At 41.7% G+C, this 115,343-nt stretch carries 82 protein-coding genes, 2 pseudogenes, 1 CRISPR repeat array and 1 riboswitch (2 of these 86 running past the window's edge); of the genes and pseudogenes, 48 read left to right on the top strand and 36 right to left on the bottom strand.

Going from position 1 to position 115,343, the window contains the following annotated elements:
* From CDC37_RS15255 to CDC37_RS15245, 3 genes are all read right to left on the bottom strand, one after another.
* On the bottom strand, positions 1-1,075 hold the 5' portion of the coding sequence (locus tag CDC37_RS15255) for an SDR family NAD(P)-dependent oxidoreductase (RefSeq protein WP_442861042.1). Its footprint begins 650 nt before the window's first position; 1,075 of the gene's 1,725 nt are visible here — the first part of the coding sequence; the start codon lies at positions 1,073-1,075; its stop codon lies beyond the left edge, outside the window.
* A 352-nt stretch (positions 1,076-1,427) separates the two neighbouring features.
* The gene (locus CDC37_RS15250) at positions 1,428-1,940 is read right to left on the bottom strand and encodes a carboxypeptidase regulatory-like domain-containing protein (RefSeq protein WP_096622852.1); all 513 of its coding nucleotides are present in this window, start codon (positions 1,938-1,940) and stop codon (positions 1,428-1,430) included.
* Positions 1,941-1,973: 33 nt separating this feature from the next.
* Positions 1,974-7,433, bottom strand: a complete 5,460-nt coding sequence (locus tag CDC37_RS15245; protein WP_096622850.1) for a type I polyketide synthase — start codon at positions 7,431-7,433, stop codon at positions 1,974-1,976.
* Positions 7,434-10,853: 3,420 nt separating this feature from the next.
* On the opposite strand from CDC37_RS15245, the gene CDC37_RS15240 reads away from it, so the two are divergent.
* From CDC37_RS15240 to CDC37_RS15215, 6 genes are all read left to right on the top strand, one after another.
* A complete protein-coding gene (locus tag CDC37_RS15240) occupies positions 10,854-12,050 on the top strand; it encodes an ABC exporter membrane fusion protein (RefSeq protein WP_096626270.1) in 1,197 nt (398 codons plus the stop codon).
* A gap of 129 nt (positions 12,051-12,179) precedes the next feature.
* On the top strand, positions 12,180-13,355 hold the full coding sequence (devC, locus tag CDC37_RS15235) for an ABC transporter permease DevC (RefSeq protein WP_096622848.1): 1,176 nt from the start codon (positions 12,180-12,182) through the stop codon (positions 13,353-13,355).
* A gap of 88 nt (positions 13,356-13,443) precedes the next feature.
* Complete coding sequence (locus CDC37_RS15230; protein ID WP_096622846.1) at positions 13,444-14,445, top strand: NAD-dependent epimerase/dehydratase family protein; 1,002 nt, start codon at positions 13,444-13,446, stop codon at positions 14,443-14,445.
* 408 nt (positions 14,446-14,853) lie between these two features.
* Positions 14,854-15,885 (top strand): glycosyltransferase family 2 protein, encoded by a 1,032-nt coding sequence (locus CDC37_RS15225; protein ID WP_096622844.1) that lies wholly within the window; start codon positions 14,854-14,856, stop codon positions 15,883-15,885.
* A gap of 468 nt (positions 15,886-16,353) precedes the next feature.
* Complete coding sequence (locus CDC37_RS15220) at positions 16,354-17,610, top strand: glycosyltransferase (RefSeq protein WP_096626269.1); 1,257 nt, start codon at positions 16,354-16,356, stop codon at positions 17,608-17,610.
* A 99-nt stretch (positions 17,611-17,709) separates the two neighbouring features.
* Positions 17,710-18,228 (top strand): SH3 domain-containing protein, encoded by a 519-nt coding sequence (locus CDC37_RS15215; protein WP_096622842.1) that lies wholly within the window; start codon positions 17,710-17,712, stop codon positions 18,226-18,228.
* A 114-nt stretch (positions 18,229-18,342) separates the two neighbouring features.
* Here the strand turns inward: CDC37_RS15215 and CDC37_RS15210 are convergent, their stop codons facing one another.
* Positions 18,343-19,620, bottom strand: a complete 1,278-nt coding sequence (locus CDC37_RS15210) for an amino acid permease (protein WP_096622840.1) — start codon at positions 19,618-19,620, stop codon at positions 18,343-18,345.
* Between the two features lie 207 nt (positions 19,621-19,827).
* Here CDC37_RS15210 and CDC37_RS15205 point away from each other — a divergent pair, with 207 nt between their 5' ends.
* Together CDC37_RS15205 and trpD are read left to right on the top strand one after the other, a co-directional pair.
* Positions 19,828-20,193, top strand: coding sequence for a Lin0512 family protein (locus CDC37_RS15205; protein WP_096622838.1), 366 nt, complete (start codon positions 19,828-19,830; stop codon positions 20,191-20,193).
* A gap of 105 nt (positions 20,194-20,298) precedes the next feature.
* Entirely contained in the window at positions 20,299-21,366 is a 1,068-nt protein-coding gene (gene trpD, locus CDC37_RS15200) for an anthranilate phosphoribosyltransferase (RefSeq protein ID WP_096622836.1), read from the top strand.
* Here trpD and CDC37_RS15195 read toward each other — a convergent pair.
* Complete coding sequence (locus CDC37_RS15195; RefSeq protein WP_096622834.1) at positions 21,296-22,432, bottom strand: retropepsin-like aspartic protease family protein; 1,137 nt, start codon at positions 22,430-22,432, stop codon at positions 21,296-21,298. The genes trpD and CDC37_RS15195 overlap by 71 nt on opposite strands.
* A gap of 297 nt (positions 22,433-22,729) precedes the next feature.
* Here CDC37_RS15195 and carA point away from each other — a divergent pair, with 297 nt between their 5' ends.
* From carA to CDC37_RS15170, 5 genes are all read left to right on the top strand, one after another.
* Complete coding sequence (gene carA / locus CDC37_RS15190) at positions 22,730-23,884, top strand: glutamine-hydrolyzing carbamoyl-phosphate synthase small subunit (RefSeq protein WP_096622832.1); 1,155 nt, start codon at positions 22,730-22,732, stop codon at positions 23,882-23,884.
* 186 nt (positions 23,885-24,070) lie between these two features.
* Positions 24,071-24,415, top strand: coding sequence for an STAS domain-containing protein (locus CDC37_RS15185; RefSeq protein WP_231943072.1), 345 nt, complete (start codon positions 24,071-24,073; stop codon positions 24,413-24,415).
* 574 nt (positions 24,416-24,989) lie between these two features.
* Positions 24,990-25,493: a Mini-ribonuclease 3 gene (locus CDC37_RS15180; protein WP_096622830.1), complete on the top strand. Its 504-nt coding sequence runs from the start codon at positions 24,990-24,992 to the stop codon at positions 25,491-25,493.
* Between the two features lie 138 nt (positions 25,494-25,631).
* Positions 25,632-26,624 (top strand): 23S rRNA (guanosine(2251)-2'-O)-methyltransferase RlmB, encoded by a 993-nt coding sequence (rlmB, locus tag CDC37_RS15175; protein WP_096622828.1) that lies wholly within the window; start codon positions 25,632-25,634, stop codon positions 26,622-26,624.
* Positions 26,625-26,742: 118 nt separating this feature from the next.
* Positions 26,743-27,045 (top strand): DUF1816 domain-containing protein, encoded by a 303-nt coding sequence (locus CDC37_RS15170; RefSeq protein ID WP_096626265.1) that lies wholly within the window; start codon positions 26,743-26,745, stop codon positions 27,043-27,045.
* Positions 27,046-27,191: 146 nt separating this feature from the next.
* Here the strand turns inward: CDC37_RS15170 and CDC37_RS15165 are convergent, their stop codons facing one another.
* Positions 27,192-28,046, bottom strand: a complete 855-nt coding sequence (locus CDC37_RS15165; protein ID WP_096622826.1) for an alpha/beta fold hydrolase — start codon at positions 28,044-28,046, stop codon at positions 27,192-27,194.
* 435 nt (positions 28,047-28,481) lie between these two features.
* Between CDC37_RS15165 and CDC37_RS15160 the strand changes: the two genes are divergently transcribed.
* Positions 28,482-29,120 carry a PIN domain-containing protein gene (locus CDC37_RS15160; protein WP_096622824.1) on the top strand — a complete coding sequence of 213 codons (639 nt, stop codon included), beginning with the start codon at positions 28,482-28,484 and terminating at the stop codon, positions 29,118-29,120.
* Between the two features lie 374 nt (positions 29,121-29,494).
* Here the strand turns inward: CDC37_RS15160 and CDC37_RS15155 are convergent, their stop codons facing one another.
* The gene (locus CDC37_RS15155) at positions 29,495-30,289 is read right to left on the bottom strand and encodes a WecB/TagA/CpsF family glycosyltransferase (RefSeq protein WP_096622822.1); all 795 of its coding nucleotides are present in this window, start codon (positions 30,287-30,289) and stop codon (positions 29,495-29,497) included.
* Between CDC37_RS15155 and CDC37_RS15150 the strand changes: the two genes are divergently transcribed.
* The 4 genes from CDC37_RS15150 (at position 30,282) to CDC37_RS15135 (ending at position 34,564) form a co-directional block, all read left to right on the top strand.
* Entirely contained in the window at positions 30,282-30,617 is a 336-nt protein-coding gene (locus tag CDC37_RS15150) for a hypothetical protein (protein WP_157780759.1), read from the top strand. The two genes, CDC37_RS15155 and CDC37_RS15150, sit on opposite strands and share 8 nt — an antisense overlap.
* A gap of 290 nt (positions 30,618-30,907) precedes the next feature.
* Positions 30,908-31,885 (top strand): ABC transporter ATP-binding protein, encoded by a 978-nt coding sequence (locus CDC37_RS15145; protein ID WP_096622818.1) that lies wholly within the window; start codon positions 30,908-30,910, stop codon positions 31,883-31,885.
* A 534-nt stretch (positions 31,886-32,419) separates the two neighbouring features.
* Complete coding sequence (locus tag CDC37_RS15140; RefSeq protein ID WP_096622817.1) at positions 32,420-33,871, top strand: polysaccharide biosynthesis/export family protein; 1,452 nt, start codon at positions 32,420-32,422, stop codon at positions 33,869-33,871.
* A 96-nt stretch (positions 33,872-33,967) separates the two neighbouring features.
* Positions 33,968-34,564 carry a sulfite oxidase-like oxidoreductase gene (locus CDC37_RS15135; protein ID WP_096622815.1) on the top strand — a complete coding sequence of 199 codons (597 nt, stop codon included), beginning with the start codon at positions 33,968-33,970 and terminating at the stop codon, positions 34,562-34,564.
* A gap of 136 nt (positions 34,565-34,700) precedes the next feature.
* Here the strand turns inward: CDC37_RS15135 and CDC37_RS15130 are convergent, their stop codons facing one another.
* Positions 34,701-35,393 carry an HAD family hydrolase gene (locus CDC37_RS15130; RefSeq protein ID WP_096622813.1) on the bottom strand — a complete coding sequence of 231 codons (693 nt, stop codon included), beginning with the start codon at positions 35,391-35,393 and terminating at the stop codon, positions 34,701-34,703.
* 481 nt (positions 35,394-35,874) lie between these two features.
* Here CDC37_RS15130 and CDC37_RS15125 point away from each other — a divergent pair, with 481 nt between their 5' ends.
* Positions 35,875-36,651: a glucosamine-6-phosphate deaminase gene (locus CDC37_RS15125; protein WP_096622811.1), complete on the top strand. Its 777-nt coding sequence runs from the start codon at positions 35,875-35,877 to the stop codon at positions 36,649-36,651.
* 393 nt (positions 36,652-37,044) lie between these two features.
* On the opposite strand, the gene kdpC is transcribed toward CDC37_RS15125, so the two are convergent.
* From kdpC to kdpB, 3 genes are all read right to left on the bottom strand, one after another.
* Positions 37,045-37,632 carry a K(+)-transporting ATPase subunit C gene (gene kdpC, locus CDC37_RS15120; RefSeq protein WP_096622809.1) on the bottom strand — a complete coding sequence of 196 codons (588 nt, stop codon included), beginning with the start codon at positions 37,630-37,632 and terminating at the stop codon, positions 37,045-37,047.
* 75 nt (positions 37,633-37,707) lie between these two features.
* Complete coding sequence (locus CDC37_RS15115) at positions 37,708-37,899, bottom strand: potassium-transporting ATPase subunit F (RefSeq protein ID WP_096622807.1); 192 nt, start codon at positions 37,897-37,899, stop codon at positions 37,708-37,710.
* 310 nt (positions 37,900-38,209) lie between these two features.
* Positions 38,210-40,306: a potassium-transporting ATPase subunit KdpB gene (gene kdpB, locus CDC37_RS15110; RefSeq protein ID WP_096626263.1), complete on the bottom strand. Its 2,097-nt coding sequence runs from the start codon at positions 40,304-40,306 to the stop codon at positions 38,210-38,212.
* Here kdpB and CDC37_RS24400 point away from each other — a divergent pair.
* On the top strand, positions 40,282-40,560 hold the full coding sequence (locus tag CDC37_RS24400) for a hypothetical protein (RefSeq protein ID WP_157780758.1): 279 nt from the start codon (positions 40,282-40,284) through the stop codon (positions 40,558-40,560). The genes kdpB and CDC37_RS24400 overlap by 25 nt on opposite strands.
* Here the strand turns inward: CDC37_RS24400 and kdpA are convergent.
* Positions 40,553-42,241, bottom strand: coding sequence for a potassium-transporting ATPase subunit KdpA (kdpA, locus tag CDC37_RS15105; protein WP_096626261.1), 1,689 nt, complete (start codon positions 42,239-42,241; stop codon positions 40,553-40,555). The genes CDC37_RS24400 and kdpA overlap by 8 nt on opposite strands.
* A gap of 983 nt (positions 42,242-43,224) precedes the next feature.
* Positions 43,225-45,522 carry a ribonucleoside-triphosphate reductase, adenosylcobalamin-dependent gene (nrdJ, locus tag CDC37_RS15100; protein WP_096622805.1) on the bottom strand — a complete coding sequence of 766 codons (2,298 nt, stop codon included), beginning with the start codon at positions 45,520-45,522 and terminating at the stop codon, positions 43,225-43,227.
* A 364-nt stretch (positions 45,523-45,886) separates the two neighbouring features.
* Between nrdJ and CDC37_RS15095 the strand changes: the two genes are divergently transcribed.
* Positions 45,887-46,471, top strand: coding sequence for an Npun_F5749 family FMN-dependent PPOX-type flavoprotein (locus CDC37_RS15095; protein WP_096622803.1), 585 nt, complete (start codon positions 45,887-45,889; stop codon positions 46,469-46,471).
* A gap of 234 nt (positions 46,472-46,705) precedes the next feature.
* Here CDC37_RS15095 and CDC37_RS15090 read toward each other — a convergent pair whose 3' ends face one another.
* Together CDC37_RS15090 and ldpA are read right to left on the bottom strand one after the other, a co-directional pair.
* Entirely contained in the window at positions 46,706-48,454 is a 1,749-nt protein-coding gene (locus CDC37_RS15090; protein WP_096622801.1) for a R3H domain-containing nucleic acid-binding protein, read from the bottom strand.
* A 23-nt stretch (positions 48,455-48,477) separates the two neighbouring features.
* Complete coding sequence (gene ldpA / locus CDC37_RS15085; RefSeq protein ID WP_096622799.1) at positions 48,478-49,608, bottom strand: circadian clock protein LdpA; 1,131 nt, start codon at positions 49,606-49,608, stop codon at positions 48,478-48,480.
* Positions 49,609-49,683: 75 nt separating this feature from the next.
* On the opposite strand from ldpA, the gene CDC37_RS25550 reads away from it, so the two are divergent.
* A complete protein-coding gene (locus CDC37_RS25550; RefSeq protein ID WP_255408811.1) occupies positions 49,684-49,812 on the top strand; it encodes a hypothetical protein in 129 nt (42 codons plus the stop codon).
* Between the two features lie 463 nt (positions 49,813-50,275).
* Positions 50,276-53,155, top strand: coding sequence for a sensor histidine kinase (locus tag CDC37_RS15080; protein WP_330220812.1), 2,880 nt, complete (start codon positions 50,276-50,278; stop codon positions 53,153-53,155).
* A 509-nt stretch (positions 53,156-53,664) separates the two neighbouring features.
* Here CDC37_RS15080 and CDC37_RS15075 read toward each other — a convergent pair.
* Positions 53,665-54,270 carry a cytochrome b/b6 domain-containing protein gene (locus CDC37_RS15075; protein WP_096622795.1) on the bottom strand — a complete coding sequence of 202 codons (606 nt, stop codon included), beginning with the start codon at positions 54,268-54,270 and terminating at the stop codon, positions 53,665-53,667.
* 353 nt (positions 54,271-54,623) lie between these two features.
* The gene (locus CDC37_RS15070) at positions 54,624-56,051 is read right to left on the bottom strand and encodes a CHAT domain-containing protein (protein ID WP_096626259.1); all 1,428 of its coding nucleotides are present in this window, start codon (positions 56,049-56,051) and stop codon (positions 54,624-54,626) included.
* A gap of 690 nt (positions 56,052-56,741) precedes the next feature.
* On the opposite strand from CDC37_RS15070, the gene CDC37_RS25665 reads away from it, so the two are divergent.
* Positions 56,742-57,122 carry a ribbon-helix-helix domain-containing protein gene (locus tag CDC37_RS25665; protein ID WP_330220811.1) on the top strand — a complete coding sequence of 127 codons (381 nt, stop codon included), beginning with the start codon at positions 56,742-56,744 and terminating at the stop codon, positions 57,120-57,122.
* On the opposite strand, the gene CDC37_RS15060 is transcribed toward CDC37_RS25665, so the two are convergent.
* Entirely contained in the window at positions 57,119-57,436 is a 318-nt protein-coding gene (locus CDC37_RS15060) for a DUF760 domain-containing protein (protein WP_096622793.1), read from the bottom strand. The two genes, CDC37_RS25665 and CDC37_RS15060, sit on opposite strands and share 4 nt — an antisense overlap.
* A 160-nt stretch (positions 57,437-57,596) precedes the next feature.
* Entirely contained in the window at positions 57,597-58,715 is a 1,119-nt protein-coding gene (locus CDC37_RS15055; protein ID WP_096626257.1) for an anion transporter, read from the bottom strand.
* A 570-nt stretch (positions 58,716-59,285) separates the two neighbouring features.
* On the opposite strand from CDC37_RS15055, the gene CDC37_RS15050 reads away from it, so the two are divergent.
* Positions 59,286-60,296 (top strand): ArsJ-associated glyceraldehyde-3-phosphate dehydrogenase, encoded by a 1,011-nt coding sequence (locus CDC37_RS15050; RefSeq protein ID WP_096622791.1) that lies wholly within the window; start codon positions 59,286-59,288, stop codon positions 60,294-60,296.
* A 104-nt stretch (positions 60,297-60,400) separates the two neighbouring features.
* Positions 60,401-61,660 (top strand): organoarsenical effux MFS transporter ArsJ, encoded by a 1,260-nt coding sequence (arsJ, locus tag CDC37_RS15045; protein WP_096622789.1) that lies wholly within the window; start codon positions 60,401-60,403, stop codon positions 61,658-61,660.
* Between the two features lie 1,048 nt (positions 61,661-62,708).
* Here the strand turns inward: arsJ and CDC37_RS15040 are convergent.
* On the bottom strand, positions 62,709-63,515 hold the full coding sequence (locus tag CDC37_RS15040) for an inositol monophosphatase family protein (RefSeq protein WP_096622787.1): 807 nt from the start codon (positions 63,513-63,515) through the stop codon (positions 62,709-62,711).
* A 94-nt stretch (positions 63,516-63,609) separates the two neighbouring features.
* Positions 63,610-65,049 (bottom strand): BCD family MFS transporter, encoded by a 1,440-nt coding sequence (locus CDC37_RS15035; protein ID WP_096622785.1) that lies wholly within the window; start codon positions 65,047-65,049, stop codon positions 63,610-63,612.
* 404 nt (positions 65,050-65,453) lie between these two features.
* On the opposite strand from CDC37_RS15035, the gene CDC37_RS15030 reads away from it, so the two are divergent.
* Positions 65,454-66,497 carry a tetratricopeptide repeat protein gene (locus CDC37_RS15030; protein ID WP_172892789.1) on the top strand — a complete coding sequence of 348 codons (1,044 nt, stop codon included), beginning with the start codon at positions 65,454-65,456 and terminating at the stop codon, positions 66,495-66,497.
* 122 nt (positions 66,498-66,619) lie between these two features.
* Here CDC37_RS15030 and CDC37_RS15025 read toward each other — a convergent pair whose 3' ends face one another.
* A complete protein-coding gene (locus tag CDC37_RS15025; RefSeq protein ID WP_096622781.1) occupies positions 66,620-67,597 on the bottom strand; it encodes an ABC transporter ATP-binding protein in 978 nt (325 codons plus the stop codon).
* Between the two features lie 496 nt (positions 67,598-68,093).
* Between CDC37_RS15025 and nfi the strand changes: the two genes are divergently transcribed.
* The 8 genes from nfi (at position 68,094) to CDC37_RS14985 (ending at position 75,449) form a co-directional block, all read left to right on the top strand.
* Positions 68,094-68,774, top strand: coding sequence for a deoxyribonuclease V (gene nfi / locus CDC37_RS15020; RefSeq protein WP_096622779.1), 681 nt, complete (start codon positions 68,094-68,096; stop codon positions 68,772-68,774).
* 100 nt (positions 68,775-68,874) lie between these two features.
* Positions 68,875-69,441: an FHA domain-containing protein gene (locus CDC37_RS15015; RefSeq protein WP_096622777.1), complete on the top strand. Its 567-nt coding sequence runs from the start codon at positions 68,875-68,877 to the stop codon at positions 69,439-69,441.
* Between the two features lie 318 nt (positions 69,442-69,759).
* On the top strand, positions 69,760-71,745 hold the full coding sequence (locus CDC37_RS15010) for an FHA domain-containing protein (RefSeq protein ID WP_096622775.1): 1,986 nt from the start codon (positions 69,760-69,762) through the stop codon (positions 71,743-71,745).
* Between the two features lie 692 nt (positions 71,746-72,437).
* Positions 72,438-72,797 carry a tRNA-binding protein gene (locus CDC37_RS15005; RefSeq protein WP_231943071.1) on the top strand — a complete coding sequence of 120 codons (360 nt, stop codon included), beginning with the start codon at positions 72,438-72,440 and terminating at the stop codon, positions 72,795-72,797.
* Between the two features lie 75 nt (positions 72,798-72,872).
* A riboswitch (cobalamin riboswitch) is annotated at positions 72,873-73,044 on the top strand.
* 21 nt (positions 73,045-73,065) lie between these two features.
* Positions 73,066-73,491, top strand: a complete 426-nt coding sequence (locus CDC37_RS15000) for a DUF1636 domain-containing protein (RefSeq protein WP_096622773.1) — start codon at positions 73,066-73,068, stop codon at positions 73,489-73,491.
* Between the two features lie 760 nt (positions 73,492-74,251).
* Positions 74,252-74,680: a hypothetical protein gene (locus CDC37_RS14995; RefSeq protein WP_096622771.1), complete on the top strand. Its 429-nt coding sequence runs from the start codon at positions 74,252-74,254 to the stop codon at positions 74,678-74,680.
* Positions 74,681-74,701: 21 nt separating this feature from the next.
* On the top strand, positions 74,702-74,974 hold the full coding sequence (locus CDC37_RS14990; RefSeq protein ID WP_231943070.1) for a QcrA and Rieske domain-containing protein: 273 nt from the start codon (positions 74,702-74,704) through the stop codon (positions 74,972-74,974).
* 31 nt (positions 74,975-75,005) lie between these two features.
* Positions 75,006-75,449: a hypothetical protein gene (locus CDC37_RS14985; RefSeq protein ID WP_096622767.1), complete on the top strand. Its 444-nt coding sequence runs from the start codon at positions 75,006-75,008 to the stop codon at positions 75,447-75,449.
* A 109-nt stretch (positions 75,450-75,558) separates the two neighbouring features.
* Here CDC37_RS14985 and CDC37_RS14980 read toward each other — a convergent pair whose 3' ends face one another.
* A complete protein-coding gene (locus CDC37_RS14980; protein WP_096622765.1) occupies positions 75,559-76,983 on the bottom strand; it encodes a TIGR03985 family CRISPR-associated protein in 1,425 nt (474 codons plus the stop codon).
* 113 nt (positions 76,984-77,096) lie between these two features.
* Between CDC37_RS14980 and CDC37_RS14975 the strand changes: the two genes are divergently transcribed.
* Genes CDC37_RS14975 through CDC37_RS14940 form a run of 8 tightly spaced genes read left to right on the top strand, consistent with a single transcriptional unit; the run spans position 77,097 to position 86,758 of the window.
* Entirely contained in the window at positions 77,097-78,353 is a 1,257-nt protein-coding gene (locus CDC37_RS14975; RefSeq protein ID WP_096622763.1) for a Card1-like endonuclease domain-containing protein, read from the top strand.
* Positions 78,350-79,963, top strand: a complete 1,614-nt coding sequence (locus CDC37_RS14970; RefSeq protein WP_096622761.1) for a Cas10/Cmr2 second palm domain-containing protein — start codon at positions 78,350-78,352, stop codon at positions 79,961-79,963. The genes CDC37_RS14975 and CDC37_RS14970 overlap by 4 nt, the downstream gene beginning before the upstream one ends.
* A gap of 2 nt (positions 79,964-79,965) precedes the next feature.
* A complete protein-coding gene (locus tag CDC37_RS14965; protein ID WP_096622759.1) occupies positions 79,966-80,649 on the top strand; it encodes an RAMP superfamily CRISPR-associated protein in 684 nt (227 codons plus the stop codon).
* Positions 80,646-82,226, top strand: coding sequence for an RAMP superfamily CRISPR-associated protein (locus tag CDC37_RS14960; RefSeq protein ID WP_096622757.1), 1,581 nt, complete (start codon positions 80,646-80,648; stop codon positions 82,224-82,226). The genes CDC37_RS14965 and CDC37_RS14960 overlap by 4 nt, the downstream gene beginning before the upstream one ends.
* A complete protein-coding gene (locus tag CDC37_RS14955; RefSeq protein ID WP_096622755.1) occupies positions 82,226-83,710 on the top strand; it encodes an RAMP superfamily CRISPR-associated protein in 1,485 nt (494 codons plus the stop codon). The genes CDC37_RS14960 and CDC37_RS14955 overlap by 1 nt, the downstream gene beginning before the upstream one ends.
* Complete coding sequence (csx19, locus tag CDC37_RS14950) at positions 83,707-84,303, top strand: type III-D CRISPR-associated protein Csx19 (protein ID WP_231943069.1); 597 nt, start codon at positions 83,707-83,709, stop codon at positions 84,301-84,303. Before CDC37_RS14955 ends, csx19 begins: the two co-directional genes overlap by 4 nt.
* Positions 84,293-86,509: a TIGR03986 family type III CRISPR-associated RAMP protein gene (locus tag CDC37_RS14945; RefSeq protein ID WP_096622753.1), complete on the top strand. Its 2,217-nt coding sequence runs from the start codon at positions 84,293-84,295 to the stop codon at positions 86,507-86,509. The genes csx19 and CDC37_RS14945 overlap by 11 nt, the downstream gene beginning before the upstream one ends.
* Positions 86,510-86,758, top strand: coding sequence for a DEAD/DEAH box helicase (locus CDC37_RS14940; protein ID WP_096622751.1), 249 nt, complete (start codon positions 86,510-86,512; stop codon positions 86,756-86,758).
* Here CDC37_RS14940 and CDC37_RS24740 read toward each other — a convergent pair.
* Positions 86,753-86,959, bottom strand: a pseudogene (locus tag CDC37_RS24740) (IS630 family transposase); the annotation flags it as partial. The gene CDC37_RS14940 and the pseudogene CDC37_RS24740 sit on opposite strands and share 6 nt — an antisense overlap.
* Here CDC37_RS24740 and cas2 point away from each other — a divergent pair.
* A pseudogene (cas2, locus tag CDC37_RS14930) lies at positions 86,949-87,137 on the top strand (CRISPR-associated endonuclease Cas2); the annotation flags it as partial. The pseudogenes CDC37_RS24740 and cas2 overlap by 11 nt on opposite strands.
* Positions 87,138-87,409: 272 nt before the next feature.
* A CRISPR array of direct repeats spans positions 87,410-89,641; the repeat unit is 37 nt; unit sequence GTTACAAAACTAAATAATCCCTATTAGGGATTGAAAC.
* A gap of 262 nt (positions 89,642-89,903) precedes the next feature.
* Positions 89,904-90,701: a hypothetical protein gene (locus CDC37_RS14925; RefSeq protein ID WP_096622747.1), complete on the top strand. Its 798-nt coding sequence runs from the start codon at positions 89,904-89,906 to the stop codon at positions 90,699-90,701.
* Positions 90,702-90,870: 169 nt separating this feature from the next.
* Here the strand turns inward: CDC37_RS14925 and CDC37_RS14920 are convergent, their stop codons facing one another.
* The 6 genes from CDC37_RS14920 to msrB all read right to left on the bottom strand — a co-directional run bounded on the left by CDC37_RS14920 (position 90,871) and on the right by msrB (position 97,986).
* On the bottom strand, positions 90,871-91,485 hold the full coding sequence (locus CDC37_RS14920; RefSeq protein ID WP_096622745.1) for a Uma2 family endonuclease: 615 nt from the start codon (positions 91,483-91,485) through the stop codon (positions 90,871-90,873).
* 410 nt (positions 91,486-91,895) lie between these two features.
* Positions 91,896-92,261: a DUF4864 domain-containing protein gene (locus CDC37_RS14915; protein ID WP_096622743.1), complete on the bottom strand. Its 366-nt coding sequence runs from the start codon at positions 92,259-92,261 to the stop codon at positions 91,896-91,898.
* 165 nt (positions 92,262-92,426) lie between these two features.
* Positions 92,427-92,885: a phosphate-starvation-inducible PsiE family protein gene (locus CDC37_RS14910; protein ID WP_096622741.1), complete on the bottom strand. Its 459-nt coding sequence runs from the start codon at positions 92,883-92,885 to the stop codon at positions 92,427-92,429.
* A gap of 29 nt (positions 92,886-92,914) precedes the next feature.
* On the bottom strand, positions 92,915-95,077 hold the full coding sequence (locus tag CDC37_RS14905) for a molybdopterin oxidoreductase family protein (RefSeq protein WP_096622739.1): 2,163 nt from the start codon (positions 95,075-95,077) through the stop codon (positions 92,915-92,917).
* Between the two features lie 552 nt (positions 95,078-95,629).
* Positions 95,630-97,378: a DUF3352 domain-containing protein gene (locus CDC37_RS14900; protein WP_096622737.1), complete on the bottom strand. Its 1,749-nt coding sequence runs from the start codon at positions 97,376-97,378 to the stop codon at positions 95,630-95,632.
* A 185-nt stretch (positions 97,379-97,563) separates the two neighbouring features.
* On the bottom strand, positions 97,564-97,986 hold the full coding sequence (gene msrB / locus CDC37_RS14895) for a peptide-methionine (R)-S-oxide reductase MsrB (RefSeq protein WP_096622735.1): 423 nt from the start codon (positions 97,984-97,986) through the stop codon (positions 97,564-97,566).
* A gap of 329 nt (positions 97,987-98,315) precedes the next feature.
* Here msrB and pheT point away from each other — a divergent pair, with 329 nt between their 5' ends.
* Positions 98,316-100,751: a phenylalanine--tRNA ligase subunit beta gene (gene pheT / locus CDC37_RS14885; protein ID WP_096622731.1), complete on the top strand. Its 2,436-nt coding sequence runs from the start codon at positions 98,316-98,318 to the stop codon at positions 100,749-100,751.
* A gap of 168 nt (positions 100,752-100,919) precedes the next feature.
* Positions 100,920-101,978, top strand: a complete 1,059-nt coding sequence (locus tag CDC37_RS14880; RefSeq protein ID WP_096622729.1) for a WD40 repeat domain-containing protein — start codon at positions 100,920-100,922, stop codon at positions 101,976-101,978.
* A 37-nt stretch (positions 101,979-102,015) separates the two neighbouring features.
* On the opposite strand, the gene CDC37_RS14875 is transcribed toward CDC37_RS14880, so the two are convergent.
* The 3 genes from CDC37_RS14875 to CDC37_RS14865 form a co-directional block, all read right to left on the bottom strand.
* Positions 102,016-102,609, bottom strand: a complete 594-nt coding sequence (locus CDC37_RS14875) for a Uma2 family endonuclease (RefSeq protein ID WP_096622727.1) — start codon at positions 102,607-102,609, stop codon at positions 102,016-102,018.
* A gap of 419 nt (positions 102,610-103,028) precedes the next feature.
* Entirely contained in the window at positions 103,029-104,150 is a 1,122-nt protein-coding gene (gene aroB, locus CDC37_RS14870; protein ID WP_096626251.1) for a 3-dehydroquinate synthase, read from the bottom strand.
* A gap of 56 nt (positions 104,151-104,206) precedes the next feature.
* Positions 104,207-105,547, bottom strand: coding sequence for a hemolysin family protein (locus CDC37_RS14865; protein WP_096622725.1), 1,341 nt, complete (start codon positions 105,545-105,547; stop codon positions 104,207-104,209).
* A gap of 365 nt (positions 105,548-105,912) precedes the next feature.
* On the opposite strand from CDC37_RS14865, the gene mfd reads away from it, so the two are divergent.
* Positions 105,913-109,443 (top strand): transcription-repair coupling factor, encoded by a 3,531-nt coding sequence (gene mfd, locus CDC37_RS14860; protein ID WP_096622723.1) that lies wholly within the window; start codon positions 105,913-105,915, stop codon positions 109,441-109,443.
* A gap of 378 nt (positions 109,444-109,821) precedes the next feature.
* Here mfd and cax read toward each other — a convergent pair whose 3' ends face one another.
* The 3 genes from cax to CDC37_RS14845 all read right to left on the bottom strand — a co-directional run.
* Positions 109,822-110,913, bottom strand: a complete 1,092-nt coding sequence (gene cax / locus CDC37_RS14855) for a calcium/proton exchanger (protein WP_096622721.1) — start codon at positions 110,911-110,913, stop codon at positions 109,822-109,824.
* A gap of 617 nt (positions 110,914-111,530) precedes the next feature.
* Entirely contained in the window at positions 111,531-111,902 is a 372-nt protein-coding gene (locus CDC37_RS14850) for a DUF1823 family protein (protein WP_096622719.1), read from the bottom strand.
* 77 nt (positions 111,903-111,979) lie between these two features.
* Positions 111,980-115,343: the 3' portion of a CHAT domain-containing protein gene (locus CDC37_RS14845; protein WP_096622717.1), read on the bottom strand. Its footprint extends 1,091 nt past the window's final position; only the last 3,364 of its 4,455 coding nucleotides appear in the window; the start codon falls outside the window, past its right edge; its stop codon occupies positions 111,980-111,982.

Genomic DNA, 115,343 nt, shown 5'->3' with positions numbered 1-115,343 from the left:
TAATTCCCTTTAAAACTTTAAATTCGCTAGCACGAAATAATTGATAACCTGGATAAAGATACTCACACACATTTATCATCCAGGACATGGCACAGGTGGCTGGTAAAACCAGATTACCAGAAATTACATGGTCAACTAAAAAAGGATTGGCTGCTGCTGTTAATTGACGACGAATACGATAGGTTTTTAATTCCGCATCTAAAGGAACTGGAGGGGGAAACATGGGAGTTCCAATCACCACTTGTGTCGTTTCATGGTTTGCGGTATGCAGTTCATTCACAAACATTTTCGTTCCCACTTCCACCGGGAGAATTTCAATTCCCCGTTTCGCAAATTCCTTCTTCAATTGGGGTGTCACCATCCCGCTATCCCAACCACCCCAATTAATCGCAACCACATGACATCCGGGGTGACGTTGTTTGACCAGGTGAGCTGATTTGTTTAAGATTTCATTGGCGATCGCATAATCACTTTGACCAATATTGCCGTAAAATCCCGTCACCGAGGAAAATAGCACTAGATACTCTAACTGTTGATGATTAATCGCCGTCAGTAAATTCTCTAATCCCTGAACTTTCGCTGTATAAACCTTTTCAAAATCATCTCCGGTTTTCTTTTCAATCAGTTTATCCGCAAGATTCCCCGCACCGTGGATGATTCCAGTAATTTTACCCACGCGATCGCTGACTGTTTGTATTGCTTGTTGTAAAGCTTCTGCATCGGTGACATCCACACTCAGGTATTCCACATAACTACCCGTTTGCTGAATCGTGGTTAATGTCTGTTTGATTTCCCGGTTTGCAGCAATTTGTTGATAAATTTTTTGCACACCTAAAGGTGTCGGTTTTTCTCCCTGTTCCAGGAGATGTTGCATAATTTGTTTTTTTAAACTCGCTTCATCCTGACAATTTTGTGCCCAAATCGGCTCTGTTTCTAATAGGGGAGAACGTCCCAATAAAATAAATTTACAAGGATAGTTTTGAGCCAGTTCAATTACACATTTTGATGTAATTCCCCTCGCACCGCCACTAACAATAAATACCGATTCGGGATGGATAGCTGTAAGCATAGTCATGGGATTTTGGATTTTAGATTTTGGATTACTCTTCGGTCGATCCGCGCTACGCGCGTCTATGGATTTTGGTTTTGTCGTCTTCTAGCTTGAATAATTAATACTCAACATAATTCAATCGATAAATTTAACAACAAAAATAAATTAATTAGTGCTGTAACTGTGAGTACATTTCGTGATATAAATTTGATGAAATTTACCACACATCCTTCATCAAATCTTGTTAGCGACAGCAATCGATGAAAGCTATACTGTAAACATCAAGTTAAATAATTCGTAATTCGTAATTTGATAATTCGTAATTACGAATTAGTTTGAAGATGTTGAAATGTTTTTTCTTCTGTCTCCTCATTTCCTAACGAACTAAGTTTCCATTGGGATTATTCTGATTGCGAGGAGATTGATTGATTTGAGTACGGTTAGAAAAAGCCACGAAAATCAAAATTGCGATCGCAATCAAAATCACTAGCGGAAAAAATCCTGAACTACGGTTATTTCGTTCCGACCGACTACTAGGTCGATCGGATGGGGAGGAAGATGAACCACCGATTTTTATATCACCCAGGTCTTGATCCTGACTGGATAAATAAACCGAACGGCTATAGGGACTATATCCTTTGGTTTCTACGGTGATTGTTGCATCCATTCCCCGACTACCAGGAATAATGCGGAATCGATAAATACCTTCAATATCTGTGTAGGTGTAGATAGAAATTCCATCACCTTTGAGCAATACTTTTGCACCACTAATCGGCGCTTGTTTTTTGTTGTCGATAATCCGACCAATATAGGTGATTTCCTGCATGGTAGACCCGATTGGATTGTGGATTTTGTAGAGACGTAACATGTCCCCGTGGAGACGTAACATGTTACGTCTCTACACATGTCACGTCTGTAAACCCTATTGACTAACCAATGTTGTGCGTCCATTCAATCCGTAACCAACTTCGGTAATGTAGCGGTTAGGGTCGTGGAGTTCAGCGATGATGTTTTTGCTGGATTGATCAGCGTTGATGGTGGGGTTGAGGTCAATTGCTCGACAGAAGACTTTTTCCCATTCCCAATTCAGGGTTTTGGTGAGTCCAAATAGTCCAGCGCTGATGGGACTGTAGTTGAGGTTGTGGTCGAGTCCAAAAGCACCATCTAAACGAGCTACTGTGCAAAAACATGCTCTACCGAGTTTTGCTGCTTGGTTAAGGGAGGTTTTCAGGTGTTTAGCGATGAAAAATACATGTTTCACAACGGCTTTTTCGCTGGGGATGTAGGGAATACGTCCATTTTGGTTGAGTTCAAAGCGGGGATTGACATGGATAAATGCAGCAATATTCCCAAAATGTTGGCAGATTGCATTCAGTTTTTCCTGGAGGTGGGGTTCATCCATGTTGTCCAGTTCAACCCGTTCAATCCCGGAGGGTAGGGGTGAGCGTTGGGAAACGATGGTTTCTGGGAAACTCAAAACGACGACTCTCCAACCTAGGTGAGTTAGTTCGCTTGCAAGTTTGGTGGTGGTGAGGGTTCCATCATCGGTAATTAAACCGATGTGTCCCTCTGGTAAACTAAACTCCAAATAATCAGGTTGGGGAAGGGTTTTGAGAAACACCTGACGACGTAGGGGACTATTGTTGAGACTTGCTGTTGATGGTTCGGTGGGGGTAGTTGGTTGGGTTGCTTGTTCCCCTGGTTGATTGACTTGAGGTTGACTTAATTCAGTTAATTCAGACTGAGGGTGGTGATTTTTTTTTTCTCCACCTGTCAGCGTTTGCAGGTAGTTAACAATTTGACCGATGGTGCGTAAATCCCCCAGGTCTTCCACATTGGGTTGGGGAAGGTCGGGATAGGTTTCCTGCATTGCACCGAGGATTTCTACCCGTTTGATGGAGTCAATCCCCAGGTCTGCTTCCATATCCATGTCTAGCTCCAACATCTCCACCGGATAACCGGTTTTTTCACTGGTGATATTTAGTAGAGTTTGGGCCATTTCCTCCGCATTCACACCGAAACTGGCTGGAACTTCTGGTTCAATGGGTGTAGTCACTGGTGTAGTGGCTATTGCGATCGCTGGAGTTGGTGTTTCTGGAATTACCGATGTAGTTGCGTTGGCTAAGTCCACCGAAGGTGTCGCACTCACGGTAATTGGTTCCCTCACTGGAATTGGATTCTGGATATTTGTTGTTACATGTGCGACTGTTGGCTGCGTATTTACACTCTGGGTATTAACTTGTGTAAGTGTTTGAACCGGGGAAGTTTCCCCACCTTGACCCATCAAGGATTGGATATAATTGACAACCTGACCAATTGTCCGTAGTTCGCCTAAATCTTCAACGTTAGGTTGGGGTAAATTAGGATAGGCTTCCTGCATTGCACCGAGGATTTCTACCCGTTTAATGGAGTCAATCCCCAGGTCTGCTTCCATATCCATGTCTAGCTCCAACATCTCCACCGGATAACCGGTTTTTTCACTGGTGATTGCGAGTAAAGTTTCTGCAACATCACCTGCTGCAATGCTGGGAGTAGCTATACTTGTTGTTGGTGTTGGTTGGGGAACTGGATTGGTTGCTGCTTCCTGTACTGGTTTTTGAGGGATAGGTGCAACTACTGGATTGATTGCTGCTTCCTGTATTGGTTTTTGAGGGATAGGTGCAACTACTGGATTGATTGCTGCTTCCTGTATTGGTTTTTGAACCACTGGATTAACAGGTGCTTGTGTCACCCGAACCTGACCAGAAAGCAAACCTTGATATTCCTGTTGAAGGAATTGGAAGAAGTTTTGAGTATAGGCTAATTGGTTTTGGAGATATTGTTCATGTACCCGCAGGGTTTCAGCTTGCTGAGAGCTAAATTGGGTCATGCTACGTTCCAAACTTTCTGTCACCATTGATTTGATATTGTTGGTAGCAGAGGTTTGGTCAATTAGCAGCTTGTGCTGTTGCTGTAGGAGTTGGAAAAACGTCTCAACGTATTTTTGCTGATGGTTGAGATAGAGTCCGTGAACCTGCAAATTCTCGCTGTTATTTTGCTGAAACTGACTGAGAACGAATTCCAAGCTTTCGAGAACTTGTTGGTAATTAATTCGCTGATTTGGTACTTGTTCCATCGTTGATTTGACAACAGGTGATGTGGGGTTTGGTTTCGATGGTTGGGTGGGGGAGTTAGTTGCACTAGTTTCGACACCAGTGGTGATATCTGGTGGAGTTTTTTGGCTATGACCACTAGGTAATTGGACAGAAGTAGTACTAGAACTACTAGTAGCTGGAATCCCTGGGACTATTTCCGATTTAATATCAACGATTTTGGTTTTACCGTTAGTGGAAGCTTTATTCACCGTCGATTGGGGAATGACCACTTTCAGGTTTGGGTCTGGTTGCAGTGCTTCTGCGATGGTTTTCGCTGTTTTGGGGGAAACGTAGTTAACACCATTGAGACGCACATTCAAAGCTTTGGGATTTTCCGGTACAGGAGGTGTGGGAAGTTTTTGCAGAGGGTCAATATCCTGTAACTGAACCCCATGTACCCGTAACTGTACAACCGCTTCCCGTAAACTGCGATCGCTATTTTTTCTATCACTGGGATTTAGGGCGATCGCAATGTGGGGTCTTTCACCTAAAATATCTTGAACCAGGTTGGTTAATATCCGTCGTGGACCAAATTCAACGAAGCAATATCCCCCCGCATTGTAAATATTCTCAATTTGCTGTTTAAACAGTACGGGATTGGCTAAATGGGTTTCCAGAATTTGTTTAATTTTCTGCGGTTCCTGGGGATAGGGATGGGCTGTAACATTACTATAGGTAGTAATCTGTTGAGGTTTAAACTCTGTCGATTTGAGGGCGATCGCAAAGGATTTTTGGGCAAAGGCAATCAAAGAGGTGTGGAAAGCAGCTGAAACTGGTAATAACATCGCCGCAAATCCCTGTTCTACCAACACCTGACGCACTTTGGTAATTTCCTCCGTCGGTCCTGCTAATACCACCTGACGGGGTGAATTCAGATTCGCCACACTTACCTGGGAAAAAGGTTTCAAATAAGCTTCAATCGTACTTAAATTCTCCCTCACTGCTAACATCGCTCCCGCATCATAATCCGGGTCTTGGGGAGGAGCCATCGCTTGTCCCCGCGCTTTCACCAACCCACAGTAATCAGCATCACTAAATACACCAGCCGCCCACAGTGCCGTAATTTCACCGAAACTATGACCAGCCACAAAATCCGGTTTCAATCCAGCTTGATGCAAAATTTTATACAATCCTGCACTCATCATCCCAATGGCTGGTTGGGCATACTCAGTCCGTTGTAGGGCACTCACCTGCATAGCTCGGTCATTCTCATTAAACACGGGTGGTGGGAAAACCACATCCGACAAAGGTCGCATATTATCCTTGAGCAGCAAACTATCCATGTAACCATAGAATTCCTGCATCACCGGGAAATTCATCACCACTTCCCGACCCATTTCCAAATATTGGGAACCCTGTCCAGAGAACAAAGCCACCACCTTACCCTGCAATTCCATCCCCTGTTGACGGTAATATACTCCCTGGGGATGTTCCCAAACTGCCGCATCTGGCTGTTTTTTCAGTTGAGCGATCGCAATTTCCAGATATTTAACCGCTTCTTCCCGCGACTGAGCCACAAATCCCACCCTAGCATGGTGGACAGGGATTTCCTTCTCTTTACTCAACTTAACCAACTCAATAAATTTTACCTGACCCGTGGATGCACCTAAATCCACCAACAGATTTTCCAACTGCGATCGCAATTCTTCCGGATTTACCCCATCAATCAATATTTGATAGGGTGTGTGGTGAACCCGCAGTTCCGGACTCGGTTTACCAGTATATTCCTCTAGTACTACGTGATAATTAGTACCACCAAACCCGAAGGCACTCACACCAGCCCTTCTGGGAACTTCACCCTGGGGACGAATCCACGGACGTGTTTGGGTATTAATATAAAAGGGTGTATTTTCAATATTAAATTTGGGATTGGGTTCGGTAACGTTAATAGTTGGCGGTAAAACCTTGTGATACAGCGCCAAAGATGTTTTAATTAAACTAGCTGCTCCCGCCGCCGCTTTTGTATGGCCAATCTGCGATTTCACACTCCCCAGGGCAATATACTGACGACGGGGATTTTCCTCGCCAAAGTATTCACGCAAGGATGCAAATTCCGTCGGGTCTCCAGCCATCGTTCCAGTTCCGTGGGCTTCAATTAAACCAACCGTAGCTGGTTCAAAACCCGCATCTTCGTAAGCACGTCGCAAAGCCGTCATTTGACCTTCCGGACGGGGTGCATAAATACTCTTATACCTTCCATCACTGGATGTACCAATCCCTTTGATTACCGCATAGATTTTATCTCCATCCCGTTCTGCGTCCTCCAAGCGTTTGAGAACCAAAATACCAATCCCTTCACCCAACATCATCCCATCGGATTTCGCATCAAAGGGACGCACTTTATCACTGGGTGTCAGAGCGGGGGTTTTACTAAAGGAAATATATGCGGTAATCGAATTATCCGTATCCACCCCACCAGTTAGCATCATATCGCAACGGTGTTCCACTAGTTCACTAATTGCCATTTTTAAAGCTGCAAAGGAACTCGCACAAGCTGCATCAACAACGCAATTAATTCCACCCAAATTTAAACGATTGGCAATCCGTCCAGCAACAATATTTGCAAGCATTCCGGGGAAAGCATTTTCATCCCACTTAATATAAGCAGCTTGCATTTTTTCAATAATTTTCTGCGTATCCTGGTCACTAATTCCGCTACTTTTGAGTACCTTTTCCCAAATCGGATATTGTAACCTCGCAGACAGGGGAATTCCCAAATTTCTAGCCATAGCCACACCCAGAATTACCCCCACCTTATCCCGATTAAATTCACGAGATAGACCATATCCCGCATCTTCCATTGCTTCTTTGGCTATTACCAAACTCAACAATTGGGAAACATCAGTCACCTCTAAAATATTCGGTGGTAAACCAAATTCCATCGGATTAAAGTCAACATGGGGAATAAATCCACCCCTTTTAGAATAGGTTTTATCTTTAGTTGTGCGGGGATTGGGGTCAAAATAATCATCCACATGCCAATGACTTTCTGGTACATCAGTAATACAATCTACCTGATGAATAATATTTTCCCAATAATCCTCTAATGTCCGTGATTGGGGAAATAATGAAGCCATTCCCACAATCGCAATCGGACTATACTGTAATTTACGATTTAAGCTATCATTTGCCATAGATTTACTCTCTATCCTTTTTTTGTCTTCGATAACACGAATTACTGCTTGTTCGCAATTATTTATTTGTGCTTCTAACTGCGCTAAAGCATTTTCTATCCAGGAAGCAGACATAGATAATTTAAAAAACTAAGGTCAAGAAAATGGAGCGGCATAAAAAGAATAAACTCAATCAAACAGCTACAAAAAAACTGTAATTTAGCTACCCAAAATATTGAATAGGTCAGTTAATCATCCAGATTGTTCAAGTACACAATCAGAAATATAAAATAAGTGAGTGCAGCTAAAAAATTAGCTTTTCATCTTGAACCAGCTAATCTTCAACTGTTTTTTTGTAAACTGCCCTCAGAACTCTGCAATTCCAGGAATCTCAAATACATTAGACATCACACATCCGAAGAATTATTCCGACTTCATAACCCTTGAAAATATTATCTTCTCAGATATGGATTTACACTACAGTTTAGTGTGATGAAATTTCGGATTAATTCTCTATACAAATTCTGCACACTCATCTCTCAATGATTCATCTAATAAACCATTTTTTCAATGATATAGGTGGATAAATATCTCATCGATTCTATCAAGATATACAGAATTTCATCATGAGATGTCCTGAACAAACCAAGCCGACTAGTATAATTCGTCAAAATAATAACTATGTATCTGCAATTATTCCCGAACAAAATCTAGACTACGCTTGATTCCCAAAAATTGAGAAGTAAACCAATTAAATTATGAGGACTAGTGAAATAACCATAGGGTAAATTTGTAACCAGGTAAATTCAATCAATTGATGATGGTACAAACTAGGAGAAACTGATTCTAGTTTAAATTCAGGGAACTTAGAAGTAGCGATGGGAACAGAAAGACTTTTGTCTTGGGCTTACCCATGAATTTAATAATATCAATTAGTTGGGATAAATAACATCACTTATTGATATTGTTGCATCCAGAGTAACGCCAAAAATAGGGACTAAGATTATATAGTTTAGAGATTTTCTGTTTTGTTAGTCTGACATCTCCGTTACCGAAAGTTACTTTATTTTTCTGGAAGTGAATAGACTTAGAGATGATTTACATCCTTTGTCTTCAGTTTAAATCATAAATTGAAAATTGTTGAACAATTTGTACATAATTAATTGTTAATCGCTAACATTTGCTGTGACAAGTCTATCTCCTGGTGAGAAATTATCGTAATTTGATGATAGCGAAATTCATCCCAGATATCAGTCAAAATTTACAAATATGTAAAATATTCGTGCAAAATAGCTTGACTACTGGGAATTAAATTACTTAGCTCTTTTTAGGATAATGTTAGATACTTGGGTAATGTCATCTGAGCAAAGATAGATTTACCGATTTACTTTTTGATTGTTAGGGATTAACAGTTAAAGGGAGTATAGCAGTCCTAAATGATTTGTAAAATCTTACATTTAGGGTTGTTGACTGTTAACGGTTGACAGTAAACAGCCATAGACGTAGACACCTGTAGTGCGACTTATCAACAAGAATACTTCCGGTAGAGTACAGCTAAAAGCAATATTTTTCACGAATTAAATTGGGTTGCGATAGATAACAGGTAATTAGGAAATAATTAAAGACTATTAGCCTAGCTTTTTGTTAATCAATAACTATAATTAAAGAGTGAAAATTAAGAAACCAAAGAAAAATATTTTCGTCTTCCATCATGGAGTAGCACAAATATCTATTCAGATAGATAATCTATGGGAATATGAAATAGAGAGGAATGGTACTGCGTCAATCCAAATTTCTAGATAAACCAAGCCAATTATTCTCGAACTATCTTAATCACTTTCTATCTCCTGGAGGTAAGCATCAATCAACAGGTCATTTCTCGGATTTCTCACAAACCCCAAAAGCTTTCAGGGAGTAGTAGGAAAATCAACCCGCTACTCAACACCTTTTGCAGACAGTGGAATGGTTCGGTTTGTGGTCAGGGATTTATACCCGACTACAAACTGAAAATTAGTTTTCTCGCAGATTGTGCTGCTGAAATTACCATGAGTGAGGATATCCGTGACAAAGCGATCGCTTTTGACTGTCTGAGAGCAAATTTGCGATCGCATTATATACAGGATTTACGCAACGTCTTCCCGTGAGAGAAGATTTATCCGCAGCGATCGCATGATTTTTGTGACTACTTTCTTTCCCCTGGGTACCCTATGGGAAGCAAGCTAGATAATGATGCAGTGACAGCTTTCTCCTCTGATCCTGGATTTCTCACAAGTAAGTTGTAATATCGTTTACGCTAATGATTGCTACATCTCAGGAGCTATAAGCGTTGATTATTCTAGTTTTATTTATTTCAAAGTAAAAGATAATCGATATAAGCCTTGAGTAACGGATTGATTTTCCTTCTACTCCCGTCACGGACTATTCCCCATGAGTTTTAGGGTTTTGTGAGAAATGGGGGTGATGGAGATATGGGTGGATTAGCAATATTGTTGACTGTTACCCGCTAACAAAAAGTAGCAACATCAGTGGTAAAAATCTGTCATTAAATCCATCAAAATAAATTAGTTACTCCCTAACAAAAGCCCAAAATTTGATAGTGCAATCAATTGCTTTTGTGTTATCTTAAAAATCAAGGATTAAAACCAAATTTCTCACAAACTTCTCAAACTTTCAGTGAGTAAGGAACAGGGATTAGGAAGTAGTAGGAAAATCCAACCATTAGCTAATGGGTTATGACTTTCCTGTGAGAAATACAGTTAAATCAATCTTTTCTTCAATTTGATTTTCCCTTATCTTTGTCATTAATTTTACACTTCATTTAAGCAATTCATTCAACAATAAAATTGAAGACTCAATGGCAGTAAAGTTGAATCCTCCAGGTGCATAAAATATTTGAATTACCGACGATTACAAATTGAAAAAGAATTGCATAACTTCTGCTGTCAAGTTTACAAATATCCCAATTTCCCTAGGAAAAAGATGAATTTTCAGCATTGTCTCTACACCCAAAATAACTCTCATAGTAACGGTCGGTGTAAATAAAGCAACCATTAATTGGAGGGAAAAGCTTATATATTAATATTTTGAGCTTCCTGCCATTTAGTACTAGGCTGTGTTTCCAAGAGATAATCAAGCTGATGACTGAAATCTGCAAGAATCAAACAATCTATTTAGAGTGAAACTAAGCTAACTTATGATAGGGAAAATAGCACAGGTAATCAAAACAAAAACAGTGAAATCCCTCATTTTTATACTCCATGAAATCAGCTATCGGCAAATACCGCAGTCCTAAATAATTTGTGAAATCTTATATATAGGGTAACGGTTAACAGTCACCAGTCATCAGTCAACAGCACGCTATTTTTCACTACTTAAATCGGGATTGATATATAATCCAAAATCCACAGACGAATACCCCTAAAAATGGCAAGAATTAGGGAATGGAGAATAGTGAGTAGTAGGAAAATCAACCCTTATCACCTAGTGAAAAATGCAGAAATAACGGATCAACTCAAGAGTAATCCAAAATCTAAAATCCAAAAAGGAATAATAACAATGTCAATTGAAAACGAGAAACGGATATTAGCCAACTCAACTTTTCGTTGGAGAATGCTACTCACTTTTGCAGTAGGTATCGCTGGTTTAGCATTTGTAATTTATAATGCATCCAGATTTTTAACCCTAGTACCAGGGACATCCAATCAAACACCCCAAGTTACCCCCACTCGAATTGCAGTCACAGCGCTAGGAAGAATTGAACCAGAAGGTGAAGTCACCCAGTTATCTGCACCAAGTTCCCTCAGTGGTGTCCGGATTGAACAGATGTTAGTTACCGAGGGGGAAGAAGTTAAACAAGGACAGGTAATTGCTCATTTAGAAGGTTATGCAAGGACAAGAGCAGCACTACAACAAGCAAGAGACCAGGTAGAAGTTAGTCAAGCACGGTTAGCACAGGTGAAAGCAGGTGCAAAAAATGCTGATATTGAAGCACAAGCTGCGATGATTGCTCAATTAAATGCTCAACTGCGAGGTGAAGTAGCAGCACAGCAAGCGATAATTGCTAGACTTCAGACCCAGTTAAATAATGCCAAAACTGAAAATAACCGCTATCAACAACTACTACGGGATGGAGCAGTATCCGTATCTTTAGCGGAATCAAAACGTTTAGAAGTTGATACCCTACGACAACAAATCCGCGAATCGAAAGCAACCTTGAGTCGTAGTATTAATACAATTACTAATCAAGTTCGGGAAGGACAAGCGAGATTAGCAAGTTTGAATGAAGTGCGTCCGGTTGATGTGGAATTAGCGGAAGCAGAATTAAGAAGTACCCGTAGTGCGTTAACAAAAGCGAAAGCAGAACACGAGTTAACGATGGTGAAATCACCTGTTAATGGTCAGATTTTAAAAATTCATACCAAAACCGGTGAAGTAATTGGTAGTGAAGGTATTGTGGATATTGGCAAAACTTCCCAAATGTATGTGGTAGCAGAAGTTTATCAAACCGACATTGCTAAAGTCAAACCTGGACAAAGAGCAATTATTACTAGCACTGCATTCAACCGTCAAATTGAAGGAGTTGTCACCGATATCGGTTTACAGGTCGAACGTCAAAGAATTTTGAGTGTTAATCCCGCAGCAGATACGGATCGTCGTGTAATTCAAGTCAAAATTCGCATTGATGACCCAGAGGATAGTCAATTAGTTGCGCGATTAACTAATTTACAGGTTGATGTATCTATCCAAATTTAATCCCTTGGGGAAGACAAAAAATTATTCTCTAGAAATTTTGTTGTTTGTTGACAGTTAACAGTTAACTGTCAACCCTTAACAATAAAAATGGGATATGTAAACAATCCAAAGTAAAGCAGTATCAATTACATGAGTTTTAAAATACCCTTAGCATGGCTACAGCTAGTTCGGAATAAAGTTCGTTCATTAGTAGCTGTAGCAGGGATTTCCTTTCTGGTAATTTTAATGTTTATGCAACTGGGTTTTCAGGATGCATTATATGCAAGTGCAACCCAGGTGCATAAAAATCTTAAAGGAGATTTATTTCTAGTTAGTTCACAATATAAATCCTTGACCGCAAATCAAAGTTTTTTTCGCTCACGCTTATATCAAGCGTTAGGATTTGAAGGAGTTGCGGCGGTTAGTCCGATTTCAATGGGATTTGCTAAATTTAGAAATCCGACTACGGGACAAAAATATTCAATTTATGTGATTGGATTTGAACCAAGTAGATCACCGATTGATATTCCCGAAGTCAAGGAAAATATTGATAAAATCAAAACACCGGATGTGGTTTTATTTGACCGCAATTCCCGTCCCGAATTTGGGAATGTAGCCGAGTTATTTGAACAGGGACAAGACCAGGTAATTGAGATTTATCCTTTTAATGCCTTAGCAGGATATCGTGTGAGAGTTGGTGGTTTATTTAGTTTAGGGCCGTCCTTTGGTGTGGATGGAAATTTATTGGTAAGTGATTCAACTTTTTTACGGATTTTTCCCAATACCCGTCCAGCCGAAATGATTGATATTGGTGTAATTAAAGTAGAACCTGGTTTTAATTTAAAGGATATTAGGGCAAAACTTGAGGCTGTATTACCTAATGATGTAATTGTGTTTACGAAGCAGGAATTTATTGATTTTGAAAAGGATTATTGGGCAACCCGGACACCTATTGGTTTTATTTTAAACTTGATGTTAACAATGGCTTCGATTGTAGGAATTGTGATTGTTTATCAAATTCTTTACAGTAATATTTCCAGTCAATTAGTGGCCTATGCAACCTTAAAGGCGATTGGCTACGCTAATAATTATTTATTTAGTGTAGTCTTTCAACAGGCAATAATTTTAGCTTTATTAGCATATATACCAGGTTTTATTTTTTCCATTGGTTTATATGACTTTGCAATGGATGTCACCAGATTACCCATTATGATGAGTGGACAAAACATGATAATCGTCTTGGTTTCAACTATTTTGATGTGTATGACATCCGGCGCTTTAACTATTAATCAATTGCGCTCTACTGACCCAGCAGAAATATTTTAGTTTTGAGCTTTTAGTTGTTATATCGACACTAAAATCCAAAATCAATTCCGATGGTTATTTCAACTGTATTCCTATTAAATTTTTGCTAATGAACTTATCTGAAAAAACTCTGTTGATTACTGGTGTTGGTGAATTTATCGGTCTACGGATGGCAGAAATTGCGATCGCACGGGGAATGAAAGTACGGGGGATGGAAAGTTCTCCCCAACGTGCAAAGTTGGCTGAGACTTTAGGGGTACATGTCACCCTGGGGAGTGTGACGGATACAACAGCCACAAAATCCGCGTGTCAGGGTGTGGATATCATCCTCCATACGGAGGAACTAGCGAAGGAAGGTGGTGCAATTAAAGTCTTTCGTCAGCTAAATGTGGAGGGAACTAAAAACCTGTTAAATTTAGCCAAGACACATAAAGTAAGTACATTTATATACCTATCAAGTGGGTTAGTATACGGTTTTAATTATCGCGATCGCATTACCGAGGATGTCCAGTTAACTCCTAGTTCTAATCCCTACTGTCAAACCAAATTGGAAGCGGAACAGTTGGTTCTACAACAAAATCATCCTCCCGATTTTGGGGTAATTATCATTCGTGCTGGTGATGTCTACGGTGCTGGGTGTATACCCTGGGTAGTCCGTCCCTTGCAAATGATGCAGCAAAAACAATTTGCTTACGCTGACAACGGTCGAGGGGTAATGAATCATGTCTACGTGGATAATTTAATTGATGCCATTTTTTTAACAATAGAGCAGCAAACCTACGGGGAAATTTTTAACATTACCGATGGTCAAGACACGAGTTGGAAAGAATATTTTGATCAATTAGCAAAAATAGGTAATTATTCCCCTCCCTTTTCCTTGGGGAAAGAGGAAATTAAATTATTTTTGAAAGTGCGATCGCAGGGACAAAAGTTATTACGTAAGGAGGTGGATATATTACCAGAATCTATTGATTTTATGAGTCGTCCCTATGCATATTCTATCACTAAAGCCCAAACTAAATTGAAATACGAACCCAAGGTGAGTTTATCTGAAGGGATGGCAAAAATTCAAGCTTGGTTACAAACGGTTGATATTACCAAAATTAAATAAATATTGGTTATGGGAGTTCTATTTACATATTGGGAAAAATTCCATCCAGTTTCTGCTGACTATTCTCTCATACCAATTTAACCAGAAGATGCATATCAAGAACCTCCTCCCCGAATCTTGGAGAAGGTACTCCGTGAGAAAACACTTCTATAGGGTGGGTTATACTTTGTGAGCAGCTTCACAAAGAATTGGGATGAATTAATAATTCGATTCAAAAACTAAACCGGATTTCAATAGTCAAAAATAATAGATATAGCAATCCGGTTTAAGTAGTGAAAAAGTGTGATGTTGACTGGTGACTGTTAACCGTTAACTGTCAACCGTTAACAAACCTACATATAGGATTTAAAAAACTATTTATAACTGCGGTAGGTAATAGATAGGTAACAATAAATCAATGAAATATTTATGTCCCCAATAGCTCCTAAATTAACAATTGGACTACCAGTTTACAATGGTGAAAAATATCTAGCCCAAGCACTAGATTCATTGCTATCACAGACATTTACTGATTTTGAATTAATTATTTGTGATAATGCCTCCACCGATGGGACGGTGGATATTTGTCAAGAATATCTTCAACAAGATCGACGCATTAGCTATTATCGTCATCCGATAAATATTGGTTGTGCCCAAAACTTTAATCGCGTGCGTGAATTAGCCCAGGGAAAGTATTTTAAATGGGCTGCCTACGATGATTTACATGCACCGAATTTCTTGGCAGCCTGTATCCAGATTTTAGACGCAGATCCGAGTATTATCTTGTGCCATACTCGCACTAATTTTATCGATGAAACTGGTAAAGTTTTTGGGAAATATCAGATTCATATTACTACTGATGTCGATAATATTGTAGATAGATTTCGAGCATTGTTAGTCATGCATTTCTGCTATCAATGTTACGGAGTTATGCGCACAGAAGCATTAAAAAAATCTCCTAAGATGGGTGGTCATGGAGCCGCAGATGCCATATTTTTGTTACGTTTAGCATTACTAGGAAAGTTTTACGAAATACCAGAATACTTATTTTTTGCCCGTAGTCATCCCCAGCAATCGATGAGTATGTTTTTTCCGAATCATCTTGCTATTGCAATGCATCCAGAACCGCAATCACAGAAAATTTTGCCAGATTTTTATGCCTATGCAATTTGGTTTGATTCGGCGAATAAAGACAAAATATTATTTCCCCATTGGCGGATTTTGATTGAATATATTCGTTCTGTGGGGATGGGGACAATGACGAAGTCTGAACGCTTAGATTGTCTATTGAGTATTTTAGATGAATTTAAATGTCACGATAAATTACTAATTCAGGACTTAATTTATGCAGCAAAAAAATATTGGCAAAATCTACTTGGTCAAACCACTTCTCAAGAGTCAGATGAATATATATGTTCACAAAAACCTATTCATGGCGTTACTGAATTTGGATCTAAATGATAAATGATAATTGTTTAAGATTGGGATTAAAAACAAAATTATTGTCGTAGAGATATACAGCAGTCCGAGGGGGATTTATAAAATCTTACATGTAGAGTTGTTAACGGTTGACAGTTGACGATTAACAGTCACCAGTCATCAGTCAACGGTACGCTATTTTTCACAACTTAAATCGGATTACTGTAGCAATGCTACGTCTCTACTCAGAGGATGTTTTAAAAGTCGATTTTAATACTTGAATTATCGTTTTTGGGAATGGGAAGAGACGCGACACGTCGCGTCTGTACTCTCGAAGGAAAAATCAGCTTTATAACCCCATATCCATAGTCAGGACGATAGTCAAAATAGTGATAATTAATGCTTTCCAAACAACCTCTAAACGTGAAATTTTTAATTCAGATTTTTATTCAGCAATACCACATTAATTATCCTCATATTCATATCTATTTTTCCCCACACCTAACTCTCATGGAATCATTAGCAAATCTCTTATCACGTACCCTATTCACCTGGTTTGTGACACTAGTTTTATTTAGCGGTATTTTTATTGCTTATTTACGACTTTTTAGTCAACCAAAAACCATTGAGCAAATTAACTTACCCAAAGCCACGGTGATTTTGAGTTTACGTGGTCTCAATCCATTTTTAGAAAAATGTTTACGAGCGATCGCCCAACAAAATTATCCCCACTACAATATCAAAATTATTCTCGATAGTCTGGAGGATCCAGCGATAAATCTGGTCAATCAGATTCGCAGCGACATCGCAACACCCCCGATTGAACTATCTGTACTAACAGAAATTCCCGCAAATTGTAGCCTCAAATGTGCTTCCCTAGTCCAAGCTATTTCCACCCTCGACCCAGATTGTGCAGTGGTCGCATTTGTGGATGCAGATGTAGTCGTCCATCCAAACTGGTTACGGGATTTAGTTATCCCCCTTGCACCTCCAGAAATTGGTGTAACCACGGGTAATCGCTGGTATTTACCCACCGGAGAATATTGGGGTTCTTGGGTGCGCTATTTGTGGAATATTTCTGCGGTTGTACAAATGTTTTTATATGGGATTGCTTGGGGTGGTTCCCTCGCAATGAAAACTGATGTAATTTATCGCACTGGATTACTGGAAAAATGGAGTCAAGCCTATGTGGAGGACATACCTTTACGCGGTATTTTAGGTAAACATAAATTTAAGGTGAAATTCGTTCCTTCCGCTCTCATTCTGAATCGCCAAGACTCCACCCTTCCCAGGGTCATTGAATCTCTGCAAAGAAAATTACTTGCATCCCGTCTTTACCACCCGTTCTGGTTACTAGTGATTTATGATGCTTTTTTTACAGTTGTTTTACCTAATTTCTGTTTACTCTTAATTATCATTGCCTTAATTCGTCTAGAGTTAAATACAATAGCAACATTAATTACCACCTATTGTTTATACATATTTGGATTATTACTGCTAGCATTAACCTTAGACCGAGAAGCACGTCGCGTCATCCGCACCGGAGGTGAACCCATCCCCAAAATCAATCTACCAACGGTAATCAAGATGTTAATTGCCACACCCCTGACCCAATGGGTACATATCTGGACATTATTAACTTCCCTACGGATACGAGTTGTCCAGTGGCAAGGTGTAATTTACCGCATTTATCGTCCCTGGAAAATTCGAGTTTTGCATTATGCTCCCTTCCAAAGTACAGAATCCCATCAGCGCAACATTTCTTGATAATTTCCGGTTATAGATTTATGCCTCCCATCTACCAAATACTCAACTCAATGCTAATATCGATTCAGCCAGGCTATCCTGAATGCATTTAAGACATCTATGATTGGGAATATATTTAAATTTATTTTCGGATTTTTTTTAGCGATCGCAATTTTAATTGGCGGTGGAGTTGCGACCGCACTATATTTCATGAATCGTACCTCCATCAACCCTCCTAAACCGATCTTCAGTAACGACCAATCAGAAATCAAAGCCAGAGCAGCGAGGGAAGCAGCTAAAGCTAACCCCGATCAAAAGTCTCCCTCCCCCTCACCAACAACCGCATCTAAACCCACACCAACCCCCACACCAACCCCCACACCAACTCCCACACCAACTCCCACCGAAGTTGCGGAGGAACTCCCTCCCGGTGCTTACACCGCTCGCGTCACTTGGCCACAGGGACTCAGTATCCGTACCCAACCCCAAGCGGAAGCAGAACGAGCTGGAGGAGTTGGTTTTAATGAAGAAGTAATTGTGTTAAGTCAAAGTAATGACGGAGCTTGGCAAAAAATCCGTTTGAAGGGTAGCGGTCAGGAAGGTTGGGTCAAGGCAGGAAATACAGAAAAAACTGAATAATTTGGATTTTTGATTCAGTCGGTTATGGTTGACAGACCACTTCTTGATTCCCTACTCCCTCATACCATTTCACCCAAAATTTGGATCCATTTTCTTCCCCTACTCCCGATTCCCTTAAATCAAAATAATCGAAACCCCAATTCCTGCTAAGATAATTAAAGTCAAATTACCACCACCGACAAGATAATTGTATTGATAATTATTTTGTTGATGGTTACGGCGTTGTTGCCAAGCCATGAGAGCAGGAATAATTCCCCCTAAAATGGACATGCTAAATGTACCTGCGTAATCAAGGGCGACAAAAAATAAATTGGGATTCAGATTTGATAGACCAATTGCTGGTAGTAGGACAATCGAATAGGTGGATAGGCGATTTAATTGTAAACTGAAGCGATGATTTTTGATTTCTTGAGTGATATCTTGCCAATAATCAATTAATCCGTAAACAAAGCCGATAAATGAGGTGACAATGGCAAACTCAGAAAATAATGAAACTAAAATCCCTAACCATTCTCCCGCATTTCCACTTCTTAATATTTGCAAGGGGTCAAATTGATTCTGGGACTGCCATAAATCGGGACTCACACTTGCTAAAATCGCCCCATTCCACACTAAAAACATCAGCATGGGAATAGCCGAACCCAGAACTATTGATTGACGGATTTTGCTGATATCACCTTCTAGTTGCACCACTACTACCGGAATAATATTGTGGAAAAATAACGCTACCAACATGACAGAAACTGCTCCCGGTAGGGCAAACCAATTTTGTAATAGGAATTGGGCCGGATTAATTTGTTGACGAACTAATAATAGTAATCCCAGAAAGGAAACAATCACAATTCCCACAAAGGCACTATTGATTTTCTCAACAACTTTTTCCCGTAGTGAGTACAACATACCTCCAAAAATCACCACAAAAGCCGTCTTTCCCACCCAAATTGGTATTTTCTCCAGGGATAAAATCCTTGCTAAAGCTGCACTCAAAATATCCCCACCCTGGGAAATATAGGCCACAATTAAGGCATAATTCAAAAAAAGATATAGTATACCTGTTACTTGGGCAGCAAACTCTCCTAAAGTACCAGCCACCATTGTCCGTAAACCATTGCTAGCCTTCCCAGTACTGCGCATTCCATTAATAGCAACTTCAGCAATTAACAACGCCGAAACCACTACAAATCCCCAAACAGCAATCAATAGCACCGTTGAAGGCAAAATCCCGGAAGGGAGCGTCACCGCAGGTAAAGCCAAAATCCCCGCACCAACCGTAGTTCCCGCAACTAATGCCACACTTCCCCACAAACTACCCGGTTGATGTTGTAGGCGACCGCTAACCAATTCTAAGTTAGAAAATAATCGATTTGGGTTGACTTGGGATACTTTCGCCATACTTAACTTGTTTGTGCTGATTTATTTTTTTTATTGATATTTATTAATTCTAGTAAAGTAATTTTAACAAATTAGTCAAGTGATCCATTTTCACCAGAAGATGCATACTAATATCATTTCACTAAAATTTTGATACATTTACTCCCTCTGCATCCCTAAAGGTATCAACTCCAAAGTGAAACGGTATAACCTCTAATCACAATCACAATGCTCAAGCGTCTAATTATTGAAATGGGAATGGGTATCGACCAGCACGGTCAAGAACCCACAGTTGCAGCAGCAAGAGCTGTCCGGAATGCGATCGCTCACAATGCTTTACCGGGAGTATGGGAGGTCGCAGGTTTAAGTGACCCGAACCAAATGGTTGTGGAGGTAAAAGTGGCTGTTCCCTATCCGGAGCAAGTCAGGGAAGATGAGGTTTTAGCTGTATTACAATTCGGTCAAAAAAAATTAATCGTCGAAACCGGGGGAATGGTTGTTGCGGGTCGGGCGATCGCTTCTCTCAATGACAAAAATGATGAAATGTTAATTGCCGTGGCAGCTGTGACGGTGTTTGTTGATTTGCCAACTTAAAAAGTATTATAGATATGCAGGGAAAATGGTGTGGAGGGCTTATCGAAGAGTAATCCCCAACCCAAAATGGTATAATTTGGATTTTCCGTCGCCTGATAATAGCCTATGTCTAATTCCCCAATCCCATCTACCACAACCGCTAACTGGTCAAATCTACTACAGCAACTCCTGGATGGCCAATCCCTCACCCGTTCCCAAGCTAGTGAATTAATGCAAGGTTGGTTAAGTGATGAAATTCCCCCGGCTTTGTCGGGAGCAATTTTAGTTGCAATTCAAACTAAGGGGGTGTCTGCGGATGAATTGGTGGGTATGGCACAGGTACTCCAATCCCAATCGGTTACTGTCCATACACAAACACGCCTCAAAGACAAGCCTGTTATAGACACTTGTGGAACTGGCGGTGATGGGGCTGCCACCTTTAATATATCCACAGCTGTTGCCTGTGTGGCTGCTGCTGCTGGTATTCCCGTTGCCAAACATGGAAATCGTTCCGCATCAAGTCGGGTAGGCAGTGCGGATGTATTGGAGGCCCTGGGGATAAACCTGAATGCACCAAGTGAGAAGGTGGCTGCGGCTTTGGAGGAAATTGGAATTACATTTTTATTCGCTCCCGGTTGGCATCCAGCCTTAAAAAGTGTAGCTCCGGTGCGCAAATTATTAAAAATTCGTACAGTTTTCAACTTGCTTGGTCCTTTAGTTAATCCCCTTTCCCCGACAGCCCAAATTATTGGCGTTTATGACCCGAAATTAATTGGCACAATTGCCGAAGCTTTACAAGGATTGGGTAAACACCGAGCCTTTGTTCTCCACGGACGGGAAAAACTGGACGAGGCGGGACTAGCGGATATTACGGATGTGGCGGTATTAGCGGATAACCAAGTAACCCTAGAAACAATTAATCCCGCAGAAGTCGGGGTGGAGACAGCCCCAACAACTGCACTGAAAGGCGGAGACGTAGCCGAAAACGTCGCCATTCTGACTGCCGTATTGCAGGGTAAGGGAACAAAAGCCCAACAGGATGCGATCGCCCTAAATGCTTCTTTGGCATTACAAGTAGGTGGGGCGGTTCCCCTGTTGTCCCATCGTCAAGGGGTAGAATTGGCTAGGGAGATTCTGACAAGCGGCGCGGCTTGGGATAAACTTGAATGCTTGGCTGCGTTTCTGCGGAGTTAGGGGGATCTTCTTTGCTGTGGGGGCGAAACTCAACCACATGGCGGCGGATGGTGACATCATATCCATCAAAAAAATCATGGCCCAATAACCCGGTTTCCAAATCGTTACTGGCGATCGCCACCGCAGTTCGACCAACTCTGATACCGTTAGCTTCCATTGAGTTGACATAGCCAATGGGAAATTCCACACCCTTAGCACTAGCTGTATTCGCTTTCGAGATGGTGACGGGAACAACCCGCAGTGCATCGGCCATACTTTGGGTAATTACCGTACCACTTGCCCCCGTATCCACAATCATTTCAAATTTTTGAGTACCGTTAAAAGTGACTTCAATGACGGGAGTTCCACCAGCCCGACGTTTAATTGGGACACTAAAAACCTGAGTTTGTTGGGTATAAAATTTAGGAACCTGGGTGGATGGACTGGAACTGCGGCTCAAAGTGACCGGTTGATTTGGGGTGGTTGCAGGTCTTGGTGTAACTGGAGCCAAATTTTCCTGGGTGACAACTTGGGAAACCGCAGGAGCAGGGTCTATTGTTCTTGGAGAAGCAACCGCCACTGGTGGAACCGGAATCGGGACAGACCGGTTAGAAATTGTACTAGATGGGGGAGCGGACTGGGATTGACCAGAAACTTCGGCAACTTCCCTCATTGGGGTAGTAGGATTTTGGGCGCGTTTTTGCGCAGCCAGGGCTAAACGTTCATACTCGGCAATTTTAGTTTGGGAAATCCCGTAAAAAGGACTATTTTCTTCAATCAAACGTAACAAAGCGATCGCATCACGATATTGACTGGCTACCAACAACCAATCACTAGGGGAGCGGGCAGATTGGTTAATACTGTGGGCGCCAGCAGCCTTATCCAAAGCGAGTTCAAAGGTATGGGCTTGATTCGGACTTGCGACTGGTTGAGGAGAGACAGGTGTAGCCTCATTGGTCGCAGCAACAGACGGAACCGGAGAACTGACGTTAACTTGCCTTGCTTGCCGACATGCAACCGCCGAGGAAGAAACTGCGATCGCAATAATTAAAATACGCGTAGCGCGAAAAATATATAATTGCTGCATAATTAATAGGATTGTACCTGCCTAAGCGTTCCGAAATCCATCCATGTTTATTCCTAACAAATTAGGATTTGGTGGATTTTAATTGATCCTCATCTCCCAAGTGTAGATAGTTTACGGCATAATGGTTCATCGAAGTCAAGAAATAACGGCCGTTAGGGAACAGGAGACAGGAGATAAGTAAATTATTATTATTTGTTATTTATTACTATTACTTACTCCCCAGCATCCCCACTCACTATTCCCTGTACAGACGACCCGACGGTCGTCTGTACTCCCTACTCCCATACAAAAAAACCTATGTCTCTATCTGATGTAAACAAAGCCCTATTGGTGCTTGCCGATGGTAGTGTATACCGTGGATGGTCCTTTGGTGCTGCTGGCACTACCGTTGGCGAAGTTGTCTTTAATACTGGTATGACCGGGTATCAGGAAGTCCTCACCGACCCTAGTTACTGCGGTCAAATAGTGATTTTTACCTATCCAGAATTGGGAAATACCGGTGTCAATCCTGAAGATGCCGAATCAAGCCGTCCCCATGTACGTGGTGCGATCGCTCGGAATATTTGCCCTCGCCCCAGTAATTGGCGTTCCACCCAATCCCTGCCAGATTACCTCAAAACCCACCAAATTCCGGGAATTTATGGGATTGATACCCGTGCCCTCACCCGGAAAATTCGCCAAGTAGGAGCAATGAACGGGGCAATTTCCACAGAAATTAGCGATGAAGCCGAATTACTCGAACTTGTCCAAGCAGCACCAAGTATGAGCGGATTAAACCTGGTTCGGGAAGTGTCTACACCCCAAACCTACGAATGGTCAGAAACAACCCCTAGCGACTGGGAGTATTATTTAGAATCACCTAATTCCCCAGAATTTACCGTGGTGGCACTGGATTTTGGTGTGAAACGTAATATCCTACGACGATTAGCCAGCCACGGATGTCGAGTCATTGTTGTTCCCGCCAATACCAGTATTGAGGAAATTGAAAAATATAACCCCGATGGCATTTTTCTGTCCAATGGACCAGGAGACCCTGGAGCCGTGCAAGAAGGGATCGAAATCACCCGCAAGTTACTAAACAGCGATCGCCCAATGTTTGGTATTTGTATGGGACACCAAATTCTCGGTCACGCTCTCGGAGCGAGTACCTTCAAACTCAAATTTGGCCATCGCGGTTTAAATCAACCCTGCGGTTTAACCCAACAAGTGGAAATTACTAGTCAAAACCACAGCTTTGCCATCGATCCCCAAACCCTACCAACAGAACAGGTGGAAATCAGTCATTTGAATTTGAATGACACCACCGTAGCTGGTATCCGCCACAAAAATTTACCCATATTTTCCGTCCAATACCACCCCGAAGCCAGTCCCGGTCCCCACGACGCAGATTATTTATTTGCCGAATTTGTCCAAGCCATGCGCACAGCCAAGAGCAAACGAAATAACGAATAAATTGGCAACAAAAGGGAATTAGCGGTTAATATTTAACAGTTATTAATTACTAATTGTCTGTTACGTTCCCAAGTATCTCAACTTTTGTCAGCCATAATCATAGACAAGCCCAAGAAAAACTATGTATACTGGAACGTTTACTTTTATGAAGAGGAGGGAATTATAGCTGAGTCACTGAATTTAACCGTGAGCCTGAGAGGTACTCGTGAAGTCCGGGATAACTACCAGCTATTCCGCCTCACAGGATTATTAGATGCCTTTTCAGAGCCGACCTTTCGTAAGGTGATTGGTGCCAAAATCGAAGATGGGCCCAAAAATATTATTTTAGACCTGTCACAAATCGATTTTGTTGATAGTTCTGGTCTCGGTGCCCTTGTGCAACTAGCAAAACAGTCACAAACAGCCGAAGGAACTTTTCAAATCGTCACCAATGCCCGTGTCACCCAAACCGTGAAACTCGTTCGTTTAGAAAAATTTCTGGCGCTGCAAACTTCCGTGGAAGCGGCGTTGGAAAACCTTAAGTCAGCTTAATTGCTCGACAAAATTCGTTTTTACCCAGCTATCCAGTCTTTCCACCTGGATAGCTTAACTTTATTTGGCTGCTATCCCGTAGCCGATACCGAAGGTTTATCGCGAATACAGATAGGGAAAATTTATTGTATAATTGTAGGATTGCATAATATTTCCCGACCAAAGCCAAAGATTATTATCTATAATTCTCTCTAGTTGAGAGACTATGGCTTTGTTTGTGTATACAAACATCAGTGAAGAACTAATTCGGTTTTTCCTGTATATTTTGTATCTTATGTATCTTATTGTCGAACAGCCACACAAATCTGTGTTTAATCGCACATCTAGTCTTGTTTTAGATTGTATTTTATGCAATAAATAAAACTCACCGCATTACTTTTGACTGGTTTAATCGAATACAATCTAGATTGCGATTAAATTTAATGCCAGCTTTATGTTTTATTCTCGCCAAATAGATAAAATTAGGAAATTACTATGTAGCCGCAAACCATTTGAATCACCCAAAGTGACAGCTTGCAGGTAGAATAAATATCTTCATGTATACAATGTCGATTGAATCCGTCAAAACTAACTTGTGAGTTCAAACCAGGAGCCGCCATTAGATCAGTGTCACGAGCCTGCTCAACTAGAATCAGCATTGATTAATGTGTTTCACGCGGCTGTTAATCAGAATCTGAATACACTTTATTTTCATAATTTGGAAAAGTCTGCACGTCTAGCAGAAATTCAGCGTCTATCACCATCGGCCTTAGCCTACATTGGTGATGCAGTCTATGAACTCTACGTGCGTATCTTTTTCTTGTCACCACCACGTAAACTAGGTATCTACCATCAATTAGTTGTGGCGCAAGTTTGTGCGGAAGCACAAGCATTACATTTGCAAAAATTGCTCCCCCATCTTCAGGAAGAAGAAAAAGACATTATTCGTCGGGGAAGGAATGCGGCCAATACTCGTCATAAACGAGTTCATGCAGAAACATACCAACAAGCAAGCGGTCTGGAAACCCTAATTGGTTATCTTTATCTCACCGATACTGAACGTTTGACAGAGTTATTACAAAAGCTACATCTGGATTAGTAGCGTTAATTTTGTACCTTGAATTCAGAACATATAACTGAGTGTTAAGCAAGGTGACTAGTTTAGCCGTGTCAATTAGTTTTGTCAGTTTTTGTTTTTTTCTAATAAGTAAATCTGATTATTCCTATGTCTAATCCAATGCCAAATAAAACCAAAAAAATCAAGCCGATTGTGCCAGAATCTAAACGTACACAATCAGTAAAGCTCAAAGGGAAACGGGTTGTTCCCGGGACTATACGTACAGCGAAATCCATTGCACCAGTGGAACGCGATCGCAAATTTCATCCGAGTCCCCGTCCCCGTCGTTCCCCAGAACAATCCCTAACCTTACCAAATCTGAATGAAGATCAAGATTTAATCTATGGTCGTCATCCGGTTTTAACAGCCCTAGAAGGGAAACGTCATCTAAATCGGATCTGGATTACACCACGTCTGCGCTATGACCCCCGTTTTCACTCTTTAATCTTGAGGGCTAAGGAAAATGGAACCGTAATTGATGAAGTTGAACCTCGGCGTTTAGATCAAATTACCGACCAAGCTAATCATCAAGGCGTTGCAGCTCAAGTTGCAGCCTATGATTATACAGACTTGACCAAATTAATCGAAACTGCCTTTGCTGTCACCGATGCACCCGTGATTTTAGCAGCCGATGGTATTACCGATCCCCATAATTTAGGTGCTATCATTCGCACAGCCGAAGCCATCGGCGCACAGGGATTAATTATTCCCCAGCGTCGCGCAGTGGGAATTACCTCAACCGTATTGAAGGTAGCAACGGGTGCATTAGAAAATTTTCCCGTCGCACGGGTGAATAATTTCAGCCATGCTCTGGAGGAGTTGAAAGCAGCTGGATTTTGGATTTATGGTACAGCATCAGATGCCAGTGTACCCCTGCACACCGTTGATTTTACCAATGCCACCGATACCCGCAAGCGACCCACACCAATTGTGTTGGCAATCGGAGCCGAAGGGGAAGGTTTAAGTCTGCTGACACAACGTTGTTGCGATGTGTTAGTGTCGATTCCCTTGACTGGTAAGACTCCTAGCCTAAATGCATCCGTAGCTGCGGGTATGGCGCTCTACGAAATTTATCGTCAACGCTGGGTAAATACCCTACATCTGGATACATAAGCGACAATATTGTGGAAAAATTTGGAGTAAAAGAGTATAAAGAATTGTAAATAGACACACAAAGTCAACATACACTTTTACTCTCCGTTCTCTACTTTATAAAATGTTGGTGAAAACCATGAAAAGCGTTTGGAATAGCTTCAAAGAAAAATTAGTTAACGTATTCCAAAATCTCGGCTTGGCCTGGTGGGTTGAGGTAGTCACGCAAAATCCTCGTTGCACCTACTACTTTGGACCATTTTTGAGTGCAGCCGAAGCTGAAACCGCTCGCGATGGCTATGTAGAAGATTTAGTTCAAGAAGGCGCGCAGGGGATTTCCACAAGCGTGAAACGCTGTAAGCCAGGTGCATTGACAATAGCAGAAGACCTGGGGGAATTGATTGACCGTAAAGTAAAGCCTGTCTTTAGCGGTCAGATATAAGTTTTGTTGACAAGTTAAGTGGGTAGATTCGATTCGTCGGTGGTGAAAAGGCGGATAAACATTGGGAATGCACAAAAATACCTTAATCTCCGTATTCAGTGTTCCAGATTAATGACCGTCTATTACTCCATATCTTGTCTAGTCACTTAACTCGAAGCAAAGTTTGAGGCTACTTCTGGGTAATCCTGGAGCCACTTCTCGATGTCCTCCAGCACTTGAGTCGGTATTTCCCAGGGGAACAAGTGGGCAGTTTGTGGATAACAAATCCATTGACTGTGGGGAATGTTTTCTGCGGTTTCCCGACTTGCTTGGGCAATAATGTGACGGTCTTGTTCACCTGCCATCAACAGGACAGGACATGTTATTTGTTTGAGGTCGGGAACGCGGTTATATCCGGAGCGAATCGCCATTGTTAAAGCCCTGGTTGCACGAGGTGATGTTTGCAGGTAAGCAGGAATTGCAGCCTCAGCGATGTATTTATAGGCGATCGCGTGGTGTTGTTGGATCAAATAGCGAAACAGCGATCGCTTACCAAAGGTTTCAATATTCCATTGCCAACCAGGACGAAGATAATTAATTACAGCCGCGATACCGGTATACAGATTATCTTGCCAGGAAACGGGGGGATGGTTACTACGGGGACGTGCAGCTGTTGCGATTAAAATCAAACCCGTCACCCGTTCGGGAAAACGTAAAGCCAATTCCATCGCCAAAATTCCCCCCAGAGACCAGCCTAGCACTAGACATTTTTCCAGCCGATAGCGTTCCAGCAGCTGGGCTAAATCGTAAATGTGTTCTTCCATGACAAAATCCCCACGGGTGCGACTTCTACCGTATCCCCGTAAATCCGGTGCAATCGTATAAAAGCGCTGTGAGAGGTGATTAGTAAATACATCCATGCTGGGACCAGAACCAGGATGACCGTGTAAGCACAGAAGGGGGTAGCCTTGACCTTTTGTATATGCGGTAAGTTGAAATTGGCGTGGTGCGGAATTTGGCATTGATTGAGTGATAATTTACAGCAGAATTCAAGAATACAGAATACAGGATATAAGGGTAAAAGCGGTTTTGGGCAAGTCTGGAAAATAAAAAAACCCTGCATTTCTCACAAATTTCTAAAACTTACAGGGAGTAGGGAGTAGAAGGAAAATTAATCCGTCACTCAAGACTTATAACTTACTCGTGAGAAATCCGGGAAACGTACCTCATTTACCTGAAATCTGCTGTATTTGGGGAATCAGTATTATTTCGGTATTATTTTCTATTAGATTTAGGGAACAATAATCCCAAATAGTGTAGACTAACAAAACAAATCAAGGGTAAAAAAAGCCTCCCGACTTAGCGAACAGATTGTTAAGTAATATTTCGTATTCCTAACATCTGGCATTGTTCTCATTGCTTTGATTTCCGTCGGGTGCTTTGCGTAAGTAAGGAAAATGAGTGCCAATTCCAGTAAAACTATCCTGTTTATCGATTACGAGAATGTGCAAAATCTCAACTTTTCTAGTATTCAACTAGAAGATATTGAAGTCAAGATTTTTGTTGGACAATCTCAGAATAAAATTCCCTTTGAATTAGTCCAATCAATTCAATGTCTCGGACATCGGGTCGAATGGATAAAAATCGAAGGAAGTGGCAATAATTCCCTTGATTTCCACATCGCTTTCTATCTAGGTCGCGTTAGTCATAATCTCAGCAATTCTAAATTTATCGTTTTATCCAAAGACAAGGGCTTCGACCCATTAATTAGTTATTTAAAAAAGCAAAATATTCAATGTTCTCGCATTGAAGAAATATCCAAGCTTAAACAAACAAATAAATCAAAATCTCCAAATACCCAAAATTCTCAAAATTTCCCAAAATCTACGGATACTCTTATCTCGAAAATTATCAACCATCTTTCCAAAATCACTCAGAATTCCCGTCCAAAAACTAGAAGTTCATTACGGCAATATATCAAATCCCTATTAAGGTCACATCAACTAGGGGAAAAACAAATCGATGCAATTATTGAAACCTTATTTTCGGAAAATAAGCTGAGTGAAGTCAGTAATCGCCTAGTTTATCAGTTTTAGTCCCTTGATGAGGTTGTTTGAAAAGTCACTTTTCAGTTCTTCGGGAGTGGGAAGAGACGCGACATGTCGCGTCTGTACGGGAGGGAGTAGTTGTTCAGGGCAAATGTACTATTTTTGTCAATTTCCTGTTTCCCAGAAGTAGTTAATCAAAAAGTATTGATGGACGCTTTCCAAACATCCTTTGAGAGGATATCTGGAAAGTCGCTTTCAACACTTCACCTATTCTTTTTTGGGGAGTAGTCTACATGTACTGCTAACACCAGAAACAGAGATGCACGTAGCACAGCTTCTCGAAGAGATGAGAGTTTTTCCCTCACTCCCTTACTCCCTATTTTTTCGCGAGTGAGGAACAGCTAAATTACTTACTGCATTACTTACTGCCATTTAATTTTGTCTAGATGAATATGACGATGTCTGTAGACAAAAGGCATTTTATAGAATTTGAGTTTTTGTCGGACAATCAACCAGAAAAAAGGCATTCCCTCAATTAAATAGCGCTTCCAGAGACGTTGGGGTTCAGACACTAATCTATGTAGCCATTCTAAACCAACCTGGCTCATCCATTTTGGCGATCGCTTTTTATTTCCTGCTTCAAAATCAAGGGTGGCTCCGATGGCCAGAAATATCTTAATGTGTGGTAATTTATCCTTATACTGGATAATCCATTTTTCCTGTTTTGGCGCACCGACTCCGATGGCTAAAACCGTTGCACCAGAACGGTTAATACGTTCAATGATTTCTAAACACTCTACCTGGTTGTGTTCAAAGCCGAAGGACGGGGAATAGGAATCGACAATGATATCTCGACCGACGCATTGGTTGATGCGCTGTTGTGCTGCACTCGCAACACCTTCTGCTGCACCAAGCAAAAAGATTTTGATATTCGGGTCTTGGGAATAGTAGGTGTAAAAAGCTGGAAAGAGGTCGGAACCGGAAATTTTTTCTTTTAATTTCGTTCCTAAAAATCTGGATGCATAAACTAGTATTTGACTGTCACAAACTCTGTAGGTAGCTTTGTTATAGGCGTTGTAAAACTCCTCGTCTTTTTGTAACTTCATTAAATGGTCTACGTTGGGTGTAAAGACAATACCACCTGTTTTCAATTTCTCTAACAACTCCAATGTGGAGAGATTATCAATGGAAATATTCAGGAGGTTAATTTTGTTCATGGGATATTTTTATCTCAAAATTTTCTACTTAAATAGTCAATATCTTTCCAGAAGTGCAGGGAGTAAGGAGTTGTTAGGTTTTTTCCATTTGCAGCGGGTGAATACCCCAGAGGAATACTTTGAACAAACACAGGGATTAGGTTATTGGCTTGGTGATAGGGAACAGATGATAGTAATAGTGTGTTTATTTTCGCCGTTGAAAAAGGTTTTTTGTTCCAACAGACGTTCACAACTCATTTTTGCGAACCTTCCCCACTGTGTTTTACAAGTATGGCAAAAACTAAAGAATGGGAACTATATTTGGCTATTTTTAGCAGATTGGGAATAAAATCGGGCAAATTTCACTCTTCCAATTTAATCAAACATTCTAAGAGAGGTGGTGGACGCTGTTAAGCAGATTATTCTTTGTTTAACGCAATATTTACAAATAACCATCAGATATACAGCTATTTGTAAAGAAAATGAAAAATGTTCCTGAGAAAAACTACGGATGTGGAGTTTGTCATGGAAATATGACACATAAATTGGTGGATGCCAAAATCTCTCCTATTCTCAATCAACCGGATCAGTTGCTATTAATGATATGTTATTGTTGCAATTCATACGGTTGAAGCTTGAATGAAGTCTGTTACTGATGTACCTAACCCTAATGTTGATACTGCTGAGAATCCGCCAGTTATTTTAACTTCGGAACTACGTAAAGTCTATCGGACGGGTTTTTTGCTGAATCAAAAATTAGTTTCCCTCTCCAGTTGCTCCCTGAAAGTATACCAGGGTGAAACCTTCGGTTTACTCGGTCCTAACGGTGCGGGAAAGACTACATTATTAAAATTATTGTTAGGTATTATCCGTCCTACCTCCGGTCGCGGATTATTGCTTGGTAAACCATTAGGCGATCGCGCGACGAAGGCAAAAATTGGTTATCTACCGGAAAACCCCTATTTATATGATTATTTGACGGGTTGGGAGTTTTTGCAATTTGCAGCAGGATTGTTTAAAATTCCCCCACGGGTACAACGGCAGAGAATCCCCGAATTATTAGAATTAGTCGGTTTATCGCTGGGGGATGCGCGTAAAAAGCAGATGCGACGCTACTCAAAAGGGATGCTGCAACGGGTAGGAATGGCTCAAGCTTTAATTAATGAACCGGAATTAGTATTTCTAGACGAACCAATGTCTGGATTAGATCCGGTGGGACGCTATCAGATGCGCGAAATCATTCTGCGTCTTAAAGCTGCGGGGAAAACAATTTTCTTTAACAGCCATATTTTAAGTGAAGTCGAACAAATTTGCGATCGCGTCGGTATTCTCTCCCGGGGAGAATTGATTTGTGCTGGTTCAATTCCCGAATTACTCAATCCAAAAAATGGGTATTTTGTCCGTGGACAAGGGGGAGACTGGGAAGTTTTACAAAAATGGATACCCAATATCAAATTTACCGTTGATGGCTGTTGGGAAGGTGAGTTGGAAGGGGATAATTATGATTTTTTAGCGAGTTTACGTCTAATGAATGCCAATGTTTTCAACATGAATTTAATTCGTCCATCCTTGGAAGATTTCTTCATCCAAAAAATTCAAGGCAATCATCAACGGTGATTGATACTTCAAAATCCTAATGCATCAAGAAAAAATGCCAACTTGGCATGAATGTGGCTTCAGGAACCTATATGCTCGAATGCATAAGAGCATATTAATAGTGAATCTAATCCAGTGATTAAAATTAAAACATTTATTGCCATTTGTTCCTGAGAATACTATTTAGCTAGTACGACCTGTCGCTTTGATACAGCCAAGCATGTAGCGTGAGCTTTAGTCCTTTGAAACACTTCCCATTAGTCCCCAGTCACCTGATGACTACCTCCCATTTATTCTCCCATAGAGGTTTGAACATCAAGAAATAGTTCATTTCTACTCACTATTCCCCATTCCCTACTCCCTGTTTTTCAAGCGAGATTGACTTTAGTATCTTCTTTAACAGAGCTTTATTAAAAATTACAAAAAATTGATATAGTAAATCCTGATAATTCTAGGTTTTTCCGAACATAAAAATTACGGGGAACATGGATACTTACGTATAGTCAATATTACAATGTTGGGACAGAAAATAATTTATTGTGGTGTCAGGCGAATATGATAAATACAAGATTGTTGAAACTATTAAATCCAGCAGTCGCTGGTATATTGATATTAACGTCAATAGTCGCAACATTTTCCACACCCGGATTTGCCCAGAATCCGGGAACAACTAGACCCGCAACCACCGCCAACCCGACCCTTGATACAAATTATACATTGGGAGGAGGCGATCGCATTCGGGTAAGTGTATTTGAAGTACCGGAATATACGGGAGAATATCAAATACCACCGGGTGGGGCAATTAACCTGCCCCTAATTGGTAGCGTTTCCGTATTAGGCTTAACGACAGAACAAGCGGCAGATATTATTACCCAACGCTATGCCCGGTTCTTGAGACGGCCAATCATCTCCGTCAACCTCCTATCACCACGTCCCATCAACGTCACAGTTGCAGGGGAAGTTAGTCGTCCGGGTTCCTATAGTTTGAGGCTAGAAGGCGGTGCGGGTAATGACCCAGGGGTACAGTATCCCACGGTTCTATCCGCAATTACCACAGCCCAGGGTGTAACCATGAGCGGTGATATTACCCAGGTAGTGTTACGTCGTCGAGTGGGTCGTGATCGAGAACAGACCGTGGTTTTGAACTTGAAAGACCTGGTGCAAGTTGGTAGACAGGATTTAACACTGCGTGATGGGGATACTATTTTTGTACCCCGTGCGACCACCGTTAACCTAGCGGAAGTGCGTAACAATTCTGCCTTAAGTTTTGCCGCTGACCCCACCCGTCCCCGGACAGTGGCAGTAATAGGAGAGGTAAATCGTCCTGGTTCCTACGTTGTCACCTCCGCAGTTGATGCTGGACAAGCGGGACAGGGAGGACAGCCCAATATTACCGGATTACCAACCGTCACCAGGGCATTACAATTAGCAGGGGGAATTACAGCCCGTGCGGATGTGCGACAGGTGACAATTCGTCGTCAAACCCGTACCGGACAAGCCCAAGATATCAACGTCAACTTGTGGCAAATGTTACAAGGGGATGTGGATCAAGATACCATTGTGCAAGATGGTGATACTATTTTTGTTGCCACAGCTACGGAAGTCAACCGAGCCGAAGCCACCCAATTAGCCACAACGACCCTATCGCCAGCTACTATTCAAGTGGGTGTTGTGGGAGAAGTCAAAAGACCAGGACCAGTTGACATCAAGCCAAATAGTACCCTTAACCAAGCAATTTTGGCTGCGGGTGGATTCAACGATGCAAGAGCGCGTCGTCAAACAGTGGATTTGATTCGCCTTAACCCCGATGGATCAGTGGTAAAACGGGAAATTAAAGTAGATTTTAAAGCTGGTATTAATGAAGAAACCAACCCGATTTTGCTGAACAACGATGTGGTAATCGTTAACCGTTCTGGAATTGCTCAAGTAGGTGATACTGCGGGTGCGATTATTAACCCAATTGGGGGTGTTTTAGGGATTCTCCGAGCAATATTTACAGGATTTTAGTTAAGCAATAAAAATTGACGTTTAGTAGAGACGACCCGACGGGTCGTCTCTATGTGTATGGATTAATATATTGTATGAATTAAAAACCAAAAAACCATGCTGGGAAAATTTTTTCACAAACCCCAAGGAGAAAACAGCGATCGCGTTCCTCCAGGTCAATATCTCACCAATGGGTTTCCAGTTCTCACCTACGGTTCCACCCCCAAGGTGGATTTAGCAACCTGGGAATTTCGGGTTTGGGGATTAGCAACACCCAAGGTATTCACCTGGGATGATTTTATGAACCTTCCCCACCATGAATTTACAGCCGATTTTCACTGCGTCACCCGGTGGTCAAAACTTGATGTCAAATGGACGGGAATCAAAGTCACCGACTTTATGCAGCTAATTGAAGTCGATCCCCAAGCTGTCCATGTGATGGAACATTGTTATGGGGGTTACACTACCAACCTACCCCTGGAAGATTTTGTCAGGGAAGAGAATTTTTTCGCTTTCAAACTATTCGGTGAACCCATACCACCGGATCATGGTGGTCCGATGCGTACAGTCATACCTCATTTGTATGCCTGGAAAAGCGCTAAATGGATCAATGGCTTGGAATTTTTAGCCCAGGAAGAATTAGGATTTTGGGAACGTAATGGTTATCATAGTCGGGGTGAACCCTGGGCAGAAGAAAGGTACAGTTTTTCATAATTTGTAATTCGTAGTTCTGAATCACTGTAATTCTTAATCTGCCTACACTAAGGCTTTCTCTGACGTAATTACAAATTATCAATTATTTAATCTTAACAGTCTACACTAGGGCTTTCCCTGACGTAATTGCGAATTATTAATTATTTAATAAGCTGGGTTGGGGGTCTAAATCCGTATCTACTAAAGAATTGAGAAGAGTCCAGACTTTTAAATCGGTAAAATCAGCTACAGCCATGCAAACACCTAAGTCCATCAATTTATCTGGGTCGTGGGTGGAGGCAATTCCAACTGTTTTGATACCCGCAGCTACGGAAGCGCGAATCCCAGAGGGTGAATCTTCAAAGGTGATGGCTGTATCCGCAGTTACACCCAGTCTTTCCAGTGCTACTAGGTAGGGTGTGGGGTCGGGTTTGGCTGCGGCTTCTTCCTCTGCTAGGACAATTAGGTCAAATGCATCCGTTAGTTTTAATGTTTGCAACATAAATTCGGCGTTAGCACGGGGAGCGTTAGTGACTAAACCAAGTTTTAATTTATGCTTACGTCCCCAGTTTAAGGCTTCCATGACACCTGGTAAAGGTTCTAAACTGGTGGCGATTTCTCGAAAAATGGCTTCTTTTTTCTCCGCAAATTCTTGGATTTCGTTAGGTGATAATTGTGGCAAAATTCTTCCGAGAATTTCTGGATTTAAACCACCGCTTATTTGGTTTTGATAGAAGGTTTCGTCAATTTCCATCCCGTATTCCCGTAGCATTTTTTGCCAAATTACAAAATGTACCGGGTCTGTATTTACTAGGGTTCCATCTAGGTCGAAAAGTAGGGCTGATAGCATAATTTTCGTGAGTAGGGAGTGGTGAGTAAGGTTTTGAGCTAAATTTACCTCAGCTGTTATCAGTGTTCTCTGAGAAGATGAGAAGATGTTCTGCAATGGTTTGTATTCGCTAACTAAACCTAATTACTCAGTTATGTAAACAAATGTTAATTTACTCCCCTAGTTTACCTTGTTTTGGTGAGTTGTTGGCAGATAGTCTAGATTGTCGGCAATTTAATGTACGGTTTAGAGTCGGAAATCAAAATATAATTGGGAGCCTGGGGATTTGAGATTTTGGATTATTCTCATTGTCGGCGTAAGTCTTGTTTATTGGGAATTGCATGTGATATCTGAGTTTCATCTTTTGCGTCCGTGACATTTCAAATTAGGTGTAATTTCGTTGATGCGTTACTCAAGGGTTTTGGTTAAGCGTGTCTGTGGTTAGATTGGGGATGACTATAGGAAAGCAGTAGGACGACTGGACATATTAAGGCAAACACATATGACGATTGTGCAAAGGAAATTTCGTGTTGATAGTTTGTGGGTACAGGTTTATAATTCTGAGGCTGAAATGGCTGAGGATGCGGCCGATATTGCAGCGAAGTATTTGGGTGAGGTTTTGCAGCAAAACCGAACAGCACGGTTAATGCTGGCAACGGGAAATTCTCAATTGAAGTTTCTGGATGCGTTAATTAGTAATAGTAACCTGGATTGGTCAAAAATTGAGTGTTTTCAATTAGATGAATATTTGGGACTTTCTTCTGACCATGCTGCTAGTTTCCGTAGATATTTACGCGATCGCATTTCCAGTCGAGTCACTCCGAAAGCTTTTCATTATATTGAAGGTGATACGTTAGAACCACTGAAAGAATGCGATCGCTATTCCCGGTTATTACAGGAGCAACCAATAGATTTATGTTTATTGGGAATTGGAGATAATGGTCATTTAGCTTTTAATGACCCGGATGTTGCCGATTTTCGCGACCCCCATACGGTCAAATTAGTGCGTTTAGATGATATTAATCGTAAGCAACAGGTGGTGACGGCTTATTTTTCGGATGTGTCACGGGTTCCCCAATATGCATTTACGGTAACGATTCCAGTCATTTGTGCGGCGAAAAAAATTATTTGTTTAGCCCCTGGACAGAGAAAAACAGAGATTATTCAATATATGCTCGAAGCTAAAATCAGTGAAAAGTGTCCAGCATCAATTCTACGTCAGCAACCTCAAGCTACTTTATTTTTGGATACGGAAGCAGCAAAAAAATTGAGTCAGTGAAGGGATTTTAGTTTTTATACCGTTTGTAGAGACGACCCGACGGGTCGTCTTTACCCAAATATGTCGGGATTATGTCGGGTCGTCTTTACCCAAATATGTCGGGATTATGTCGGGTCGTCTTTACCCAATGATGTCGGGATTATGTCGGGTCATCTTTACCCAATTATGTCGGGATTATGTCGGGTCATCTTTACCCAAATATGTCGGGATTATGTCGGGTCGTCTCTACCCAATTATGTATAAATTATTAAAAAAATATCAACAATGTATTTTTCCCCTCACAATCTCCTCACAATCTTTCGGTATAAATAGGTATGAAGGCTAGAGTTTGGTTTTGCTTGCCTACGAGGGTGAGCAAAAATGCGATAAGCAATGCTTATCGCAGTTTCCTCTCTAACGGCGACGCTGACGGTCGAAGTCTTTTAAGTCCAGGGCATAATTCAATCGCAACACATTTACCCCTGCTTCACCAAAAATACCCAAGAATTTTCCGGTAGTATATTCTCGGATTAATGGTAGTAATTCCTGGGGTTCCCAACCTCTAGAGCGCGCTACTCGTTCAATTTGCGATCGCGCACTTCTCTCGGATATATGGGGGTCAAGACCGGATGCGGAGGTATAAAGTAAGTCAGAGTTTAGGGGTATATTTTCGTCCTGTAGTTTACTGGCTGTTTCCATGACTCGAATGAACAGATTCGGATTACTAGGAGCGAGGTTACTACCACCAGAGATACCATAGGGACGGGCTATTCGTCCCTGACTGTAACGTACTGTACTAGGACGACCGTGGAAATATTTATCGCTAGTAAAGTTTTGACCAATCAAGCTGGAACCAATTGGTTGGTGACTATCTAAACTTTGTCTGATACTACCATTGGCGACAGTTTGAAACATGGGCAGTTGAGCAACACCGAAAATTGTAGTTGGATAAATTAAAGCGGTCAATATCCATAGAATGAGGACAATCCGAATTGCTTTCATATTCGTAATGAGATGGGTGTTAAAAATTTTAATTCGGGTAAGGGAGTAGGGAGTAGTGATTAGGATAATATTCTCCTAATATTTTTCTGGACGCAGAATCACATCAAATAAATAAAAAAACAGTCCAACAACGATTAAACTTAATCCGGCGATCGCATATATTTGTTTGGTCTCTAATTGCCCAACTGCGGCGTTTGCTAGGGGTAGGGAAATCAGATTTATACCTATAAAGGTGGTGATAAATAAAATCAGTTTATTTTTGTACATAATTTGTAATCTGTAATAGCCTACGGCAACGCTTCGCGTACGTAATTTGTAATTTGTAATACCCGCTACGCGGGAAGCAAGCTACGTAATAGCCTGCGGCAACGCTTCGCGTACGTAATTAATATTCCTGTGTGCTAAGTCTCCGTATTATTATTTTGTTATCTGACCCTTTGTCTATAAAGTTCATAGAAGCGTAGTGGAACGACCGTAAGGGGAATCTACAATCCATAGCTCGCAGGACTTCTGGGAGAGTAACCCAAAATCCATAGACGGGAAGCGGATTGACCGAAGGGTAATCCAAAATCCCAAATTAAACGACTCCAACTGCGGTCAAAATTAAATCTAATAATTTAATCAGTATTAGGGGTGTAATTATACCTCCAAAACCAAAAATGATGAGATGACATTGTTGTAGTTTATTGGGATTATCCCAGGGAAAATTGAAAGCGGTGAATGCTAAGGGAGACAAAAATATAATTGCCAAGGCATTGTAAATTAAGGTGGCAAAAATTGTTGAGTTGAGACTTCCCAAACGAAGGAAATTTAAACCTTGAAGATTTGTTCCGACAAAAATCATTGGCATCATTGCCAAGTATTTGCCAATATCATTGGTGAGGGAAAATAGGATTAAAGCTGCACGAGTGGTGATAATTTGTTTACCAATTTCTACTAAATTGATAATTTTAGTGGGATTAGAATCTAAGTCAATGATACTAGCAGCTTGCTTGACTGCTGGGGTTCCCGTATTCATTGCTAAACCGACATTGGCTTGAGCTAGTGCGGGTGTGTCATCGTTACCGTCACCGACCATTGCGACAATTTTTCCTGCTGCTTGTTCTGACTGAATCAGTGCAAACTTGTCTGCGGGTGTGGCTTCAGCAACAAAATCATCGATTCCCACCATATGAGCAATGACCCCAGCTGTAATGGCGTTATCACCTGTGACCATCATTACCCGTACACCAATCTGACGTAACTTTGCCAAGCGATCGCGGATTCCGGGTTTAATAATATCCTTCAGGTAAATCACCCCATAAACATCATTATCTATAGCCACTGCTAGAGGTGTACCACCTTGTTCGGAAATACGTTGGTAAATACTTTCTAGTTCTGTCGCTGCGGTGCCGTGGTAAAATCGGGTAAATTCTTGAATGGCATTGACAGCGCCTTTATAAACGGTGATTCCATTAGCTAAGTTTGTACCACTGATGCGAGTTTCCCGGGAAAATGGTATGGCTTGGGCATATTTAGGATCAAAATCAATTGTTGCTCCCAGCCTTTGGGCTAAACGAACAATCGATTTTCCCTCAGTTGTATCATCAAACAAACTGGCAATTAAAGCTGCTTGGGCTAATTCTGGCAAAGAATGACCATTGATGGGGATAAATTCCTCTGCCTGTCGATTTCCCTGGGTAATTGTACCTGTTTTATCGAGGACAAGGGTATTGATTTCTCCACAGATTTCCACAGAACTTGCAGATGTGGCGATCGCATTTAGTTGGGTGACTCGTTCAATTGCCGCAATTCGCACTGTTGTCATTAATCCGGCAATTGTGGTGGGTAATAGGGAAACTAGTAAAGCAATGAGACTAGGAACAGTCAGGGGAACCTGTAGATAAATCGCCCAAGCAACTAGGGTCGTTGTCACTAGTAAAAATATACAACTAAATAACCCCAATAACACCGTTATGAAAATTTCATTGGGGGTTTTTGCAGATTTTTTAGCAGCCAACAAGGCAATTACCCGATCAATAAAACCCTCACCGGGATTTGCTGTCACACGGATAATCAATTCATCGGCAATAATTCTTGTCCCCCCGGTCACGGAGCTAGCACTATCAGCACCAGCTTCCTTTAAAATTGGTACTGATTCACCAGTAATTGAAGACTCATCAACACTCGCTGTACCCATTGTCACCTCCCCATCGCAAGGGATTACATCACCCGCGATCGCATAAATGGTGTCACCACAGCGTAAGCTATCGGCTGGTACTTCGCTAATGCTCCCATCCGCAGCTAACTTTTTAGCTACAAGGTGATTCTTGAGGCTTTGCAAATATTTCGCTTTCGCTTTACTGCGTCCACTCGCAATGGATTGGGTCAAATTTGCCAACCAGATTGTGAAAAATAAAATCCCACAGATTAACCCGTTATATAAACGGGGATGGTTTCCCGGAATATGGCCAAACAGTGACGGTTGTACGGTTAAAACCAACATCACTAACATAGCCACAAAGACCAAAAACATGACTGGATTTTGGGTGACAGCTTTGGGATTAAACTGCCAAAAAGCATCCACAACAGCCAATAAATAGGAATTCCGAACCGTTGGTTGGGAACGGGGACGGGGTGGACGGCGATCGCGTGATCGCATGGGTGGAGATGGAGGAGATTTCAGGGATTGCATTTTTCCAATTTGCTGATGAAGGGGGGTATCAATTCGTATTTGGTAAAGACGACCCGACGGATTTATGTAGAGATGACCCGATAAATTTATGTCCAGACGACCCGATAAATTTATATCCAGACGACCCGACAAATTTATATCCAGACGACCCGACAAATTTATATCCAGACGACCCGATAAATTTATGTCCAGACGACCCGACAAATTTATATCCAGACGACCCGACGGGTAGTCTCTACTGCGTTATTACCTGATTCCACTGGTCATTTTTAATCCTTCGGCTAACGGACCAAGGGCTAATACGGGGAAAAAGGAGAGGAAACTAATCATAATGCTTAATAGAATAGTGAAGGAGATAAATAATCCGGTATTACTATTTAATATGACTTCAGTTTCTGTGAGTTGAGGTTTACGAGCCATACCATCAGCCAACAAAATTATGGTCATTATGGGTACAAAGCGACCAAGTAAAATACATAAAGATGTAGTCAGGTTCCACCATAACGTGTTGCTAGCTAAACCCGCCAACCGGGAACCATTATTGGTAGCGCCAGAGGTATACTCATAAATAACTTGGGATAAACCGTGGAAACCGGGGTTACTAATACCGGGAAAGGCTTCTGGAAAGATGAAGGCGATCGCACTAGGAATTAAAATGACAAAGGGGTGAATGAGCAGGGTCATACTGATTAATTGCAGTTCCCTCTGTTCAATTTTCCGCCCTAAAAATTCCGGGGTACGTCCTGCTAATAAACTCATCAAAAAAGCTGCCAACATTGCCAATACTAATAAATAGGCAATTCCCATCCCCTGACCACCCCAAATGATGCGCAGAAACATGCCAACAAAGGTGGAAAAAACAGTTCCCGGCATTAAGGAATCATGCATGGAGTTGACAGCACCGGACATAGTTGTAGTCGCAACTACAGACCAAATTGTACTATCAACCCAGCCAAAGCGCATTTCCTTCCCTTCTAAACTGGGTTGTTCCATACCGATGCGAGAATTAATCAGGGGATTTCCTTGGGATTCACTAATTAGGGCAATTCCTGTCAGCACAACAAATAATGAGACTAATAGCCAAAATAATACCTGTGATTGTTTGCGTTGATTTGCGAGGATACCATAGGTATGAATTAAGGCAGTGGGAATTAATAACATCATCATTAATTCCAGGAAATTAGAGGCAGAACTGGGATTCTCGTAGGGATGGGCAGAATTGGCAGCAAAAAAACCACCTCCACTTCCACCGAGTAATTTGATACTTTCAAAGGATGCTACTGGACCTCTGGCGATAAACTGCACCACTCCTTCTAAGGTTGTCACCTCCAAAGGGGGAGCAAAAGTTTCCGGAACCCCCAAAGCCAAAAGAGCGATCGCCCCCAGGAGGGATAATGGTAATAAAATTCGCGTAATTGCCTTGGTTAAATCCACATAAAAGTTACCTAATGGTTGACCAGTAAAACCGCGTATACAAGCAATTCCCACCGCTAAACCCGTTGCAGTCGCAGTAAACATTAAAAATGCGATCGCGCTGGTTTGACTGAAATAGGAAAGTGCTTTTTCCCCAACATAATGTTGTTGTCCAGTATTAGTTAAAAAGGAAATCGTTGTATGTAAGGCCAAATCCCACCGCATCCCCACAATTTTCATCGGATTTAAAGGTAAGTGACGCTGGGTGACTAATAACCCAAATACCAACATACCCATGAGGATATTAGTCGCCAATAGGGCTTTTAAATATTGCCATCCCGTCATCATTGGGGAATGGCGGATTCCTGCTGCTACAAAAATTACCCGTTCTAAGGGGGACATCATCGGGTCTAGTAGGGACTTCCCCCCCTCAAAAACCTTGGCGATATAACTACCGAACCGTGGTGCAATTACAGCAATCAACGTCAGGATGATTGCCATCTCTAAAAAAGCTTGTCCCATTAGTTTATCTAAAAATTTAATCTCGCTTGAAAATCGGGAGTCGGGAGCAGGTAATAGGAATAAGCTATTGTCCTGTTTGGTTGTGTCCCAACAACATGGGGGATCGACTTGAAAGTGAGTAGGGAAAACCGCTTTCATCTGCTTTTGGTTTGGGCAGTACATGAGAGTTACTCCCAATCAAGAAGCAAGTTTTCGGGATTTGCTCAAAATCCATGAACAGAACCTACATTTTGAGCAAGTAATCCATAGATGTTGAGCAACAGGTTGATTTTCCTACTAATCCCTAATTCCTGAAAGTTTTAGGGAGTAGGGAGAAATCCGGGAACAAAAGCAAGGATTAATTGCAAACAGCAAAACCAACTAGCAAAGTCCAAACTTTTGCACACAATGCAGCGAATTATTCAGCCTGAAAAACAGACCGAATTTCATCAACCGCAACTATTTGTTAAGCATAGAACTCAGTACAGTTTTTCCCGCCAACAAAAAATAGCACCTTTTTCACCACACTCCGCCCAGCAAAAATAAGTAAGCTACATGTAATTTTCTTTGTCACAAAATATAATAGGAATAAAGTGTGCCAGTTTAGTGTCTGGCATCATACATTTTTTACACTTTATGCTCTAGTTTGGCAAGCGGTATTTTCGCCTTGAAAGTAAAACGGTATTACATACCTGATTCAAGGTAGAGCCTTGTGGAATGCATCCCCACCCAGAGCATGGGGATGAGGGATTTAGTTTTTGAATCTATCTGGTGAGGTCAGGGAGTAGGGATAGATACACGACATGTCGCGTCTGTACTGTAGGGGAGGCAGAGCCTTATACAATGCATCCCCACCCAGAGCATAGGGACGACCCAAAGGGAGCGAGACCCTCCCCCTACTTGGCTGTTGCGCATTTGAAGCTGTCTATTCACTCATCTGTGACAGATAACAGTCAACGGTTAACTGTCAACGGCAAACAATTGACGCGAGTTTTAATCCCAAACTAATTTGGTGTTTGCTCCGGTAGCATACACTTATCGGAATCACAACCAGCAGGACCAGCCTCCGCCATTTCACCGATATCATACTTTAACAGCGCCCCGTAGAAATCATCGGTTTTCCGTCTAGCCTCCACCTGTGCCATTAATTGTTCATACTGAAACTGGGAAATGGGTTCAAAGGGTAAGCGAGGAAAGGTTTGCAGGTCATCAAATCTGGCTAAAAGAGCTGCACTAATATAACCCTCATCATCACGGATGGCTTCGTAAATGCGTGTTCCTAATGCTTCCACTTCCCCTTCCCGTAATTCAATCGTCGCCGAGGTGTTATGGGTTGTGTAATATTTCTGCACCTGCATATAAAAATCCATCTGGGCTAAGGCAGTGAATTTACTGATATCAATGGTATCTGCACCTGGTAGATCAGCCCAGGAAACAGCCACGGGAATTTCCACTAACCATTCACTACAGCGTGGATCAAAGGGGTCATGGAGTAAATTGCCATCTTCGTCCTTATCGGATTGGGAGGGGACGATACTATACCCATAATCCAGACAAGCTAGAGCCACCGGGTCATTTTTGCGACAGGTAATCCGGCGAATAAAGCGTTGAGCTTTCGGGGGATGCCAACCGGGGGAAGCACCGGTGAGTAAGGATTTTGTCCCACTGGGTTGCACCGTGGTACAACGATTAGGACATTTGAGATGGTGGCGATCGCAATATTCTTTGACAACTCGATGAACTATATCCCTCCATCGGCTAAGATATTCCTGTTCTTGGTGTTTAAAGGCTAATCCTTGGGGGGTTTGGGGTCTACCTGCATCCCACCAGCGCAACCACTCCACACCAAAAGCATGGACAAAAAAGTCGAACAAGCCAGTCAAGGAGACACCCACAATCGGATCCAGTTCACGACTGTATTGATAGCGAGGTTCCTGGAATTTATGGTGTAATAGGGCAGCAACCGATAAAGCAGCAGCAGTAAATGCTTCCTCCTGTTCCTTGTGGTTATCCGGATCTAATTGATTGAGGTGAACCTCTGCCAAATTACAGAAGAAATTCGCACCGATAATTTCCCCACAGGGATTCAAACCATATCTTCCCAAACGGTGTTCTAATTCCCGTGGATCAATTTGGGGATATTTTGTTTGGAGCCACTCAGCAGCTTGACCGTCTGCATAGGCTTGGAGAAACTCCAATTTGAGCTGCTTGGTGGATAGTAAATCACAATTTGCCCGAGCGATCGCTTCTCCAGCCCATTGAATTGCTCCTTCGCCACTGTAGTACTGTTTGCGGACGGCGGCAATACATTCATCTAAACTCGGTTTACGGTGGAACACACGGGTATGATTAGCCATGCGTAAAGCATCCCGTTCCGGATCAATCCGCCAATTTCCCTCTGCGTCCTGTTGCCATAGATTTGATTTGGCATCGGCAAACAATGTATCCTCACTGATACCTTGACGCATTCCCGCAGATCTTCGCACATTCCCCGCAACCACCACCACGGCAGCTTCATCTATCAGTAAACAACACTCCACAGAATTGAGTCGTCTACCGACTGCCTGATTTAAAATTGCTGCACACCGTCCGTATAATCCCGGTAGTTTAATCGGATTGGCAACTCCACCAAAACCTTTAAGTCTTTCACCCGCTTGACGGACATCACTTAAATCAATCGTAACTTGTACCTCCCCGTCAAAGCGTTCATCTGTGGATAATTCCAACAAACTTTGGTAGGCTTTTACCCAACCTTGACGACTGTCACCGACGTAAATAATTACTTGTCCATCGGCTATTTGAATTTCTGTTTCCTCCCGACGCTGTTCTATAGGTGTTGTACCTATTTCGCCTTGTAAAGTTATGTGAATCTGGTTACGGATAACTGGCAATTTATTGATATACTTCGGTTCGAGAATTGCCCCGGTACCGCACCCCATCATAGCCAGATCCATCATCAGACCGAAGGCTCTCCAGTCTTCCAAGTTTGTCGAGGTACAGTTATAGCCACCGGGAAAATTCTGGGGTTTGGCAATCCAATCCGTTCCCCCCACCCACAACCAACGTCCACTGGGTAAGGATTTGAGACTCCGTTCCATTTTCTCCAGCAATGCGGCTTCGGCGGTAGTTAATTTGCCTAATTCCACTAAACCCCGTAAAGTGCGATCGCAAACTTTTTGCCAACTTTCTCGCACTCCCATCGCATCACGACGGCTGTAGGTACGGAAAAATACGGGATTGGCAACAGGCGCACTTTCAGGAAAGTCTACACCCTGGCGATTTCGTTCCAGTTCTTGAACCATAACTTCTAGTCATATTGCTCTCGGACAGATTATGACTATACGCCAACTAGTGCGAGGAAAAAAGAATTGTCAAATTTGGTAATTTACGCTATTGCTCCTCCAACATGTCTCGATTTGCCCTAGATTTAACATTACCCTTAAGTCCCTCACACCTAGACTTGATATATACCAGCAAATTACCTAAAAATAGCCCGTTTATTCTCATTTTGGTGAATTTATTCATGATTATGCTGGAATATTGTTTATGTTAAGAATTAGGCAATAATTAGGTGGGTGCTGAAAATTGTCATTGAGGAGAGACGCGATATATCGCGTCTGTACTCTATTTTTGCCTTTTGCTTTTATTTATTATCTGCAATTCCTAATGGTATCCCTTGCTCCTTGGCGTTCTTCCCTGAGTCATGCTTTACACCGGAATCGGAAACCCTTTGCTCGCTATTTCCAACTGGCTACGATTGGAATGGATGGAATACCAGCAAATCGCACTGTGGTGTTTCGGGGTTTTGTCGATGGTACAAATCAAATCAAAATTATCACTGATAGTCGAAGTCAAAAATACGACCAAATACGAACTAGGTCTCATGGGGAAATTTGCTGGTATTTTACCGATACCCGTGAACAATTTCGCATTGCCGGAAAATTAATACTTGTTGACAAAGATACACCAACAGATGATGATTTCAAATTACTACGCGATCGCACGTGGCAAGATTTATCGGAATCAGCGAGATTACAGTTTATTTGGCCAAACCCAGGTAAAAAACGGAACCCCAACGATGATTTTACAGTAGACCCCCCCAACCCAAATCAACCTGTGGATAATTTTTGTCTATTAATCCTCAACCCCCTCAAAGTTGACCATTTGCAACTACGGGGTAATCCCCAAAATCGTTATCTCTATGAATGTGATGAGTTTAATAACTGGTCAGTAGTGGAAGTAAATCCCTAGTTAACGTGAGTTCGATGAACCTCACCCCAACCCCTCTCCGCAGAACGGAGAGGGGTAGTAGCCCTCGTGGAATGCGTCCCCACGCGGAGCATGGGGACGAGATAAAGTAGCTTTTCCCACTCCCCACTCCCTATTCCCCACTCCCTAATTTACAAACGAAAGAAAAACCTACCTAACTCCAACACAAGTGCATTCAAAGTTAAGTAGATTCCGTTAATTAAAGCTAAAAATCAATTAAGCTGGATAAATCCGTAATCGACGATTTGGTTCTTCGCCGAAACTATCGGATTTGAGACGGTAATGCTCAACTAATTCGTGTTGCATTTTCCGTACAGATGCGGAACGGGGTAACAATTCAACTGGTTGTCCCTTGGGAATGACAATTTGTTCAACTGCTAAACGCGCTTCTTCTAAAGCGTCCATTTCGTCCTCTGTCCCGTTATGTAACAGTAACTGCAATTCCCGCTCATCAGTAATCCCCGGTTCATCGATATTCAACATGCGTCGCAAACCCCTGGTAATTTGGGGGATGGTACTAGCCTTAATCATATGTAATGGTAAATGACGGGATTTCGCCAATTGCCGTAATTTAGCATGATTTTTGACATGCGATCGCAATGCTAATATCGTATCTGCGCTATCGATATCTTTAGTCAACACCACTGGCAAATTCAAAACGTTAATGACCTGCTCTAACTGGTGACGGCTAACTCCGTAAGGATATACATGCAAAGGCAAATCCTCCCCATTCGCACCAGATTTAGCCGATTCGGTAAACCCAAAATCATTATCGTTATTCCAGGACTGATCCAGTAACCGATCAAACTCGCTTTGCGCACTCGAATAACTAGTATTATTCGGAATATTATTCGGAACAGCTTGCAGGGGAAGCATTTTTCCGGAAGCTCTCCACCCTGAAGGTTGACGGGCAGGTACTAGTGATTCTTCCCCATTAACAACGTGCCCATTATTACCATTGACCGCCGTTAATTGGCGGGTAATATTCACCTTGCCGCTTTCATCCACAGTCCGGACTTGGGGAGTGGGTTGTCTTCCCCGTAACAAAGTATCCACCGTATCAGCCACACTTTCATGCACCACCCAACGGCGACGCTCATGCATTTCCACGGCAATATCAAAGGTGGGCAATGCTTTACGCTCCAGGACTGTTTTTTGACTACCCCGTCGTCGAGCTTCGTCGTCCCCCAAGGTCACAGCTTGAATCCCTCCCACTAAATCAGAGAGGGTCGGATTTTTAATCAGGTTCTCGATTTGGTTGCCGTGGGCTGTCCCAATTAACTGTACACCCCGCTCCGCAATGGTTCTGGCGGCTAGGGCTTCCAATTCTGTCCCAATTTCATCAATGACGATTACCTCTGGCATGTGGTTTTCCACCGCCTCAATCATCACCTGGTGCTGCTGTTCCGGACGAGCAACCTGCATCCGTCTAGCTCTACCAATCGCCGGGTGGGGAACATCCCCATCCCCAGCAATCTCATTAGATGTATCAATAATTACTACGCGCTTCTGTAGTTCATCCGCTAAAACACGGGCAATTTCCCGTAGGGCTGTAGTCTTACCGACTCCAGGACGGCCAAGCATGAGAATCGACTTTCCGGTTTCCACCAAATCCCGAATCATCCCGATGGTTCCGTAAACTGCCCGACCCACGCGGCAAGTTAAACCAATTACTTTTCCAGTTCGATTGCGGATGGCGCTAATACGGTGCAGGGTTTGTTCAATCCCGGCTCGATTATCTCCACCAAAAATACCAACTTTTGATACGCAAATATCAATCTGTGCTTGAGTCACGGGATGTTCGCTCAGATACTCGGCTCCGTTGGGAAACCTAGCTTCTGGGCGACGACCTAAATCCAAGACCACTTCCACTAAACTATCTAACTGCGAATGTTGAGCAAGAATCTCTTGCAGGTCTTGCGGCAATATATCTAAAAGCTTTTGGAGATCGTCTGTAATCGTCATGCTTTTAATGGTGACGTGTTTAATTACGGCAATTGGCGCGATATACGCGTCGGCTGTGACTGTGACTTGAGTTGGGAAACAAGCGAACTAGCAAGCTCGACGGCTTGCCATAGTAAATCTGGCTCCTGTTCTAAGTAAATACTTTTGCGAATTCCAGTTTGATTCACCTCCCTTTCTTCTAATGCATGGATAACCGGTGACAGCAACTTTCGCGCATAACTACCGTAGGCAATCCCCGCAATATAGGAAGATTGCCCAGAATTATGCTTCAATAAGGAGAGCGATCGCAATTTGGCTACGGTATACCCATTCGTACCCCCCGCCAACTGCACATAACCCGGTAAATTTGCTGCCAAAACTTTTTGACCGAACTTAACTGTGGCTTGAGTGGTTCCGTCGCCAATATCTCCACTCATTGCCCTGCCGTCGGTCTGCCACACTAATGTCCCTACCTGTGGCAAAATCATTTTACTAATGAAATTTAAGTACTCTATTATACCTTCTCCATCGGGACAACTAACCGCAACCACCTTCAACCTACGGGCGTGCTTCTCAATCGCAGTCCACAAACGCTGAAACTCCGTATACCTACCTACCTGAGTATGTATCTCGACTGCGCTTACTTCCCCCGATAAAACCAATGGTGCTACTGCTCCTGGTGTAGATACATATGAACTCGTATAAATTATATCATAGGGGCAGACGGGAAGACAACGACCGCAGCCATAACATTTTTCGGTGATTACACCAAGGGAGTGGGGAGGACGAAAAGCGATCGCATCGGCAGGACAAATGGATTGACAGGGGCGGGGACAGTCAGGGGGACAGGATTGGGGATCAAATTCAGCTTTGCGGAAATGGGGGTCTTCCCCATCGTTGAGGCTGACCATGAGTAGGGGAGGTTTATAGGGGGGGAAACCGCGCTGACGGGCAACTGGAGCAAGTTTGGCGGCAGCCGCAAGACCCGATTGGGCAGCCGTGATTACTGCCGGGTCAGCAGCCACATCGATACAATCTGCCCCGGCGATCGCATAAGCTAATGTTAAAGTTCTTACCGCAGGCAGATGTTGAAAACTGGCTCCGCAGATCAACTTGAACCAGTGACCTGCTTTGAGGGAATGCAATGGATCTGATGGATCTAATAGTTTAGTCACAATTCTATTATAAGGGATATGCTGAAAACCCTTTCCATGAACAGCAAGAGTTAATCAACGGAATGGTACACAAAAGTGAAATTACCCGTTCCTGCGATCGCGAGCATCAGAAAAAAGTTTAATTCCCAAGTGTCGGTTTGGGAATCGGTCGGGAGTCTGGGTAGACAGTTGCGATCGCTTTCAGTTCTGATGGGTTTGTTGTAGTAGCTTTAGCGCTACTGCAAACCTTTTCTTACCCATCAAAGTTGGTGTGGTGGAGTACTATTAGTATCAATTTTCAACTACAAAACCAACGCACTGCTGGGATGGAAACGGATTTTAAACAGTCTACGCTTTGTATCGCTGGAAAATAGGGAGTGGGTACAGAAGCAACATGTTGCATCTGTAGGGAAATTGGGAATGAGTATCAAATTCGGCAATTGCGGCGATTCTTGAGCAGAATTAGGCACAAGGAGGAGAAAAATCCTAGTTTTTACTAGTCTCTAACTATAGATTAGTAAGTTAATTTGGGCATCTTAGGTAAAGAAGTCCAAGATCCAAAATCCGTCTTGGAAAGTTTGGTGGCAGAATCAACCTCCCACCAACTGCTTCCCATTCTCCGATTCTTCTTGGCAACGCACAGAAGGCTAGAGCAATCCAAAATCTAAAATCCAAAATCCAAAATCCATTGACCGATACTCAGATGGCGCAACAACAACGACCAATAGCCGCCGAACAGCATATAATATCCCTTGGGCGCGTCCTCCAGAGTTTGCGTGAGGAGGATAATATTGATGTTCTGATTGAGACGACAATTGCGTTTGTCAAGGAGCAGTTTGACTATAGGTTAATCTGGGTGGCTCTTTACGACCGTTTAAATCATGTGCTGGTGGGGAAGGGGGGAATCATACCGAATCAAGAGCGAACCTTGTTGGAGCAGCATTTGGTTTTAAGTCCAGGAGATTTACTGGAGCAGGTTGTGATTGAGCAACGTCCGGTGGGTGTGGCGGATTTGCGCTCAGAAACGCGGATCGAGCCTTGGCAGGAAGTGGCGAAAAAAGTTGGTATTCAAGGGACAATTATTTTACCGATTCGTTACCGAGACCGTTGTCTAGGGATATTGATGATGGGTTCGGAGCGTTGGGGGTATTTGTTACCTGGTGATGCGCGTGCTAGGTTATTAATGGTGTTGGGTGAATTAGCCGCAGCCTTGTATAAGTATGAAGTGCATTGGCAGCAGCAGAATCAGCAACGGATTGAGGAGCCACTACTCAAGTTATTGGCACAATTACAGGCTCAAAGTTCTTGTTTAAGTCGTTTAGAAGATGCGGTGAGGGCTACCCATGATTTTGTGACTCCAACGAGTACGCATATTTACTGGTTTGACCGGAATGAGCGTTATTTTGTACGGCGTGCTAGTAGTTCGAGTTTGACTAACTCTCGACTGCGAGAGCGGAAGGGGCTGGATAAAATTACCGTGGAGGAACTGAGTGATTTTTATTACGCGTTAGCAATTAATGAAACAGTTGCAATTGGGGAAGGGCGTAGTTCTCTCAAAAGCCAGTATACAGCCAAATTGATGGAAAGATTACAAGTGCGATCGCTGTTGGCTGCACCGATTTTTTGGCAGAAGGATTTATTGGGGTTTTTGATGGTAGAATCCCAAGAGGCGCGGATTTGGAAGGAAGGGGAAAGGAATTTTGTTCAAGGTGTGGCTGGTTTGATTTCCTTGGTTGCACCTTTGGAAAACATTGAAGCGACAGTGCGAGAGGTGCAGTTAGATAGTCAACTGACCAGTGAAATCGCCCAAGGAATTTATAGCGATCGCGATTTTGCCAATGTTATGGGTAAGTGTGCGACAAAGACCCTAGAACGGTTTGCAGCGACTAGATTTATCCTGTTGCAATTGGATATTGAACAAAATGCTTATCAAATTATTTATCAAAGTCAACCCGCAAATCGACGACCATTGACAGTTACTTTGGAGGGATTACGGGAAGTTGATTGGCAATTGTTACAACGTAGTGAAAGTGCAATTGGGATTGAAAGTTTAGAGGAAGACTTGAGATTTTTCAATTGGCGTAATCCCCTAGTTGCAGAAGGAATGCGATCGCAAATGATTACCAATTGTCAACCAGGGGAATCTCCCCACATAATTCTGCTGGTTGATTGTGACAGCAATCGCGCTTGGAGTATCCGCGATAAAGATTTGCTACACCGCATTGGTCAGCAACTGCATGTGGTGGTGCGTCAATGGCAACTGAATAATTACAATCAACAGCAACAAAAAATCATGGCTGCGTTTAAAGCATCCCTGCGTACCCTGGAACAAGCTCAAATCAATGCTCTGGAGCAAACTAATCACAATCTAGAAATCGTTTCCCTCCAGCAAATCGCTGCCATTAGTGGTTGTCCTTTAGCTGTACTGATTTCCTGGACTCCAGGAGAACGCTACGGAGAAATTATTCCCGGAGTCAATACAGACAAACGCTTTGCCGTCAAAACCGAGGTGACTATTCCCCTGCGGGCCGAAATTCTGGTACAATGGGCATTGGCGGCGGAAGGGTTATTAATTGCCAAAATTGATGATATCCCAGAAGACACTAAACGTTGGTTATACGGAAAGGAAATAGGTCAAGTATTAATCATGGCTCTACGTACCAACCCGGACTATGAACCGACGGGAGTGGTAATTATGGCTGATCGGGTTGACCGTCGCTGGTCAGAAAGCACTATCCAAGCTAGTGAGATGTTGATCAATCAATTGGCTTGGTCGCGGAGACAAAAACAAGTCACCCAAATTTTACTGGCAGCACGGGAAGATTTACAACAACTCAACTGGTATAAACACCGACGTTTTCAAGAATTGCATCGACAATCTAGCTACATAATTAACCAACTAAGTGAGTTAACCACAACCAACAAAGAGTTAAATTCCCTCCGTTGTCACCAGTTATTACGACAACTGGACACCATCACCTCCAACATCAAAGATGTGTTGGAAGATGAAACTTGGCAGTTACACATACACCAACAAAAAGCACCCATCACCAGTCTCCTCAAACGTTCCCTAGAGCGGGTTGACAACCTACTCAAACAAAACCGACTCTGGGTGGGTGTACACGGTTTAGGAGGAACGGGAGAACCGGAAGGTGAACAAAATTATTCCCCCAGCTTCCAATCATCCCTATTTGTCCTGGGAGATATCCACAAAATCGAATTTATCCTCCACGAACTGATTGTTTCCGCTTGTCAACGTTCCACAGGTAGCGGTCGCATTGATATTTGGTGTCGTCGTCTTGATGAAAGGGCGATCGCTGATTCCCGTCCCGCTTCCCTAGAGGTGTCCATCACCGACAATGGTGTGATTGAATCCCATTTGTTAATGGAACTACACCAAGAAACCCTCAGCGACGTACTTGCACCATCTAGTTTAAATCAACCACCTGGTTTAAATTTATCAATTTGTCGTCACTTAATTCAAAAAATGGGAGGAGAACTCCATTTTTATCAATTACCCGATGGACGAGTAGTCAGTCGTTTACTTTTACCACTGGCGATCGCTTGATTAGGGGTATGGGGGACAGGGGAATAGTATTCAAACCACAATTCCCGTAGAGACCTAGCATTGCTACGTCTACACAATATTTCTATTCCGCAATGCCGTGAATTTAATCATCATTTAACGTGAGTTCGATGAGTTATAAAGCCTGAAACTCTTGTCCAGTATGATTCGTAAAAAATAGAAGTTTCTAAAAACCTCCGAGTATGATGTTGAGAATAAAATCATTAAACCTGAAATCAGTCAGTTATTGACTTTGTTCTCAACTAATGGATGAGGTTACTTTAAACCTTAATGTATATCTTGCACCTTTACGTATACATACGTTGAATTTAAAAATATACGCGATATAGCTACAGTACTATTGTTTGTTTTTAAGGCTAAAATAGTACTTTTAGTTTTATACTGAGTATTTTATTTCCATCAGCTTTTCTTGATGCAAGATGTGAGTTAACTTTCAAAAGTATTGATTCACAGAGATTTTAGCGTTTACAATCCGTCGAATTCACGTTAATTTAATTATTTTTGCGAAATAAACTAACCAACTTATCTTTCCAGTATTTAGGACTGTCCTGGGGACGATATTTCAGGTCAAACATGGATAACAGAAGCAAAGAACCTCCCACCTTCGCACTCATCAGTATATGCAGAGCAAGGGTGATAACTAGGGTCAGCCAAGCTAGTAAGTGTATGTAATAGGGGATTTGCGTTAAATCACCCAATGGTAGCCAATTTTCATCCATGAACTTTCCAGAAATGGCTGCAAATAGTGCAGATATCAACATGAGTGTGTTGGTAATGCGTTGCAGTCCTAACCACCAAATCGGTTTACCAATTTGTTGCCAATTTTTTAGGGTATCCCCTTGAATTAGACGCGATCGCCCGGCTTTAATACAGTAAATTAAAAATAGGGGTAGGGCAACGAAGAAAATTAGAAACCCAAAGGTGCCATGATAGTCAATTAGCTCCCGATTTGCTCTGGTTATACCTAAACCACCAAACCGACCATCCCAACTGTCATACACCAAAAATCCTGTGATTGCGGCAAAAATAATTAGAATGGCATTGACACCATGTAGCAATCTGAAAATTAAGGGTTGATAGGGTTTGGTTTGCGGCATAATACAAGAACTTAGGTTAGGTGTAGATAACATTAAATATTTTAACGTGAGTTCGATGAGTTATAAAGCCTGAAACTCTTGTCCAGCATCATTCGTAGGAAATAGAAGTTTTTAAAAACCTCCGAGTATGATGTTGAGAATAAAATCATTAAACCTGGAATCAGTCAGTTATTAACTTTGTTCTCAACTAATGGATGAGGTTACTTTAAACCTTAACTTTCAAAATCATTGATTCACAGAGATTGTAGCGTTTACAATCCGTCGAATTCACATTATTTTAGTTCGTTAGGATCTATTCTAGTACTCCACCACACCAACAAAAGCCAGGTTCATGGTAAAAATTCATTTCTCTACTACCAGGGATTACCAATCACGGTAAAACCAGCCCAATAAAAAGGATGGGATAGGGCTAAACTATCTAAAGGGGAAATTTCCGGTGGTAAAGGTTCACCTCGATTGACTGGGTTGGTTTTGAGACTGAGTTGACGTTGAATCATCACTATTTGGGTTTGTCGCAGTGCTTCCGCTTTGATGGGTGTGGAACTCAATTGACGGTAAAATTGGGTCATCAAAGCCAAAGTTCCGCCATCATCTACAGACCATAAACTGGCGATCGCAGCTTTTGCTCCCGATTGTACTGCTAAACCAGCAAATCCCAGTTCGGCTTTCGGGTCTCCTAATGCAGTTTTGCAAGCACTTAATACTAATAACTGCACCGTTGGTTGGGCTAACTCTAGTTTTTTGATTTCATTTAATTTAATTTGTCTATCCCAAAATTGAATATAGGAGTTGTCAATTAAACCAGGGGAAAATTCCGCATGGGTCGCTAAATGAACAATTCCAAATGGATATATTTCTCGTTGCTTTTTGAAGTTTTCTAAGGTAAATTCTTCATTCAGTAAGGATGTTCCCTGCCAAGGTCTACTAGTAATACTTGATAATTCGACAGGGACAGCAGGTAAGGGTGATTGGTTGGCAAATTCCGACGCACCCATTGCTAAAATTTGTGTCTGGTGAATTTTATCTGGTTGATAATCAAGTAAATTAAAGGCGGGAATAATTCCTAAGCTATATTTTTCAATTAAAAACTTTTGACCATCATATATCGCTGCTAAAGGTAAACTTCGCAACCCTCCCCCTAAGCAAAAGATAATATTATTAATTTTCGCCGACTCTAACTGGGATTCTACAGGAGCTACCAACCAATCATATAACTGCTTTCCGGTTTTTTGATACTCCTGGGGTGGGGAATATTTGTTAGTAATCGACTGACGAAATCTATTAATCACCTGAATTAATTCTTCTCGTTTGACATTAGTAATTCGTCTGTGTATCGGAGTATTTTCCGGTTTCACCAAGATTAACTCTAAATGGTTTGGTGTTGGAACTGCATACAATAAAGCCGTTTTACGACCACTTTTCCCTAAACGCAATCTCGACATGATATCAACTTGTCTCAGGATACGTTGAATCTGTTCCACCTCCACTACTTGATTTGACGGTAGTTCTCCTTGAATATATTCTTCATATTGTTGCTTCCAACCTAATTCCACATGTCTAACCGCACCGTTAATATCCTTTTTATCTAAGAATTGGGAAAAAGCCTTCGGATCTAATCGGGAAGCTGGTAGCTTATTTGACTGAAGATTAGGATTAATTCCCTGGGAAATGATAGGGAAATATGAGGCAGAGGTGACTCCTGCCTTGACACTGCCAACTATTAAGGTAATTATCAAACTTAGTATAAAAAAAGATGCTAAAAATAGTTTATATTTCTTCATGATTTTTGCTTCCATTTTCCATAATTGGCATATTTTGATTTGAGCAACAAGTCAGATTCTGCCAATTCCAGATTATGGGAAAAAATACTATTTCCTATCCACCAAACTGCATAAAATTAACAGAAAATTCAAGAGACAGGAGATTTTCAGTTTTGGATTGGGAATACAAGGGAGACAGAAGACAGTTGATACCTGACGGGGAGCTTTCCCTGGATTTCTCACAAGTAAGTAATAAGCCTTGAGTAACGGATTGATTTTCCTTTTACTGACTACTCATTACTCCCTGTGAGTTTTAGGGTTTTGCGAGAAATGCGGATTTCGGATGCAGGGGGATTAAATGTATCAAAATTTGAGTGAAATGTTATAAGGATAATTGTAACGACTGTTGGGTGTAACGCAGTGGTAGCTTACTTCTTTTCAAGTACCTGAAGAATTCTCTTTGTATATTGAATTTACTTGTCTCAATTCAACCTACGCAATTCAAGCTTTTAGACCCTAGCGGAACCGTATTAACATACAATAAATCAAAAGTTTAATTAACTCTATGTAACAGTTTGAGGATAAATATATCAGTTGCATAAATCCTGATTTATAATTTAATGTACAAGAGAGTTCCCCATGTCGTTTGGACACAAGCAAACAATAAATATAGCTCATTCCTACTCCCTATTCTCACACTAGAAAAATATCATGAATATTCAACTAAAACCTGAACAAGAAAAAATTATTCAAGCACAAATTGCAAGCGGGAAATATAATTCGGTGGAAGAAATAGTTGATGTTGCATTTAAATTATTTGATAAATTGCAGTCTGAATATGCTGAGTGGATAGAAGAAACACGCCAAAAAGTTGATGTGGCAGTTGCAGAGCTTGAACGTGGTGAGGGGTTAGATGGAGAAACTGTGATCAAAGAAATACTGTATAGTTTAAAAGAGCGCGTCAAGAAAGAGAATAAGTATAGGGAAGAGGGAGTAGGGGAATACTCATTCAAAGTCACAAGTCACTCTGCGATCGCGCAAAAGCATCGGTCGCTACTAACTAAGCTTACCATGTCCACACCAGATTTCTAGAGATGTGACAATGTTTCAAGTTGTAAACGTTGTTCTGCATTTCTTAAAAAATACCCATCGACCATAACTGCACCTAAAATTCTTCCTAATTGGTCGCGTTCGGTGATAATTAGTTGATGTTGTGGATCAAAAGGTAAATTATTCAGAATTGCTGTTACAGAGCGGCTAATAATCTCTAGTACTTCCGGGGAAGTGGGTTTAGATAAAGAAGCAATCGTCTCTGGATCTAAGGTTTGCACATACTGCATTAATATATCACTGCTTTCCGGATGCATCCCAAATTCATCACCATGACTTTGAGGTATATTGCTCATACCACACCTCTTTTAATTTTTATTTTTAAACGTTAGTATCTATCACCTTCATTTTCTAATTTATCAACAGCAAAAAATTTTTTTATCTTATCAACCGAATCAAATTATAGCGGATATCTACCCATCCGTAGTGATGATAATAGGGGTTAAAAATGACTTTTCAAACAGCCTTTAAAATCCCATAGGTGATTCCTAGCATCACCAGAGTGAATGGCATTCCAAACCTTAAATGTTGCCAAAATGATAAACTATATCCTTGGGAAGCAGCAGCTTCTACCATAATTAAATTTGCCACCGAACCAAATAAAGTCAAATTACCTGCAAGGGTAGATCCAGCAGCTAACAATAACCAGCTTTGAGTTGCATCCCTGGGAATAAACGATTGTAGCAGCATCACAGTCGGTACATTAGAAATTAAATTAGACATAATCGCTGTAACTGCTAATAAACCAGAGGAATTAGCTACCCAAGCAGCGAAAAAGTCTACAATATGCAAAGATTTGACGCAGCGGGTAAGTATAAATAACCCGGAAAACATTACTAACAATGACCAATCTACTTCTTTGAGAATTCTTTGAGGTTTAATCCGACGGGTAATCAATAAAACCGCAGCTGCAAAAAATGCTGATTCCGCTAAGGGTAATCCCATCACAAACCCTGTCAACAAACATCCAGTGACAATCGAGGTTTTAAGCAATAAAGCTCGATGTAACCGTAGACGTGATAACTCCAGGACAGGACAAGGTTGGAGCGATCGCACTTCTGGATACAGCAAATATAACCAACCTATTTGCAAAACCAATCCGATGACCGCAACCGGTGCTAAAGCTTGGGTAAAGGTGAGATAACCAATCCCGGAAAAGGAACCCACGAGGATATTTTGGGGATTTCCACTCAATGTTGCTAGCGAACCGATATTGGTTGCACCTGCGATCGCGAGTAAATAGGGTACGGGATTTAATTTCAGCGATCGCCCTAATTGTACGGTTAAAGGTGTGCTAACTAAGGCTAAAGTATCATTCAAAAAAAATGCCGATAATAACCCGGTTCCCCAAGTCAATATCACCAGCAAACCCAAGGGACTGCGGGTTAACCGTAATAAATATGACAATGCTAAATTAAAAAATCCCGCATAGGATAAATAGGCATTAATCACCATCATACTCAACAAAAAGACGATGGTATTTGCATCAATCGCTCCCCAAGCTTCCTGTAAACTCAGAGTTCCTAAAGCAATTAAACCCGCAGAACTAACTAGAGCAATAGTAGCCCTATTCATCCGTAAACCAGGCACATACCCCAATCCTAACCCCAGGTAACTTAGAGCTAGTAACAAAATCTGAATTAACCGTAAAATGCTCCCCAAGTCCCCTCAATGATGGTTATAAGTAAATTATACTTTACACATTCAATAAGTAGGTGGGTGGTGAAAATTGTCGTCCAGATCAGGGCGTAGATACGACCCGACGGGTCGTCTCTACGCCGAATGATCTGTTACGTTGCAGTTTTATGTTTAATTACAGCTACCTAACTTGAAGCTCAGTCACCCGTCAACAGTCAACAAACCCCAAGGGAAATATCTAGCACACAAAGTATATAGAGCGACGCGATCGCTATTCATCATTCACGCAAATTCTCCTCAAATACCATGTATCTCTATGTACTTTACATATCAATTTTTTTTGAAATAATGATATTATATACATCAATAAAACTTGATTGATTTTTTATACTGTTATATTCTGTAGGGGTATCGAGAAAAATAATATTACAGATATGTCGTAACGATATTGACAGGTAGATAAGGAAACCAGAATAAACAAAACATACCAGAATTGAGGAGAGGGGAATGAGTAAGAGAGTTGCCATTAATGGATTTGGTCGGATTGGTCGGTTAGATTTGCGAGCGGGTTGGGGTTGTCCGGAAATCGATTTTGTCCACATTAATGAAATTAAGGGAGGAGCGCATACATCCGCTCATCTACTCAAATACGACTCCGTACATGGACGTTGGGACAAGGAAATAATCGCTAAAGATAATCAAATTTTCATCGATGGTAAATCCTTAAGTTTTAGTGAGTACGCAAAACCAGGGGACGTGAACTGGGATGATTTAGGTATAGATATAGTTTTAGAATGTTCCGGGAAATTCAAAACCCCGGAAGACCTAGCTCCCTATTTTGCCAAAGGAGTCAAAAAAGTAATTGTCGCAGCACCAGTGAAGAAAGAAGCCTTAAATATCGTCATGGGTGTAAACGACCATTTATATGAACCAGACAAACATCACCTACTCACAGCAGCTTCCTGTACAACTAACTGTCTAGCTCCCATCGTCAAGGTGATCCATGAAGGGTTAGGTATCAAACACGGTTTAATTACCACCATCCATGACCATACAAATACCCAGACAATAGTGGATGCACCCCACAAAGATTTACGACGAGCTAGAGCGACAGGGATGTCTCTGATTCCGACGACAACCGGTTCTGCAACAGCGATTGGTTTAATTTATCCAGAACTAAATGGGAAGTTAAATGGATTAGCAGTGCGAGTACCCCTATTGAATGCATCATTAACAGACTGCGTATTTGAAGTGACTCGACCCACCAGTGTGGAGGAAGTAAATAGTTTACTCAAAACTGCCGCAGAAGGCGAACTAAAAGGAATTTTAGGTTACGAAGAATTACCACTGGTTTCAATTGACTACAAAGACGACCCCCGCTCCTCGATTATCGATGCTCTGTCCACGATGGTGGTGGACGAAACCCAGGTGAAAATCCTCTCCTGGTACGACAACGAATGGGGTTATTCCAATCGGATGGTGGAATTAGCAAGGAAAGTAGCCACTATGCTGAAGTAACTGTTGAGAAAAGAATTGAAATTCAGTTGACTGTTGACTATTGACAGTTAACAGGTGACTGTTAACTGTTTAAATAACCCAAAATCCAAAATCCAAAATCCCCTATGTCTACCACAGCATCAAGTGCTAATCTGAAAAATTACATCCTTGTCACCATCGCCTACTGGGGTTTTACAATTACCGATGGTGCTTTAAGAATGCTGGTGTTACTGTATTTTAATAATATTGGTTACACCCCGATTCAAATCGCCTCCTTATTTCTGTTTTATGAAATCTTTGGTGTTGTCACCAACTTTTTCGGTGGTTGGATTGGCTCCCAATTTGGATTAAAATTGACCCTTTACCTGGGAATTGGTTTACAAGTCTTTTCAATGGTAATGTTGTCCGGACTAAATGATAATTGGCCACAATGGTTTGCAGTCCTCTTTGTGATGGTAGCTCAGGCTTTTTCCGGGATTGCCAAAGACTTGACGAAAATGAGTTCTAAAAGTGCAATACGTTTAGTTGTCCCCCAGGATGCTCAATCAGCCTTGTTTAAATGGGTCGCAATCCTGACTGGTTCCAAAAATGCCTTGAAGGGATTTGGCTTTTTCCTGGGTGCTGCACTCCTAACTTGGTTTGGTTTTATTAATACCCTGTGGATTATGTCCGCCGGTTTATTCCTGTTGATGTTTACAGGAGTGATGTTACCTGGGGGGATGGGTAAAATTAAAACCAAAGTTAAATTCAGTCAGTTATTTTCCAAAAGTTCAGAAATCAATATTCTCTCAGCCGCGAGATTTTTCCTCTTCGGTTCGCGGGATGTGTGGTTTGTCGTGGGATTACCCGTATTTTTACGTAGCCAATTAGGCTGGTCATTTTGGCAAGTTGGTGGATTTTTGGCAGTTTGGGTAATTGGTTACGGAATTATCCAATCCTCTGCACCTACCCTATTAAAACGATTCGGTTCCGGTAAACCACCCCAAGCCAAAACTATCCAATTTTGGACATTTACCCTCACTGCGGTTCCTGCTGTAATTGCGATCGCACTCCAATCTGGTTTGGAACCAAACAGGGTAATTATTACCGGGTTATTACTATTCGGATTGGTGTTTGCCTTTAATTCCGCAGTCCATTCCTATTTAGTACTGGCCTTTACCGATGATGATAAAGTGGCATTGAATGTCGGCTTTTACTATATGGCAAATTCCGGCGGTAGATTAGCGGGAACGGTATTATCGGGAATCGTTTACCAACAGTTTGGTTTAATTGGTTGTCTGTGGGTTTCGATGGCTTTTGTTCTCGCTGCGGGTTTAGTTTCCATCAAATTACCCGACCCTCAACCGACCAAGGAAATTGCTTGGAAATCTGAAGGAGGGGATTGAATCAGGTTGAAATTTACCCGTAAGTTCACACAGTTTTTGTGATTATCTCGTCCCTATGCTCCGCGTGGGGACGCATTCCACGAGGGCTACTGCCTCAAATCAGGAAGCAGAGCTTCCCTATATGTATCAACAGCCGGAGTATTAGAACAAGTTTTTTGTCACGGTTTGTGCAATTCAGACTTGCTAGCCAAAAAATTATCTCCAATTCAGATATTTATCACCCCATATCAATCCAGATCAAACTTGATTTATCTCGGCTTTGAATTCAACCAAAAACTTGAGAAAAAGGGTTGATTTTTGATGGGGGTTTCTGTTAGTATGAAGATGAGGCTCCAAGGGGCTATTAGACCCTAATGCATGAGAATGATAATCACCCACAGAGCTAAAAACCTCTTACCGTAGGTGTTTCAGACAAAGTGACTATAGTTTTTACCCGGTGTTTGGAGGGTATTCGGGGTATGAGGGATGAACATTTTTTTGTAGGTGTTCCAGAAAAAATCCGTAGAGAATGTTAGTAAAGTATTAATAAATACTTTATCAACCATTGATTGAAGACAGTCAATACCCGCATTTCTCACAAAACCTTGAAACCCATAGGGAATAGGGAGTAGTCAGAAAATCAATCCGTCACTCAAGGTTTACAACTTACTCGTGAGAAATCCAGGAATAGATAAACCTGTGCAGACACGGCATGTCGTGTCTTTTTTTAAGTATTCTTTTTAAATATTAAATCGACTTTTAAAACATCCTCAGAGTTCGACTTTATCCATTAGACAGCATAGCAAAGCAGCTCTAAGCAAGTCTCGATGATCTTCTTGCTAGGGACTTTAACAGAGGTGGGGTCTGAATCCGATATCAGAAAAAGTCGAAATGCCCACAGGCGAGAACGTACAAGCGCAAGCGCATCCGATTCCTCTTCAATAAAATGGATAAAGTCGAGCTTAGAAGTAGGTAAATTGGACCGAACCAAATCAAATTCAGCTGCTTCTGTCAGGCGATCGCATCACTTGACAAAACAAATTTTTGTATTCTTGACACTCCCTATTCCCTATATTTTCCAGTCATCCAAAAAAGGTTGAACCACAGGTTGCAATTCCTTCCGGCTTAATATCAGGGTGGGGTAGGAAATTTGACTGTAATCCACACCAGGTTGCAGGGGAAAAGGCTCTGATTTTAAAGATATCCAACAGCCACCAGCAGCTTGAATAATTGGCCAGACACCAGCAATATCCCACACTTTGGGGGTTGCTTCCACACCTCCTAAAACTGCACCCATTGCCACGGTGAGGAAATTGTAGCTCGCGACACCTAACATCCGAATTTTAAAGGGAAAATCTGGCTTAATCAAACCAGTGCTACGGGAACAAAGGTTAAAAAAGTGGTTACTACTGGGATTGTCTTCGCTGGTGTGGATGGGTTGACCATTGTGAAATGCACCATCCGGGGTGGGGAGTCCAGAATTACCTGACCAAAAGCCGGAAAAAGAATGGTTGAGGGGGGGTAGGTGGACATAGCCGAAGATAGGAATACCTTGGTACAGTAGACCCAGGGAAATCGACCAAATGGGAATACCACGGGTAAAGTTAGTTGTACCATCAATGGGGTCAATCACCCAGCACCAATCTGTATCAGGGAATACTTTATTTGCTTCCTCACTTAAAATTCCATGTTCTGGAAATGTGGTTGCGATCGCATCACATATTTGTTTATCAGCCCATTTATCGGCTTGGGTGACAAGGGTTCCATCGGATTTTTCGATAGCTGGTGCGTTACCAAAGTCGGAGAGGATTTGTTTGCCAATGTCATGGGTTGTCGTGCTGGCAAATTCGACTAGTTTTGTCCAGAAGTCAGTCATGGGATTGGGGATTTTAGATTTGGGATTTGGGATTAATACCAAATTTGTAGAGACGCGATATATTGCGTCTCATACGTATGAATATATCTGGATATTAATCGAATTCATTTTCCAGGATAGCCGCGATCGCGTCTTTGGCGTTGCGCTGAAATTCGGCGATGTTGACCTGGGTGAGGAAACTCAAGGCTATCACCATGATTACTGCTTGACTACCAAAAACTAAGCTGTAGGCGATTATGGGATTGGTGGTCATAATTTTACCAATATTTAGGACTCCACCGCCGGCAACGGTGGCAGATGCACGAGCGATGGTTTGGGCTAATCCCCATGCACCAATGAAGGTTCCAGCCGTTTCTGTGGCTGTTAAATCGAGCATCAAACTTAAGGCTCCTGTGGTGGTGACACCGGATGCAAATCCAAATAGGGCCAAAGCTAACTGTAATGCTTTGGGGTTGGCTGTCAATCCGGAGGTTATGAATAAAATTAAACACAGAGCAACGGCAATGCAACCGTATTTGGTCGTATTTTTTTTCCCGATACGGGGAACAATTAAAAATCCTGTTAATCCTAATCCCAGTAAAGTTCCTGTACCAAAGAAGGCATTTAAACGGGTAGTTTGGGCAATGGTCATTTTAAATACTTCGCCCCCGTAGGGTTCCATCACCGCATCTTGCATAAACAGGCTTAAACTCATTAAAAACAAAAAGCTGAAAAATATACTGGTTTGCCGACTCGCTGTTAAGACCTTCATGGCTTTACCAAAGGTGATTTGGTCTTCCCTCTGTGTTGGTTTTTGGGTATGGTTATCGGAATTGAGATTAAAACGGGAGTATTTCTTTTCAATTCCGTAGGTTCCAACTATACACAGTGCGATCGCTAAGGTTGGTACAATCAAAAATAGGTTATTAACCTGGGCTTTTATGTCTGTAAGGGGTGCATCTAAAGCAATTTGCCGCAGTAATCTACTACTCAGAATCGCCCCAGCTATAATTCCTACCATCAACATTGACCATACCACCCCAACTATCTGGGAGCGGTTATCCTCATCGGAAATATCCACCAGTAAAGCTGCAAAGGGGGTAGAACTCAAACTAATCGCTATCCCGTATAAACCAAAAATACCCCCAACCGCGACAATCCACAACCAGGTATCCCAGGAAATATTCCCTGTTTGCCAACGTAAACCGATTTGCCAAATTCCCTGAACAGCGAGAAAGGAAGCTAAGGCAAATAATACTGCACCAGCCCACACATAGATGGTGCGATGGTAGCCAAACAGGGGTTTAGAGTCAGACATTTGGCCAAACCATAACCGTACTGGAGAAACAAACTGATGAACTGCGATAACTAAAGCCGTAATCAACGCAGGTATTTTCAACTCATCAATCATGATGCGATTCAACACACCCAAAGTCAGAACCGACATCATCCCCAAAGCCATCTGGAACAAGCCTAAACGGAACATGCTAAACACATCCACCTGGGGAAGTGCAGGTACATCTGAACGGGAATCAGCAAAATTACCACTAGCCATTTTTTCTATCTTGGAAATATTTTTGTTTAATCGATTTTTTCCTACTTCTCTAGGATAAACCCCTGGGTATTTCCAAATATGGATTTTTGCACCAAAAAGGCAGGTTTTTGCTCAACTAGTACAATAATCATTTCCATCCCTCTTCCATCCTGTGTTCTGTATTCTTGAAAATATTTTACACGCAGATATCAGTATATAAATTATAACTCAAAATGTAATTTTGAGTATTTTTATTGCCGTATATGTTATTGAGCAAATTTTTTCTTGCTGTATAAATACTTAAATAAAATTAGGTCGGTGAATTCACGATTTTCAATTATTCTGCGTTCTGCCTATGATGATTTATATTCGGCGAAAAAAAATAAAAGGTAATAAAATACTTTTACTTTTAAAGTAGGTTGTCAGTGGATAACGAAATTCAATCAAACTATTACGAAGTGTGTTTAAAAGCTGCGAATGCGTCCCTAGATTCAGGTCAGCTAGAGTCAGCCTTGGATTACTGCGATCGCGCTTTGCAACTTCAGCCAGATGGCGGTCATGCTTGGTATTTGCGGGGTTTGGTCTTAAATCACCTGAAGAGATTTACGGAGTCGGTCTACTGTTTTGAAAAATCCCTGCAATCCGATCCAAATATCACAGATATCGATATAGCGCAGATATGCTATGCCTACGGTGTGGCACTGTTGCATATGGGTTGTGTGGAAAAAGCGATCACTCGGTTTGATGCGGCTTTGCAGGTACAACCCGAACTATACGAAGTATGGCGCGATCGCGGTTGGGCTTATATCAGTTTACAACGATTTGAGTCGGCATTAGAAAGCTTTCAGCGAGCTTTGGCAATCAAATCCTACTTTTCTGAAGCTTGGCAAAATCAAGCAATGGCATTGTGTTATTTGCAACGTTTTGATGATGCTTTAACGAGTTTTGCATCGGCAATTCGTCATCATCCGACTAATAGTCAGCTGTGGTTAAGTCAGGGGATGGTACTGTTTCAATTACGACGTTTTGAAGCCGCCTTATCTAGCTTTAAAAAAGCTGTTGCTCTGAATCCAGAAAATGCCGAATGTTGGTATAACCAAGGTGCAGCCTATGCTCAACTGGAACAGATGGAAGAAGTAATTTATTCTTGCGATCGCGCTTTGGCAATTAATCCCCAGTATCAAGTTGCACTAGAAAATCGGGGAATTGCTCTGACGAAAATGCGTCAACTCAATGCTGCATTAGAAACCTATGACCATCTTTTAGAAGTAGAACCAAATTACGCCAATGCCTTCTATGGAAAAGCTTGTTGCTATGCTCTCCAGGGTGACTTAGCCGCGACAATTTCCCATCTGCAACGAGCAATTGAACTTAATCCCGACAAATGTCGCATGTGGGCAAAAACCGATATGGATTTTGATGGAATTCGTCACTATCCAGAGTTTTACCAGTTAGTTTATACTAATTAGGGTCTGGGGAAAAGTATTTTTGTGAAGGTTGGCAACAGGGAGTAGGGAGAAGGGAATCGGGAGAGACGCGACATATCGCGTCTCTCCCCACTCCCTACTCTCACAAATCCAAAATCCAAAATCTAAAATCCAAAATCAAAGGATTTTTTCCACCCATAAAATGCTGAGAGCAGATTTTCCGCAGTTGTAGTGAAATCTATCTGATTATTGCCCTTCTGAATCACAATTTCATCACGAGATAAAGAAGTTTTAACCTGTTCTAAAATAGTTAACAAACTTGTATCTTTTGTATATACCTGTGGATTATTCCCCTTGATTGCAGTTGGTTGTAACCAGGGTAATAAATCCTGAACCGTTGTCACCTTTAATTCTAATTGAAATTGATATTCAGCCAAAAAATCTCGGACAAATTCATTCTGCGGCTGAAAAACCAACTGCTTCGGTGTTCCCAACTGCTGAATTTTACCTTGATTCAACAAACAAATGCGATCGCACAGTGTCACTGCTTCAAACACGTCATGGGTGACAATCACAATTGTTTTACGTAGTAAACTTTCTAACTGTAAAAATTCCTGCTGAATTTGGCTACGGGTAATTTGATCCAGCGCACCAAACGGCTCATCCATCAGAATTAGAGGAGGGTCAGCAGCCAGCGATCGCGCTAAACCAACCCGTTGTTGTTGTCCACCACTGAGTTCTTGGGGATACCTGTGAGCAAAACTTTCCGGTGGTAATCCCACCAAATGCAGCAATTCAATAATGCGATCGCGAATACGTTGCTTTGGCCAACCCAACAATCGGGGGACAACGGCAATATTTTCGGCTACGGTGTAATGGGGAAATAAACCACTATTTTGCATCACATAACCGATTCTCTGTCGTAATTTTTCCGGTTGACGCTTGCTAATATCTTCCCCCTCAATCAAAACCCGACCAGAATCAGGTTCAATCAAGCGGTTCAGCATTTTCAGGGTAGTTGTTTTCCCGCAACCACTAGTTCCTAGCAACCCCAAGGTTTCCCCTTCCTTAACTTGAAAGGAAACTTGATCAACGACCTTTAACCCGTTATATATTTTCGTGAGATTTACCGCTTCAATCATAACAAAGAGGGAGTTGGAAATAGGGGATACAGAGGGGGAGCAGTGGAAGAAAATATATCAAAATTTAAGTGAAATAGTATTGCGGAAGGACAAGGTAAACACCATCATTGCATAGATGCGTAGTGGATTGACCGTAGGGTCGTAAGCAAGCAACCCCAAACACCTGATTTCTCGTCACTAGTACATAAGCGCTAAGAAAAATGAATATTTTCGCCATCAACCCGACAAAGTTTGTGTGGTGGACTACTGGTCTATCGCATTAATTTTAAAGTTCGTAGTAGTAGTTCTACTAGCCCTTTATTTAAGCACTTTCATTAGTTCTAGTATTCAACCACATAAGTTCTGAGAGGCTTGTAGTAGTGGCTTTAGTCTCGAAAACCCTTGAATATGAAGCGCTATGAGTGCAACTACGTACCTTTCCTCACCTATCAAAATTAGCGTGGTGGAATATGATTCTAGTGTCAGCATTGCATGTAGGCTACTACCTCCTACTCCTATGGAAATTGATCGCACAAAAATTCATGATTGGCAACTCACTTTAGAACAAGCAAAAGCCATTCAACAAAGTTTACGCCAACAGGTAATTACCGAGGATAAAATCAACCACCCTGTTAAACATATTGCTGGGATAGACATGGGCTTTCTCAATAATGGTACTATTAGCCAAGCAGCCGTTGCTGTGTTGAGCTTCCCTGATTTGACAGTCCAAACCACCCAAATAGCCCAACGACCCACCTCCTTTCCCTACATCCCCGGATATTTATCATTTCGGGAAATCCCTGCGGTTTTAGATGCTCTCGAACAGTTGACCATTACCCCAGATATTATTATCTGTGATGGACAGGGAATCGCCCATCCCCGTCGCTTTGGTATTGCTTGTCACCTAGGAGTTTTAATCGATGTTCCCACCATCGGTGTCGCCAAATCCTGGTTAATTGGTTCCCATGAACCATTACCGGAAACTAAAGGCAGTTGGCAACCACTGATGGACAAAGAGGAAATAATCGGTGCTATTGTCCGTTCTCGCACCGGAGTCAAACCGATTTACGTCTCACCCGGACATCGTGTCAGTTTGGAAACAGCCATTGATTACGTATTTCGTTGCATCACCAAATACCGCTTACCCGAAACAACTCGCATCGCGGATAAATTAGCCTCTCTCCGGTCAAGAAATTAAATTTCTTCAAAATTCGAGACAAAATCAGGGAAATCGTGTTAGGAATCCGACAGGATACTATTGAAGTTCGTTTATATCATAGATAATTATAGTTAGAGCAATGAATGCACTTACCTTACAGTGGCATGATGCCGGTCAGGAACGAACCCAGACGATTTACGAGAATCAGCCCAGCAAAAACTATGGCACGGTGCGTATCGGTCGCGACCCTAGTCGCTGTGATATTGTTCTGACGAATCCCACGGTTTCCGGATTACATGTAGAAATATTTTTTAGCCATCAATATCAACAATTCATGATTCGCAATTTGCGATCGCAAAATCCTCCCCTCGTCAACGGACAGCGTTTAGTCCAAGGGGAGTTACCCATTCACCAAGGTAGTACTTTTCTCCTAGGTGATGCATCAATCCACGTGTTTGCTGTTTCCATTACCTCCAGTAATAGCATTCCCGCCACCATCCTGGCTATCCCCGAACCAGGGCAAAACCAAAACCATCAGCACTCCCACCCTGCTCTACAATCCCAGGGCACATACGGATTAGAATGTCCTAAATGTCACCGTGTATCTTCCATTGAACATTTACAAGTAGGTTGTCCCTGGTGTGGAACATCCCTAGCAGCTGCGGTGAGTGTGCTAGTGTCACCAGATACACAGCCAGAAAGTTAGACGAGTATAGTATATAGAATACAGGAGAAAATAATTGATTACTGTTGATTACTGACTGTTGGCTGTGTATTGTTTTACCAATCCCAAATACCCAATCCAAAATCTAAAATCTAAAATCCAAAATCATTATTGACTGTTTAAGTAGGTAGGTGCAATAAAACATAAAACCGCAACGTAACCGATCATTCATTCGGTGCAAATGCTTACTCCTAGTACAGACGACCCGACGGGTCGTCTCTACTCCCTGATCTCAACGAAAATTTTCACCACTCACCTACTCTTACCAATCCAAAATCCAAAACCCAAAATCTAAAATCAATGAATCCTGCTTCTAGACAAATTCAACTCAGTTGGGATGACCCGGTAACGGGGGAAAAAAATACACCCACCCTTAATCCGCCAATTGCCTTTGGTCGCGAATTTGCACGAATGCCGGGAGAAATTGACCAAACCAGGGTAGCACGGATGTTACTAAATAGTAACGAGGTTTCTCGCTATCATGCTTTAATTCTTTGGGAAGGAAACCAACTGGTGGTCATCGATCAAAATAGTGTTAACGGTGTTTTGGTCAATGGACAACGGCAACTACGCAGTGTCATTAATAATGGGGATACGCTTCAAATTGGTCCCTACGTGATTACGGTAACGTTACCTAATCTCCCCGTAAGTTCTCCGGCTGGGACACGAGCCCCAATTACAAGTAGTAATTCTACCATCCAATTTAATCCTAATACCAATTTACCTGACCCCAATTGGCAAAGACCCCAAGCTGTCACTCCTTTAGGGAGTAACTTTCCTCCTCCCCAGTTATTTAAGGGTGAACAGGTATTTACCCAAGCGGTTCATGCTACGGGTTTACCAGTGGAAGAATATGATTTTGTTGGAGTTGGTGCGGGTTTAGGTAATTTTGTCTGGGTGGATCTATTACGGATGTGTGGTGTGAAAGCGGAACGGATTTTGGCGTTAGGTTTGGAAAAGGAACCCTATGCTCGTTATCAACGGTTGTGTTTAAATTCCCAAATTCCCCCCCACGAACGTTTGCGGTCAAACTCCGATTCCTGTCCCGATAATATTTGGGGATGGCCCAGTTATGCTCTGCGGGAAGCATGGCATGATTTTAGTCAGGGAAAATTGCCATCTGCACTCAAGTATCTATGGCAAGTATTTGGGGAACCGACCTTTGCGGAAACCTATACACCCCGTGCAGGAAATGTATTTGCATCCATCGATCGAGAAGCGAAGCGGATTGGTTGGTCACAAATCTATCGCTACGGACGGGTTCGAGGTATTCGCAAAACCGATGATGGCCGCTATTGTATTGCCTACTCGCGAGGTCCGGGAAATCATGCGTTTGTTTTAGCTAAATATATTCACTTAGCCACCGGATATCCTGCGATTCAATTTTTACCAGACTTACAGGAATATCGGCAAAAATACCAGGATTTTCGCTCCGTCGTCAATGCCTACGAAGACCACGACCATGTATATACACATTTAGAACGCAATGGTGGTAAAGTGTTAATTCGTGGTCGGGGAATTGTTGCTTCGCGGATTGTCCAACGTCTGTACGAAGCTCGCAAAAAAAATACCAACATTACCATTTTGCACTTAATGCGATCGCCGAAACCGGTTGGTAATAAATTTATCCATGCCCAACGACCGGTGAAAAACCATTATGAGTTCCAACCCTTTAATTGGCCTAAAGCTTGTTGGGGAGGAGATTTACGGGTAATGCTAGAAAAAGCCAGTCCCGACGAGCGTCAACGCTTATTAAGAGATTGGGGAGGGACTACCACCGCAGATCGTCAAGATTGGCAACGGATTACGGAAACGGGTTTACGGGAAGGTTGGTATAAAATTGAGTTTGGTGAGGTGAAAAAGGTGGAACGGGATAGCAATCACCGCACCATCACCCACATTCAGGAAAAAGGTTTTGGGGAAATGAAAATTGATGCCGACTTTATCATTGATGCCACCGGATTAGATGCTAAAGTTGATGCTAGTCCCCTTTTAGATGATTTAGTCCGCCATTACCAGTTACCCCTAAATTTCCTCGGTCGTTTGAGTGTTGCCAATGATTTTGAAATTACGGAAATGCGCAACGGACGCGGACAAATGTTTGCTGCTGGTGCTATTACTTTAGGTGGTCCCTACGCAGCAGTTGATAGTTTTTTAGGTTTACAGTATGCTGCACTACAATCTGTTGATGCCTTAGCAGCTGCTCGCGCTCCTGGAGTTCGGCGTTTACAGGGTTTACGCTCTTTAGTCCACTGGTTGAAATGGGTATTAAATCAGCGACCTTGATGAGTGAAAATACGGAATTTGGGTTTTTGGAACAACGTGAGTAATCCTGTAAAGAGAGCTAGCTACGATGAGATATAAAGCCTAAAAGCCTTGTCCAGTATCTTTTGTGGGAAATAAAAGTTTTTAAAAACCTCCGAGTCTATTGAGAATAAAATTAGTAAACCTGGAATCAGCCAGTTATTAACTATGTTCTCAACTAAACCTATTAAAATTTTGACACATTTTTTCCCTGTATCCCCCTACTCCCAATACGGTTCGGTTAATGATTTTTCGTGATGGTTTCGGGAGACGGGATATAGCCTCTTTCAGAGAAACTGAACGCTAACGCGTCTCTACAATAATTATTTGGGGTTTATGAATTTTCTTACCCAAACCGTATTACCCCTACTCCCCACTCCCTATTCCCCATTAGTTTTAGGGTGTTGTGAGAAATGCGGGTTCCCCCTACTACCTACTCGCTATTTCCTGTATTCCTACAAACATAAAAAAATCAAAAACATCGAATTATAAAAATTAACTATTAAATGTATTCACACGCACATGACTTTTATTATTATTTCCCTCAATAATAATAACTGCAATCACCTCGTATACTTATGACCTTCGTAAAAGCTCGGCTGACCCCCGAGCTTTTTATTTTGTGTTAAATTACAAATTGGCAGAGCGATCGCATTCACTGATCATCACCGAGTATGGAACAAATTTCTCCCCAACCCCTGCAAATACTTGATTTTGAGACTTTTTTACAGGTTGACATGAGAGTGGGTACAATTATCGAAGTGCAGGAAAATATTAAAGCCAAAAAGCCTGCATATATTCTGAAAATAGACTTCGGTGAATTAGGGATTAAAACCAGTTCTGCACAAATTGTCGAAAATTATACTAAAGATGATTTACTCCACCGACAAATCGTCGCAGTTATGAACTTTCCCCCGAAATTAGTTGCAGGTGTGAAGTCAGAGGTTTTAGTTTTGGCTGCGGTTTGCGATTTTCAGGGTACAGTTTTACTCCAACCGAATTTATCTGTAAAGAATGGAGTAAGGATTATGTAGAGGTTTTATCACTGAAATTGAAAATTGAAATTAACAGAGCAATTTATTTTTAGCCAACAACACCCATTTGTGGTATATTAAAACTCAACTTCGGTTCTGGTGGGGAGCAGCCACTAGAGGTAACGGGGAAAGTCCGGTGTAAATCCGGCACTGTCCCGCAGCTGTAATCTTGATTTGGGAAGACTTTGAAAATTCAGTTATCCAACATCAAGTCAGTCAGAATGCCCGCCGAGAAATCACAAACTAAGCGACAATCTACGAGGTATAGATGAGCGTCCATACAATTTTTGTTTGCACGACCTGTGCTAGTAAGTGGGAAAGTGGTAAGCGCGTCGGTGAAAGTGGTGGTGAAAAGCTACTCCAGCGCTTACAGAATAATTATTTAAACTGGGATTTACACAGAGAAATAACAATTCAGCCAGTTCAATGCATGAGTGCTTGTAACCGTTCCTGTGTTGTTTCCTTCGCTTCACCTGGTAAAACCACCTATCTATTTGGCGATATTTCCCCAGAATTGACTTCAGAGGAAGTTCAGGGAGTATTTGCTTGTGCAGAAAAATACTACCTTCATCCAGAGGGTTCCCTACCCTGGTCAGAACGTCCCGAACCCATGAAAAAAGGCATTTTAGCTAGAATTCCCGCAGTTTCTGTTCCCACAGACAATGGCAAAGTGCTTCAAGAAACTTATAACTAGGACTTAGGCAAAAGTAACGTCACTGTGTCATTACGTTGTAGATTGACCGCAGGGTGTGGAGAGTGAGGTAATCCAAAAACTAAGAGCGATTGCTTCCCTACACTCCGTTTCGGTCGCTGCGGACAAATCTTTGTTGCACAAATCCTGTTATATAGATTCTCTCGTACTTTGAAATAAATGAAACTAGAATAAACAACGATTGTAGTCCCTAATATGTAGCGAATATTAGCGTCAAGGATATTACAAGTGCTTATGCAAAATTAAATATATATTATGTCATTGCGTTAGCTTCGCTATATTAAGTATTAATTAGCAGCTTTTAAGTAATAAATCTCTGATGGAGAATATTTTGTCAATTTCTTTTCGCAAGTTTTTTTATTTAACGTGCATTAATTATAGATATCTTAGTTGTCGGGTGTTGATGAAAATCATCCGATGTGACACACATTTATCCTAAAAAAACCAAACTTTTCACCCCACGCAAAACTTAGCTTCTTCCCTGGATTCCCCAAGTTTAAGTAATTGATTCACCAATTTCATTGTGGTTTAGTTTCCGTAGGGTAGTTGCGTTTATTTAGGAATTGCAAATATCAGGATTGGAGATTCCTTGTAACTCCTTGATTCCATGTCATACAACTTCACGATTGCTAATTAGTGATTGAAAAATCCTGACTTGATGGAGTTTCAGAATCCCTACTGCTAAATTCTTGAACAAATTTCAAGTAATCATTCTCATTCCATAATAAGGAGAATCATTAACTTGTCGAAAGGATTAAATTTCACAAATTTTTTACTCATTGGTTATACCGCTTGGAAAGGTTTTTCCAAGGTAGGACGGGGGGTTGTTTTTTGTCAAATCAAAAAAGTTGATTTACCCCACGTCACCGTCATTATGGTACCTGAAAAGCATCAGACTGTTGATGAGGTTGTGAGTACCCATTTTTTAGCAAAAGCAGAACTTATCGCGTATTTACATGAATGGATGGTGGAGAAAGAAATAATTACTAGTATCTTCCAAGCTGTTGATAGTTACAATCCCCGACAGGACATGATAATTTTGGCTAAAGAGGGTTCCCAGATTGAAGTAGATATTTTGCAAAAACCTGTAATTACACCGATTGAATGTTATCAGCAAGTCCGTCAGCGTTGGGATGAGTTTTCTGGTTATATTTCCCAAATCAAGATATAGGCTAAATTCAGCATCAGGAAATTGAAAATATTAAAACTCAAGGAAAAAACATCTTTAGGTGCTGTCTTAGTAATCAGAAAATCCAAGAGTCAAAAATTAATTGCAGTCAACCCAATTTGTACTCACCTTCGCTGTATTGTAGATTGGGAAGCAGAAGAAAATATTTTTCTATGTCCTTGTCACGCTTCTGAATTTACCACAGAAGGAAAAGTGCAAAATGAACCCGCGACCAAACTTCTTTCAACCTATAAAACAAAAATCGAAAAAAATACAGTCATGGTGACACGAACTTAATCAAACCTAACTAACAGGAGTTTAACATCAGATGTCCTCAGAAATAAATCTCCAAGATTGGCAACAAAACTTTATTGCTACCAATTTAATCACCATTGGTTACAATGCTTGGTTAGGTTACTTAAAAGGCGATCGCGGTGTGGTTGTTTGTAGTACGAATTCACCTCATCTCAGTATTTCTGGGGAAACATTCCCATCCCATTTTGTCCCGCGTCACAATCTTGCACCTTTCCTCAATGCTTGGTTAGCATTACCTGACACGGTATTGATGCAAAGACATTTTATGAATGGTCATATACTACAAGCTGTGGATACTTATAATCCAAAAACAGATGTGGTGCTCCTGTTAGAGTATGGAAACCAAGTTGCTTTTTGTTACTTAACAAATCTACCGATTACACCTCCACTGTCTTTTCAAATTGTTTGTCAAAGACGCGATGATTTTCATCGGAGTTCGACATCAGTCCATCGGTAAGTTATGGCTTTTTCATTAGTTCTGCTGCTGCATTTGTTTTGAATTATCTTAGTGCTATTCAATTTTAATTTTTTGATTTAATGGTGACTCGCAATAATAGTAAGGAAAATCAAGATTTATCATAAAGATTAATCATATTTTTGATTTCACAAGCCATTTCCTGACGCAAATCCCACGGTAATAAAACTTCAACTTTTGCTCCTAAAGCTCGCAACCACCGGATAACGTAATAATCGTTAACTCGATAATTAACTTGGTAGTATGCATCCCTACTGGGACGAGATTGGAGAATCTGACTAATTTTCTGTCGATGCTCTTGGTTAAGTATATGCTGTTGAATTAGTTTTACCGCTTGTTCATAAGTAATTTGGGTAAATGTGTCATGAATACTAATTCCATTGATATAGGACTGATGAAACTCTTGCTCAAATCGTAACAGCATTAAGGATTCTGGTTTATAAAAATCACATCCCCAAGCTTCTTTGAGTTTTGTATTCACAGTTTTAGGGGTTGGTAATTGATAATTATCATGAATTTCCCTTAAAATCTGGGGAACTCGCACATCTTGCCAAGATAATTCTTCTATCCGTTCCGAAAGAATGCGATCAAGACGATATTTGTACCAATTAATATCATTATGGGGAGTTGTTCCATAGCCACAGAGATATTTCGCACGCTCCATAAAATAAATACAAACTGGATAAACAACACATTCCTTTACCTGATTTTTATGGGCACTATAATATGTAAAAAGTATGGGTGGGATATTGTCATAATTCCAAATTTCCTGCAATTGATTTTGAATTTCATCTACCGCATCCTGTGTTGGACTAGAATCAGGAACGACATAATCAACATACATAAATACTCGATGATTTTCCTCATCTATTTCCCTATCGGCAAGTTCTTCTGCTAATACAGGTATATTTGGATCCAGAAAACTAAATAATCTTAAAGTCCCTGCTAAATAAGCTTGTTTCCTCATGCTTAAATTCGTTTGTAAACCAGTATTTTCGGTCATTTTCCAACGAGGTAATTTCTCCACTCGCTGATAATATTTTCTCCTCCCTATAGTTTGTTCACTTCTTTCCAAATACTGACGACTAACTAATAATTCAAAATCACTTTGCAGCGATTTCCGCACCTGAGCAAATAACCTTTCTTGGAGAATTTTCTCTATTTCCGATGCAGCGATAGGTATTTGTGATTGTAAAGAAATCTGCCATTTGTCAATCGCTACTTCTAAATCCCCTAACCATTGTTTAATTGTTTTACTGCAAGCACAGTTCAAATCTTGATGGTTGCGGATATCAGCTTGCTTTTCATCCCTGTGGCTTTTGGTAAAAAAAGCTGCACGCCAATCTGCGTAGGTAAAAGGGTCTGTAAGTTGAGTGTAGCCATATTCGCCATACAACCACCGTAATAATGTCCATAGGCGAATTGCACGGGTCAAGTTTTGACTTTGATCCAGGGAACCATTAGCCAGTCTTTGTAAAAGTTTATAATCTGGTTCATCTTTAAATATCGTATTCACAGCAGTTATAACTATCTGGGGTAATCATCTCTAGATTAGCAGTTATTCGGAAGGGGGTATTTCCAATAGTGTATATAATGGGTACGGCATTTGGAAATTGATACATCTACCCCATGAGTACATCCGAGTTTGATAAGTATAAAGTAGACTACTTGTTTTTGCTGATTGGTGAGAATCCTTTACCTAACTACGTTGCAGCGAATTTGTTATTGAACAAAGGTGGGATTGCATATTTGATATATTCAACAGGAACAGAGAAATCAGCAGAAAGACTACAGATGATTCTTAAAAGCGAGTTAAACGGGTTTAAGGACGTAGTGTTGCGATCGCTCGATGATTATGAGTCGGATCCATTTCACATTCAGAAGAAGATTCGCGAAGAGTTGGAAAAAATCAGGGATGGAAAAATCGGCTTGAATTATACTGGTGGGACGAAAGCAATGTCTGTCCATTCATATCGAGCAGTTTTTAAAAAGCATCCAGATGCGTTTTTCAGCTACCTCGATCCCCGTCGATTAGAAATGCGTATAGATCGGGAGGATAGGGAGTGCGATCGCTTAAAGATTAAACCGGAAACTTTGCAAGTTGAGTTAGTTAAGCTGTTCCAATTACATGGGTTAGAGTTGAAGGGAACACCTAAAAAGGAATCACAATTAGTAGGATTGACGAATATTTTTGTAGACATATTTACAGATAAATCAAAAGCTAATCAGTGGTTTGATTGGTATTATCATAAATTTCGCGAACAAGCGTACAAAGACAGTCGAGGAGATTGGAGAAGTCCAACTGATTTAGAAAAAATGGTTATACCTTTGGATAATTTACCACAAGAAATTATTGCCGGATTTCAACAGGAAGGATTTATCACGGATGATAATCAGCTTTCCTTGTCAAAAGTGAAAGCAACAAATCAATTTGCACAATTAGAATATTTTTGTAAATGGCTAGATGGTTTATGGTTAGAACACTATGTGTTAGAACAAGTTAAGAATATTGCTAATGCAAATTCAATTACAGACTACGGCTTGAATTTTGAAATTCCTCTTGTTGGCACTAAAAATGGATTTGAATTTGATGTAGCTTTCACACGTGGATATCAACTTTTTGCCATTTCCTGTACAACAACAGACAGGAGATACTTGTGCAAACAAAAACTGTTTGAAGCATACCTGAGAGCAAGACAAATGGGAGGAGATGAAGCAAGGGTTGCTTTAGTTTGCTGTTCTAATGAACCCGATACTATCAAAGCTGAGATTACTGACTCTATCAATGATAAAAAAATCAAGGTTGTTGGAAGGGAGCATTTAACAAATTTATCCCAGGAACTTGTTTATTGGATTCAAGAAAATGACCGGGAGACATCAAAATGAGTCAATATACATTAACCTTTATTGATACTACAGGGATTCAAAGCTATGTATTTAGTAGCAACCGTTTGCGGGAAAATATCGGAGCTTCCTACTTAGTTTCTGCTGCAACAGGGGAATGGGTAGAAGAGACTTTAGAAAAAGTAGGAATACCTCGAAACAAGCAATATGAACCGATTGATAGTAGTGATTGTCACGGAGAAATAATTTACGCTGGGGGTGGGAATGCGTTAATTATATTTAGGACAGAAACACTAGCCAAGCAGTTTACTCAAATTCTCAGCAAAAGGGTATTAATAGACGCACCGGGATTAAATTTATTGGTTGCTCATAAAACCTTTGATTGGAAGGAAGATAAGTTATATCAAGTAGTTAAAAATTTAGTCACAGAAAAAATCGAACGACAAAAATACGAACGGGTAATCTCTACTCCATTATTGGGATTAGGAGTGACAGCAACTTGTAATTCGACCCTTTTACCTGCGGTGGATAGGAGTGACAATCACATTCAGTATGAAGATGGGGAAGGGGAGAAGATTTATTTAGTTTCTAGGGAGACAAAGCAAAAATTAATTGCTGCTCGCAAAGCCAATCAAAAACTACAAAAGTTATTTGAAGGGGTAGTAAATACAGATATTTATAAATTTCCCTTCCGTACTGATAATTTGGGAAGAACATCAGGTGAATCCAGTTATGCTGCGGTTATACATGCTGATGGAAACGGGATGGGGAAGCGTTTTCAAAAGCATGGGGAGGGGAAAGAAAACCGAGATTACATAAATTCCATGCGAAGTCTATCTGCTAGCGTTCAACAAGCAGGAGAAAAGGCTTTAATTGCTATCACAGAAAAAATTGTCAACTCAATTTCGCAAGGTAAAATTGTCGGTAAATTAGGAGAATTTACATTAAAGTCTCAGTATTATCTTCCCTTTCGACCTTTAGTTTATGGAGGTGATGATACAACTTTTGTCTGTGAAGGAAGGATAGGTTTAGAATTAGCAGCTTTGTATTTACAAGAGTTAGAAAAGCAAGAAATAGCAGATGGTAAAAAGCTCACAGCTTGTGCAGGTATTTGTATTGTGAAAACCCATTATCCCTTTGCAAGGGCTTATGAAATTAGCGAAGAATTATGTCGAGAAGCTAAGAAATTTGTTAAAGAAAAGGTTAAAGAAAAGAAAGAATTTGAACCGGATGGATTTTCTGCTTTAGATTGGCATTTAGCAGCTAGTGGTTTATCTGGTTCTATTTCGGAAATACGCAAACGGGAATATCAAGTAAAATCAGGTGAATTAAATATGCGACCTGTACGGCTAAATAAACATGATGATGAATGGCGTACTTGGGAAGGTTTTACTGATATTATCCAGGAATTTAAAGCAGGGGAAAATTGGTGCGATCGCAATAATAAAATTATGGATTTACGAGATGTATTGCGTCGGGGTAAACTCGCAACTCAAGATTTTCTCCGTAATATTGGTGTGGAGAGATTACCGGATTTTCCTAAGTGTGGTAAAGAGATAGATAAGTTAGCTAAAGAAGGGTGGTTAGGTAAACGATGTGGATATTTTGATGCGATTGAAGCGATGGAATTTTATCTAGGATTGGATGATTAGATATGAGGTATAAACTCAAAATTAAATTATTAAGTGACACCACTTTTGGTCGTGGTGATGGGGTTGCAGGGTTAGTTGATCAAGAGGTGGAGCATGATAAATATGGATTACCTTATCTACGTGGACGCACTCTTAAGGGTTTATTAAGTGAGGAGTGCGATAATTTAATTAGTATTTTACCAGATGAAAATCAAAGGAATTACTGGACGAGTATAGCTTGTCAATTATTTGGTATCCCAGGAAGTAAATTAGAAACCACTGCTGCAATGCATATAGGGGATGCATATTTACCTGAAGATTTACGTCAAGCTGTTGCGTATGAAGTGGATAATGAGCAACTGACAAATCAAGATATTTTGCATTCCTTAACTACAATTCGTCGTCAAACAGCAATCAACTATGAAAATGGTGTTGCAGAAAAAGGAAGTTTACGGTCATTTCGTGTTGTCATTCGTGACTTAGAATTTCAAGCAGATTTATTATTTGAAAAGCAACCAAGTGATGCAATGCTATCACTATTATCTGTAGGTACACTTGCACTGCGACGTTTAGGAAGTGGGAGAAATCGAGGTCGTGGTCATGTTTGTTGTAGGTTACATGATGCTGATGGAAAAGATATAACTGAGGATTATTTGAATTTATTTGCAACCATAAAACTTGAAACCATGACAGAGGATAATTCATGAAAGCAATTACGTTTTCTTTGCATACAAAGCAACCATTACTAGCAACCTCCTTTCAGGGAGATCCAAACAGTGATGTGTCCTATTCTTACATCCCTGGTAGTATGATTCGTGGTGCGATAATTGGACGCTATATGAAGCATCACAATCTTTCAGAACTGGATTTAGCAAATGAACAAGTACAAAGATTATTTTTTGATACTAAAAAAATTAAATATTTGAATGCTTATTTACTCAGTCAAAAGAAACAACGCACTCTTCCCATCCTTCGTTCCTGGTTTCGAGATAAAGAAACTAAACTCAACGAAAATGTACAAAATATTCATGCTTATGACTTCAGTGTTGAAAGAAATGAGGGTAAACTGGAAACACCTAAATTTGTCGGAGAAGGGTTTTGGACAGAAGAAATTGATTGTATCAGATATTATAAAGAAAAGCGACGGATAAATATCCATAACCGACGCGATCGCACAAAAGGACGTTCGACTCAAACAACGGGAGAAGGAGAAATTTTCCGTTACGATGCAATCGATGCTGGACAAACTTTTCAAGCTGTTATTCTCTGCGAAGAGATAGATATACACCTATTAGAATTACTCCACAAATCATCAGATATTTGGTTAGGTGGTTCCCAAAGTGCAGGTTACGGACATACCCAAATTACGGATATTCAAACCCATGAGAACTGGAATGAAGTAGGTTCTCCTAAAAGTCGTACTGAACATGATAATTTTACGATTACACTCCTAAGTGATTTAATTTTACGAGACGAAATGGGACAATATGCAGTGATTCCTCCGTCTTCACAACAAACATCTACACCAATTCAAAAAGCTTTGGAAACTGCATTAACAAGAATAATTGGTCAGGATATCAAACTGCAAGTAAAAGAAAGTTTTGCGAGTTCTACATTAATCGGTGGATTTAATCGTAAATGGGGATTACCCTTACCTCAAATTCCTGCATTAGCAGCAGGTAGTGTATTTGTTTTTGAAAATATTGAAATCACAGCAGAGCAAATTGAAGAATTAGAATCAGTAGGTTTAGGAGAAAGAAAAATAGAAGGTTTCGGTAGAATTGCAGTTAATTTAAGAGAGAAAAAAGAGTTTAAAATTGCTTTACCAGAAACTGAACAACCACAATTAGCTACTAATTCATCCCGTAATATCGCAACCAAAATGGTTGAAAGATTACTTAAAGCAAAACTCGAACAAAAGCTTAGAGAACAACTTAGTCCTTTAGAAATAAAAGGAAATATATCCAACAGTCAACTGTCCCGATTACAGCTAATTGCAAGGAAGGCATTATCAACAGGAGACTGCAATTTGGTTTTGACACTAATAAATAATTTACCTGCCAATGCAAAAATACAATTTGAACGAGCAACTATCAATAATAAGTCTTTTAAAGAACAGTTAACTACATGGCTAAATCATCCAGAAGAATGGATTAGTAACAAACATGATTTAAAAGTCAAAATTAGTGATATTGAAATGGAATTGAAACCTGAATTTGCTAGAGAATATACACTGCGTTTAATTTTGGCAGTTACCAAAAAAACAATCAAGGGGAGAAAATAATGAGTAAATATTGTCCAGATAAAAATCCGAGAAACAGAAATCAACGTCATATTATCGAACGCATTATCATCAAGGGAAATCTAGTTCTAGACACCCCTACTTGTTTTGGAAGTGGTGATAATGATGGCGATACAGATTTAGAAATTTTACGAGATAGTATTGAAGATAAAGCCTTATTAATGGGTTCTTCCATCGCGGGAGCTTTACGCAATTATTTACGAGAACATCAAAATGGCTATAACGCAACAGATGTATCAATATTATTCGGTGGACAACGTAGCGATGATGATGGAGACCAAAGTCCTTTGATTATCAATGATGCTTTCAGCAGCGAAATCATAAAAGTCGAATTACGGGACGGAGTGAAAATTAACAGCATCACCAGAACCGCAGAAGATGGAGCAAAATACGATTTAGAATTTCTAGAAACAGGAACGCAGTTTCCCCTTTACTTTGAATTATTAGTCGATGATAAACAACATGACAGAACACAATTAATTCAAGAACTAGCAATTAGTTTACAAGGATTAGAAACAGGAGAAATCCGTCTGGGAATTAAAAAGCATCGCGGTTTTGGTCGCTGTCATGTGAAAAAATGGCAAGTATGGCAATTTGATTTACACAATCACGAACAACGTATACAATGGTTGAATTTTCCCCATTGGGAACCAGGGTTTTTAAAAAATCATCCAACTCACGATAATATTGCTAAAGCTTTAGGTGTAACTTTCTCTGAACAAGAAATAGAAGATAAAAGACAGCATCTAACGATTACCGCAAAATTTACCCTTGCGACTCCTCTATTAATTCGTTCGGGACAAGCTTCCACAAATATAGCACCGGATGTAGTACATTTGAAATCTCAACGGAATGGTGAATTAAAATCAATATTATCTGGTACAGCTTTAGCAGGTGTGTTGCGACATCGTGGGGAGAGGATAGTCAATACTATTCAACAGAATATTGAAAGGGATTTTGAAGAAAAAGAAAAATTTACAAATAATTTCATTGATGCAATTTTTGGAGTTGATGTCACCAAAGATAAAACAAGAGAACCAAAAGCTAGCCGTTTAGTTGTCGATGAAGTTGAAATCAATAATACTACAGATTTAATACAGAATCGAATCGCAATTGATAGATTTACTGGTGGTGCTTTACATGGTGCTTTATTCAACGAGCAACCTATTTTTGGAAATGAGAAAACAAATCTGGAAATCAAATTAACATTGCGTCAACCCAAGGATGCGGAAATAGGGTTATTACTGCTATTACTCAAGGATTTATGGACAGGTGACTTACCTGTAGGTGGAACCAGCAGTATTGGAAGAGGAAGATTACAAGGAAGAGAAGCAACTATTACACATAATGATAAAACCTGGAAAATCTCCCAACCATCACCAACAGAATCTCTGGTAATAGAAAATTCTGAAAATGAAGATTTAGAAAAATTTGTTACTGCTTTACATCAGGAGGTGACACCTTGAATCAAGCAATTAATCGACCAAACTCTGAATTGATAGAAGTAGAAGTAAAGGAAAGCTTCGACTTGAAGGTATGGTTAGAAAAACAAGCTAGTGAATATCAATTAAAATATTTATTAGCACATGCAGAAGATGGAGTGATTTGGGGAAAATTCCAAAATGGAACTTTGAAAACATCAGATAGCGTGTTTCCTCAACTTGCAAAATTGCGTCTATTGACTTTACAGCAATGTCGGATTTTTGGTGAACATTCGGAAGTAATGCTGTGGAGGAATGATGATGAATTTAAAGCTCGTTGTGTTGAAGACACACATCTAGATAAAGAAGAATATATTTCGGAAAATCAGATTCTTTGGGGTACACAAGCAGAAAATATTAGTGATGGTTTTACCCTGGTGTCGGATGGTTCCCAAGGTTTGCGTCATGCGGTTCCATTAATTGATATCCCTTTTGATAGCAACCAAAAATTATATCGTCCATTGCGATTGTGTGTTCGTCATTATCTTGATGAGGATAAAGAAACAGGTTTAGTTCGGATTTATTTAAGTCGATTAGTTAATCTTACAACGGAAAAGGAGTTGAAAAATGCTGCCTAGACCTTTAAAGAATGTACCGGAAAATAGAAAAGCTGTAGCTCCTTATAATTTTGTAGAGTTACCAAATCAGATAGTTGAGGTTAAACCTGATTCTTTACCTCAGCAGAATATTTATTATTCCCAGTCTGAAAATCGATATACTGGTAGGATTAATTGTACCCTGACAACTGAATCACCTTTATATATTCGCTGTGGTTTAACTACAGAAGAATTTGCATGTGGTGCAGAATCGAAAGATTTAGCTGATTTTTTTTATACGGGGATAGCTAATAAAGCGAGAAAACCCGTGATTCCCGGTAGTAGTTTGCGGGGGATGATAAGAAGTTTAGTGGAGATTATTAGTTTTAGTAAGCTAGATAAAGTTTCTGATGCTGATAAATTTTTCTTCCGTGCTGTCGCTGCTGATAAAGATGATCCATTAAAAAATATATATACAAATTATCTGAAAAAGGAAAACCTTAAAGCAGGATATCTTGTGAAAAAAGATGATGGTTGGTATATCCGTCCAGCTACAAAAATTGAAGATAAATATTTTATCTATATTAAAGAAAAACATGTAGAAGGAAAGATTGATGGCTTTATATGTATGAAGTCATTAGACTATGTACCTCAGTATAGACAAAATATCAGTTTTGGAGATTTCTATACTCAAAATGGTCGTTGCTGTGCGAAAAAAATAAGTAATGACTGTACAGAATTTGAATATATGGGAGTATTAGTAACTAGCGGTAATATGCTAGAAAGCACTAATTTAGATGAACAAGAACGTGAAAGAAAGCTTAAGAGTAAGGGAGGACGTAAATATCATTATTTAGTTGGAATACCAGATAGTAAAGCTGAACTTATTAAAATAAATGATGACGCAATAACAGCTTATTGTAGAGCTTTAACTAATTTTCAAAAAGCTAAATCTCCTTACGATAATAATCCTTTTGAACAAGATAGTGGTGTTTTAAAAAATGGGCGTGTTATTTTCTATTCACAGATTAAATCTGAGGAAATAATATTATTTGGTCATTGTCCAAATTTTCGGATTCCTTACTCACCTTTACAAGACGGAAAAGCAGCATCAGCAGTTGATTTTATTCCGAATCATATTGGTAAATCTGACAAAATTGATTTAGCTGATGCAATATTTGGATTTGTCAGGGAAAAAGATAAAAATCATCCAAATAGTACTCATGAAAATAATGGTACGAAATTGTCAGCTTTAGCAGGAAGAGTTTTTATCGAAAATGCTATTTGTGAAAAAACAGTTAATGATGATATTTGGCTAACAGGGAATTTAGAACAGACTATTACACCCAAGATTCTCTCTAATCCTAAACCCACAACTTTTCAGCATTACTTAGTTCAATCAAATGATGACAAAGCGCAGCTGAAACATTATGCTAGTAAACCTGTTGAGGATACTGTTATCAGGGGTCATAAACTATATTGGCATAAACCGAATGCAAAAAAAGAAGATATAGAAGAAAATGATACGACAAAAATTAAAAAATCTAGTTCTCAGTACACGAAAATCAAACCTATCAAAGCCGGAGTAAAATTTACCTTTGATATCCACTTTGAAAACCTCAGTAATATTGAGCTAGGTGCATTATTGTGGATATTAAAAATAGCTGCAAACCCTAAATACTGCTTATCTCTGGGAATGGGTAAACCTTTGGGAATGGGTGCTGTAAAAATAGAGTATCAGCTTTTGTTAAATAACCGTCACGAACGTTACTCTCAATTGTTTAATAGTAATCAATGGTTAACGGGAGAAGAAAATCAAAGCAATACAGATTCAAAATCTCAAGCTTGTATTGATGCTTTTGAAAAATTCATCGTTGATAATATCCATCCTGATGATCATCCAGAAGGATACAATGCGACTAAATTGGATAAAATACCTCGGATTCAGATGCTATTGTTGATGTTACGGTGTGATAATCCTCCATCAGCAGATAATACTCGTTATATGACGATTGAACCAACTAATGAATATAAAGAAAGACCTATTTTACCGACACCATTTCAGGTAATGAATAAATTAGAAGAAGATAAGCGTAAATTTCCACCCCCTACAGAATCACCTGAAAAGCCAAAGTTAAAAAAAAATAATTCCCGAAAAAAAAATCATCAAAATAATCGAAGTAAACCTGGGAACGGAAATAATTCTAATTTCGCAACCCAAAGACCACCAAAACCACCAAAAAAATAAATGGATATCTCCCAACTATTCCACACCCTTACTACTCACCAACCCTACAACTTCCAAATTCAAACCATTAACCATATCCTCAACCATAAAGATACCATCCTCCGCGCACCTACGGGTTCTGGGAAAACAGAAACTGCGATCGCACCCTTTTTATTTGCGAAAACCCTCCAGATCGATTTTCCCAATAAGTTGATATATGTCGTACCTCTGCTTACCCTTGCAAATATAGCAATCCTAAATCATTTATGAGAAAACACCATACTCATTCATTTTTGGTAAGTCAAAAATTTGACCATGAATTGCCAACTCGAATAAAGCCTTAACGACTGAGAAGGAATGGCAGAAAAAGTAGAATTCTCTAATTAGTTTTTTCGCTTGCAGCCAAATATCTTCTACAGGATTTTGTTGTGGAGGGTTTGAGGCAAAGCATTCACAAGTTATCAGGTATTCTGTATTTGAGTGCGATTTAACAGACACTCAGTACGCAAAATTGCGATCGCGGCTTTCCAAATTGATAAAACCAGATGAAGATAGTGTGCGCTTTTACTTCCTTTGTGCCTGCTGCCAAGGTAAAGTAGAGCGTATCGGCGGTGAAATGCCACGAGATAATTCTATATTCCTTGTCTGATTTCGTAATTATTTGTCGATTTGGGTGCGAACCAGGGGGTGTAAAAATAGGATGAGGCTTTTTTTCGCTGGAAATACTTGCTGGATAAGGGTTTCCCGGCTTGGGAACCAAAAGGAGGTTCGCACCATTCTCGAAAAGCTTACTATGAATGGTTTTGAGCGTTTTTTCTCCGCCTTCCCCTTGACAAGTCAGTGGCTGAAAGAGTATTTTAAAAGAGGTTCGCACCTTTGCACCTTGAAAACTAAATATGGTAAGGGTTCTGACTATGAACGGTTACAAAACTAAATAATCCCTATTAGGGATTGAAACACATTTAGTCGCTTTATAGCTGAAGAAATCCTTAGTTACAAAACTAAATAATCCCTATTAGGGATTGAAACACTTTATGCGAAAAAGTTCCCATTAAAATTATATAGTTACAAAACTAAATAATCCCTATTAGGGATTGAAACTCAATATAATACCCTTCTATTTCACTCACATCTAGGGTTACAAAACTAAATAATCCCTATTAGGGATTGAAACACTACAAAACAGGATGCTGTAGCTGATTTCTTTAAGTTACAAAACTAAATAATCCCTATTAGGGATTGAAACAGCTTCAAATTCAGAGAAGAGCCAATACTCAAGCTGTTACAAAACTAAATAATCCCTATTAGGGATTGAAACAATGCCAGACGCAATGAGTTGCTAGCCAAGAATGATGCCCTAGTTACAAAACTAAATAATCCCTATTAGGGATTGAAACGTGCCTCGGCTCGCGGTGAGCGGGAAGACTATTGCGTTACAAAACTAAATAATCCCTATTAGGGATTGAAACTCTACAATCTCGAATGTCTTGCCTGTATTCACGACGAGTTACAAAACTAAATAATCCCTATTAGGGATTGAAACCCAATGTTACTAACTTGGCGACCAGCCACAACGTGTTACAAAACTAAATAATCCCTATTAGGGATTGAAACCCCGTCATGAGGAGCAATATACTCCTCAACCTCGTTACAAAACTAAATAATCCCTATTAGGGATTGAAACTGATATTTTCCTAGCTACCTCTATAAGTAGCTTGTCGTTACAAAACTAAATAATCCCTATTAGGGATTGAAACCCATCATTCGAGCCCCGCTAGGATGCCCTAGAAGGCCTCTGGTTACAAAACTAAATAATCCCTATTAGGGATTGAAACACCTAATCTGGTGCGACCCAACTTGGCATACGCTCAGGTTACAAAACTAAATAATCCCTATTAGGGATTGAAACTCTATGGCTTTCTCCTTTGCCTCCTTACCTCCTTTTGTTACAAAACTAAATAATCCCTATTAGGGATTGAAACCACTCTTCAGAGGGCTAGGCTAGCTACGCCCGTGTTACAAAACTAAATAATCCCTATTAGGGATTGAAACTGTATAGAACCCAGTTCTCGTCCACATCATTGGTGGTTACAAAACTAAATAATCCCTATTAGGGATTGAAACTCCCCATTTAGGCAATTTCAGGCACCTTCTAGGGCGTTACAAAACTAAATAATCCCTATTAGGGATTGAAACCCCCTGGGTATCCCTATTGGCTGTGATGGTGAAATGCGTTACAAAACTAAATAATCCCTATTAGGGATTGAAACGACAAATTTCTGCTGTGTTGACTGTCGCCAGTCTTGTTACAAAACTAAATAATCCCTATTAGGGATTGAAACGACCACCGCGAAGGCGCAAACTTTAACCCCAGATTCGTTACAAAACTAAATAATCCCTATTAGGGATTGAAACGTGTACGAAAGCTTTTCTGACCTCCAAGAAAACCTGGTTACAAAACTAAATAATCCCTATTAGGGATTGAAACAAAGGGTGTGTGGTAAGGGTTTGAGTACTGTTGATAAGTAGTTACAAAACTAAATAATCCCTATTAGGGATTGAAACACCAAATGCCTCTTGCTGGAGGTTACACCCCTTGCGTTACAAAACTAAATAATCCCTATTAGGGATTGAAACGCTTAAAGCATCTTCCAGAATGGAAGGAAGATGTTTGTTACAAAACTAAATAATCCCTATTAGGGATTGAAACGAAACGGGGGGAATGGGGATTTGGGATTGGCGGAGAGATACTTGCGTTACAAAACTAAATAATCCCTATTAGGGATTGAAACAGAGGGCATCTTCTGCGATCGCATGGCGGCTGCTGTTACAAAACTAAATAATCCCTATTAGGGATTGAAACTTCTTAAAGCCACAGAGGACAAGGAGTATGCCTTGTTACAAAACTAAATAATCCCTATTAGGGATTGAAACAAGCAGCTCAAGGTCACCTATTGCCTCATAAACAGAGTTACAAAACTAAATAATCCCTATTAGGGATTGAAACTCCTCGCAATACAATCATGCATCATAAGGAACGATGCGTTACAAAACTAAATAATCCCTATTAGGGATTGAAACTCTTGTTCCTGTTTGTCTAGCTCTATCTCAGCTATGTTACAAAACTAAATAATCCCTATTAGGGATTGAAACCGGCTGTTGTCAAAGTCAACCACGTCATCAAAAACTTGGGCATTGCTGAATTTAGGCATGAATTATAATGATTTACATTTTGTATTAAAACCAGAATCATCTCTTCGAGAAGCCGCGATATGCGCGTCTACGTAGAGAAGACCCGACTGGTCGTCTCTACACAACGTCAAATTTTAAATTCATATTTGTATTCAGCAACGCCAGGTAAATTAGTTATCCTAGGAATAGATAATAATAAAGTTAATTCACCCAACAAGTTAATATGGAAACATCTTCATCACGGCAACTTCCGGGAATTATCCGCCAAATAATCACCCTGGTAGCGATAGTTGGTGCATTTGTGATTAATATAATTTCCAATATTTTTCCTCTGGGAGGGGAAACGATTGGGGAAATTTCTAATGGGTTATTCAAAGATGTATTAATTATCCCAGCCAATTATGCCTTTGCTATCTGGGGATTAATTTATCTGGGTTTATTTGCCTTTGCTATCTATCAACTATTACCCGGTCAACGCCAAAATCCTGCTTTCAATACGGCAGGTTATTTAATTACCTTTGCATCCCTCGCACAAATTGCTTGGGTTTATCTGTTTTTATTGCGTCAATTTGTTTTATCATTATTGGCGATGCTATTAATTTTAGTGCCCTTAATTGCAGCCTATCAAGCACTGAAAATCAATGTGGAACCTGTAAATCGTATTCGCAAATGGTGTGTGAATATTCCCATCGCTATTTATTTGGGTTGGATTAGCGTTGCGACCATTGTGAATGTGGCTTGCACTTTATACGCACTCAATTGGGATGGTTTCGGTGTTCCCCAAATTATCACCGTCGTCATGTTGCTAATTGCCACCTTTTTAGGGGATTTGGTGCGAGTACGTCGTTACGATGCAGCCTATGCGGGTGTAGTTATTTGGGCATTAATTGCGATCGCTGTCCGTCATTTTAGTATACCAGTTATTTTCGTCACTGCCTGTGCCTGTGCGATCGCTTTATTGCTGAGAATATTTATCCCTGACCAGCCAAGACCTGTCCTGGATTCCCGCAGTTCCCCATAAATTGGGCAATATGTACAAGTTATACCAATTTGAAAAAAGAATGCGACAGATGAATTTTGTAGAGACGTAGCAGTGCTACGTCTCATATTCTGGATATGTTGCAAACATTGTTTGAATCGGTGTTAAAACTGGTAGAATTTATTTTTATAGATTTTACTGGATGAAGAAATTAAACAGCAGCATCAAAAATCTGTTGTGCAGTGAGATTGAGTTGGGGGAAAGTTTGAGAAATAATTGGTTCATCACCTCGAAAGGCTTTTTTCACATATTCCCCATCTTCTAAATTACAGATAAAAAGGGTGGGTTGCTTGGGATTACCGATTAAATCCCGTCCACCGAGTGCAGCAAAATCGGTAATCCAATATTCAGGAATCCCCATTTCTTCATAATCAGCAAATTTTTTATGATAGTCATCTCGCCAATTACTAGAGACAACTTCAATAATCAAGGGAATTGATATTCCTTGAATTAGGGTTGACTGGGTTTCCCATAAAGGTTCATTGACCAGGTTATCAGGATTTACTAATAAAATATCGGGGAAATATCCAGAATTTCTTTGGGGAGGTTTAACTAATGCTGTTTTGGGAAGAAGAAAGGGAAGTGCCAAATTCCGAATTTGCACAGCTAACTCTAGGGTGAGAAAAGTTGTCACTTTCTCGTGTTTTCCAGTTGGCTGTGACATCTCAATTATTACTCCGTCATGTAACTCGTAGCGTTTACCGTCGTTGGGTAGCCACTGGATAAATTCTTCATAGGTGACAATTTTGGCAGGGGATTGAGTCATATTGATATTTGACATGGAAGTTGCATATTATATTATTTGTTGACTCAAATCTTTGCTATACAAGCATTGATTCTATTTGATTTCTGAACATCTCAATTACCCCAAAGCTTATCGTACAAAGCTTTATTTCTTTGTATACCTAGCAAGATTCAATTACGATTCCTATATACAACTTCATAGTACAAGTTGGCGGAAATAGACCGAGTATTAATTTAGTCAGAACTTTTATCTAATGACTATGCTCTGGGTGGTTACTCAGTCAGCGAAGGCTACTCCCTTCATTCACGAGGTCGGAACCTCGTAGATTCTGCACCCACGCGGAGCATGGGTGCGAGGGAAAACCGATTGACTCCTCACCGACTCCCAATTCCCGTACAGACGCGATATGTCGCGTCTCTGCCACTCCCTCCCTAATCAAAGATATCAGCATCGACGGGAATCAGCACACAACCGTTTATTTTCCAGGTTTGATTAGCTTGCTTTTCCATTAAATACAGACCTCGGACGGGTTTTCCATTGGGTGAAAGCAGTAAAAGTATTTGGGTAATGTTACCTTCGATGGTGGTGATGCCTTCAAAAATGACTGAACGGGGACGGTAAACGGGTGCATAGCCAGATTTCACCATGCGCATGAAGGTTTGAGGGTTGCGAAATTGGGCTTGGATGGCTGGACTGGCAAATGCAAAAGCCTGATCTGCGTTATCATGCTGAAAAGCATGGAGTTGTTGTTCAATTACAAATCTAATTGCTGTGCGATCGCTATCTGTAATTTCCATTGCCCCAGTTAATCGTTTCGGTACAAATAGGGATTAGCTATGTACATTTACCATAAATATAGCGTTAGATCGTCTATTTGATTGATGTTAATTTGTAAATATTGTGATGGGATTACATTTTTAGCGAACAAAATGGAATTACTGTTATCTCTGATACTTTTTCCCCTAACTAGAATGTTTAGCGTTATTGCTGTGGATAATTAAGTAACTGATCGACAGGGCCAAAATTGCGATCGCTAAACCTGTGATTTTCATTCCTTCTGTTTTTCCCAGGTCGAGGATAATAATTTTACGAGCAACGGCAATTAGGGAGGTGGTAATTACTAATTCTACTTGGATAACGTGTTTTTTCAGGTATCCAGTGATATTTTCGAGAATTTCTAAGGCGATTAAAAGATTCAGAAATAAGCCAAATAATTTGAATAGTTTTTGATAAAAAGTACCGTACTGGGTGGTGAAAACTTCTCGAAAAATAAATACAATTAAATCCCCGGTGGCATAGATAATAATACCCACCATCATCACTGCCAAAACTTTTGCAATCAGCACTTCTAAACTTCCAAGTAAACGGGTAAAATTATCGTCTTTCATCAGATTTCGGAAACCTTTCCACATTCTTCCCATCCCTCATAGCCTCTACCCCTAGCAGCTTATCATTGGGAGGATTGCAGTTGATATCCCTGCACGAGCGTTTTTTCAATTATCGGTACAAGTTGGACTGCACAGGCTTTGAGTTCCGGTTGTCGGGAATCTGGACAGGCTTGGGGGTGGGTGAGGGCATTCGCTTCGCTATTTTCTCCCCAAAGTTTACCCCAATGCATGGGAATAAACACCACACCCGGTGAGATATGGCGGGTGATTTTGGCGGGAAACTGGGCACTCCCATGTTGCGATCGCACTTCTACTACTGTACCATCTATTACCCCCAATGCAACGGCATCACGGGGATGAATCTCCATCCAGGGTTGGGGGTACATTTTCTGAATCTTGTCAATGCGTCCGGTGCGAGTTTGGGTGTGCCAATGACCGTATAATCTTCCTGTGGTCAAGACGAAGGGATATTCCGGATTTGGTGGTTCGGCTAGTCCCCGCGCATGTCTGGGAACAAAATTAGCCCGTCCATTATCTGTAGGGAATAGGGCGTTAGTATACAGCCGCTTTCCTCCCCATTGAATCGCTCCTGTTTCCGCTAACCGTTCATGACTAATTTCCGTCATTTCACAAACCCGTCCCCGCGTCAACTGCACAAATTCCCGCTGGACGCTCCCCGCATCCTCAAAGGTGAATTTGTCAGCAAATCCTAACCTTTTTCCTACCTCGGCAAAAATCTGCCAATCGGGACGTGCTTCACCTGGTGGTTGACGAAAGGCTGGACAGAGGGTGACAAATCGTTCCGAATTGGTCATTGTCCCCGTTTTTTCCCCCCATTGGGCGGCTGGTAGTAAAATATGGGCATAGGCGGAGGTTTCCGTGGGATAATAGGCATCCTGGTAAATTGTCAGGGGAGATTTAGCTAAAGCTGCTTGAGCGCGTTGTAAATTAGGTAAACTCACCGCCGGATTTGTTGCCACTATCCACAGTAATTTTACCTCTCCCTGCTCCAAACCCGTAATTATATCCCAAGCAGTCCGTCCCGGTTGCGAGCTAATACTTCCCGGTGGTAATTGCCAAAATTCTTCCACCTGCTGGCGGTGGACAGGATTGGTTACAGTGCGATAACCTGGTAATAACTGGGCTAATCCCCCACTTTCCCGACCACCCATCGCATTCGGTTGTCCCGTCAAGGAAAAAGGTCCCGCACCAGGTTTACCAATCTGCCCAGTTAACAAATGTAAATTAATAATACTGTTGACCTTGGCTGTTCCCTCACTGGATTGATTTACCCCCATCGACCACATTGACAGCACATTTTTTGCTTCAGCCCAGTATTTCGCCGTCGTTTGCAAAGCTTCCAGGGAAATTCCACAACGTTGCGTCACCAACTCAGGAGTATAAAACTGTACTAACTGGGCATAGGCAGGAAAATTATTCGTGGCATCAGCAATAAACTCTGCATCAATACAACCCCACTGCAATAGCAAATAGGCAATCCCATTCAACAAATCAATATCCGTACCGGGACGCAGAGGCAAATGTAAATCTGCAACCTTCGCCGTTTCCGTACACCGGGGATCAACAACCACTAACTTAGCCTGGGGATGCTTTTTGCGGTATTTCTGTAAACGGTTAAATACAATCGGATGACATTCAGCCGTATTAGAACCGATAATCACCACCAAATCCGCCAATTCCAGGTCATCATAACAACAGGGTGGACCATCCGACCCCAAAGAAAGCTGATAACCCTTCACCGCACTCGACATACACAAACGGGAATTAGAATCAAAATTATTCGTTCCCAAACAGCCCTTTAACAACTTCTGCGCAACATAATAATCCTCCGTCTGCATCTGTCCCGAACCGTACATACAGATAGCATCCGCACCAAAATTTTCCCAGATACGCTGAATCCGGGACACCATCAAATCCAACACCCCATCCCAATCCACCCGTCGGAACTCCCCATCCAGAGAATCCCGTACCATCGGATACAACAACCGCGATTTATCCAGCGCTTCCGTCACCGTTGCACCCTTGACACAGACCATCCCCTGACTCGATGGATGATTGCGATCGCCCCGTACCTTCCAACGGGTATTATGATTATCGGTTAAATTACCCCCTTCCGTCTCAATTACATCCGGTTGAACAGCCAACACTTCCAACCCACATCCAACCCCACAATAGGGACACAGCGTTTTTGTAATTTCACTCACACCCAATCAACCCTGTTTCCTAACGATTGCTTCACAATTACCTTATGGAACGAGTGTGATAGATAATATTGCCTATTGTCTAGGTGATTTCGTTACATTAGTTACAAAACAAGATACATAATGCGATAAATGCATATATTTTATGCGATAGTAGTCCACCCCACTTCAAATGGGAGTTCCTAGTTGGACTTTACCCGCATTTCTCACAAAATCCTAAAACAAGGAATAGGGAGTATAGACGACCCGTCGGGTCGTCTATACAGGGAGAGACGCGATATATCGCGTCTGTACAGGAATAGGGTTTCTTGGAGGTTGTTGGTCAAGTATTAATTATCACTATTTTGACTATGTTCCTGACTCTGGACATGGGGGTTATAAAGCTGATTTTTCCTTCGAGAGTACAGACGCGACATGTCGTGTCTCTTCCCATTCCCAAAAAAAGCTTGATTGGAACACACAAAAAATGCGGGTTCTAATACGGATTCGTAGTAGAACTTTAGTCCAAAAAAAAGTTTAGTATAAAGTGCTATCACTAACTAAATTTACACCGAGTTACTCCAGTTTAAGCGTCTCCATAGGTGTTGGTAAGGGGGAGGGTTTATCGGTTTTACGTAATCGAATCAGGGCTTCGTATTGGATACTACGATTATCGTTGATGTTAGTGGAAATACCGATGGTACTAGTAGCAGCCAGGAGGCTTTGTTGGTTAGGAAATAGGGGGGGAAGGGGGAAGTTTTTAGCGAGGCGTTCAACATCGAGGAAAAAGTTACTGTTACCAGGGTTGAAGGGGGAGGGGACTGCTGTTTGATAGAGGGAGGTTTGGGCGAGGGGGTTTGGGGTTGCGGGAAGAATTATATCTGTAATGGGCGCACCCATTGTGATAAATTTAACGTTATTATCCATCCAACCATGACTAGCGGTGAGTGTACCGAAAGGGGAAAACCATCGGGTGAGTTCCTGATTAGCAACGGTGGTTTTTTCAATTTTTAATTGGTACTGAGTACTCATGGCCTCATCTAACTTTTTCATCGCCGCATCTGCTTTCGGGCGATCGCGAACTTGTACCATAAATAGAAGGGCAGCGCGAAAATCGTTGTTGGAGCTAGCGGGGACGATGGATAGGGCAAATTCACCACCCATCCAACTCAAGAAATCCCGTTCCAGTTCTAAATTGGTCAGGGATTTGAAGTCTTTACGCAACTGCTCAGGATTGATGGGTGCGAGGGAATTACCCTGAGATGTGGCGACGTAATCTGTCCACAAGCGACGCAGGTTGCTTCCAGACCACAACATCATAGTTTGTGCGGGAACACGTTTGGCCATTGTTGCGGCGTTATTTTCCACCGCTAGGGTTCTGCGACTATTGGGTTTGAGCCATGATGCAGCTTTGAGACGAACTCCTTCCGGTTCAACCAAGACAGTACCGACCAAACCCTGATGATTTTGTAATTGCCCTAAAACTTGAGCAGGTAGTTGGCGGTTGGGCAAACCACTAATTAATTGGGCAGAGGATGGTATATTCAGGTAAAATTGGGCAAAGGGTTGGTAACTAGCGATTTTGGTAAAATTATCCGCAAAACCCGGTAATTTATTGATAGTTGTTTGTTGTTGTTGGGCATCAATCACCTGGTTAATTGCCTGGGATTCATCGCTCATGACCACGTATTTTCCCCCATCGACAATAGCGATCGCTAATTCTTCCCCATTTTTGTTTGTAGCTTCTTTAATTTTCACATTCCCATAGGTGCGATCGCGAAGCGACTCCGCTGGAGTATCGCGCCAAGTCTTTGCCGATACTGTCTGCATTTGGGTGAGAATTTTTTCCCCAGCTTGGGGATTTTTGATAGGTAACACCACCAGCAAGGGTTGGGGATTTATAGCAGTGTCATTGATTGAGGGAGAAGAACCTTCCGCAGGTTTTGGTGGTGCAAGCACAGCAAAGGTAACTCCATCCCCCACCCAAGGTTGAACATGTTGTTGAAAATCAAAACCATAGCGGGATAAAAAGCGATCGCGCAGAGCAATTAAATTACGATCCAATTCCGTTTGTAGTTGTTTTGTCCCAAATTCCCGTAAACTATCCCACTGCTGGACATCCGTTGTCAGTGACACCGTAAACACCGCATCCTGGGGAATCACAGTAGCACCAATAGGTAGCGATCGCACCAATGGTTTACCTTGGGTAAAGAACCACACAGCCGCAATCCCACCCGTAATTAATACTGCTACCGCCGAAAATGTCAGTAATAGGGATGGTTTCTTTTTTTTCTCGCTAGAAACAGATGCAAGGGGCAAAGTCATCGGATTTTCGGATTTTGGATTTTGGATTTTAGATTTCGGATTACCCTACGGTCGATCCGCACCACGTGCGTCTATGGATTTTAGATTTCGGGTTTCCGTAGAGACGACCCGACGGGTCGTCTCTACTTTAGATTGTCAGATTTCGGATTACTCTTGGCAAACAAAGCCTTCCCCGTAATTACGAATTACGAATTATCTCCTTCAGCAGGCGTAAAGTTTAAGGCTACCCCATTCATGCAATAACGTAAACCAGTCGGTGCGGGACCATCTCGAAAAACATGACCTAAATGACCACCACAACGGCTACAATGTACCTCAACCCGTGTCATAAATAAGGTTTTATCAATGGATGTAGCGATCGCGCCTTCTATAGGTTGATAAAAACTCGGCCAACCTGTACCACTATTAAATTTCGTTTCTGATGAAAATAATGGCTGTCCACATCCTGCACAGGAATAGATTCCCGGTTCGTATAACTTATCTAAAGGACTTGTTCCAGCCCTTTCAGTTCCGTGTTTACGCAACACCCGAAACTGTTCTGGTGTCAGTTGTTGGAGCCATTCTTCCTCAGTTTTTTCCACTGCAAATTTTTCATTAGAAGTAGTCATTGTCTGTTCTCTCTCCTCGGATAAATCGCCGAAAATCCACGTGAAAGCAATTAGGGCTGTACTCGCTTTACAAAAGTTCAACAAGTACCTTCTTCCTATGATGACTGATTTTGCGGATACATTGTCCATATTTTGGATTTTAGATTTTGGATTTTGGATTTCCGTAGAGACGACTCGTCGGGTCGTCTTCAGGGGAGTAGAGAAGCGACATGTCGCTTCTGTAATCTAGTGTAGACAGTACATGTATGGCTACTCCCTGACGACGCAAATCATTCTAGAATATACAGGTCATTATGATTTGAGTTTTAGTGGACGCAAGTTAGAAATTCATGCGTATTTCGTTAAATTGGCTACGAGAACTGGTAGAAATAAAATTAACTCCGGAAGAGTTGGCGCAAACCTTAACAATGGCTGGGTTTGAGGTGGAGGAAATTGAGGACAGACGCACTTGGGCTAATGGTGTGGTGGTGGGACGTGTCCTGCAACGGGAACAGCATCCCAATGCTGATAAATTAAGTGTCTGTCAAGTTGATATTGGCACGGGGGAAATCCAAAATATTGTTTGCGGTGCATCTAATGTCCGGGCTGATATTTTCGTGGCGGTGGCAACTGTTGGTACATATTTACCCAATATCGATCTGAAAATTAAACCAGCAAAATTGCGGGGGGTGCAGTCGAATGGGATGATTTGTTCCCTCAAGGAATTGGGTTTACCGACCGATGTGGATGGTATTCATATTTTCCCCCAGGAGGATTTACAGGTTGGTACAGATGTCCGTCCGTTACTGGGTTTAGATGATGTGGTGCTAGATGTCACCACAACTGCTAACCGTGCGGATGCGCTGTCAATGGTTGGGGTAGCGCGGGAAGTGGCTGCATTGACAGGGGGACGGTTAAAGATTCCCGAACCTGGTGATGTGGTAGTACCGACGGAAAGGGGAAATTTAAGTATCAAAATTGAAGAAAGACAAGCTTGTCCCACCTATATTGGGACTGCGATCGCCAATGTGAAAATTGCCCCTTCTCCCGATTGGTTGCAACAACGTTTAAGAGCAGCAGGTACGCGTCCGATTAATAATATCGTCGATATTACCAACTACGTATTATTGGAATGGGGACAACCTTTACACGCCTTTGACCGGGAACGTTTACAAGCGATCGCAGGTAGTGAAAATTTAACCATTGGTGTGCGCTTTGCTCATCCGGGGGAAACTTTGAAAACCTTGGATGGTCAAGTTCGCCATCTTTCCCAGCAAAGTCTCCTCATTACCGCTAACGACAAACCCGTGGCTTTAGCAGGGGTGATGGGGGGGGAAGAAAGCGAGGTGGTGGACAATACCCAAAATATTATCCTCGAAGCCGCCCTATTTGATAACGTCGCCATTCGCCGTTCTTCCCGCAGTGTTGGTTTACGCAGCGAAGCTTCCTCCCGCTACGAACGAGGGGTAAATTTCGCTGGTTTAGAAATAGCTACCCGGCGTGCCCTCTCCCTAATTACCGAACTCACAGGTGGTACAATTATCACCCAAAGCCAAGAGGATACCCGTCCCGACCCAGCTAATTGGAGCCGCACAGTTCATCTCCGTCTCCAGCGTGTGAATGAGGTACTTGGACCCGTGAATCTAGGCGAACAAACAGGGGAATTAACTGCCGCCGATGTGGAACGCAGCCTGACGGCTTTGGGGTGTCAACTTACACCCGCAGAAAATTATAGTTGGAATGTCACCGTTCCCCCCTACCGTTATCGAGATTTGGAGCGGGAAATCGATTTAATTGAAGAAGTAGCCCGGCTCTACGGCTACGATAATTTCTGTGATACCCTACCCGAAACCGCAGAAGCTGGATATTTACCCTTTGAGCAGGAAATATTGCGTCGTCTCCGCGCTGCCATGCGAGCTGCGGGATTAACCGAATTAATCCACTATTCCCTTGTGAAACCGGGGGAAGAGCGACAGGTGGTACTGAGTAATCCCCTATTTGCCGAATATTCCGCCCTGCGTACCGATTTAATTTCCGGTCTCATCGACGCTTTTCAGTATAACCTGGAACAGGCAAAGGTCGCCCTCAACGGATTTGAAATCGGGCAGATTTTCTGGCAAGACGAAGACGGTTTACACGAAGCCGAAACCATTGCAGGGATTCTTGGTGGTGATACCACCGTCGGTAAATGGTCACGGGGTGGAAAAGATAAACCCATGACCTGGTATGAAGCCAAAGGCATCCTCGAAAGTGTATTTACCCAACTAGGAATTAGCGTTGAATACCAACCCGACCACCGAGACAGTCGCTTACACCCCGGTCGTACTGCTTCTTTGTGGATTGGTGGTGAACGACTGGGAACCTTTGGTCAACTCCACCCCCAACTACGGCAACAACGGGACTTACCCGATGCCGTCTACGTATTCCAACTCGATTTAGAAGTTTTATTTGATGCCCTAGACAAGGACGAAATTCTCGTCCCCCGTTTCCAAAACTACTCAACCTACCCCGCATCCGACCGGGACATCGCCTTTTTCATCCCCACCAAATATACAGTTACTGAAATTGAACGAGCGATCGCCAAAGCTGGTAAAGGACTATTGGAATCGGTCCAAGTCTTCGACGAATATCGCGGTGAAAACGTCCCCCCAGGACAACGTAGTCTTGCTTTTCGACTAATTTATCGAGCAAGCGATCGCACCCTCACCGACACCGAAGTAGACCCAATCATGGAAAAAGTCCGCGAATCCCTTGTGGAAAAATTTGGTGTCACCTTGCGCAGTTGATGGAAAACAGAGAATAGGGTGAATAGAGACGCGACATATCGCGTCTCTAATTCCCCAATTCCCCCTACTCCCAATTTTTCTTCTAAGCGTTCGTTATCCCCTTTTCCTGGGAAATATAAAAACGCAAGGTTTGGTGATATACGGGAGGATAGAGTGAGGAAGGTAGAGGTGAGAAATAACCAGAAGCTGATTTTATTCAGTTATCCCACTCAAATATTTGCGGCGATAACTATCTGGTTGGTATTGGTCGCTGGGGTGTTTATGGTCGCAAGTCCTGCTAATTCCCAGTTGCTCTCAAATCTAACCCCTGCACCTGCGACCAGAACCCGCGAACCGAAATTACTCTACAAGATGAAGGGACATGGGGGAACGGTAAAATCTTTAGCCTTTAGTCCCGATAGTAAAACCGTGGTGAGTGGGGGTGGAGAAAATGATGCAACGATTCGTCTGTGGGACGTGAACAAGGGGAAAGCCAGAGGTATAATTAATCGCGCCCACAGAGGTACGGTTCACGCGGTGTTGGTTTCCCCTAATGGTCAGACCTTGGCTAGTGGAAGTAGTGATACAACTTTAAATCTGTGGAATTTACGGACTAATCGTTTTACCAGGACTTTTATTGCCCATACCGGTGTGATTTTAGCATTGGCGGTGACGGCAGATAGTAAAATGCTGGTGAGTGCAGCTACCGATGGGGTGCGAGCTTGGGATTTAGTTCAACAGAGGTCTTTGGGTGCTTTGGTGCAATTTGACAATTACCTCCATGCTGTCACCCTCAGTCCCGATGGTAAATTGGCAGCTACAGGCGATCGCAATGGGGTAGTCAAGCTATGGAATATTGGTGCAGGGAAGGAACTGTGGCGCTTATCTGCACACACCCAAACAGTGACAGGAGTTGCATTTACACCCAAGGGAGACCAACTCGTCACCACCAGTCGCGATCGCAATATCAAAATTTGGGATTTGACAACGGGTAAGTTACTGCGAACCTTGAGCGACCATGACAACTCGGTAAATGCGATCGCGATTCATCCTGGTGGTGAGATGTTAGCGAGTGCGGGACGAGATGGAATTAAACTGTGGAATCTACAGACCGGGGAATTACTAGCCAATCTTTATGAACACCAAGATTGGGTAAGTGCGATCGCTTTTAGTCCGAATGGGAAGTATTTGGCGAGTGGTGGTTTTGACAAGGCTGTTTATCTCTGGGAAATTCTAGAAACGCACTAGAGACGCGATATATAGCAAGACGCGATATATCGCGTCTCTATGGATTTAAAATAATCGCCATATCTAAAATAAACCCCGGTAAAACAGATTCGCCATCAAGCTGAGGTGGATGTTCCAAGGGGAAATGCAGAACTTCTACATTTTGTCCAGGTCGATAAATTTCTACCAGTGGAGTTTGGGGATCAATTAACCAACCTAAACGCGCACCGTTTTCTTGATATTCCCGCATCTTACCACGTAATTTGTCTAAATTATCGGTTTCGGAACGCAGTTCAACGACAAAATCAGGACAAATAGGGGGGAAACGTCTTTTTTGCTCTTGTGTTAAAGCTTCCCAGCGTTCTAACTTGACCCAAGCAGCATTGGGACAACGATAGGCTCCATTGGGTAATTTAAACTCAGTGGAAGAGTCAAAAACTTTACCTAATTTAGTTTTACGGTTCCACAAACCAAGTTCGATAATAATATCAGAGTTCCTGATTCCACTTTCTCCACCTGTTGGAGGCATAATAATCAATTCTCCGGTTTGGGTGAGTTCCAATTGCCAAGGTTCATTAGCGATGCAGAGTTGATAAAATTGCTCATCGGTCAAGCCTACGGCTGGAGGTATATTTAATGTGAGGGCTTCCATGATATTTTTTTACCAGCGTGAATCACATATTATCTACGAACTGAAATCTGATATCGCAATCCGTTGAGGATTTGTATTTAATATTCATTTTAGAGGTTGTTTTAAAAGCTCTACAGCGTATCTTTCACGACTCACCAACTGAAAAACTGTTACGAGAGAATAGGGTTTTCAGATTTGCGATTTGTATCCCTGAGTATCACTTAAACCTTAAGCAGGTACTTTTCAAACATCCTCTAAGCCTATCTACCATAGAAAGATAAACTTCATTTTCCGGCTTTATTGATTCTATTACTAATATCATTAATAAGCTGCGGGCAAAAGCCTTATTTTTCCGTTAAACTTGGCTCTGAATTTAGTTTTATACTTAGGGCGAAAGCTATTCTATAATCCTTGCTGCGCAAACCTTTGAAGCTAGATTGTCACCCCTTTAACTGCATTGACTCTAACACCTGACGAATTGTAGTAGTGGGAACCGCATCGGTAATTGTGACTACTCCGATTTGGGTCGGTAAAATAAACCTCACTTTGCCACTTTTCACCTTTTTATCTAATTGCAGGGTATCAATGACTGCATCAATATCTACATCCTGGGGTAACTGAGTTGGTAAACCAGTTTTCTGGATGAGTGCATTTTGACGTTGGCTTTCCCCCTCACTCCACATCCCCAAACTTGCGGCAATATTTCCAGCTGCAACCATCCCCATACCCACCGCTTCCCCATGATTGACACGGGTGTATCCGGTCAAACTTTCCACCGCATGGGCAATGGTATGTCCATAATTGAGGATAGCTCGTAATCCGGCTTCTTTTTCGTCCTTCCCGACCACATCCGCTTTCGCTTGACAGGAACGGATCAAGATTTCATTAATCAAAGTTTCCCCAGAAGCAACAGGTGTATTTACATACTGCATTTGATCTAAATGGGGTTGGGTTTCCATCATGGCAAATAACTCCCCATCCCAAATTACCCCGTACTTAATCACCTCCGCCATCCCTGCACGAAACTCCCGCACAGGTAAAGAATTCAACACCTCGGAATCAATTAAAACCAACCGCGGCTGATAAAAAGCACCAATCAAATTTTTCCCCAGAGGATGGTTTACCCCCGTTTTTCCGCCAATGGACGCATCCACCATTGCCAACAAAGTTGTTGGTACTTGGACAAAATTAATCCCCCGCAGCCAAGTTGCAGCTGCAAAACCAGTCATATCCCCAATAACACCACCACCGAGAGCAACCAGGGTCGAACTGCGTTCCAAACGCTGGGCGATCGCCACATCATAGATTTTTTGAATCGACTCCAGATTTTTGTAACCCTCCCCATCGGGAAGAATACAAGTACAAACCTGATAACCAGCATTTTCTAAAGCCGCGATCGCGCGATCGCCATACAAGGGAAACACCGTCGGATTAGATACAATTAATACCTTCTTCCCTAAATCTAACCCTTGCATCCTTGCACCCAGGGAATCCAGACCACCCGGTTGAATAACAATTTCATAGGATTTTTGCGGTAACTTCACCTGAATCATCGAACCCATATCCATTCCCATCCCACCAAACTCCCTGACCACAAAAAATAATTTTTCCCACCCACCTACTTCGGGGGATTTTCCGGATCAACAGAGGGTATCGGTACTACCAACACCTTGTCAACACGATTACCATCCATATCCATCACTTCTAAACGCATTCCTCGCCATTCAAAATAATCGGCAGCAGTGGGAATTTTCCCCAGGTGATTAATCACAAAACCACCGACGGTTTGATAATTAGCGCGATCACGTTCCTTACTATCGTACATATCAATATGGAAGAATTCAAAGAAATCATCCACCGACAGCATTCCATCTACTAACCAGGAACCATCTTCCCGTTGGACTATTTGCGGTTCTCCCTGATTATCAATCATGGGAACATCACCAACAATTTCAATTAGAACATCATTGAGAGTAACCAGTCCTTGAATTACCCCATATTCATCCACAACCAAAGCAATGTGGGTAGCAGTTTGCTTAAACAATTCCAGCACCTTCAACCCACGGGTACTTTCGGGAACGAACACCGGTTGATGTAAACCGACAGTTAAATCCATGCGCTCCCCACACAAACAGCGGGTGAGTAAATCCGTTACCGGGATAATACCCAACACATTATCTAAACCACCTTGACAAACAGGGTAACGGGAATATCTACTATTAACTAACTTTTGCTGATTTTCCTGTGCCGTATCTTCCAAGTCTAACCACACAATATCGGGACGGGGAGTCATCAAAGCGCTGACGGGTCTATCTCCCAAGCGAAATACCCGCTCCACCATATCCTGTTCCGCTTCTTCAAAAGTTCCCTCCTCCGTTCCTTGCTCAATTAATACCTTAATTTCTTCCTCCGTCACCATTGGTTCCGAAGAAGGTTGGATACCCAAAACCTGTAAAATCGTCTCCGTTGATGCACTTAAAATAAATACAATTGGCGAACCCAACCGAGAAAGAACTTGCATGGGAATACCAATAATCGTTGCGATCGCTTCTGGATAACTTAACGCCAAACGCTTAGGAACCAATTCACCCAAAATCAAAGTCAAGTAGGTAATGACCACAACCGCCAATCCCCTAGCAATTTGTTCTTGCCAAGAAACTACAGGAGGACGCTCAATTATACTTACCCCCAACAAAGGAGCAATACGCTTGGCGATCGCTTCTTCTCCAAATGCACCGGATAAAATAGTTAGTAAAGTAATCCCAATCTGAACAGTACCCAGAAACTGATTGGGAGAGGATGCCAAATCTAAGGCTATACGTGCCTTTGTATCACCCTGATTTGCGAGTTGCTGGAGACGAACTTTACGAGCCGAAACAACTGCTAATTCGGACATCACAAACAGTCCGTTGCCAAAAATTAGGAGGAGAATTACCAATATCTCAGAAGTTGGGGACATTCGCTGTATGTAGCCGAACCCATCGGCACTGTTTGCTCAAGGTTTAGTGGTTTAAATTCATGGTATCGAAATTTGCTAGGCGCTAGAAACAGGAATGAACACACCCAGCAAGATATCTTGGATTACTGTAATTGCATGTAGAGGTATTCTACCTGAAAAGGGGCAAAATCATTCCAGCAACATTGAGGAGACAGAATACAAACTGATACTCTCCCCCCACATCCCCTAATTCCCTACCCACCATCAACTAAACTACCCCGACCCTCAGCAGGAAATTGCCTAGAAGTTCTAAAATAGTTGAGGTATTTCCACAACAATGGGAAAACAATTACCTTTCAACTCCATCATACTTTCGATTATCAGCTATGGCTCTCGCATCAATTGTGCGTGTTTTGGGACGTTCACCCCTGACAACCGAACTCTTAAATAAGTTAAAAAAGCAACATTCTTTAACTCTCAACGGTATCTCCCGTTTACCAAAAGGTTTGGTGGCTTCGGCTTTAGCACAAACGGCTGGGCAGAACTTACTGGTAATTTGTGCAACCTTGGAAGAGGCAGGACGGTGGACGGCACAATTGGAAGCGATTGGTTGGCAGCGTGTTTATTTTTACCCCACCAATGAGGCTTCTCCCTACGAACCCTTTGACCCAGAGATGGAGATGGTTTGGGGACAAATGCAGGTTTTGGCGGATTTGGTTTTAACCGCAGACCATCGGGAACCTGCGGTGATTGTGACGACAGTGGGAGCGCTCCAACCCCATTTACCACCCCAAGCGGATTTTAAGTCCTTTTGTTTGCCGATTGTGCGGGGGATGGAGTGGGATTTGGATCAGTTTGGGGAACAGCTAGCTCGGTTAGGTTACGAACGGGTGGCTTTAGTGGAAAGTGAGGGACAGTGGAGTCGTCGGGGGGATATTGTGGATGTGTTCCCCGTTTCGGCGGAGTTGCCGTTTCGTTTAGAGTGGTTTGGGGACGAAATTGAGAAAATTCGCGAGTTTGACCCCGCAACCCAACGGTCAGCTTTGGATAAGGTGGAGCAAGTTGTTTTGACTCCCACAAGTTTTGGCTCGATTATTAGTGCAGCCTTAGCAAAAAAGCCAGACCTATCATCCCTTTCCCCCCTACTCCCCTCTCCCCTAGATTCCTCCACCCCCTTAGAAGGTAGTCGGCGCTTTTTAGGTATAGCCTATGACCAACCCGCAAGCTTACTAGATTATTTACCACAGGATACAATTATTGCCCTGGATGAGCCAGAACAGTGCCATGCTCACGGCGATCGCTGGTGGGAAAATGCCCAGGAACAGTGGGATTTTTTGGCTTCCGGAGCTGTGGAAATTACGGAGGACAATCCCGATGCAGTGCCGATTCCCGTGGAGTTACCCATTATCCACCGCAGCTTTGAGGATTGTTTGCAGAAGTTGGCAAAATGCGATCGCCTATTTTTGTCGGAGATTGTGGAATCTGGAGTCGAAAAAGATACATCTGCGGTCAATCTGGCGAGCCGACGTTTACCTGTGACTCCCCACCAGTTTGCCAAAATTAGTGAAACTTTACGGGGAGAGCGCGATCGCAAGTTTGCAGTCTGGATTGTTTCTGCTCAACCCAGTCGCTCGGTGTCTTTGTTACAGGAACATGATTGTCCAGCCCAGTTTATCCCCAATCCCAATGATTTTCAGGCCATTGATAAATTGGTGGGTAATTATACCCCAGTGGCGGTTAAGTATTCCGGCTTGGCAGAACTGGAAGGATTTATACTACCTACCTATCGCATTGCGGTAATTACTGACCGGGAATTCTATGGACAGCATTCCCTCGCAACCCCCAGTTATGTCCGCAAGCGACGACAAGCAAGTTCCAAACAAATTGACCCGAATAAGTTGCGTCCAGGGGATTACGTGGTGCATCGCAATCATGGAATTGGTAAGTTTATCAAGTTGGAGAGTTTAACGATTAACCACGAAACCCGCGATTATTTGGTGGTGCAGTATGCCGATGGATTATTACGGGTAGCAGCAGACCAGGTAGGAGCCTTATCACGGTTACGGACAACCACCCAAAAAACCCCGGAATTACATAAAATGACCGGTAAGGTATGGGAAAACACCAAAAATAAAGTCCGTAAGGCAGTGAAAAAATTGGCGGTGGATTTGCTACGCTTGTATGCAGCCCGCAACCAACAACAGGGTTTCGCCTTTCCCCCAGATATGCCTTGGCAACAGGAACTAGAGGATTCTTTCCCCTACCAAGCAACTCCCGACCAACTCAAAGCCACCCAGGACGTGAAACGGGATATGGAAAGCGATCGCCCGATGGATCGGTTAGTATGTGGAGATGTGGGTTTTGGGAAAACAGAAGTCGCAATTCGCGCCATATTCAAGGCCGTAACAGCAGGAAAACAGGTGGCACTCCTCGCTCCAACGACCATTTTAACCCAACAACATTACCACACCATCAAGGAAAGGTTTGCCCCCTACCCCATCAATGTGGGTTTATTAAATCGTTTTCGCAGTCCCCAGGAACGACGGGAAATTCACAAACGTTTAGCCAATGGGGATTTGGATATTGTCATCGGAACCCACCAGTTACTCAGCAAAGAAGTTAAGTATAAAAATTTAGGCTTATTGGTAATTGACGAAGAACAGCGATTTGGAGTCAACCAAAAGGAAAAAATTAAATCCTTAAAAACCCAGGTAGATGTACTAACCCTTTCCGCCACACCCATTCCCCGCACCCTATACATGTCCCTATCAGGGATTCGGGAAATGAGTCTAATTACCACTCCCCCCCCATCCCGACGACCGATTCAAACCCACTTGGCTCCCCTACATCCAGAAACAGTACGCAGCGCCATTCGTCAAGAATTAGACCGTGGTGGACAGGTATTTTACGTAGTACCCAGGGTCGAAGGAATAGAAGAAAAAACCGCCCAACTGCGGGAAATGCTACCAGGAATTCGGATTGCGATCGCCCACGGACAAATGGATGAGGGGGAGCTAGAATCCACCATGTTGACCTTTAGTAATGGGGAAGCGGATATCTTGGTTTGCACAACCATCATCGAATCAGGTTTAGATATTCCCCGCGTTAACACCATTTTAATCGAAGATGCCCATCGTTTCGGTCTAGCCCAATTATACCAATTACGGGGACGGGTCGGTCGAGCCGGAATTCAAGCCCACGCCTGGTTATTTTATCCCCGCCAACGACAACTGACGGATGCCGCTCGACAAAGATTACGGGCAATCCAAGAGTTTACCCAACTCGGTTCTGGGTATCAATTAGCAATGCGAGATATGGAAATTCGCGGTGTCGGTAATCTATTAGGGGCAGAACAATCGGGACAAATGGATGTGATTGGTTTTGATTTGTACATGTCCATGTTAGAAGAGGCAATTCGGGAAATCCGTGGTCAAGAAATCCCCAAAGTCGAAGATACCCAAATCGACTTGAATCTCACCGCCATGATACCCAGCGATTACATCCCCGACCTCGACCAGAAAATGAGTGCCTATCGAGCCGTAGCCGCTGCCAAAAACAAAGAAGAACTAGCCCTAATTGCCGCCGAATGGAGTGACAGATACGGGAATTTACCTACTCCAGCGCTGCAATTATTACGGGTGATGGAACTCAAGCAACTAGCCAAATCCCTCGGATTTAGTCGCATTAAACCGGAAAACAAACAACACGTAGTATTAGAAACACCAATGGAAGAACCCGCTTGGAACCTATTAGCAGCCAACCTCACAGAAAATATGCGTCATCGGTTTGTCTATTCCCCCGGAAAAGTCACCGTCAGGGGTTTAGCCGTCCTCAAAGCCGACCAACAACTCAAAACCCTAATAGATGCCTTTGAAAAAATGCAAGGAGCAGTAGTTGAGTCGGGGAGTAGGGAGTAGTGATATGGATGATTAATAATCACCGCAAACCCTAATGCTGCTACTTTCTCCAGCAGACTTGGGTAAAGTTCAATACGCTTTTAAATTTTTAAATCGTTTGGGGTTCTACCGAGAGGATATTTGGAAAGTGTCAATAAATACTTTATAAAGCACTTCTGGAGGAGAGTAAATCGGCTCAAACGGTATATTTTTAGTTATAAACAGACGCGACATGTCGCATCTCTCCCAATTCCCTTCTGCCTACTCCCAAAAAATGAGAGGTTAAGTATTAAAATCGACTTTTAAAACATCCTCTGAGAGTAAATTTATCCCAAAGCGCAAATTGGAGTATAATTGTGAGCAAAGAGGATCATGATGACCCTCCCAAGGTGCAAGATATCAGCCAATACCTTCAATCACCGGATGAAAATAAAACGCTAACCCTAAAACAGTATAGGTAGCTAGTAGCAAAACACCCTCTAGCCAATTTGATTTACCATCAGAACTAATGGTATTGGCAATTAACACCGCAACAGCAACCGCAACCAATTCAAAAGGATTAAAATCTAAATCCATCGGTTGTCCAAATGCCCATCCCGCTAAAATTAAAACCGGAGCCACAAATAGGGCAATTTGCATACTAGAACCCACAGCCACCGATAGGGACAAATCCATCTTATTTTTCATTGCCACCGTCACCGCAGTTGCATGTTCTGCGGCATTACCAATAATTGGTACAAGAATTACCCCTGTAAATAATGCAGTTAAACCCAGTTGGGATGTGGCTGCTTCCAAGGAGTCTACCAATAGTTCCGACTCCAGAGCAACTAACAAAGTAGAACCAAGTAATACCCCTCCCCACAACCAAATATTCGGTGTATGGGCTGGATTTTCAACTATGGGACTATCGGCAACCCCAACATCGTACAGGTAGGTATGGGTTTTCATGGAAAATAGTAAGGTCAGGGCATAGACAATGATTAAAACTATGGCCACTGCCACAGAAAGGCGTTGTAATGTCTGTTCACTGACACCACTAGATGTAACATCCATTGCCGTTGGCATTAAAATGGCAATCACCGCTAAATTCATGGAAGCCGCATTTACACGGGCGACAATTGGTTCAAATTTCTGTTCTTTATGGCGAAGTCCACCGAGAAACATTGCTAAACCCATTACCAGTAATAAGTTACCCAAAATCGAACCTGTGATACTAGCTTTGACCACATCCACCAGTCCCGCTCTCAGGGCAATCAAGGCGATAATTAATTCCGTCGCATTCCCAAATGTGGCATTCAGTAAACCACCCACCAACGGACCAAGAACAACAGCTATTTCCTCTGTCGCTTTTCCCATCCAACCCGCAAGGGGTAAAATGGCTAAACCCGCAGTAATAAATACTGTTAACTCCCCCCACTCGCCAAAATGGGCAATGAGGGAAATAGGCACAAAAATCAATAAAACTAGAAATAAGATATTTTTTCCCGACATATTGGTTTCAACAAATTAGTTAGTTAATACTTAATTTACCCACACTTTCTCACTTTGTTGACTCACTCTCGTCAAAAAAATAAAAGTCAATTTTTTCACCCCCAACAGAGCGATAATTTGAGCGTTTATTTGCCAACAAAATTTCTCGCTGTGGGACTACTGAGAAATACATTTGTGTCAAAAGATAAAAAACAGGGATGAAACTATTCCCTGTTCTCTATTCCATTAACGTGAGTTCGATGAGTTATAAGGACTGAAACTCTTATCCAGTATCATTCGTAGAAAATAGAAGTTTCTAAAAACCTCCTAGTATGTTGAGAATAAAATCATTAAACCGGAAATCAGTCAGTTATTGACTTTGTTCTCAACTAATGGATGAGGTTACTTTAAACCTTAACTTTCAAAATCATGGATTCACAGGGATTGTCGCGTTTATAATCCGTCGAATTTACTTTAATACGGTTCGGTTAATGATTTTTCGTGGTGGTTTCAGGAGACGCGATATATCGCGTCTCTACAATTATTTAGGGTTTATTAATTTGCTTATCCGAACCGTCTTATCCCTACTCCCTGTAGGTTTTATGAAAAACATTGGACAATACTTTTGACTACAAACCCTATTTAATCCCATTAATCTCCATATAACTTAATAACCAATTAGCAATAGTTGCGCGTCGGGTTTGTCTAGGTCCAAACTCTCCTATTTTATACCCTTTAAAGCCTAATTTTTCCTTTAATAATTGTTTATTTGCGGTTGGAATCGAGCGGGTTAATTTCATCGCTGCGGGACGGCTATCAAAAAAATCGGGTGGTTGGGGATATTCTTCGCGCCATTCCGGTAATAAGTCGGAGATATCCCATGTTTGAGTGTCAGAATTGTAACGATAACCCAGATAATGCCAAACTAGTTGATTGACGGTTGGATCATCGATTGTTTCATGGATAATTGCCCAAATAGTTTCCGTATTCAGTGGTGGTAAATCAGACATAACATGTTTGGTAAACCGTATTCAATCAATATTGATTATTAGGGAGAGACGTAGCATTGCTACGTCTCTCCCTGCAATTAAAAACCACCGATGATTTTAAATCCAGCCCAGTGGAAGGGGTTATTATACAATTTTGCATCGGGATGGTTTTGTTTGGTTTGATATAGATAGGTGGTGATGTGGGCTGGTAGGGATTGATTAAATAGACTATCGTACCATTGTTGCACCTGGGCTGGGGTTAACTCTTGAAACCAGTTGATGGTTTCGTTAAAAGCAACTGTTGGGGATTTGCCTTGATACAAATGTCGATAAAATTCCACCATCATGAAAATGCGGGTCGTTGCTTCCACTTCCCAGAGGTTGGTGTGGATGTGGGGGATACCTTGGTGGTAAAGGGCGATCGCAATTTCTGCATATTCACTGTTTACTGGAGATGGGGGAGGAGATGGGTGTTGACTGTTGAGGGTGACTAGTTGGTATTGGTGGCTAATTTCGTGAATTTGCAGGGTGTGGGTATGACTAATTTGAATGCTGGGGGGTTGGTTATTTTGCGGGTAGGCGCTGCTGACGGCGTTGAGGTGCAAAATATCATAGTTGTGATTTAAGGCTTGATTGAGGCTTTCTAGGGAGGTATTCTCGACCAGAATGCGATCGCCTTGGCTAAGTTGACTGATAATTTCGGTTTCTGTGCGGATAAATTTACCCGCAATTTCATCTAGCTGCTTGTAGCTTTCCACACTCAACATTGTTGGGAAAGATTGCTGTCCAGGGGTGGTTTTTGATTGTGCTAGGGCTGATTGAGCCGTGGGGAGGTAGGTAATTTGTAATTGCTTACTCGTTTCTGCTAATGTTCCTGCATCACTGCTCAGGGTAAATAGGGCATGTAACGGTAAGGAAAATAATTCCCGGTGCGGAATCAAAATTAGTTGGCTAATACCTTCTAATTCCTGAAGGATATTATTTATACTCAGGATTTTTTTCAGTTCTAATAATCTCCAACCCATATCCACACGCCATGTGTGTTCCTGCTGTGCAGCGGGTGTCAAACTTAAATACTCTCGGTATTTTTGTTGCCATTCATCTAGCCAAGTCTGGAATTTGAGCAGTCGCTCAACGGCTTCTGGTAGGGGAGTTTCCTCGTATTCTTCTAAATTCAACATCGGTGTAAATACGGGAATTGGTTCCGGGTGCAAGTATTTAATGATAAAAGTATGCATGGCCACCGGACTCATATGCCAGTAGATAATGGCGGTTGTCGGATTCACCAGGTTTTGCATTGCTGCGTGGTCGGGAGTCAGGATTTGGTCGCTCCACCCAGTTAACAGCCAATGTAAACAAGCATTTTTGAAATATTCACCAATTTCTAAAGCTTGGACAAGTTCACCCGATTGAACAGCAATATCGACCCCTAATTGACCGATTCCAGCAAATTTTAAACCTAAACGCCTTTTTTCGCCATCGCTACGTTGGCTATCTGTGAGTAATTCTGCGAAAAAACTGCGAGCATGTTCGTAGAGAGCGTTAGCATCAGCTGTCTGCTCAAAGGCAACATAGATTTTAATTAAGTTTTGTAAAACCTCTAAATGTTTTTCCGGGAAGGCTTCTGGAGTTAAGGTGATACGGGCTTGATTATAAGCATCAAAGGCATGATACCAATCTTGACGGGGGTTGTGGTAGGAGGAACTGCCATAGCCGTAGGGACTGGTCACGCGATCGCAGTAGGTATTTCCCAGAGCGAGATTAATTTTACCCCAACCTTCCGGGTGGGTTTCCGGTGAGAGATACCTCAGGGCTTCGGTGTAGGTGGTAATTTGACCATCGTATCCCCGTAAATTCAGGCTGGGGTTGGTATTGGCCAGGCTGCTGTAGCTGGTAAAATAGGTATCATAGCCGGGTGATGAAAATACGGCACTAGCTCTTGCCAACCAAGCTTCCCAGTAATCGGGTTGGATTTGGATTGCCAGGTCGTAGGAAAGAATTGCAGCTTCCCATTGTTGTTGTTTGGCTAACAGTAAACCCCGATTGTACCAACCCACTGCAAAATTAGGTTCAATCTCGACAGCTTGGTTATAACAAACTAAAGCTTGCTCTGGATTACCGAGATTATCCCAGGCGATCGCCTGATTAAATCTTGCTAAATACAAATGGGGGGATATGACTAAAGCCTGTTCCCAGGATTGAATTGCTGCTTGCCAATACCCTAACTTTGCTTCCAAGACCCCGCGATCAATCCAGATATGGTCTAACTGGGGATTAATCGTCAGAGCTTGGGTATAGGAGGCGATCGCTGCATCATAATTTTGATTGCAATCGAGGGCATAACCACGGGAAATCCAAACATCCGGGTCATGGGGAGCTAATTCCAAGGCTTTGTCGTAGGAAGCAATTGCCTCCTCCCACTGATGCAAGTTTACCTGAGCAATCCCCCGTTGATGCCAAATTAAATGGTAATCCCCTTCAGTTTCCAAAGCCTCATCAAAGGAAGCGATCGCATCGGGATATTCCCCCAGATTCGCCAAAGCCACACCGCGATAAAACCAGGTTTGTCCATCCTCCGGTTCTAATTGGGTGGCAAAATCGTAGGATTGTACCGCTTCCGCTAACCGTCCTAACTTTAATAATGCCGTACCCCGACTCGACCAAGCCTCACTTTCGTCAGATTTAATGGCGATCGCTTGATCAAAACAATTAATCGCACTTTCAAACTGTTCCAACTCCCCTAAAATTGCCCCCCGATTTAACCACGCCTTATAATAATCAGGTTTAATGGCGATCGCTTCTTCATAGGAAGCTAAAGCCGCCATCAAATCGCCACGATAAAATAGGGCTAAACCCCGGTTAAACCAATACTCATAGGCTTCCGGTTGCAATTGTAACGCCTGGTCGTAGGATGCGATCGCCCCATCTAAATCGCCACTTTTACTTTGTTGCAAAGCCTGGTAAAATAAGGCTTGGGCTTGTTCTTCAATGCTAATGGGTGGGCTATCAAATAATTCTGGTGCTGCCGATGGATTCAACAATCCCGCAGCCAATTGTTCAACTAAATTTGTACTTTGCTGCAACCGCACCCACAATTCTTCTAAGGTAACGGTGACATCCGGTTGCACACCAGTCCACTCCTGTGGCCAAATTGGATTTTGGGTCAGGTCTGGTGTGCCAACTACCTGTTGGAAACCCGTATTTACTTCGGTATTTCCCTCTTCTGGGTTTGCTGCGGCAATCATTTCCGATTCATCGGCTTCAACCCCATCCCGATTATATTCTTCCTCTGAGGAGGGTGGAGCAACCCATTCCTGAAGGCTATGGTCATCGGCAATGATTTGGTACTCTTGTTCTAGCTTTTCTTCCTCTTGAGAACGAACTTCCCACTCTTCTTCTAAACCAGTATCTAATGCATCTAATTCTGTTTCCCTAGGGAATATCAACTCCCCATCTGCCTTT

The sequence above is a fragment of the Calothrix sp. NIES-3974 genome (genome assembly GCF_002368395.1).
Classification (GTDB): domain Bacteria; phylum Cyanobacteriota; class Cyanobacteriia; order Cyanobacteriales; family Nostocaceae; genus NIES-3974.
The sequence above is the reverse complement of the archived record's forward strand: the minus strand, read 5'-3'. Positions and strand labels throughout refer to the sequence as shown.

Excerpts from the sequence above, each read along its gene's own strand:
- CDC37_RS15145 (WP_096622818.1), top strand. The coding sequence starts at position 30,908 with ATGAAGTCTGTTACTGATGTACCTAACCCTAATGTTGATACTGCTGAG.
- CDC37_RS15025 (WP_096622781.1), bottom strand. The coding sequence starts at position 67,597 with ATGATTGAAGCGGTAAATCTCACGAAAATATATAACGGGTTAAAGGTC.
- CDC37_RS15040 (WP_096622787.1), bottom strand. The coding sequence starts at position 63,515 with ATGACTGACTTCTGGACAAAACTAGTCGAATTTGCCAGCACGACAACC.
- CDC37_RS15250 (WP_096622852.1), bottom strand. The coding sequence starts at position 1,940 with ATGTTACGTCTCCACGGGGACATGTTACGTCTCTACAAAATCCACAAT.
- CDC37_RS15130 (WP_096622813.1), bottom strand. The coding sequence starts at position 35,393 with ATGCTATCAGCCCTACTTTTCGACCTAGATGGAACCCTAGTAAATACA.
- mfd (WP_096622723.1), top strand. The coding sequence starts at position 105,913 with ATGGCTCTCGCATCAATTGTGCGTGTTTTGGGACGTTCACCCCTGACA.
- nfi (WP_096622779.1), top strand. The coding sequence starts at position 68,094 with ATGGAAATTGATCGCACAAAAATTCATGATTGGCAACTCACTTTAGAA.
- CDC37_RS15115 (WP_096622807.1), bottom strand. The coding sequence starts at position 37,899 with ATGTACAAAAATAAACTGATTTTATTTATCACCACCTTTATAGGTATA.
- CDC37_RS15055 (WP_096626257.1), bottom strand. The coding sequence starts at position 58,715 with ATGAATAGGGCTACTATTGCTCTAGTTAGTTCTGCGGGTTTAATTGCT.
- CDC37_RS15215 (WP_096622842.1), top strand. The coding sequence starts at position 17,710 with ATGATTGGGAATATATTTAAATTTATTTTCGGATTTTTTTTAGCGATC.
- CDC37_RS15000 (WP_096622773.1), top strand. The coding sequence starts at position 73,066 with ATGAGCGTCCATACAATTTTTGTTTGCACGACCTGTGCTAGTAAGTGG.
- CDC37_RS15170 (WP_096626265.1), top strand. The coding sequence starts at position 26,743 with ATGAAAAGCGTTTGGAATAGCTTCAAAGAAAAATTAGTTAACGTATTC.
- cax (WP_096622721.1), bottom strand. The coding sequence starts at position 110,913 with ATGTCGGGAAAAAATATCTTATTTCTAGTTTTATTGATTTTTGTGCCT.
- CDC37_RS15075 (WP_096622795.1), bottom strand. The coding sequence starts at position 54,270 with ATGCCGCAAACCAAACCCTATCAACCCTTAATTTTCAGATTGCTACAT.
- CDC37_RS15035 (WP_096622785.1), bottom strand. The coding sequence starts at position 65,049 with ATGGCTAGTGGTAATTTTGCTGATTCCCGTTCAGATGTACCTGCACTT.
- CDC37_RS15070 (WP_096626259.1), bottom strand. The coding sequence starts at position 56,051 with ATGAAGAAATATAAACTATTTTTAGCATCTTTTTTTATACTAAGTTTG.
- kdpB (WP_096626263.1), bottom strand. The coding sequence starts at position 40,306 with ATGCAATCCCTGAAATCTCCTCCATCTCCACCCATGCGATCACGCGAT.
- CDC37_RS14910 (WP_096622741.1), bottom strand. The coding sequence starts at position 92,885 with ATGGGAAGAATGTGGAAAGGTTTCCGAAATCTGATGAAAGACGATAAT.
- CDC37_RS25665 (WP_330220811.1), top strand. The coding sequence starts at position 56,742 with ATGAATATTCAACTAAAACCTGAACAAGAAAAAATTATTCAAGCACAA.
- CDC37_RS15210 (WP_096622840.1), bottom strand. The coding sequence starts at position 19,620 with ATGGCGAAAGTATCCCAAGTCAACCCAAATCGATTATTTTCTAACTTA.
- CDC37_RS15050 (WP_096622791.1), top strand. The coding sequence starts at position 59,286 with ATGAGTAAGAGAGTTGCCATTAATGGATTTGGTCGGATTGGTCGGTTA.
- kdpA (WP_096626261.1), bottom strand. The coding sequence starts at position 42,241 with ATGGGACAAGCTTTTTTAGAGATGGCAATCATCCTGACGTTGATTGCT.
- CDC37_RS15205 (WP_096622838.1), top strand. The coding sequence starts at position 19,828 with ATGCTCAAGCGTCTAATTATTGAAATGGGAATGGGTATCGACCAGCAC.
- trpD (WP_096622836.1), top strand. The coding sequence starts at position 20,299 with ATGTCTAATTCCCCAATCCCATCTACCACAACCGCTAACTGGTCAAAT.
- msrB (WP_096622735.1), bottom strand. The coding sequence starts at position 97,986 with ATGACTACTTCTAATGAAAAATTTGCAGTGGAAAAAACTGAGGAAGAA.
- CDC37_RS14970 (WP_096622761.1), top strand. The coding sequence starts at position 78,350 with ATGAGTCAATATACATTAACCTTTATTGATACTACAGGGATTCAAAGC.
- CDC37_RS14955 (WP_096622755.1), top strand. The coding sequence starts at position 82,226 with ATGAGTAAATATTGTCCAGATAAAAATCCGAGAAACAGAAATCAACGT.
- CDC37_RS15095 (WP_096622803.1), top strand. The coding sequence starts at position 45,887 with ATGGTATCCCTTGCTCCTTGGCGTTCTTCCCTGAGTCATGCTTTACAC.
- aroB (WP_096626251.1), bottom strand. The coding sequence starts at position 104,150 with ATGGGTTCGATGATTCAGGTGAAGTTACCGCAAAAATCCTATGAAATT.
- rlmB (WP_096622828.1), top strand. The coding sequence starts at position 25,632 with ATGCCAAATAAAACCAAAAAAATCAAGCCGATTGTGCCAGAATCTAAA.
- arsJ (WP_096622789.1), top strand. The coding sequence starts at position 60,401 with ATGTCTACCACAGCATCAAGTGCTAATCTGAAAAATTACATCCTTGTC.
- CDC37_RS15090 (WP_096622801.1), bottom strand. The coding sequence starts at position 48,454 with ATGACGATTACAGACGATCTCCAAAAGCTTTTAGATATATTGCCGCAA.
- CDC37_RS15245 (WP_096622850.1), bottom strand. The coding sequence starts at position 7,433 with ATGTCTGCTTCCTGGATAGAAAATGCTTTAGCGCAGTTAGAAGCACAA.
- CDC37_RS15165 (WP_096622826.1), bottom strand. The coding sequence starts at position 28,046 with ATGCCAAATTCCGCACCACGCCAATTTCAACTTACCGCATATACAAAA.
- CDC37_RS15155 (WP_096622822.1), bottom strand. The coding sequence starts at position 30,289 with ATGAACAAAATTAACCTCCTGAATATTTCCATTGATAATCTCTCCACA.
- CDC37_RS15160 (WP_096622824.1), top strand. The coding sequence starts at position 28,482 with ATGAGTGCCAATTCCAGTAAAACTATCCTGTTTATCGATTACGAGAAT.
- CDC37_RS14920 (WP_096622745.1), bottom strand. The coding sequence starts at position 91,485 with ATGACTCAATCCCCTGCCAAAATTGTCACCTATGAAGAATTTATCCAG.
- CDC37_RS15230 (WP_096622846.1), top strand. The coding sequence starts at position 13,444 with ATGAACTTATCTGAAAAAACTCTGTTGATTACTGGTGTTGGTGAATTT.
- CDC37_RS14985 (WP_096622767.1), top strand. The coding sequence starts at position 75,006 with ATGTCCTCAGAAATAAATCTCCAAGATTGGCAACAAAACTTTATTGCT.
- CDC37_RS14900 (WP_096622737.1), bottom strand. The coding sequence starts at position 97,378 with ATGACTTTGCCCCTTGCATCTGTTTCTAGCGAGAAAAAAAAGAAACCA.
- CDC37_RS24400 (WP_157780758.1), top strand. The coding sequence starts at position 40,282 with ATGGAGGAGATTTCAGGGATTGCATTTTTCCAATTTGCTGATGAAGGG.
- CDC37_RS14965 (WP_096622759.1), top strand. The coding sequence starts at position 79,966 with ATGAGGTATAAACTCAAAATTAAATTATTAAGTGACACCACTTTTGGT.
- carA (WP_096622832.1), top strand. The coding sequence starts at position 22,730 with ATGTCTCTATCTGATGTAAACAAAGCCCTATTGGTGCTTGCCGATGGT.
- CDC37_RS15005 (WP_231943071.1), top strand. The coding sequence starts at position 72,438 with ATGGAACAAATTTCTCCCCAACCCCTGCAAATACTTGATTTTGAGACT.
- devC (WP_096622848.1), top strand. The coding sequence starts at position 12,180 with ATGAGTTTTAAAATACCCTTAGCATGGCTACAGCTAGTTCGGAATAAA.
- CDC37_RS15125 (WP_096622811.1), top strand. The coding sequence starts at position 35,875 with ATGACGATTGTGCAAAGGAAATTTCGTGTTGATAGTTTGTGGGTACAG.
- CDC37_RS15220 (WP_096626269.1), top strand. The coding sequence starts at position 16,354 with ATGGAATCATTAGCAAATCTCTTATCACGTACCCTATTCACCTGGTTT.
- CDC37_RS14875 (WP_096622727.1), bottom strand. The coding sequence starts at position 102,609 with ATGGAAGCCCTCACATTAAATATACCTCCAGCCGTAGGCTTGACCGAT.
- CDC37_RS15135 (WP_096622815.1), top strand. The coding sequence starts at position 33,968 with ATGCTGGGAAAATTTTTTCACAAACCCCAAGGAGAAAACAGCGATCGC.
- pheT (WP_096622731.1), top strand. The coding sequence starts at position 98,316 with ATGCGTATTTCGTTAAATTGGCTACGAGAACTGGTAGAAATAAAATTA.
- CDC37_RS15240 (WP_096626270.1), top strand. The coding sequence starts at position 10,854 with ATGTCAATTGAAAACGAGAAACGGATATTAGCCAACTCAACTTTTCGT.
- CDC37_RS14960 (WP_096622757.1), top strand. The coding sequence starts at position 80,646 with ATGAAAGCAATTACGTTTTCTTTGCATACAAAGCAACCATTACTAGCA.
- CDC37_RS15010 (WP_096622775.1), top strand. The coding sequence starts at position 69,760 with ATGAATCCTGCTTCTAGACAAATTCAACTCAGTTGGGATGACCCGGTA.
- CDC37_RS14945 (WP_096622753.1), top strand. The coding sequence starts at position 84,293 with ATGCTGCCTAGACCTTTAAAGAATGTACCGGAAAATAGAAAAGCTGTA.
- CDC37_RS14975 (WP_096622763.1), top strand. The coding sequence starts at position 77,097 with ATGAGTACATCCGAGTTTGATAAGTATAAAGTAGACTACTTGTTTTTG.
- CDC37_RS14915 (WP_096622743.1), bottom strand. The coding sequence starts at position 92,261 with ATGGAAATTACAGATAGCGATCGCACAGCAATTAGATTTGTAATTGAA.
- CDC37_RS15060 (WP_096622793.1), bottom strand. The coding sequence starts at position 57,436 with ATGAGCAATATACCTCAAAGTCATGGTGATGAATTTGGGATGCATCCG.
- CDC37_RS14925 (WP_096622747.1), top strand. The coding sequence starts at position 89,904 with ATGGAAACATCTTCATCACGGCAACTTCCGGGAATTATCCGCCAAATA.
- CDC37_RS14940 (WP_096622751.1), top strand. The coding sequence starts at position 86,510 with ATGGATATCTCCCAACTATTCCACACCCTTACTACTCACCAACCCTAC.
- kdpC (WP_096622809.1), bottom strand. The coding sequence starts at position 37,632 with ATGAAAGCAATTCGGATTGTCCTCATTCTATGGATATTGACCGCTTTA.
- CDC37_RS15195 (WP_096622834.1), bottom strand. The coding sequence starts at position 22,432 with ATGCAGCAATTATATATTTTTCGCGCTACGCGTATTTTAATTATTGCG.
- CDC37_RS15015 (WP_096622777.1), top strand. The coding sequence starts at position 68,875 with ATGAATGCACTTACCTTACAGTGGCATGATGCCGGTCAGGAACGAACC.
- CDC37_RS14865 (WP_096622725.1), bottom strand. The coding sequence starts at position 105,547 with ATGTCCCCAACTTCTGAGATATTGGTAATTCTCCTCCTAATTTTTGGC.
- nrdJ (WP_096622805.1), bottom strand. The coding sequence starts at position 45,522 with ATGGTTCAAGAACTGGAACGAAATCGCCAGGGTGTAGACTTTCCTGAA.
- CDC37_RS15225 (WP_096622844.1), top strand. The coding sequence starts at position 14,854 with ATGTCCCCAATAGCTCCTAAATTAACAATTGGACTACCAGTTTACAAT.
- CDC37_RS15140 (WP_096622817.1), top strand. The coding sequence starts at position 32,420 with ATGATAAATACAAGATTGTTGAAACTATTAAATCCAGCAGTCGCTGGT.
- CDC37_RS14850 (WP_096622719.1), bottom strand. The coding sequence starts at position 111,902 with ATGTCTGATTTACCACCACTGAATACGGAAACTATTTGGGCAATTATC.